Origin of the sequence: Burkholderia sp. Bp9015 (assembly GCF_003853505.1) — a bacterium.
Taxonomy (GTDB): Bacteria; Pseudomonadota; Gammaproteobacteria; order Burkholderiales; family Burkholderiaceae; genus Burkholderia.
The window spans coordinates 1-84,846 of sequence record NZ_QTPZ01000035.1 but is presented as its reverse complement, the minus strand read 5'-3'; the positions used below and the strand labels follow the sequence as shown (position 1 = coordinate 84,846).

Below are 84,846 nucleotides of genomic sequence, written 5' to 3'. Positions count from 1 at the left end.
CGCGATTGAGCGCACCCATGTCCGAGAACGGATGGATGTGGTGCGCGGCGTCGAGCGCGCGGTATTCGGCGGTCGAGCGTGCCTGCGTCGTGCGCGGTGCGGTGGCCGGCGCGGCCGGCTGGATCCAGGCAGATTCGTTGCGGTACGTCATGTTTCCTCCGTGATTCCGTATTCGGTCGTGTGCACGCTCAGACGTGCAGCAGCAGATGGCGGCGTTCCCACGAACTGATCACGCGGAAGAACGCTTCGTATTCGGTTTCCTTCAGCGCGAAATACGCCTTCAGGAACTTGTGGCCGAGAATCTCGCCGAGCGGCTCGCACGCGGCCATCAGCGTGAGCCCTTCCTCGAGGTTGCGCGGCAGCTGGTACGGCAGCTCGTAGCCGTCGCTGACGAGCGGTTCGGTCGGCTCGAGACGCTGCGTCATGCCGAGATAGCCGGCCGCGAGCGTCGCCGCGAGCGCGAGGTACGGGTTGCAGTCGACGCCCGGAATCCGGTTCTCGATGCGGCGCGCGGCCGGGCCCGAGTGCGGGATGCGGAAGCCGACCGTGCGGTTGTCGTAGCCCCACTGCACGTTGATCGGCGCGGCCATGAAGCGCGACAGCCGGCGATACGAATTGATGTACGGCGCGAAGATCGGCATCAAGGCGGGCGTGTACTTCTGCAGCCCCGCGAGGTAGTTGTAGAACAGCGAGGTCGCGCCGCCCGTTTCCGGCGACGTGAACAGGTTGCGGCCCGTTTCCTCGTCGACGATGCTCTGGTGCACGTGCATCGCCGAGCCCGGCTCGTTTTCCATCGGCTTGGCCATGAAGGTCGAGTACATGTTGTGGCGCAACGCGGCCTCGCGCACCGTGCGCTTGAACAGGAACACCTGGTCGGCCAGCGACAGCGCGTCGCCGTGCATGAAGTTGATCTCCATCTGCGCGGCGCCGACTTCGTGGATCAGCGTGTCGATGTCGAGGTTCTGCGCTTCGCAGTACTCGTAGATGTCCTCGAACAGCGGGTCGAACTCGTTGACCGCCTCGATCGAATACGACTGGCGGCCCGTTTCGGGGCGGCCCGTGCGGCCGACCGGCGGACGCAGCGGCAGGTCCGGGTCCTTGTTCATGTCGACCAGGTAGAACTCGAGCTCCGGCGCGACGACCGGCTTCCAGCCCTTCGCCTTGTAGAGGTCGAGCACGCGGCGCAGCACGTAGCGCGGCGAGATCTCGACCGGCGAGCCGTCGAAGTGCACGCAATCGTGGATCACCTGCGCGGTCGGATCGACGGCCCACGGGATCAGGCGAATGGTCGACGTGTCGGGCACGCACACCATGTCGGGATCGGTCACGCCGGTCAGCGAGCCGTCTTCCGGATAGTCGCCGGTGACGGTCTGCACCATCACGGCCTGCGGCAGCCGCATCGATTCGCCGGACGTGAACTTGTTGCGCGGCGTGATCTTGCCGCGCGCGATGCCGGCCATGTCGGGAATGATCGCTTCGATCTCGGTGATCCGGTGCTGCTTCAGAAAGTCTTCGATGTCTTGCATGTCTGTTCTCGTTATGTGGGTCGGCGCGCTCAGGCGAGCGCGGCGGCGGCCGTGGCACGTGTGCGGGCGTCGCGGCGCGCGCGGCAGGCGTCGCCGAAGGCGCGGAAGATCGCGCTCGACAGCGGGTCATGCGCATGCCGCCATTCCGGGTGCCACTGCACGGCGAGGGCGAAGGCCGGGGCATCGACGACGCTGACGGCCTCGATCAGGCCGTCCGGCGCGACGGCTTCGACGGCGAGGCCGGAACCGAGCTGCGCGATGCCCTGCTTGTGCAGCGAGTTCACGTGCACGTCGTCGCGGCCGCCGGCGAGCGTGTGCAGCACGCCGCCGGGCGTCAGGCGCACGACGTGCGCGGGGCCGTATTGCGTGTCCATCGGCGCGTCGTCGTCCTCGCGGTGATCGGCGAGGCCCGGCACGTCGTGCACGCGCTGATGCAGCGTGCCGCCGCAAACGACGTTCAGCTCCTGGAAGCCGCGGCACACGGCCAGCACGGGCACGCCCGCGACGATCGCCGCGCGCAGCAGCGGCAGCGTCGTCGCGTCGCGCGCGGGATCGTGCTTCGTGCCGGGCGCGCTCGGCTCGCCGCCATACAGGTGCGGCTCGACGTTCGAATAGCTGCCGGTAAACAACAGGCCGTCGACCGTGGCGAGCACGTCGTCGACCGACTGGCGATCGCCGAGCGCGGGCAGCACCATCGCGAGCGCGTGTGCGCCGTCGACGATCGCCGCGACGTACTTGTCGCCGACCGTGTGCGACGCATGTGCGCCGATCTGCGTGAAGTCGGCGGTGATGCCGACGAGGGGTTTCCTTTCCATGACGTCAATCAGTTGTCCGTAGGACCGTTGCGTGCATCACGCGGGAAAACCGCAAAATGCAGGCGCGACACGGCCCCGCAGCCTCGCGAAGCGCGCAAGGCCGCTGGTGAATGGGCGCAACGGGTTCGCATGGCGATCCGCGCTGCGCGCGACGGTCAGGCCATCGTTCGTTTCGTCGTGCCGTGCGACGCGGCAATGGATGCGCGAACGCGTTCCGTCACCGCGCAGACGACGCGGCTGACGAACAGGCAGTTGAAACGAACGACGAGAAAAGGAGGAGAGGCGCTATGGCAGCAGCGACGCGACTTCGTCGGTATCGACGGCCACGAACGCGCGTGCGGAAACGGCGTTGTGACGGCGAACGGAACGACGGGACAGGATGGTGTAGATCGACAGATGCAGCAGGCGAGGACTATGCCAGCCGCAACTGCCATCGGAAGCGGGAGCAGCGCTGCGCAAACTTCGCACATCGCCTCGATCCCACCTCACCAGAGGGCCACGGACTCTCACGATTACACTCGACTGGTTTGTTGAAAGTATTGAACACCTGATCGTTTCGGCGCGCGAGGCGTTTAAAATAATCAAGGTGCCCGGCCTGCGTCATTTACATTGATGGGCATCAATTTTTACGTTGCAGTAACGTTTTTCGGTGCCGATGAATGGCCAATGACGCTGACCTGAGAGCCAGCATATACGAGCCAAAAACGGCGTCAAATGTTTTTTGACGGTCTCGTGTCAGGGCTTTCCCGAGGCACTGCGAACAAAATATTCGTAAATGGAATGACGCGCGGGGTGTTCATTATTTCGAACGCCTTTCAGGGTTTTCCCCGCTGATGTGTGGCATAAAGTGATTAGAATATTCAACGGCTGCTCAACGCTGTCCAACGCGTCGTTTCACTTTTTCACCGCACTTCTATCGTGTCCGAAACCGAATCGATGTCCACCGAAGTCGCCGAGCGCCTGCGTTTCGTGCGCAACAAGCATGGCCTGTCGCAGCGCGAACTCGCGAAGCGGGCCGGCGTGACCAACGGCACGATCTCGCTGATCGAACAGGGGCGCGTGAGCCCGTCGGTCGGCTCGCTGAAGAAACTGCTCGAATGCATCCCGATGAGTCTCGCGGAGTTCTTCACGTTCGAGCTGGTCGAATCGCGCTCGGTCGTGTCGCGACGTGACGAGATGCCGAACCTCGGCAACGACGCGCTCGCGTTTCACCTCGTCGGCGCGGGCGTGAAGGACCGCAACATGTGCATCATGCGCGAGGTCTACCAGCCGCTCGCCGATACGGGGCCCGAGATGCTCGTGCACGCGGGGCACGAGGGTGGCGTGGTCGTGTCGGGTCGGCTCGAGCTCACCGTCGACGGCGCGACCTGGCTGCTCGACCCCGGAGACGGCTACTACTTCGAAAGCCGTTTGCCGCACCGTTTTCGCAATCCCAGCGCGGAACAGCTCTGCGAGGTCGTGTCGGCCAATTCGCCGGCCACCTTCTGACCGCGCATCACCGCATTCGCCACCGCCGGCAGCGTTGCCGTTGCACGGCGTGCCGCAGCGCGAATGCCACAACCGTTGAGGCATCCTGAATGAACAAGTTGACTTTGGCTGACTGGCAGGACAAGGCGGCGTCGCTCGAGATCGAGGGGCGCGCATTCATCGACGGCGCGTCGCGCGACGCGCACGGCGGCAAGACGTTCGACTGCGTGAGCCCGATCGACGGCCGCGTGCTCGCGAAGGTGGCCGATTGCGGCGAGGCCGACGTGAACGCCGCCGTCGCGGCCGCCCGCCGCGCGTTCGACGCCGGCGTGTGGGCCGGACTGAACCCGCGCGCGCGCAAGGCCGTGCTGCTGCGCTGGGCCGCACTGATGCGCGAGCATCTCGACGAACTGTCGCTGCTCGAGACGCTCGACGCCGGCAAGCCGATCGGCGACACGACGACGGTCGACGTGCCGGGCGCCGCGTATTGCGTCGAGTGGTTCGCCGAGGCGATCGACAAGGTCGGCGGCGAAGTCGCGCCGGCCGACCATCATCTCGTCGGCCTCGTCACGCGCGAGCCGGTCGGCGTGGTCGCGGCCGTCGTGCCGTGGAACTTCCCGATCCTGATGGCCGCATGGAAGTTCGGCCCGGCGCTCGCGGCCGGCAACAGCGTCGTGCTGAAACCGTCGGAGAAATCGCCGCTGACCGCGATCCGCGTCGCGCAGCTCGCGTACGAGGCCGGCATCCCGGCCGGCGTGTTCAACGTCGTGCCGGGCGCGGGCGAACCGGGCAAGCTGCTCGCGCTTCATCGCGACGTCGACTGCATCGCGTTCACCGGCTCCACGGCAGTCGGCAAGCTGATCATGCAGTACGCCGCGCAGTCGAACCTGAAGCGCGCATGGCTCGAACTCGGCGGCAAGTCGCCGAACATCGTGCTGCCCGATTGCCCGGATCTCGACCGCGCCGCGCAGGCCGCGGCCGGCGCGATCTTCTACAACATGGGCGAGATGTGCACGGCCGGCTCGCGCCTGCTCGTGCATCGCGACATCAAGGACGCGTTCATCGAGAAGCTGGTCGCGGCCGCGCGTGCGTACGTGCCGGGCAACCCGCTCGATCCGTCGGTATCGATGGGCGCGATCGTCGACGGCATCCAGCTCGAGCGCGTGCTCGGCTACATCGACGCCGGGCGCAAGGAGGGCACGCTCGTCACGGGCGGTGCGCGCGTGAAGGCGGAGACGGGCGGCTTCTACGTCGAGCCGACGGTGTTCGAGGTGAAGCCCGATGCGAAGATCGCGCGCGAGGAGATCTTCGGTCCCGTGCTGTCGGTGATCGTGTTCGACGATGTCGACGAGGCGGTGCGGATCGCGAACGATACCGAGTACGGGCTCGCGGCGGCGGTGTGGACGTCGGACCTGACGACCGCGCACGACGTGTCGCGCCGGCTGCGGGCGGGCACGGTGTGGGTGAACTGCTACGACGAAGGCGGCGACATGAACTTCCCGTTCGGCGGCTACAAGCAGTCGGGCAACGGCCGCGACAAGTCGCTGCATGCGCTCGAGAAGTACACCGAACTGAAGTCGACGCTGATCCGGCTTCGCTGACGCGGCCGGTGTGCGGGCGCGGTGCCGACGGGCGCCACGCCCGTGCTGCGCATGCGCGCGTCAGGCCGTGCGCAGCGCCGGGTGGAAGCCCGCGGCTTCGATGATCGACTGCACGCGTTCGGCGCCTTGCGCCGATTCGACCTTGACCGTCTTCGCGGCCACGTCGATGTCGAGCTTCGCAGCGGGGTCGGCTGCCGTCACGGCACGCGTGATGGCGTTGGCGCAGCCGCCGCAGGTCATGTCCTGGACTTCGAATTCCATCGTGTTCTCCTGGGTTGGGTGGCGATTCACAAACGTCGCCAGCATGAAGCTTGCCATGGTGGGAAGGTCAAGCGATTCGTCGCGTTCGGCATCGCGAAAGCTATTTGTAAAGCAGAAGTCAGACGAATCGTGATGCGCCGATGTACGTCAGTCGGAATTTTTCCCGATTGACGGTCGCGCATTGTCGGCGAAATCTGGCGGAGCCTTGCACGACAAGGTGCGTGTCGCGTCGACGACGCCCGATGCCCATGCCATCAGTAAGGGTACTTCGAGAGGGAAATGCGAATCGATCTTACTATCGGTTCCCCCTCGATATTTCATTTCGTTACCCATATGAATCGCTTCGCTTTCGGTTTCGCACTGGCCCTGCTGGGCGTATCGGCATCGTCCGCCTTCGCTGCCGACGACGTCGTCAACCTGACCCTGAAGGACCACAAGTTCTCGCCCGACGGCGTGACGATTCCGGCCGGCAAGAAGGTGAAGTTCGTCGTGAAGAATCTCGACGCGACGCCCGCGGAATTCGAAAGCGACGATTTCAAGGCAGAGAAGGTCGTGCCGGCCGGCAAGTCGGTCGAGATCCTCGTCGGGCCGCTGAAGGCCGGCACCTACGAGTTCCACGACGAGTATCACGAAGCGCAGTCGAAGACGCACCTGACCGTCAAGTAAGCGGATATCGCCATGCTGTCTACTGCCCTGATCGTCTTTCGTGAAGTGCTCGAGGCCGCGCTGGTGGTCTCGATCGTGATGGCCGCCACGAAGGGCGTGCCGCGGCGCGGCTGGTGGGTCGGCGGCGGGCTCGTCGGCGGCGTGATCGGCGCCGGCCTGATCGCCGCGTTCGCCGACGTGATCTCGCAGTGGGCATCCGGCATGGGGCAGGAAGTCTTCAACGCGGGCGTGATGTTCGTCGCGACGCTGATGCTCGCGTGGCATTGCATCTGGATGAGCCGCCACGGCCGCGAGATGGCGCTGCACATGGGCGAGGTCGGGCGGGCCGTCGCGGCCGGCAGCCGGCCGCTCACGGGGCTCGCGATCGTGGTCGGCGTCGCGGTATTGCGCGAAGGCTCCGAGGCCGTGCTGTTCCTGTACGGCATCGCGGCGGGCGATCCGGGACAGACGCCGCAGATGATCGTCGGCGGGCTGCTCGGCGTGCTGGGTGGCGCCGGGCTCGGCTATGCGATGTATGCGGGCCTGCTGCAGATTCCGCTCAAGCGCCTGTTTTCCGTCACCAATGCGCTGATCGTGCTGCTCGCGGCGGGGATGGCGAGCCAGTGCGTCGGCTTCCTGCTTGCCGCGGGCCTCGTGCCGTCGTGGGGCGACGCGGTCTGGGATACCTCGTGGCTGCTCAAGGAAACGAGCATCGTCGGCAAGGCGCTGCATACGTTGATCGGCTATACCGCGCGTCCGGCGGGGATCCAGATCGCCGCGTACCTGGTCACGCTGGTTGCGATCGTCGTGCTGGCGCGGCTCGTCGGCCGGCCGCGGACGGTCGTGCCGCCGCCGCGGCCCGTCGCCTGAGCGGGCGGGGCCGAATGCAAAAAGGGGCGTCGTGGACGCCCCTTGTTACTTGCGTTGACGGTTCGCGCTCCGTTCAGCGATGGCTGTCGATCCACGCGCGGGCCCATTCGAGCCCCGCTTCGCGCGCTTCGTCCTCGGTATCGAACACGCCGAGCACGCCTGACGCTTCGACGAGCCGGTTGTTCTGCGTGATCGTGCCGCTCGCCGCGAAGCGCTCGGGCTGCAGGATTTCGTCTTGCTGCAGGATCGAATGGCCCCAGATCTGGTAGCCGTGATAGGTCTGCGCTTCCATTATCGCGTCACCTCCGCGGAACGGCGGCTCGCGCCGACACGCAGCACGTTGCCGTCCGGCGTGTATTGCCGTGGGATATCGGAGAATTTGAGTGCGTGCGGCGTGTCGGGCACGGTCGGCTGCATCACGGTGAGCCGGCCCGGCGCGGGCTGCGCGACGGGGCGCGGTGCGGCCGGCGCATCGACCGTCGCGGCGGTCGGTCGATGCGGCGCGGCTTTCACGGCTTGTGCGACGCGGCGCTTGTGCGGCTTGACGGCGACCTTCGGCTGCACGCTCGCGTGCTTTTCCGCGGTCTTGTTGCCGGCGTGCGCGTCGGCGGCCGCGCGCGGGGGCGGCGTACGTGCCGCCGGCACGCGCGCCTCGGGCGGGTTCCAGACTTCGACGTAGTGCTCGGTCGCCCAGCCCGTCGACGCGAAGCTCAGCGCCAGCAATCCGCATCCAAACAGTCTTACCATGGTCTCTCCGTCAGTCTCGCCGGCGCGCCGGACTGCGCTGCGCCGATTGCTTACTCCACCGTCACCGACTTCGCGAGGTTGCGCGGCTTGTCGACGTCGGTGCCGCGCGCGCACGCGGTGTGATATGCGAGCAGCTGCAGCGGCACGACGTGCAGGATCGGCGACAGCTGGCCGTAGTGTTCCGGCATCCGGATCACGTGCAGGCCGTCGTCGTTGACGATCTGCGTGTCGGCATCCGCGAACACGTACAGCTCGCCGCCGCGCGCGCGCACTTCCTGCATGTTCGACTTCAGCTTCTCGAGCAGCGTGTCGTTCGGCGCGACCGTGACGACCGGCATCGCTTCCGTGACGAGCGCGAGCGGGCCGTGCTTCAGTTCGCCGGCCGGATAGGCCTCGGCGTGGATGTACGAGATTTCCTTCAGCTTCAGCGCGCCTTCGAGCGCGATCGGGTAGTGCAGCCCGCGGCCGAGGAACAGCGCGTTTTCCTTGCGCGCGAATTCCTCCGACCACGCGATGATCTGCGGCTCGAGGGCGAGCACGCTGTTCAGCGCGGCCGGCAGGTGGCGCAGCTCCTTCAGGAATTGCGCTTCCTGCGCGGCGTCGACGTGCCCGCGCAGCTTGCCGAGCGTCGCGGCCAGCACGAACAGCGCGACGAGCTGGGTCGTGAACGCCTTGGTCGACGCGACGCCGATCTCGGTGCCCGCGTGCGTCAGGAACTGCATCTCGGTGAGGCGCACCATCGCGCTCGTCGCGACGTTGCACACCGCGAGCGTATGCGTGTGGCCGAGAGACTGCGCGTGCTTGAGCGCGGCGAGCGTGTCGGCCGTCTCTCCCGACTGCGAGATCACCAGCACGAGCTGGCGCGGGTTCGGCACCGATTCGCGATAGCGGTATTCGCTCGCGATCTCGACCTGGGTCGGAATCTTCGCGATCGATTCGAGCCAGTACTTCGCGGTGAGGCCCGAGTAGTAGCTCGTGCCGCACGCGAGGATCAGCAGGCTGTCGATGTCCGCGAACGCGGCGGGCGCCGCGTCGCCGAACAGCGTTGCGTCGAATGCTTCGGTTTGCGGCACCGTGTCGCTGATCGCGCGCGGCTGCTCGAAGATTTCCTTCTGCATGAAGTGGCGATACGGGCCCAGCTCGACCGCGCCGCCGTATGCGCTGACCACGCGGATCTCGCGCTGCGCGAGCGCGCCGTGGCGGTCGACGATCTTCACGCCGTCGAGCGACAGCTCGCACATGTCGCCTTCCTCGAGGAACGTGAAATGGTCGGTGCTGCCGGCCAGCGCCAGTGCGTCGGAGGCGAGGAAGTTCTCGCCGTCGCCGTGGCCGACGACGAGCGGCGAACCCTGGCGCGCGCCGACGACGATGTGCGGCTGGTCCTTGTGGGTCACCGCGATCGCATACGCGCCGTGCAGCTGCTGCACGGCTTCGCGCACGGCCTCGAACAGGTCGCCGCGATACAGGCTGTGCACGAGGTGCGCGATCACTTCGGTGTCGGTCTGCGACACGAATTCGTAGCCCTTCGCGCGCAGCGCGTCGCGCAGCGTCTCGAAGTTCTCGATGATGCCGTTGTGCACCAGCGCGAGCGCGTTCGACGAGAAGATCGGGTGTGCGTTGTGCGTGACGGGCGCACCGTGCGTCGCCCAGCGCGTGTGCGCGACGCCGGTCGTGCCTGCGAGGTGCGATTCCTGCACCTGCGCGTCGAGATCGGCGACGCGCGCGACGCTGCGCGCGCGCTTCGGTGCGTCCGGCTCGAGCACGGCGACGCCGCACGAGTCGTAGCCACGGTATTCGAGGCGCCGCAATCCTTCGATCAGCACCGGAACGATATTACGCTGCGCAACTGCGCCGACAATGCCGCACATGAATGGTCAATCCTGTAAGTCGACGCGGGCGCCGTTCGGGCGCCCGCAAAAGGTTCAGCTCTTCTTCTTGACCGGTCGGACGTAGCCGCTTTTCGCGGTCTGCGTCTTCTCGTTCAATGCGAGGACGCCCTCGGCGACGTCCTTCCAGATCGTCGTGCCGGCCGCGATCGTCACGCCGCGGCCGACGCGCACCGGCGCGACGAGCTGCGTGTCCGAGCCGACGAATACGTCGTCCTCGATCACGGTGCGGAACTTGTTCGCGCCGTCGTAGTTGCAGGTGATCGTGCCGGCGCCGATGTTCACGCGCGCGCCGATGTCGGCGTCGCCGATGTAGGTCAGGTGGTTCGCCTTCGAACCGTGGCCGATCACCGCGTTCTTCACCTCGACGAAGTTGCCGACGTGCGCTTCGTCCGCGAGCTGCGCGCCCGGGCGCAGCCGCGCGTACGGGCCGATCACGGTGTGCGCGCCGAGTTCGGCGCCGTCGATGTGCGTGAACGCGTCGATGCGCGTGCCCGCGCCGATCGACGCGTTGCGGATCACGCAGTTCGCGCCGATCGTCACGTTGTCGGCGAGCGTCACGTTGCCTTCGAACACGCAGTTCACGTCGATCGACACGTCGCGGCCGCACCGGAGCGTGCCGCGCACGTCGAGGCGCGCCGGATCGGCGAGCGTGACGCCGTCGGCGAGCAGCGCATCGGCGACGTTGCGCTGATGGATGCGCTCGAGTTCCGCGAGCTGCGCCTTGCTGTTCACGCCGAGCGTTTCCCAGTCCTCGTCGGGCTGCGCCGTGACGATCTCGAAGCCGGCCTCGATCGCGAGTTCGACGACGTCGGTCAGGTAGTACTCGCCCTGCGCGTTCTCGTTCTTCAGCGCGCCGAGCCACATCGACAGCTGGGCCGTCGGCGTGACGATGATGCCGGTGTTGATCTCGGCGATCTTCAGTTGCTCGGGCGACGCATCCTTCTGCTCGACGATGCGCGTGACGAAGCCGGACGCGTCGCGCACGATGCGGCCGTAGCCGGTCGGATCGTCGAGCGTGACCGTCAGAATCCCGTAGCGGCCCTCGCGCGCGGCGTCGACCAGACGCCGCAGCGTCGACGCGTGGGTGAGCGGCACGTCGCCGTACAGCACCAGCGTCGGTTGCGCGGGATCGAGCAGCGGCAGCGCCTGGCGCACCGCGTGGCCGGTGCCGAGCTGCTCGGCCTGTACCGCGAACTGCACGTCGGGCGCGGCGACGGCGGCCTGGACCTGCTCGGCGCCATGACCGACGACGACGACGAGCCGCGACGGCTGCAGCGTGCGCGCGGTGGCGATGACGTGGGAGAGGAGCGGCCTGCCGGCCAGGGGATGGAGCACTTTCGGCAGCGCGGAACGCATGCGCTTGCCGGTGCCTGCCGCCAAAATCACGATATTCATGGCGCCAGCTTGTCAGAGGAGTTCGTAGCCGTCCATTTTAGCATGCGGCCCCTGGCATTCCGGGCCTGTCGCGACCGGGCGACAGTGCCGGAACAGGGCACGCTGCGCCCCGTTCCGGCGATGTTCGGACCCTGCTTACAGGTCGTCGAACTGGACAATCGAGATCGGTTTCGCGGCACCCGGCACGGCGGTGTCTTCGCCGGACGCGCACGGCTCCTCGTCGAACGCAATGTCGCCCTGCGGATCGGCTTCTCCGGTCGCGCGCAGCGACGCGAACGGGAACTGGGTCGTATCCATCAGGTGCGACGGCACGACGTTCGCGAGCGCGCTGAACATGTTGTCGACGCGGCCCGGAAAGCGCTTGTCCCATTCGCGGATCAGCGCCTTCATTTCCGCGCGCTTCAGGTTCGGCTGGCTGCCGCACAGGTTGCACGGGATGATCGGGAATTCGCGCAGCTCCGCGTATTTCTCGAGATCGGTTTCCTTCACGTACGCGAGCGGGCGGATCACGACGTTCCGGCCGTCGTCCGACTGCAGCTTCGGCGGCATCCCCTTCAGCTTGCCGCCGTAGAACATGTTGAGCAGCAAGGTTTGCAGGATGTCGTCGCGGTGGTGGCCGAGCGCGATCTTGGTCGCGCCGAGCTCGCCCGCCACGCGGTACAGGATCCCGCGGCGCAGCCGCGAGCACAGCGAGCAGGTCGTCTTGCCTTCGGGGACGAGCCGCTTGACGATGCTGTAGGTGTCCTGGTTCTCGATGTGGAACGGCACACCGACCTGCGTCAGGTACTCGGGCAGCACGTGCTCGGGGAAGCCCGGCTGCTTCTGGTCGAGGTTGACCGCGACGATGTCGAAGTCGATCGGCGCGCGTTCGCGCAGGCGCAGCAGCACGTCGAGCATCGCGTAGCTGTCCTTGCCGCCCGACAGGCACACCATCACCTTGTCGCCCTGCTCGATCATGTTGTAGTCGCCGATCGCCTGGCCGACCTGGCGCACGATCCGCTTGAACAGCTTGTTGTTCTCGTACGCTTCCTTCTGCTCGCGGCGCGTCAGCGCGCGGCGACCGGTGTCGGCGACGGTGGCTTCGATGGCGGCGCCATCGGCCGCCGTGTCATTCATGTGGGGGGCGTTCATGCGCGCTCCTCGTCCTTGATGCGAAAGACTTCGACGCCGACGGCGTCGCAGTCCGGATAGGCGTCCGGTTTCTCGGTACAGACGCGTACCGCGCGCACGCTGTCGTGCGCCAGCAGGTTCGCGGCGATCGCGTCGCACAGCGTTTCCTGCAGGTGGATGTGGCCGCGCGCCAGGCACTGCGCGACGCTCTGCTTCATCAGGTCGTAGTCGACGACTTCATGCAGCCGGTCGTCGACGGGGGTGGACAGCGCGAGCGGCACGAACAGGTCGATGTTGATGACGACGCGCTGCTCGCCGCGCTTCTCGTGTTCGAAGGCCCCGATGTTGATGTGCACCTCGTAGTCGCGCAGGTAGAGCCTGCGGCAGTCCGCGAGGCGGGGGTGCAGGAGAGCGGAAAACATGGTCGTCCCAGTCAAATTGGCGTGCGTGCACGCAAAGCGGCGCGGGCGGCGGCGGTCGGGCCGCGCGCTCCGCGCAGTTCAGTCATTCGGGCCGGCGGCGGGCGGCACCAGGTGCTCGCCGCCGTCGACGGTCAGCGTCGCGCCCGTGACGCCGGGCGCGCTCGCGAGATAGCAGGCCGCCGCCGCGATGTCGTTCGCGTGCGGCGCGTGGCCGCGCACGAGCGCCGCGACGCGCACCTTCGGCGCCAGCGCCAGCGCGAGCGCCGAGGTCGCGCGGTTCAGCGCGGCCTGCATCAGCGCGTGCGACAGCTGCGCCGGCGCCGGGTGAAACAGGGCCTGGTCCAGCACGTGGATCGCGCAGGCGCGCAGCGATTCGTCGTCGCGCGCGGCATCGGGCGTCGCGTCGGCGAGCGCGCGGGCCAGCGCGAGCGGCGCCGTCACGTTGCGCGCGAGCGCGCCGGCGAGCGACGCGCCATCCACGGTATGCGCGTCGTCGGTGCCGGCGCAAGCGCTCACGAACACCGCACAGGCGGGCCGGCCGAGTGCCGCGCCGCACGCGGCAACGAGCGCGGCCGCATCGGCTTCCAGGGCCAGATCGGCGTCGAGCACGGCCGCGCGGCGGCCCAGTGCGGCGACTTCGGCGACCAGCGCGTCGCCAGCCGCGCGCGGCGCGCCGGGGCTGCGCTGCAGCGCGACGTCCCAGCCGCGCTGCGCGAATCCGGTCGCGAGCGCACGGCCGAGCGACGCGGCGTCGGCCGCGCTGCCCAGCGCGCCCGCGACGAGCGCGATGCGCGGGGGCGACGTATCGGCTGAAACGGTCATTTACAATGCCGGGATGAACCCGAAAGCTCACGAACCCGCTAGTTTACCTGCTCCCGGCCCTGACGCGCTCGCGCAGTCCGAAACCCTCGCCGCGCAACTGCGCGACGAGATCGCGGCGGCCGGCGGCTGGCTGCCGTTCGACCGCTTCATGGAACGCGCGCTGTACGCGCCCGGCCTCGGCTATTACAGCGGCGGCGCGCGCAAGTTCGGGCGCCGCGCCGACGACGGCAGCGACTTCGTGACGGCCCCCGAGCTGTCGCCGCTGTTCGCGCAGACGCTCGCGAATCCCGTCGCCGACGCGCTCGCGGCGAGCGGCACGCGCCGCGTGATGGAATTCGGCGCGGGCACCGGCAAGCTCGCGGCCGGGCTGCTCGCGGCGCTCGATGCGCTCGGCGTCGAGCTCGACGAATACCTGATCGTCGACCTGTCCGGCGAACTGCGCGAACGGCAGCGCGACACGATCGCGGCGGCTGCGCCGGCGCTTGCGGGAAAAGTACGCTGGCTCGACGCGCTGCCCGAGCGCTTCGACGGCGTCGTGGTCGGCAACGAGGTGCTCGACGCGATGCCGGTGCGCCTCTTTGCGAAGGCGGGCGGCGCGTGGCGCGAGCGCGGCGTCGCGCTCGACGCGCGGCACGCGTTCGTGTTCGACGACCGGCCCGTGGGCGCGGCCGGCCTGCCGCCGGTGCTCGCGACGCTCGACGTCGACGACGGCTACGTGACCGAAACACATGAAGCCGCGCTGGCGTTCACGCGCACCGTGTGCACGATGCTCGGGCGCGGCGCGGTGCTGCTGGTCGACTACGGCTTCCCCGCGCACGAGTACTACCACCCGCAGCGCGACCGCGGCACGCTGATGTGCCACTACCGCCACCACGCGCACGACGACGCATTCCTTTACCCGGGCCTGCAGGACATCACCGCGCACGTCGAATTCACCGGCATCTACGACGCGGGCGTCGCGACCGGCGCGGACCTGCTCGGCTACACGTCGCAGGCGCGTTTCCTGTTGAACGCGGGCATCACCGACGCGCTCGCCGCGATCGATCCGTCCGACATCCACCAGTTCCTGCCGGCCGCGAACGCGGTGCAGAAGCTGATCTCGGAAGCCGAGATGGGCGAGCTGTTCAAGGTGATCGCGTTCTCGCGCGGCATCGACGGCACGCTCGACGCGTTCGCGCGCGGCGACCGCTCGCACGCGCTCTGACGGCGGAGACCGGGATGCTGCGCTGGTTCATGGCGTCGTTCGTTGCGGTGATGATCCTGACGCGCTGCTGGCCGTGGCTCGGCAAGTTCGGCATCGGGCGGATGCCGGGCGACGTCACGCTGACGCTCGGCGGGCGGCGTTATCCGTTCCCGTTCATGTCGACGCTGGTGCTGACGATGCTGGTGTCGCTGGTGGCGCGGCTGCTCTGAGCCGTGCCGAAGACGGCGCGTCGCGGTCCGGCCGCGGCGCGCACGTGACGGGTTCGGCGCGGGGTAGTTCGTGCATGACGGCTCGTGCATTGAAGCTCGCGCATCACAGCTCGATTTCGCCGAGGATCCGGTGCGCGAGCGCCTTCGCCTCGTCGAACGCCTCTTCCTCGCTCGGACTCGTCGTGTGGACGTCGTAGCGCACGTTCTCCGTCTCGTCGCCGTCGTCCCGGGCGAGGATCACGTAGCCCTGGAACTGTCCGTTGGCGGCGTGCTGCGTATGCGCCTTGGCCGTGTAGATGCCCTTCGTGAACGTGTTCGTGTCCATCGTGCCTCTCCCGCAATAGGACACTTCATCGTAGCACTGCGGCGCAGCATGTACAGCGCCGCATATCGGCGACCGATCAGCGCGCCGTCATCATCCCGTCACCCTTCGAGCAGCGCGACGACCTCGTCGAGCGTCGGCGCGTGCGCGCCCGTGTGCCGGCATGCGGCGGCGCCCGCCGCGAGCGCGAACGCGAGATGCTCGCGCCACGACCGCTGCGGCGCGGCCATCAGGCTGAACAGCATGCCGCCGATCGACGCGTCGCCGGCGCCGACGGTGTCGACCACCTCGACGCGCGGCGGGCTGGCCTCGAGCACGTCGCCGTCCGCGTACAGCGTCGCCGCCTGCGCGCCGCGTGTGACGAGCACGGCCGCGCGCGGATTCAGCGCGCGCACCGCCGCGACCGCGTCGGGGCCGTCGCCGCCGAACAGGTGGCGCAGGTCCTCGTCGGAGACCTTGATCAGGTCGGCGAGCGCGGCCATCGTCTCCAGCGTCGGCCGGTACGCGGCCGTCATCAGGTTCCGGTAGTTCGGATCGAAGCTGATCTTCACGCCGCGCGCGTGCAGGTCGGCCGCGAGCGCGACGAGCGTGCCCGCGAGCGGCTCGCGCACCAGGCTGATGCAGCCGAAGTGCGCCCATTTCACGTGAGCGGCCCAGCCGGCCGGCAGCCGCGCCGGGTCGAACGCGAGGTCCGCGCTCGCTTCGCCGATGAAGAAGTACGCGGGCGGCCGCGTCTCGTGGACGATCGCGAGCAGCGGCGCACGCGGGACCCGCTGCAGGAAGCGCAGGTCGAGCCCGGCGGCCTCGCTGGTGCGCCACAGCACGTCGGAGAAGCAGTCCTCGCCGATCGCGCCCGCGAGCGCGCTCGACAGGCCGAGCCGCGCGACCGCGCGCGCGACGTTCCAGCCGGCGCCGCCCGGCACCGAGGTCCACTGCGCGTCGCCTGCGCGCACCATGTCGGTCAGGATGTCGCCCGCCGACACGAAGGCCGGAAAGGTGCCGCCGCTCATTGCGTCGGCTCGCTGCGCGCCGCCCGCGCGAGGGTCGCGAGCACGTCGTAGCACGCGCCCATCGTGTGATAGTCGGTCTTGCCGGCCGGGCTTTTCTCGTCGCTGTACTTGCGGTTGTCGCAGGTGAGGATCCGATACCACGCGCCGTAGCGGTGATCGACGAAATGCGCCCAGCTGTAGCGCCAGATCTCGTCGTACCAATCCCAGAAACGCTCGCTGCCGGTGCGCGCGCCGAGCATCGCGGCCGCTGCGAAGGTCTCCGCCTGCACCCAGAAATACTTGTTGTGGTCGCAGATCGTGAAGTCGGGGCCGAAGCCGTAGCAGAGGCCGCCGTGATCGGCGTCCCATGCGTGCGTGAGCGCCGCGTCGAACAGCTCGGCCGCGCGCGGCACGAGCCAGTCGAGCGGGCGGTGCCGCTCCAGGATCAGGAGCAGCTTCGCCCATTCGGTCTGGTGCCCGGGCTGGAAGCCCCACGGACGGAAGATGTTCGAGCTGTCTTCCTTGTTGTAGTCCCAGTCGACCGACCAGTCCGCGTGGTAGTGCTCCCACACGAGGCCGCCCGACAGCGCGGCCTGGCGCTGCGTGATGTGGGTCGCGAGCTTTTCCGCGCGATCGAGGTAGGTGAGGTGGCCGGTCGCCTCGTATGCCGCGAGCAGCGCTTCCGTCATGTGCATGTTCGCGTTCTGGCCGCGGTACGACGACACGATCCAGTTCGGCGTCGCGTCGTCCGCGTAGAGGCCGGCGGCCGCATCCCAGAAGCGGTGTTCGGCGAGCTCGTAGGTCGACGCGATCAGCGCGCGCGCTTCGTCGATGCCGGCCATCGTCGCGTGCGCGGCGGCCAGCAGCACGAACGCGAGCCCGTAGCAATGGCGCGTGCCGTCGAGCGTCGCGTGCTTCGTGCCGTCGCGCCAGTCGAGCTCCCAGTCGTAGCCTTGCAGCGCCTCGTCCCAGTGCGCGTCGCGCAGGAAGCGCAGCCCGTGGCGCGCGTAGTCGAGATGGCGCGGATCGCCGAAATGCCGGTACGCCATCGCGTAGTTGAAGACGAACCGGCAACTGCTGACCAGATGCCGCGACGTGCGGTTGTAGACGCTGCCGTCGTCGCGGAAATAGTGGCGGAAGCCGCCCGTCGGGTCGAACGCGTTCGTCGCGTAGAACCGCAGCGTGTCCTCGACGTGCGACAGCAGGAACGACGGATCGCGGAAGCTCGCGACGAACGGTGCCGCTTGCGCGTGGTTGGCCGGCGTGGCCGTGCGGGATTGGGCCGGGGGCATGTTCATGATTCGGTGACCGTGGCGGTATCGAGCGCCGGTGAGCCGGCGGGCTGGCTGCTGGCCCGTACGATCAGCTCGACGGGCAGGGAGATCTCGGTGCGCTCGGGGGCTTCGGCGAGCAGCAGTTCGACGCCGCGGCGGCCGAGCGCTTCCTTGTCGACGGCGAGCGTCGTGAGCGGCGGGTTCGCGTGCGCGGCGGCCGGGATGTCGTCGAAGCCGACGATCGCGATGTCTTCCGGAATCCGCACGCCGCGCGCGAGGCACACGCGCTGCGCGGCCAGCGCGGCGGCGTCGTTGTACGCGAACACGGCGTCCGGGCGCGGGCCCGGCGCGTCGAGCAGCTGCTGCATCGCCCGCGCGGCGCCGGTGTCGGGGTCGAGCCCGGCGTCGATCGTCACTTCGTACGCGGGATCGAACAGCCGCCCGGCCTCGAAGAACGCGCGCCGGTAGCCGATCGCGCGCTGCGCGATGCTGTAGTGCGCGGCCGAGCCGCCGATGAACGCGATCCGCGAGCGGCCCATCGCGAGCAGGTGACGCATCGCGAGCGCCGCGCCCGTCGCGTTGTCGATGTTCACCGAGCGCAGGCCGGGCGCCCACAGGTCGATCAGCACGAGCGGCCGGCCGGTCGCGGCGAGCGCCTCGATCGTCTCGGGCTCGATGAAGCCGGCCACCGCGATCGCGTCGGGCGCGTGCGGGCGCATCTGGCGCAGCACGTCGTCGTTCGGGCCGACCGTGAGCAGCGTCGGCACGATGCCGCGCTCGCGGCACGCGTCCTCGACGCCGTGCAGCACGTGCGAGAAGAACGGGCTGGCGGGAAAGCGGTTGTGCTGGCGGTGCAGCAGGAAGGTGAGCCGGCGGATGCGCGGCCGCAACTGGGCCGGGTCGTAGCCGAGCCGCTGCGCGATCTCGACGATGCGCGCTCGCGTGGCTTCGGACAGGCCCGGCTGGTTTTTCAGCGCGCGGGAGACGGTGCCGATCGAGACCTCTGCCGCCCGCGCTACGTCGCGAATGGTGGTGCCCATCGTTCGGGATCCGGTTTGTTTAGGGTGACGGCGATTGTATAGTAAACGCGGCGCCTAATTCGGGCCGGATAACCGGGGAATACCCGGAAATAGCGGGTTTTTGCGAGCTAATCTGCGAAAACGCCGTTACTAAAAATACTAAACAAAACGCGGAAAAGGCAAGGTGATCACGCGGAATGTGGCGGTGCCGGCAGGTGGAGCGTCCGGCACGTTCCGCTGCCCGGCGTGAACGGAGCCGGCGGGGCGATCGGCCGGCGGTTGCCGGGGCGCGGCCCGGCCGGGTCGGCGCGGCACCGGCAACGTCGCTCGGGCGGGTTGGCGACCTGCCTGCGACCGGCAACCGCCCGTCACTCAGCCTGCCGCCGCGAGTGGCGGCTCGCCGCGATCGCGCAGCGCCGCGCGGCCCGCGTCCAGATCGACGACCGCGAGCCCGCCCGGCTGCTGTTTCGCGCGTCGCTTCGCGAGCGCCGCGACCGATGCGATCTCGTCGCTGCCGTAGCGTATCGCGCCGTTCGCGCCGGCCGGCACGCCGACCACACCGATCGCCATCGTCACGAAGCCGAAGAACGCGGGGTTGCCGTAGCGGTCCTCGCCGCGCAGCCCGCCCGCCAGCCGGTCGGCCTGCGTGTAGAAGCGCTGCGCGCCGTCGTTGAAGCGCGCGATCGCGTCGGCCGCGCGCGCGTGCCAGTCGTCGCGCTGGAACAGCACGAGGAAATCGTCGCCGCCGACGTGTCCGAGAAAGTCGCGTTGCGGATCGCACACGCCGGCCAGCACCGTCGCCGCGAACTTCAGCACTTCGTCGCCTTGCCAGTAGCCGTACTGGTCGTTGAACGGCTTGAACTGGTTCAGGTCGACGTAGCACGCGTGGAAGCCGGCGTCGCGCGCCAGCAGGCGCTCGATATGCGCGCTGATCGGGATGTTGCCGGGCAGGAACGTCAGCGGATTCGCGTAGCGCGCGGCCTCGATGCGCATTTCGGTCACCGCGCGCACGAGGCTTTCGCCGGTGCCGAGCCCGACGTAGCGGCCGTGTTCGGTGATCACGAAGCCGTCCGCGAGGTAGCGCTGGTCGTGGCTCGCGAGCAGCATCGCGAGCTGCTCGACCGTCGTCGCGTTGTCGATCATCAGCGGCGCGTCGTTCGCGAACTGCAGGCACGGCTTCTTCCCGAACACCTCGCGGTGGTACGGCAGCGCGAAGCGGTCGATGAAGCCGCGCCGGTTCACGAGCGCGACCGGCTGGTCGCGTTCGACGAGCGCGACCGCGTGCAGCGCGGGCATCCGGTTGAACAGGTCGAGCACGTCGTTGTTGGTCGCGTCGCGCGGCAGCGCCGGCGCGGCGACGAGCATCTTCGCCGCGATCGTGCCGGCCGGCCGCACGGCGCGGGTCGCACCGGGAAACACCGCGATGTGCGGGGCGCGGATCGCGTCGCGCGCGGCCGGCGCGACGACCGGCGAGGGTTGCGCGTCCGGCCGCCCGAGCAGGAAGCCCTGCACGCAGCCGATGCCCATGTCGCGCACGACGAGCAGGTCGCACTCGTTCTCGATCCCTTCCGCGATCAGTTGCGCGCCGCTTGCCTGCGCGAAGTGCTGCATCGCCCTGACCGCCTCGAACTTGAGCGGATCGCGCGCGATGTCGTGGATGAAGAAGCGGTCGATCTTCACGACATCCGGGTGCAGGCGCAGCCACAGGTTCATGCTCGCGTTCGCGGTGCCGTAGTCGTCGAGCGCGAACTGGATGCCGGCGTCGCGCAGCGAGGCGACCGCCGGCCCGATGCGTGCGACGTCCGGCAGCGCGGTCTGCTCGGTCAGCTCGATCACGATGCGCTCGGCGCCGATCCGCGCGCGCACGAGCAGTTGCCGCGCGCGCTCGCGTTCGCGCGCGAGTTGCAGGATCGTGCCCGCGCTGAAGTTGAGGAACAGCTTGCCGTCGCAGCCGAGCGCCGCGAATGCGTCGAGGCAGGTGCGCGCGGCCGCCTGTTCGAGCGCGACGGTCGTGCCGTCGCGGGCGGCCTGCGCGAACAGTGCGGCCGGCGGCTCGAGGTCGGTGCCGCGCGGGCCGCGGATCAGGCCTTCGTAACCGACGACCGTGCCCGATCCGAGATCGACGATCGGCTGGAACACGGCCGCGAGCGCGCGTTCCGCGATCAGGTGGGTGGTGGGGGCAGCGGGCGAGTCGGGATGGGGCGCGGGCATGGAGGGGGGCGGCCGAGACGACGGGACGCCCGACTTTAACGGCAGTGCGTGCGGAGAATTGAATGAAGATTTCGTGACGCGATGCGCGTCGATGGTGCATGCGTCGCGGCGGGCTGCGCGGCGGGGAGGCGGGAGGCGGGAGGCGGGAGGCGGGAGGCGGGAGGCGGAAAGCGCGAAGCGAGAAGCGAGAAGCGAGAAGCGAGAAGCGAGAAGCGAGAGGCGAGAGGCGAGAGGCGAACACCCCAGCGCGGCCAGTCATGCCGGCCGCGCAGCCTCCCGCGTCAGCGCTTGCCCGCGCTCAGCGCACCGCGCCCGCGTGCGGCACCGGCCGCACCCGCGTCGCCGTCGCGCTCGCCGCTCGTGTCGCGCGCGCCCCAGCGTTGCGCGAGCGCCGCGCAGGCCATCAGCTGGATCTGGTGGAACAGCATCAGCGGCAGCACGATCGCGCCGACCGCCTGCGCGGAGAAGATCACCTTCGCCATCGGCACGCCGGCCGCGAGGCTCTTCTTCGACCCGCAGAAAATGATCGTGATCTGGTCGGCGCGGTTGAAGCCGAGCCGCTTGCTGACGAACGCGGTCAGCCCCAGCGCGATCACGAGCAGCACGACGTTGACGATCAGCAGGCCGCCGAGCGCGCGCGCCGGAATCTGGTGCCACAGCCCCTGGTTCACGGCCTCGCTGAACGCGACGTAGACGACGAGCAGGATCGAGCCCTGGTCGACGAAGCGCAGCACGCCGCGGTTGCGTTCGATCCAGCCGCCGATCACGGGCCGCAGCAGCTGGCCGGCGATGAACGGCACGAGCAGCTGCATCACGATGCTGCCGATGGTGCTCCACGGCGACGCGGCCGCGGCCGACTGCGACGTGATCATCAGCCCGACGAGCGCCGGCGTCACGAAGATCCCGAGCAGGCTCGACGCCGATGCCGCGCACACGGCGGCCGGCACGTTGCCCTTCGCGATCGACGTGAACGCGATCGACGACTGGACGGTCGACGGCAGCGTGCACAGGAACAGCACGCCGGCATACAGCGTCGGCGTGACGAGCGGCTGCAGCACGGGCTTCAGCGCGAGGCCGAGCAGCGGGAACAGCGCGAACGTGCTGAGCAGCACGACCGCATGCAGCCGCCAGTGGGTCGCGCCCGCGACGACGGCTTCTCGCGACAGCTTCGCGCCGTGCAGGAAGAACAGCAGGCCGACCGCGATGTTGGTCGCCCAATTGAACGCATGGGCGGCCGGGCCGCGGCACGGCAGCAGGCTCGCGAGCACGACGGTGCCGACGAGCGCGAGCGTGAAGTTGTCGGGAAGAAAACGGGGACGGGCCATCGGGGAACTCGATTCGGAAACGGCGGGCGCACATGTCGCGCGCGCGAAGCCGGTATTGTCCCGGTTGGTCATTCAATAAACAAATTCATTGTACGAATCCATTGATGAATCGATTGCATGATGCGGCTGCGCAACACGGCACGCCCGCGGCGGCCCGGCGACGTGCGAAGCGGCAGAAGAATGTTCTGTCGCGATCCCACCCTGAAGTGAAAAAACCTAGCAGTAACATGGTGTTACACCGATGCCCGCGACATAACACTTTTTGGCTCGACACCGTTTGGGACCGCTCATAAATTACTGCTGAAAGGCTTGCGTCGGCCGGAAACAGCCGGCGGCGAGCGGCAACAGGCACTGAATGATGACGGAACGGGTGAAACTGAAGGTCGGACGATGGGTGGCAGGCGTGCTCGGCGCGCTGCTGATGCCGCTCGCGCTCGCGCAACCGCCGCATGGTGGTCAGGCGTTCGGCGGCGGTCATGGCTTCGGTCACGGTTTCGGTGGCGGCGACATGCGCATGTACGGCCAGCCGGCCGGCAACGCGCAGGTATGGCGCCGGGCGCTGCCGCCGGGCGGCGCGCGTGCCGGCGGCGTGAACGGCTATGGTTCCCGCTGGGGCCTGCGTCCGACGCCGTCTTACGGGCATTACGCCGCGCAGAGCCCGTATCGTCCGATCAGCGCCGAGTCCCGCCAGATGCCGCGTCCGCCGGGCGGCGGCAACGTTCCGTTGCGGGCCGGCTCGATCCGCGCCGACGTCGCGCGCTACAACGAAGAGCGTGGCGGCCGTCCGATGCCGCCGCCCCGCGCGCAGGAAGAGCCTTCCCACTCGCCGTTTTTCTCCCCGTTCTACCGAAACTGAGCGCCCCGCGCGTTCGTTCCCCCGCCGGCTGTGATGCGAATTCGCCACAGTCGCGCATAGATTTCCGCTGATTTTCCCGTCGCATTGCGCTATCTTTCGCGCCCGGCACGCGCGCCCCTCGCGGCCGTCCCGTCGCGTGCCCGCACCGCGCGGGGCCGCTGCGGCGCGCCTGGCCATGTGCCGATTCCGCGAAGTTAATGCTGCCGCTATACCCGCAATAAGTGTGCGCAATTTTGACGGGACGCAGGTTCCGTAAAGATGGCTGCGCCCCATACGACGCAAGCAATCGGCTCCAAACAACAACGCTCGCGCCACTTATCGACATTCGACAAAACCCTGGAGATCCCATGAAAGCATTCGCTCGCCGTGCGTCGCGCACGTCCGTCAAGCTGATCGCCGCGGCCGCCTGCGTGGCCGCAACCGCACCCGTTCACGCGCAGTCGAGCGTCTCGCTCTACGGTCAGGTCGACGAATGGGTCGGCGCCACCAAGTTCCCGGGCGGCGATCGCGCATGGAACGTGTCGGGCGGCGGGATGTCGACGTCCTACTGGGGCCTGCACGGCGCCGAGGATCTCGGTGACGGCTACAAGGCGATCTTCACGCTGGAGAGCTTCTTCCGTGCGCAGAACGGCCAGTTCGGCCGCTTCCAGGGCGACACGTTCTTCGCGCGCAACGCATATGTCGGCGTCAGCTCGCCGTACGGCACGGTGACGGCGGGCCGCCTGACCACGCACCTGTTCCTGTCGACGATCCTGTTCAACCCGTTCTACGATTCGTACACCTTCTCGCCGATGGTGTACCACGTGTTCCTCGGCCTCGGCACGTTCCCGACCTATCCGAGCGACCAGGGCGCGGTCGGCGATTCGGGCTGGAACAACGCACTGTCCTACACGTCACCTTCGTTCGGGGGCCTGAATTTCGCGGCGATGTACGCGCTCGGCAACACGGCCGGCGACAACCGCTCGAAGAAGTGGAGCGCGCAGTTCAACTACGCGAACGGCCCGTTCGCGGCGACCGCTGTCTACCAGTACGTGAACTTCAACAACGGCCCGCAGGACCTGAGCTCGCTCGTGACCGGCATGAAGAGCCAGGGCATCGGGCTGGTCGGCGCGACCTACGACCTGAAATACGTGAAGCTGTTCGGCCAGTACATGTATACGAAGAACGACCAGGTCGCCGGCAGCTGGCACGTGAACACCGCGCAGGGCGGCGTGTCGGTGCCGCTCGGCGTCGGCAACGCAATGGCGTCGTACGCGTACTCGCGCGACGGCGGCGGCCTCGACCAGACGCGCCAGACCTGGGCCGTCGGCTACGACTATCCGTTGTCCAAGCGCACCGACGTCTACGCTGCGTACATGAACGACCACATCAGCGGCCTGTCGAGCGGCAATACGTTCGGCGCAGGCATCCGCGCGAAGTTCTGACGATTCGTCGGTTCGGACGCGCACACAACGCGCGTCGCATGTGCCGGCATTGCGCCCCGAAAAAACGGCGCCGCTATTCGCGGCGCCGTTTTGCCTTTGTTGACCTTTTTGTTTCCTCGCCTTTGTTACCCTATCTCGTAATTGCATAATTCCCAGGAATTGCGAGCTAGTTCGATGGATACCCTCGTCAGCATGAATGTGTTTCGCTACGTCGTCGAAGTGGGCAGCTTCGTCGGCGCGGCCGAGCGCATGCAGATGTCGGCCGCGATGGCGAGCAAGCACGTGATGCATCTCGAGCAGCAGCTCGGCGCGCGGCTGCTGCATCGCACGACACGACGTGTCGCGCCGACCGAGGCGGGACGCGAATACTATGAGCGCCTCGTGCAGGCGCTGTCGGAACTCGACGAAGCCGGACAGGCGGTCGGCGCCGCGAGCGTGGTGCCGCAGGGCCGCCTGCGCGTGACGTCGCTGTCCGCGTTCGGATTGCGGCACGTGATGCAGGCCGTCACCGATTATGCGGGTCGGTTCCCGGACGTGACCGTCGACGTGACGCTGTCCGATCGCGTGGTCGACCTGATCGAGGAAGGCTACGACGTCGCGGTGCGCGCGGCGCCGAACGGGCTGAAATCGTCGTCGCTGGTCGCGCGGCAGATCGCGACCGCGCACATCCTGCTGGTCGCGTCGCCCGAGTATCTCGACAAGCACGGCACGCCACAGACGATCGCCGATCTCGCGCATCACAACTACCTGCGTCGCGATTCGAATTCGACGATGCTCGATTCGCTGGTGATCGACGCGGCCGCCGCGTCGCGCGTGAACCTGAACGGCAACCTGATCGTGAACCATCTCGAGGGGCTGCGCGCAGCCGTGCTCGCGGGCGCGGGCATCGCGCTGCTCGGCACCGAGGTGGTCGGCGACGACATCGAATCCGGCCGGCTCGTGCCGGTGCTGCTCGACGCCGTGCCGCCGCACGAGGCGCCGATCTATGCGGTGTACGCGAGCCGTCGCCACGTGTCCGCGAAGGTGCGCTCGTTCGTCGACTTCCTCGCGGCACGGTTCGAAGGGCAGTCGCTGTGCCCGTCGATCGAGTCGCGCCTGCGCGTGCTGCCGATCACGCGGATCAAGCGCGCGGGCTGACCGGCGCCGGCCGCCCGCGTGGCGGACATGAAAAAAGCGCGAGCCGTTGCGGTTCGCGCTTTTTTGTTTGGTCCGACGTCGTGCGCGCCGGTGGCGCAACCCGCCGCCCGCGTCAGCGCGCGATGCCGAGTCGTGCCTTCGCGTCGTCGTACTCGCGCTTCAGGCGCTCGACGAGTGCGCCGACGCTCGGCAGGTCGTCCATCAGGCCGACGCCCTGGCCGGCACCCCAGATGTCCTTCCACGCCTTCGCCTTGTCGCCGCCGAAATTCATCTTCGACTTGTCCGATTCCGGCAGTGCGTCCGGATCGAGGCCGGCCTTCTCGATGCTCTCGCGGATGTAGTTGCCGTGCACGCCGGTGAAGAGGTTCGTGTAGACGATGTCGGACGATTTCGCGTTGAGGATCGCGTGCTTGTAGTCCTCGACCGCGTGCGCTTCCTGCGTCGCGATGAAGCGCGTGCCCATGTACGCGAAGTCGGCGCCCATCGCCTGCGCGGCGAGGATCGAGCCGCCGTTGGCGATCGCGCCGGACAGCACGATCGGGCCGTCGAACATCTTGCGCACTTCGCCCACGAGCGCAAACGGCGACGTCGTGCCCGCATGGCCGCCGGCGCCGGCCGCGACGAGGATCAGTCCGTCGACTCCCGCTTCGAGCGCCTTCTGCGCGTGGCGCAGGTTGATCACGTCGTGCAGCACGATGCCGCCGTAGCTGTGCACCGCGTCGACGATCTCGCGCGCCGGCGCGCGCAGGCTCGTGATGAAGATCGGCACCTTGTGCTCGACGCACACGCGCACGTCGTGCTCGAGCCGGACGTTCGACTGATGGACGATCTGGTTGACCGCGATCGGGCCGATCACCGCGTCCGGGTGCTTCGCCTTGTGGTCGGCTAGTTCGGACTGGATCTGCGTGAGCCATTCGTCGAGCAGTTCGGCCGGACGGGCGTTGAGCGCGGGGAAGGATCCGACGATACCCGCCTTGCATTGCGCGAGCACGAGTTCGGGGTAGCTGACGATGAACATGGGCGACGCGATGACGGGCAGCGTCAGGTTCTGCAGGACGGCGGGCAATGCCATGTGATGTCTCCAGTCTCGAGGGGCGGCCGGGCCCGGCGCGGGTCGCGCCGACGCCGGCATGCATGCTTGGCGGTCGAACGGTGCTTCGAGTGTAGCGGTACAGCCGCGCGTTCATATTAATACGAACGGTCGTGCGATTCTACGCGAGCTTAACAAACCGCGCGGCGTGGCGACAATCGAGTGAGTGTTCTCTTTCTACGCGTTCGGGCATCTGGCGCGCGCAGCAGCCGGCCGGGCGCTCCTACAATATCCGCCATAACAAACCAACGAGAAACAAACCATGTCGTTTGAGGCGTTTGCTCCGTTTCGCGTGACGGTGCAGGACACCGACATCTTCGGTGTCAAAGGAGGCGCGGGGCCGCCGCTTCTGCTGCTGCACGGCCACCCGCAGACCCACATGATCTGGCATCGCGTCGCCGCGACGCTGGCGAATCACTTCACGGTGATCGCGACCGACCTGCGCGGCTATGGCGCGTCGGGCAAGCCGCCGAGCGACGCGCGGCACGCGCCGTATTCGAAACGCGCGATGGCGGCCGACCAGGTCGCCGTGATGCGCCATTTCGGTTTCGAGCAATTCCATGTGTGCGCGCACGATCGCGGCGCGCGCGTCGCGCACCGCCTCGCGCTCGATCATCCGGCGGCCGTCGAGCGGATGATGCTGCTCGACATCGCGCCGACGCTCGCGATGTACGAGCAGACCGACCGTGCGTTCGCGACCGCGTATTTCCACTGGTTCTTCCTGATCCAGCCGGCTCCGCTGCCCGAAACGCTGATCGAAGGGCGCACCGATGCGTACATCGAGCGCGTGATGGGCAACCGCTCGGCCGGGCTCGCGCCGTTCGCGCCGGAGGCGCTCGCCGCGTATCGCGCCGCGCTCGCGCAGCCGGGCGCCGTACACGCGATGTGCGAGGACTACCGCGCGTCGGCGACGATCGATCTCGAACACGACCGCGCGGATCTCGAGCGCGGCAACAAGGTCGCGTGCCCGCTGCGCGTGCTGTGGGGCGAGCACGGGATCGTCGGCCGCTGCTTCGATCCGCTCGACGAATGGCGGCGCGTCGCGCGCGACGTCAGCGGCCGCTCGCTCGATTGCGGGCACTACATTCCGGAAGAGGCGCCCGTCGCGCTGATCGACGAGCTGCTCGCGTTCTTCGAAGCGCGCGACGCGGCCGCGTGAGCGGGGCCGGCCGCGGCCGGTCGCGCGGCGCTTGCTGCGCGTCGACGGTCAGCGTTCGAGGATCAGCGGCGCGCGACGTCGTCTTCGACCAGCGGCGGCAGGCGGCGCGGCACGGGCGTCGATTTCACGATCGCCGTGCTCGTTTCCGCGCGCTCCGTCACCTTCGACAGGATGTCGTCGAGGTGCTCGATCGTGCGCAGGTAGAGCCGGCAGATGAAGCAGTCCTCGCCGGTCACCTTGTCGCATTCGACGAATTCCGGAATCCGCCGCAACACCTCCTCGACCAGATGCAGCTGTCCCGGCAGCGGCTTCACGCGGACGATCGCCTGCAGCGTGTAGCCGAGCGCGCGCGGATCGAGCTCGACGGTGAAGCCCGCGATCACGCCCTGCGCCTCGAGCCGCCGCACGCGATCGGCGGTCGCGGGCGCCGACAGCCCGATCTGTCGCGCCAGCTCGCTGGTGGCGATGCGCGCATCCTCGGCGAGCGCCGCGAGGATCGCGCGGTCGGTCGCGTCCAGCGACGCGACGGCGGGCGGGGAAAGGCGTTTCGACATGATCGCTTTGCTTTCGAAGGTGAATCGGTCGTTTCGCTTCAGTTTAGCCGTGGATGCACGGAAAGCAAGTTTCTAGAATCGAAGTCATCTTCTCTCGCCAAACGGAGTCCATGATGGCCTCGAACGAAATCCGCCGCGGTGCCGCCGAGATGATCGTCGCGATGCTGATGTCCGGCACGATCGGCTGGCTCGTGATGTCGTCGCAGCAACCGCTCACCAACGTCGTGTTCTTCCGCTGCCTGTTCGGCGCCGCGACGCTCGCGATCGTCTGCGCGGCGCTCGGCTTGCTGCGCCGCGCGCTGTTCTCGCCGCGCATGCTCGCGCTCGCGACGCTCGGCAGCGTCGCGATCGTCGCGAACTGGCTGCTGCTGTTCGCCGCGTATTCGCGTGCGTCGATCTCGATGGCGACCGCCGTCTACAACACGCAGCCGTTCATGCTCGTCGCACTCGGCGCGCTCGTGTTCCGCGAACGGATCAGCGCGTCGACGATCGCGTGGCTCGCGCTCGCGTTCATCGGGCTCGTCTGCGTGGTGCGGGTCGAGCCGGCCGTGCTCGCGGTGCCCGGCGAATATCTCGAAGGCGTCGCGCTGTCGCTCGGCGCGGCGTTCCTGTACGCGGTGTCGTCGATCGTCACGAAGCACCTGAAGGGCACGCCGCCGCACCTGCTGGCACTGCTGCAGGCCGGCCTCGGCATCGTGCTGCTCGCGCCGTTCGCGCACTTCGACACGCTGCCGGCGACGGCCGCGCAGTGGCTCGATCTCGTCGTGCTCGGCGTCGTCAACACCGGCCTGATGTACGTGCTGCTGTACGGCGCGATCCAGAAGCTGCCGGTCGCGATGACGGGCGCGCTGTCGTTCGTCTATCCGGTCGTCGCGATCATCGTCGATCGCATCGCGTTCGGGCAGACGCTCGCGTGGACGCAGGTGCTCGGCGCGCTGCTGATCCTGCTCGCGGCGGCCGGCGTGAACCTCGGCTGGCGCATCGTGCCCGCGCGTCGCGCGGCGGTCGGCAACTGAAACGGTCGTGCGATTCGACTTGCCGCTACGGCCTGCCGCCAGGCCCGTCGGCGTCGCCTCCGGGCACGCGGATTGCGCGCCAGACAGGCCGTAAGGAGTTGTAGGGAAACACCCGATGCGACGCTGCAGCGTCGCTCGTATGATGCGGCTGTGACGTTGATCACGTTCACAGGATTCCGATCTCATGCCGTTCGCCAAGCAGGCCGAACGGCATTTTTTTATGCGCCGCTCCGTGCGAGCAGGCGCCGCCGCGCGTCGAGCCGCGCGAGCAACTCGCGTCTCGCGTCGTCGTCCGACGCGCGCCATCCCTTGATCTCGTCACGCGTGCGCAGGCAGCCCGCGCACCAGTCGGTGCGCGGATCGATCCTGCAGACGTCGGTGCACGGCGAGGCGACCGTGCCGACCGGTACCGGCGCGTCGCTCATGCGTCGTTACGCAATGCGACGTCGGCGACCGGCGCACCCGTCAGCGCGACGAGTTCCTGCGGCGACAGGTTGAACACCGCGTGCGGATGGCCGGCGGCGGCCCACAGGCTGTCGAGCTCGAGCAGGTCGGCGTCGATCAGCGTGACCGGTTCGACGAGATGGCCGATCGGGCACACGCCGCCGATCGCGTAGCCGGTATGGTCGCGCACGAACTTCGCATCGGCGCGGCCGACCGCGCCGACCTGGGCGGCGACCTTCTTCTCGTCGACGCGATTCACGCCGCTCGCGACGACGAGCACCGGCAGGCCGTCGGATTCGCGGCGAAACAGGATCGACTTCGCGATCTGCGCGACCGAGCAGCCGAGCCCGGCCGCGGCTTCGGCGGAGGTCTTGCCGGTTTCGGCGAGCATCACGATCCCTTTCGCATGCCCGCGTTCGCGCAGCAGCAGCGCGACGCGTCGCGCGGAATCGGGGAGAGAGTCGAATGAAGCGGGTGTCGTCATGGGGAGTCCGGTGAGTGTCGGGGTCACGCGCAGCTCGGCGCGTCGGCCGCGCTCTGCGCCTTGGCGAGCAGCGCGCGACCGGCGCGCGACACGTTCGCGCGGCCGATCGCGTTCGAGATGAAGTCGCCGGCGGCGACCACCTGCGCGAGATCGATGCCGGTGTCGATGCCGAGGCCCTGCATCAGGTACAGCACGTCCTCGGTCGCGACGTTGCCGGTCGCGCCCTTCGCGTACGGGCAGCCGCCGAGGCCGGCGACCGACGCGTGGAAGATCTCGATCCCCTCGAGCAGCGCCGCGTAGATGTTCGCGAGCGCCTGGCCGTAGGTGTCGTGGAAGTGGCCCGACAGCCGTTCGCGCGGGAACACGCGCGTGACGGCCGACAGCACTTCGCGCGTGCGCTTCGGCGTGCCGACGCCGATGGTGTCGGCGATGTCGATCTCGTCGCAGCCGAGCGCGGCGAAGCGTTCGACGACGTCGACGACCGACGCGACCGGCACCTCGCCCTGGTACGGGCAGCCGAGCGTGCACGACACGCTGCCGCGCAGCCGCAGGCCGGCATCCTTCGCGGCCTTCGCGACCGGCTCGAAGCGCGCGATGCTCTCCGCGATGCTGCAGTTGATGTTGCGCTGCGAGAATGCCTCGCTCGCCGCGCCGAAGATCACCACTTCGTCGGCGCGTGCGGCGAGCGCGTTCTCGAAGCCTTTCAGGTTCGGCGTGAGCACCGAATACACGGTGCCCGGGCGGCGCTCGATGCCGGCCATCACGTCGGCGCCGTCGGCCATCTGCGGCACCCATTTCGGCGACACGAACGATGCGGCCTCGATATTGCGGAAGCCGGCGCGCGACAGCCGGTCGACGAGCGCGATCTTCACGTCGGTCGGTACGAAGGTCTTTTCGTTCTGCAGCCCGTCGCGCGGGCCGACTTCGACGATCTTGACGGCGGTGGGGAACGTCATGGTTGTCTCCGGTCTCGTATAGGTGGAATTCAGTAGCCGCGCGCGTAGTCGACGATGCCGCCGACGCGCTCGCCGCGCTCGAGCGCGCGGATCTTGCCGGCGATCTGCTCGACGGCTTCGTCGCGCAGCGTCTCGGCCGAGCTGTGCGGCGTGATCGTGATGCGCGGCGCGTGCCAGAACGGGTGGTCGACCGGCAGCGGCTCGTGCTGGAACACGTCGAGCGTCGCGGCGGCGACCTGGCCGCTCGCGAGCGCGTCGAGCAGGTCGGCTTCGACGAGATGCGCGCCGCGTGCGACGTTCACCAGGTATGCGCCCGGCGCCAGCTTCGCGAAGGTCCGCGCCGACAGGATCCCGTCGGTATCGTGCGTGCTCGGCAGCAGGTTGACGAGCACCTTCGCGCCGTCGACGCACGCGTCGAACGCGTCGTCGCCCGCGAAGGTCGCGACGCCGTCGAGCCGTTTCGGGCTACGGCTGTAGCCGCGCACCGGCAGGCCGAGCGCGGCGAGCGCCTGCGCGACCTGCGCGCCGAGCACGCCGAGGCCGAGCACCGCGACGGTGAAGCTCGCGCGCGGATGCGGCTCCAGCACCTGCCAGCGGCGCTCGCGCTGCAACGCGTCGTATTCGTCGAAGCGGCGCAGGTAGCGCAGCACCGCGTGCGTCACGTATTCGATCATCTGCCGCGCCATGCCCGAATCCTCGAGGCGCACCAGCGGCACGTCGCGCGGCAGCGTGCCGGGATGCGCGCGATCGAGCGCGAGCAGCGCATCGACGCCCGCGCCGAGGTTGAAGATCGCGCGCAGGCCGTCGCGCGGCGCGAACAGCTCGCGCGGCGCGCGCCACACGAGCGCGTAGTCGGCGGCAGCCGTGTCGCCCGGCTGCCACGCGCGCAGCTCGGCCTCGGGCAGCGCCTGCGCGATCGCGTCGTGCCAGGCGCCGGCTTCCTGGTGCGGCGAGTAGAACAGGATCTTCATGCGCTTACTTCGCGAACAGCTGGCCGATGTCGGCGAACGCCTTGAACTCGAGCGCGTTGCCGCACGGATCGAGGAAGAACATCGTCGCCTGCTCGCCGACCTCGCCCTTGAAGCGGATATGCGGCTCGATCACGAAGCGCGTATGCGCGGCCTTCAGTTTGTCGGCGAGCGCATGCCATTCGTCCATCGACAGCACGACGCCGAAATGGCGCACGGGCACGTCGTCGCCGTCGACCGGGTTCACCGCGCTTTTGCCGGTTTCGTCCGGCGCGAGGTGCGCGACGAGCTGATGGCCGAAGAAGTCGAAGTCGACCCAGTGTTCCGAGCTGCGGCCCTCGGGGCAGCCGAGCAGGCCGCCGTAGAACGCGCGCGCGCCGGCGAGGCTCGACACGGGGAAGGCGAGATGGAACGGGCGCAGCGCGCCGGCGGGCGTAGCGGACATCGGGCGTCTCCTGTCGATCGGAACCGGCGCGGGGAGCCCGGTTCGATCCGATGCAAGGCAAGCGGGAAGCCCACATTCTACGGTTTCGCGGCGCATTGCGCCGCCGCGAGGCCGCCGGCCCGCACCGCGAGGCCCGCGCCGGCGGTCGCCCGGCTACCGTCCCGCGCAAAAGCAAAGCACAAAATATTGGTTCGGCCGCCGCGCACGCCACGCCACAATCGAACCTCGTCTCCAAGCAAAGCAAGCGAGGGCAATCATGCGCGCATGCAGCAAATCGGCGTGGCCGCCGCGGCTCGTGACCGTTCCGGGCCTGCACGGCAGCGAAGGCGCCCACTGGCAGACCTGGCTGGAGCGGCAGTTCCCGCGTGCGCTGCGGGTCGAGCAGGCCGACTGGGACGCCCCCGATCTCGCGCGCTGGGCGCAGTCCGTGCGCGTGCTGCTCGAACGCGAGCGCGGCCCGTTCGTGCTGGCCGCGCACAGCTTCGGCTGCCTCGCGGCCGCGCATGCGCTCGCGCAATGGCCGCAGGAGGCCGACGTCGCGGGCGTGCTGCTCGTCGCGCCCGCCAGTCCGAAGAAATTCACGTTCGCGGGGCCGTTCGACGCGCGCCGGCTCGCGGTGCCGTCGATCGTGATCGGCAGCGAAACCGACCCGTGGATGCCGCTCGCCGATGCGCGCACGCTCGCGCAGCGGCTCGGCAGCGCATTCGTGAACCTCGGCGACGCGGGGCACATCAACACCGCGGCCGGCTTCGGGCCGTGGCCGCGCGCGAAGTACTTCATCGACACGCTGGTGCACTGCGCGGCGCCGCTGCGCTTTCGCGACGCGGACGACGGCTTCGACGTCGCGCCCGTCGAGCGCGCGCTCGCGCACGCGATCTGAGATTCGACGGCACGCGCCGCGCGGCCGACGCCGCGCGCCGTCGTGCCGCCGCGCTTACGGCGCGGAGACCGGGCGCACCGCGGCCGGATCCGAGTAGCTCGACCGGCCGTTCTCGACGTGGCCCGCGAAGCGGCGCGAGAACGTGCCGTTCACGCCGTCGCTCACCGTCACGTCATACCAGTGGTGGCTCGACGCGAGCGCCCATTGCTCGACGCGTTCGTCGCCGCCGTGCAGGGTCACCTGGCGCGCGGGCGTGCCGTACGCGTTGTCGGTCAGCGTCAGCGTCACGTGACCGCTGCCGTGGTTGCGCAGCTTCAGGTACAGGTTGCCGTTCGCGATGTCGTAGCCGGCTTTCACCTCCGGCTGCGCCTGGTTGCGCCGGCGCGCCGTCGCGGCCGACACGTTGCCCGCGAACATCCGCACGAAGCCGTTCGGCCCGTACACCGAGAACGCATACGCGCCGTTCGTCTCCGTCACGTCGAAGTCCGCGTGCAGCACGCGGCGCGCGCCGACCGTGTAGCGCCACGGGCCGTCGGTGCGGTTGGTCGCGTACACCTGGAAGTGCGCGCCCTGGTTGCCGCGGTTCGCGAACTCGATGCGCAGCGTGTTGCCGCCGTAGAGGCTCGCGTTCACGTGCAGTTCGTACGGCAGCGCGCGCGCCGGGCGCACGCCGGGTTCCTGCGGGTCGATCGGCGACGGCGTCGCGGGCACGCTCGGCGCGGGTTGCGACGTGCATTGCTGGTCGGCGATCGAGCGGTACTGGCTCGTATCGGGCAGCGTCGGGAACGTCGCGTCGGACGAGCGGAAGTCGAACGCGGCGGTCAGATCGCCGCAGACGGTCCGGCGCCACGGCGTGATGTTCGGCTCGTCGACGCCGAAGCGCTCGCCGATGAAGCGGATCACCGACGTGTGGTCGAATACCTGTGAGCACACGAAGCCGCCCTTCGACCACGGCGACACGACCGTCATCGGCACGCGCGGCCCGAGGCCGTACGGCAGCCCGTCGGCCGTGTAGCTGCCGCCGCGGCCGGGATTCACGACCGTATGCAGCTCGCCGTCGGTGGTCACGGTCGATGCGCCCTGCGCGGCCGAGGTCGGCGGCTGCGGCGGCACGACGTGATCGAAGAAGCCGTCGTTTTCGTCGTACATGATGAACAGCACCGTCTTCGCCCACACGTCCGGGTTCGACGTCAGCGCGTCGAGGATCTGCGACGTGTAGTTCGCGCCGTACGCCGGCGTGTATTTCGGATGCTCGGAGAACACGGCGGGCGGCAGCAGCCACGACACCTGCGGCAGCCGGTCGTTGATCACGTCGTCCTTCAGGTTGTCGAGCGTGCGCACCGTCTGCGCGCGCTGGTACAGCGACGAGCCCGGCTTCGCGTTGATGAAGTTCGTGAAGTTCTGCAGGATGTTCGTGCCGTAGTTGCCGTTGTACGGATCGGCCCACGTGAGCCCCTGCTGGTAGATCTGCCACGACACGCCGCGCGCCTCGAGCCGTTCGGGGAAGGTCGTCCACGACAGCAGCTGGTACGCGGGCGGCAGGTCGCCGTCGACGTAGTCGGCGTTGTCGAGCAACGGGCCGCCGAACTTGCCGGTCGGGTCGACCGTGCCCGTCATCAGGTACGAACGGTTCGGATGCGTCGGCCCCGGCAGCGAGCAGAAGTAGTTGTCGCACACGGTGAACGCATCGGCGAGCGCGTAATGGAACGGGATGTCCTCGCGCACGTGATAGCCCATCGTCATGTCGGTCTTGTTCGCGGGCCACTGGTCGTAGCGGCCGCCGTCGATCGCCGCGTGGGTCTTCGCCCACGAGTGGTCGAGCGCGCCCAGGCACTGCGCGCTGGTCGTCTTCGTGTCGAGCCGGAACGGCAGCACGGGCTTCGCCGGGTCTTCCTTCGACGGCTGGTACCACACCGGCTTGCCGTTCGGCAGCGGAATCGGGAAGCGGTCGTTGTAGCCGCGCACGCCGCGCAGGTGTCCGAAGTAATGGTCGAACGAGCGGTTCTCCTGCATGAACACGACGATGTGCTGGACATCGCGGATCGTGCCGGTGCCGCGCGCGGCCGGAATCGCGAGCGCGCGGCGGATCGATTCGGGGAACGCGTTGAGCGCGACGGCCGCGCCCGCCGACTGTGCGACGGTATGCAGGAAACGGCGGCGGCTGGATGACGTCATGTTATTTCACCTCGGTTCTGCGATCGGGGACTGGGGACACCAACAGGAACGGCGGGATCAGTGCGGCGACGACGCGGCGATGGCGGACGCGCCCGCGTTCGTCGCGGGCTTCGCGTCGTCGTCATCGTCGGGCGGGTAGTGGACGACGGGCGGCGCGAGCGGCGCGGCATCGGACGCGGCGGCTTTCGCGCCCGAGCCGCTGTTGAACGCGCTCGCGGCGCCGGACGATGCGCCGGCCTGTTGCGAGGCGTCGGTCGCGTGCGCGTCGTGCGGCGCGTCGTCGCTGCAGGCGGCGGCGAATGCGGCGGCACATAGAACGACGACGAGGGCAACACGACGCATCACTTCTCTCCTGGCAGGCGGATCGGGAAACGTTTTCGAGTATGCCCGTGCGATGCGACGATTCGGTGAATCGTTTGCGACCGGCGCGTGATCGCGAACGGCTTTCGTGATGCTGACCGTATGCTTTCACGGCGGCGGAGCCGGGTCGACCCGCCGAATTTTCATGGCGGATGTAGTGGCCGCGCGCATTTACACGCGCGTGCAACGCGACGAACCATGCACGCGATGCGACGTGTCGTGCACGGCGTTGCGGACGCCTTTGGCCAGCGTCGGTCGATGTGTCGCCCGCGCCACTGCCGAATGCGTGTTTTTTACCGCATCGACAGCCGACGGTCAGCCACGCGCCAGCGTAGCGGCACGCACGTGACAGGAGCGGTAACCGATACCTGCGTGCGGTCCGTTCGCAACGCATGAACGCAATCTGCCCGGCGCAGGCGAAGACCCGTGTCGGCTTGCGGCACCGGAATTGCTCGCAGCGCCGATGCACGCGCTGTCCCGCGCGGCCAACCGGGCACGGGCGGCGTATCCGCATCCATCAACCAGGGAGCGAGCAGAAGCCATGTCAAGCGATCGACCCATCCCCCCGTCCACCGAGCCCGCGAGCGATGCTGCCCCGTCGCCGCTCGCGGCCGGCCATGCGGCGTCGCCGCCGTTACCGCACGATACGCCCTCCAGCGCCGCACGGCGCCGCTTTCTGCAATCGGCGGCGGCCGCGACCGTCGGCGCCGCATCGCACGTTCATCCGCAGCAGCCGCACACGACATTCACGCCTGCGGCGACACATCGCGATATGGTCCCGGCGCAGCCCGTGCGGCTCGACATCAACGGGCGCGAATACACGCTGCAGCTCGAACCGCGCGTCACGCTGCTCGACGCGCTGCGCGAATACGCGGGCCTCACCGGCACGAAGAAGGGCTGCGACCGCGGGCAATGCGGCGCGTGCACGGTGCTCGTCGACGGGCGGCGCATCAACGCGTGCCTGACGCTCGCGGTGATGCACGAAGGCGAGCGGATCACGACCGTCGAGGGGCTCGCGCGCGGCGGCGTGCTGAGCCCGATGCAGCGTGCGTTCGTCGATCACGATGCATTCCAGTGCGGCTACTGCACGCCCGGCCAGCTGTGTTCTGCGACCGCGCTGCTCGACGAGTTTTCGGCGGGCGCGGCGAGCGCCGTCACCGACGACGTGCGACGCCGGCCCGCACAACTGTCGGACGACGAGATCCGCGAGCGCATGAGCGGCAATCTGTGCCGCTGCGGTGCGTACCCGAACATCGTCGCCGCCGTGCGCGCCGCGCACGCGGCGAACGGCTAGCGCGGGAGGACCCGGCCATGGAAGCGATCTCCTACGAACGGGCAACCGACGTCGCGGGCGCCGTGCGGGCGGCGCAGCGGCCGGGCGCGGCCTTCATCGGCGGCGGCACGAACCTGCTGGACCTGATGAAGGGCGGCGTCGCGCGGCCCGTCACGCTCATCGACATCACGCGTATCGCGGGCCTCGATACGGTCGACGCGTTGCCGGATGGCGGACTGCGAATCGGTGCGCTCATGCGCAACAGCGATGCGGCCGCTCATCCGCGTATCCGCGCGGACTATCCGCTGCTGTCGCAGGCGCTGCTCGCCGGCGCGTCCGCGCAATTGCGCAACATGGCGACCGTCGGCGGCAACCTGATGCAGCGCACGCGCTGCCCGTATTTCTACGATCCCGCGTTCGCGCAATGCAACAAGCGCGAGCCGGGCAGCGGCTGCGCGGCGATCGGCGGGCACAACCGGATGCACGCGATTCTCGGCGCCAGCCAGCAGTGCGTCGCGGTGAACCCGTCGGACATGAGCGTCGCGCTCGCGGCGCTCGACGCGGTCGTACAGGTGAGCGGCCCACGCGGCGCGCGGCAGATTCCGTTCGCGTCGTTTCACCGGTTGCCCGGCGATCGGCCCGACCTCGACACGACGCTCGAACCGGGCGAACTGATTACGTCGGTGGATCTGCCGCCGCCGCGCTTTGCGGACCATGCGCACTACCTGAAGGTGCGCGACCGCGCGAGTTACGCGTTCGCGCTGGTCGCGGTGGCCGCCGCGTTGCGGCTGGACGGTGCGCAGGTGACGGAGGCGCGCATCGCGCTCGGCGGCGTGGCGCACAAGCCGCTGCGTGCGACGGCCGCGGAACGGCATCTCGTCGGCCGCGCGCCAACCGATGCGGCGCTGCGCGAGGCGGCTGCGCTCGCGTTGCGCGACGCGCGGCCGCTCGACGGCAATCGATTCAAGGTCGCGCTCGCGCAGCGCGCGATCGTCCGTGCGGTGCATGCGGCCGCTGGCACGACGGGAGATGCGGCATGAACACGGTGACCGGACAGCCGCTCGACCGTGTCGACGGCGTACTCAAAGTGACGGGCGGCGCGCGCTATGCGGCCGAATTCGCCGATACGCGCCTCGCGCACGCGGTGCTCGTGACGAGCACGATCGCATCGGGGCGCATCGAATCGATTGACGCGGCACGCGCACGCGCGATGCCCGGCGTGCTGTTCGTGATGACGCACGAGAACGCGATGCGGTTGCCCAACGGCGGCCGCACGCCGCTGTCGCCGCCGGCCGGGCGCCGGCTCACGCTGTTGCAGGACGACACGGTGCGCTACAGCAACGAACCTGTCGCGGTCGTCGTCGCCGAAACGCTCGAGCAGGCGACCGACGCCGCGAATGCGGTGCAGGTGCGCTATCGCGCGAGCGATGCCACGCTCGATTTCGCGCGCGCGAAGCGCGGCGCGCGCGTGCCGCCGAAGCAGCAGGGGCGCGCGATGGACACGCAGCGCGGCGACGTCGATGCAGGCCTGCGCGAGGGCGCGGTGCGCATCGACGCCACCTACACGACGCCGATGCAGCATCACAACCCGCTCGAGCCGCACGCGACGATGGCGCACTGGGACGGCCCGACGCTTACGCTGCACGACGCGACGCAGGGCGTGTCGGGCGCCAGCACGGCGGTGGCCGCGGTGTTCGGCATCGCGCCGGAGCAGGTGCGCGTGATCTCGCCGTTCCTCGGCGGCGGCTTCGGCTGCAAGGGATCGTCGTGGTCGCACGTGTCGTTGTGCGCGATGGCCGCGCGACAGGTGGGCCGCCCGGTGCGCCTTGCGCTGACGCGGCCGCAGATGTTCGGCCCGGTCGGCGGCCGCCCGTTCACCGAGCAGCGCGTCGTGCTGGCCGCGCGCGCCGACGGCACGCTGACCGCGCTGCGCCACGACTCGATCGTCACCACGTCGACGTTCGAGGACTGGACGGAGATGTGCGGGATGCCGTCGCGGATCATGTATGCGGTGCCGAACCAGGCGACCACGCACCGGATCGTGTCGCTGAACGTCGGCACGCCGACGTTCATGCGCGCGCCCGGCGAGGCGTCCGGTTCGTTCGCGCTGGAATCGGCGATGGACGAGCTCGCGTGGCGGCTCGGCATGGATCCGGTCGCGCTGCGGCTCGCGAATTACGCGGAAGTCGATCCGGAGGACGGGAAGCCGTGGTCGAGCAACAAGCTGCGCGAGTGCTACCAGGCCGGCGCGCAACGCTTCGGCTGGTCGCGGCGCACCGGCGGGCCGCGCACGATGCGCGACGGCGACACGCTGGTCGGTCTCGGGATGGCCGCCGCGACGTACCCGGCGAATCGCAGCGAGGCGTCTGCGCGTGCGCGCATCCTGCCGGACGGCACGGCCGAAGTCGCGTCGGGCACGCAGGACATCGGCACCGGCACCTACACGGTCATGACGCAGGTCGCCGCCGATGCGCTCGGCTTCGCGCTGCAGAACGTGCGCTTCGTGCTCGGCGATTCGAGCCTGCCGCGCGCGCCGGTGTCGGGCGGCTCGCAATCGGCGGCGAGCGTCGCGCCGGCCGTGCGCGACGCCGCGCTGCGGGCGCGCGCGATGCTGATCGCGCTGGCGGTCGCCGATCGGGGCTCGCCGCTGCACGGCGTCGCGGCGGACGACGTGACGGTCGACGACGGCTGGCTCGTGCATCGCGGCGAAACGTCGCGGCGCGATCCGGCCGCCGCGGTGATCGCGCGGGCGGGCGGACGGCCGCTCGAAGCGCAGGCGACCGCGAAGCCGGGTGACGAGAAGTCGCGCTATGCATCTCATTCGTTCGGCGCGGTGTTCGCCGAAGTACACGTCGATGCCGAACTCGGCACGATCCGGGTGCCGCGCATCGTCGGCGTGTACAGCGTCGGCAGCCTGCTGAATGCGAAGACCGCACGCAGCCAGCTGATCGGCGGGATGGTGTGGGGGCTCGGCACCGCGCTCGAGGAAGGCTCGTTCCTCGACGTGCGGCATGGCCGCTTCACGAATGCGAACCTCGCCGAATATCACGTACCCGTGAATGCGGATATCGGCGATCTCGACGTGAGCTTCGTCGACGAGCACGACACGCATTTCAACCCGCTCGGCATCCGCGGCATCGGCGAAATAGGGATCACGGGCGTGCCGGCGGCGATCGCGAATGCGATCTATCACGCAACGGGCGTGCGCGTGCGCGATCTGCCGATCACGCTCGACAAGGTGGCGATGCCGACGCGCGCGTGAGCGTCAGCCGCAGCGTCAGCGGCGCGGCGTTCTGCGCCGCGCTTCGCTGCGCAGCCAGTCGAGCCACGTGCGGATCGCCGCTTCCTGCGGATGGCCGGGGCGCCATACGACGTAGTGCGCATACACGTCGGTCACGCGCACCGTCGATACGCGCACGAGCGTGCCGTCCGCGAGCTCGGGCTCGATCAGCGAGCGGCGCGCGAGTGCGACGCCGCGCCCTTTCAGCGTCGCGTCGATCAGCGCATTCGCATCGGTGAAACGCGGCGCGCGAGCGGATTCGGTGAGGTCGAGCCGCGCAGCCTGGAGCCACGGTTCCCATGGCTGCGCGGGATGGCGCAGCAACGTCGCGCGCACGAGATCGGCCGGCACGCGCGGCGCGATGCCGTCGCGATTGCGGTACGCGGGGCTCGCGACCGGGAAGATCGTCTCGTTCATCAGCTTTTCGGCGACGACGCCCGGCCAGCTGCCGGGCCCGTAGCGCAGCGCGACGTCGATGCGGTCGCGCTTGCGCAGCGGCGCGAGCGCCACGTCCGGGTGCAGCGCGATCGCGATGTGCGGATGCGCGGCCGTGAAGCGCGGCAGGCGTGGTGCGAGCCAGCGCTCGGCGACACTTGGCAGCACGCTGACGTTCAGCGTCACGTCGCAGGTACGCGGGCGGCTGCGTACGGCGAGCGCCGGCTCGAACGCGCGTTCGAGCACGCTCAGGCCCTGGCGCACCTGTAGCGCGAGCGCATGCGCGGCATGCGTTGGCGTTGCGCCGTTGCGTTCGCGCGTGAAGAGCGGGTAGCCGAGCTGCGCCTCGAGCGCGCGGATGTGCTGGCTGACGGCGCCTTGCGTGAGCGCAAGCGCATCGGCCGCGCGCGTGAAGCTCTGCAGCCGCACGGCGGCTTCGAACGCACGCAGCGTCTGGAGCGGGGGGAGGTGGATGCGTCGCATGCGGGTATTAGTAACACTAATGCTCAAGCACGACAATTCTTCGTTTGCCGAGCATCGGGATGCGTTCCTACACTCGGTTCCGTCTTCCACAGCGCCGTCGGGCCACACACCATGAACGCATATCGTCTCTATCTTTCGCCGGGCGCCTGCTCGCTCGCCGCTCATATCGCGCTGGAGGAAACCGGCGCGCCGTTCGACGTCGAGATCGTCTCGGTGCAGAAGCAGCAGAACCTCGAGGCGCCCTATCTGGCGATCAACGCGAAGGCGCGCGTGCCCGTGCTCGCGATTCCGGGCGAGCCGAGCGTGCTGACCGAAACGCCTGCGATCCTCACGTATCTCGCGCACCGCTATCCGGACGCGCAATTGCTGCCGCTCGGCGAACCGCTGCGCGAGGCGCGGTGTCATGAATGGCTCGCCTGGCTGGTCGGCTGGGTGCACGGCGTCGGCTACGGCGCGTTGTGGCGGCCGGGCCGCTTCATCGGCGATCCGGCGCTGCACGGCGCGGTCAGCGCACACGGGCGCGGCACGATCGAAGCCGCGAACGCTTCGATCGAGGCCACGCTCGCCGATGGCCGAACGTGGGCTGAACCGGGTGCGCATTCGATCGTCGATCCGTTCCTGTTGGTGCTGTATCGCTGGGGTGTCGCGATCGGACTCGACATGACGCAGCATGCGGCGTGGACAGCCCACGCGCAGCGCGAGGCCGAGCGGCCGGCCGCGCGGCGCGCGCTGGCGCGCGAGGCGGCCTGACGAATGCGCGGGCGCCGTGGGGCGTGCTGCGCCGCCCGCGTGTGACGAACGGCTGCCATTTCACGGTGCCGCGCATCGGTGGCGTGTACAGCGTCGGCGGCCTCCTGAACGCGAAGACCGCACGCAGCCAGCTGTCGCACGCTTCGTGCGAATGATCGAGACGCCACACTGTGTCATGCTGGCCTGCGCCATGCCCGCGTCGTTCGACGATTAATTCGGATCCCGAAGTTCGTACGTGTCCAATTGCCACGTCGACTCCATTCCTATTGAATGAGAACCATTCTCGTTAATGGGGTGGAGTGAACATGAGTCGTTGCATTCTGTCGAGCGCGACGCCGCCGCGTCGCGCGACCGCGTCCGTTGCGTTCGCGATGGTGACCTGTGCCGCCGCGCCTGCGTGCGCGGAAGAGGACGAGCCGCGCCACGCGCCGCACCTGAGCCCGATCTTCGTCCACGGCAATCGCGACGCCGGTACGCGCGTCGACCGGTCGGGTTCCGCCAAATACGCGACGCCGCTGCTCGACGTGCCGCAGACGATCACCGTCGTGCCACGCGCGGTGCTCGACGAACAGCAGGCGCTGAGCCTGCGCGACGCGCTGTCGAACGTCGCGGGCATCACGTTCAACGCGGGAGAAGGCGGCGGCGGGTCGGGCGACATGTTCAATATCCGCGGCTTCGGCGCGAACGCGAACCTGCAGCTCGACGGGTTGCGCGACAGTGCGCAGAACAATCGCAGCGACCTGTTCAACATCGAGGCGGTCGAGGTGATCAAGGGGCCGAACTCGGTATTCGGCGGCGCGGGCACGACGGGCGGCTCGGTGAACCTGATCAGCAAGACGCCGAAAGCCGGCGCGCTCACGGAGGCCGGCACGATGCTCGGTACGTCCGGCTACCGCCGCGTGACGCTCGATGCGAACCGGCCGGTGCCCGGCACCGAAGGCCGGGCCGCGTTCCGCCTGAACGCGATGGCGCATGTGAACGACGTGCCGGGCCGCAACGACATCCGCAAGCGCCGCTGGGGCGTCGCGCCGTCGCTCGCGTTTGGCCTCGGCACGCCGACGCGCGTCACGCTCGGCTATTTTCACCAGTACGACAACAACCTGCCCGACTACGGGCTGCCTGCGCACAACGGCCAGGTGCTGGCGGGCATGTCGCGCGACCGCTATTTCGGCTGGCGCAATCTGGATCGCGAACGGATCGCTGCGGATGCCGTCACCGTGAAGGCCGAGCACGACGTGTCGTCCGGCCTGAAGGTGCAGAACCTGAGCCGCTACGCGCACCTGAATCGCGATACGGTGATTTCGGGAGCGCGCGTGAGCCTGGAAGGGCTGCCGCCCGGGCGTTACAAGCCGGCCGGGCCGCAAGGCTACGGCCGCGACGCGTCGACCGCGATGTGGGCGAACCAGACGAACGTGACGAGCACGTTCACGACGTTCGGCGTCGGGCATACGCTCGTCACGGGCTTCGAGATCTCGCGCGAAACGTACGGCCGCACGACCTATTCGTACGGGCTCAACCGGTTCTACCCGGCCGACGGCTTTGCGCTCGCGGCGCCGCCCGGCGTGTGGCGCGGCCCGGCGCAGCGCGAGGACAGTGCCCGCCAGGACACCGCGCTGGTCGTGAAGGCGCTGTACGCGTTCGACACGATCTCGGTCGGCCGCTACTGGGACATCGACGTCGGGCTGCGGCACGACTGGATCGACGACTGGGCGGAAGGGGCCGCGGCCGGCAAGCCCGCCGAGCGCGCGGACAGTTCCGACCGTCACCTGAGCACGCGCGCGGGGCTCGTGTTCAAGCCGACCGACAACGGTCGCGCGTATTTCGCGTACGGCACGTCGTTCAACCCGTCCGCCGAATTTCTCGCGACCTCCGGCTCCGGCGTGAGCGCGGCGACCGCAGCGCTCGCGCCCGAGACGAACGAGAGTTTGGAGCTCGGCGCGAAATGGGAGGGGCTCGCGGGCGTCGCGCTGAACGGCGCGCTGTTCCAGACCGAAAAGAACAACGCACGCGAACGCATGGCCGACGGCAGCTACGCGCTCGTGGGCCGGCAGCGCGTTCGCGGCATCGAGCTCGGGGCCGCCGGCAAGGTGACGCCGCAGTGGGACGTGTTCGCCAACTACACGTATCTCGCGAGCGTCACGCTCAGTTCACCGGCCACGCCGCGCCGCGACGGACAGGCGCTCGGCAACACGCCGCGGCACGCGTTCAACCTGTGGACGACCTATCGGTTGCCGGCCGGCTGGACGGTCGGCTACGGTTCGCACTTCGTCGGCCGGCGCAACGTGACGTCGCAAGGCGACGGCAAGCTCGGCGCGTACTGGGTGCACAACCTGATGGCGTCGTACGACGTGAGCCGCAGGCTGCGCTTCCAGCTGAACGTCGACAACCTGTTCGATCGCGCCTATGTCGAACGTGTGCGGCAGGTGGCGGGAAACGCATCGCAATCGTCGGCCGTCGAGTTCGGCGACGGCCGCTCGGCGATGCTGTCGGCCGTGTACAAGTTCTGAATGCCGCGCCATGCGGTCGGCAGGACGGGCGTCGCCGCTGGCGCCCGCTTGCTGGCTAGCGGGCAAACAACGGGTACGTTGCCGCCGCGATCAGCGCGGTCGCGAGCCACACCACGCTCCACGAGCTGACGGCGAGCAGCGGCGGAATCGCGAGCGGCGTCGCGAACAGCCCGAGATAGACGACCGTGTTCGCCATCCCGAGGGCGGTGCCTGCGTGGTTCGCGCCCGCGAGCGTCGCGAGTTCGGTGTACGCGACACCGTGCCAGGCCGACACGCAGATGCCGGCGAACACGAGGATCGCGACGATCGCGGCGAGCGGCACGTGCGGGCTGCCGGCGGTCGCGGCCGCGAGCAGCGCGAACGATCCGGACGCGACGCAGACCGACCCGCGCAGGTACGCACGCCGGTTGCCGTGCCGGTCGGTATGGCGGCCGCTCCACACGCGCATCACCATCGCGCCCAACTGCAGCGCGACCATCGCCGCGCTGATGCCGGCGAGGCCGAGCCGGCCGAAATCGTGCAGGAACACGGTCGCGAACGTGAGTACCGCGAACTGCGGTGCACACAGCGCGCCGATGCCGAGCACGATGCGCCAGACGCGGCCGCTCGCGAGCGGACTGCGCGCGGGCGCGGCCGGCGATTGGTGCCCGACGGCGCGGTTCGCGTCGGCGGGCGCGGTGGCCGCCGCGTCGGGCGGTTCGTGCAGCCAGCGCCACGTGAGCGCGGCCGATCCGGCACACAGCAGCATCAGCGCGCCGTACACCGCGGCGAAGCCCGCACGCGACGCGAGCGACGGCAGCAGCGCCGCGCCGACGCCGCCGCCGAGCGGCACGGCCGTCTGGCGGATGCTCATCGCGAGCCCGCGTTCGCGCTCGCCGAACCAGCGCATCACCGCGCGTCCGCTCGAGCCGTTCACGCTGCCGCCGAGCAGGCCGACGCAGCACATCGCAGCGACGACGCGCATGAGCGGCGGCACCGCGTGCGTGGCCGGGACGATCGTGGCCACCATCAGCGCCAGCATCGCGGCGGTCGCGACGAGGCCGGTGAGCAGTACGCGACGATCGCCGAAGCGGTCGGCGGCGATCCCCCACGGCAGTTCGGACAGTGCGACGCCGAAGCCGAGCGCGCCGAGCACGAGGCCCAGCGCGCCGTTGTCGAGGTGATAGGCCGAGCGCATCCACACGGCGGTGGTCGGAATGCCCGCCGCGGCGGCGGAAAAGCTCATGTTCGCGGCGACGCCGGCCGCGAGCACGCGCCAGCGATGGGCCGGGCCGCGCGCGTCGCGCGCTGGCAAGGACGAGGACGGGGATGCTAGGCAGGAGGTATCCATGGCGACAGGGCCCGTGTGGAAATTGACATCGCCAGTGTGGCGGCCTACATTCATCCTGAAAATCGGAAAGTTTTTGATGAATCGTTCGATAAAACGGGATGATTGAGATGTCCGGACAAGACCCTGCCCACGGCGAGGTGTCGCTCGTGGCACCCGACGCCACGCTGGCCCGGCCGAACTTCGACGTCGCGGCGCTGCGCAGCCTGGTCGCGGGTGTGGATCTCGGCAGCTTCGCGAAGGCCGCCGATCGCGTCGCGCGTTCGTCGTCGGCGGTGAGCGCGCAGATCCGCAAGCTCGAGGAACAGGCCGGCACGCCGCTGTTCGTGAAGGCCGGCCGCGGGCTCGCGCTGACCGACGCCGGCGACGCGATGCTGCGCTATGCGCGGCGGATGATCGAACTGAACGACGAAGCGGCCGCGGCCGTGCGCGGCGTGAATCTCGACGGCTGGGTGCGGGTCGGCCTTCAGGAGGACTTCGGCGAAGCGATCCTGCCCGACGTGCTCGGGCGTTTCGCGCGTGCGCACCCGAAGGTGAGGATCGAGGCGCGCGTCGCACGCAATGCCGAGTTGCTCGAGCGGCTCGACGCGAACCAGCTCGATCTCGCGCTCGTGTGGGGCGACCCGGCGTCGGCGGCGCTGGTGTCGCGCGCGGGCATCGACAGCGACGCGATCGCGCAGGTGCCGATGCAGTGGATCGCGGGTGGCGCGAGCGGTTTCGGCGTGCCGGACGCCGACGGACCGGCGGATGCGGTCGACGACGGCGCCGCGCGTCTGCGTGCGATGCACGCATCGGGCGAGCCGTTGCCGCTCGTCGTGTTCGACCGGCCGTGCCGCTTCTTCGGCGCGGCGACCGATGCGCTCGACCGTGCGGGCGTGCCGTGGCGCGTCGCGTTCACGACGCCGAGCCTGGCCGGGCTGTGGGCGGCGGCGGCGGCCGGCCTCGGGCTGACCGTGCGCTCGCACTACGGGCTGCCCGCGTCGGTGCGTGTGCTCGACGCGGCGTCGTCCGGGCTGCCGGCACTGCCGGGCCTGCCGCTGATGCTGCTGCGGCGGACGTCGTCGGCGACGCCGACCGTCGAGCGGCTCGCGCGGATCGTCACGCAGGCGGTGCGGGACGCGACGCGAGGGGACGCGGGGGCGCTGGCGGCGTGATGGCGATCGACGCGCCTGCGCCCGGCTGGGCGTTCGGCCTATTGGAGGGACGGGGCGAATGTCGTGACAATGGTGGATCACTCAACGGAGGCCATCATGCAAGTTGCCACTGTCCCGGAAGCCGCGCTCGATCTTCAGCGGCTTCTCGATGCCGCGATCGCCGGCGAACGCGTCGTGATCATGCAGGACGGCAAGCAGTCGGTCCGGCTCGTGCCGCTCAAGCCGATTCATCATTACGGGCTCCTCGAGGGGCAGATATGGATCGCGGACGACTTCGACGCACCGCTTCCCGATGATTTGCTGGATGCGTTCGAAGGAAAGTGATGCGGCTGCTATTCGATACGCACATCTTTCTCTGGATGTGGGCCAATGATCCGAAATTGAGCGCTCGCGCGCGCAATCTGATTGCCGAAGCCGACGAGGTGTTCATCAGCAGCGCGAGCATCTGGGAAGTCGCGATCAAGGCCGGGACGGGAAAGCTGGACGTGGATGTGGACCGGATGGTCGAAGCGATTGCGATGAGCCGATATCGGGAGCTGCCGGTTCGGGCCGCGCACGGCGCGGCCGTGCGCTATCTGCCCCACTACCATCGCGATCCGTTCGACCGCTTGCTGGTCGCGCAGGCCTGGTCCGAACCGATGCTGCTCATCACCGCCGACGGCCATCTTGCGCAGTATGGCGCGTCGCGGATTCTGACGGTCTGAAACAGTTTTCGAAGCGAAATCCTACGCTGCCGCGACCGTCTGCGCCGACGCCTCCAGCGCCGCGCACAGCTTGCCGAGCCTCTCCCGCAACCCCGCGCTCGCCGGCACGAACGGCAACCGCAGCCCGTCCTCGCACCACCCCTGCGCAGCCAGCACCGCCTTCACCGGCGCCGGATTCGGCTCGGCGAACAGCGCCGCGACGAGCGGCTGCAGCGCGACCGACAGCCGTCGCGCGTCGGCGAGCCGGCCGTCGCGCAGGAGCGCGTGGATGCGCACGTGCCATTCGGGCAGCACGTGCGCGCTGCTGGCGATCGCGCCATGCGCGCCGGCACACAGCGCGGCGAAGTTCTGGTTGTCGTCGCCGGAGAGAATTGCGAGCGGCGTCTCGTGCACGAGACGGCTCATCCGTTCGAGCGTCCCGCCGCATTCCTTGATGCCCGCGACGCGCGGATCGCGCGCGAGCGCCTGCAGCGTCTCCAGTTCGACGTTCACGCCGGTGCGATACGGGATGTTGTAGACGAGGACCGGCAGGTCGGCCGCCTCGACGATCGCCTCAATGTGGCGGCGGATCCCGTCTTGCGTCGGCCGAACGTAGACGGGCGGCGTGACGAGCAGCCCGTCGGGCCGCAGCGCGGCGAGTTCGCGTGCGCGGGCGGCTGCGAAGTGCGTCGCGCTCGCGGTGAGGCCGACGACGATCGGCAGGTCGGGCACCGCATCGCGCAGCGTCGCGAACACGGCGTCCTGTTCGCGCGCGTCGAGCAGCACGCCTTCACCGGTCGTCGCGCCCGCGACGAACCCGGCGACGCCCACCGCCGCATAGTGACGCGCGAGCCGCGCGAGCGCGCCGTGGTCGACCTCGCCGTCGTGGAACGGCGTGACGAGCGGCAGCCAGATACCTTCGAAACGTGTGTACATGCAAAGCCTCATGGTGGAAACGGAGTGGGAAGGAACCGTTCCGCCGGCGGGGTGCCGGAGCGAGGCGTGCGAGCAAGGAGAAAGAAACGACCTGCGGGCATCCCGTCCGGCATTCGCCTGACGGGACGCGACGCCCCCGTCAGTCGAGGTGTCGTTTTTTCAGTTTCAGCCCGGCCGCGCGCGCGCCTGCCGCGATGGCGGCAAGGATCGACGGCGAACGCGGGGCAACGGACATGGATGAACCGTGAAAGGGGCTGAACGGCGATCTTAACACCGGATCCGGCGCGTACGCGAGCGACGCGCCCCTACTTAGCAGAATTCGAGATTTGCTTTCCACGACAGATTGGAAAGTGCGTCGCGCCCGGCCGTTAAAATGCCCGCTTACGTTTCGATGACAGCGCGTACGCGTGCCGTCACGCATATCCACCACCACTGGAAACGGGGCATATCACGATGGCAAGCATCAAGGGGATCGGCCGCTGGCTGCACACGGGCGCCGCGGCGGCGCTGGTCGTGGCGGCCACGGCCGCGCATGCGGACACGTCGATCCTGAACGTGTCGTACGACGTGACGCGCGAGCTGTACAAGGACATCAACACGAGCTTCGCCGCCGCCTACAAGCAGCAGACGGGTGAAACGGTGACGATCAAGCAGTCGCACGGCGCGTCGAGCGCGCAGGCGCTGTCGGTGTTGCAGGGGCTGCAGGCCGACGTCGTGACGATGAACCAGCCGAACGACATCGACCTGCTCGCCGAGCGCGGCCAGCTGCTGCCGAAGGATTGGCGCGCGCGCTTCCCCGACGGCAGCTCGCCGTACTCGACGACGATGGTGTTCCTCGTGCGCAAGGGCAATCCGAAGGCGATCAAGGACTGGAGCGATCTCGCGAAGCCGGGCGTGCAGGTGATCATCGCGAACCCGAAGACGTCGGGCAACGGCCGCTACGCGTACCTCGCCGCGTGGGGCTACCAGAAGCAGAAAGGCGCGACCGACCAGCAGGCGCTCGACTTCGAGAAGGCGATCTTCCGCAACGTGCCGGTGCTGGACTCGGGCGGCCGCGGCGCGACGACGACCTTCACGCAGCGCGGCATCGGCGACGTGCTCGTCACGTTCGAGAACGAAGTCGCGCTGATGGACACCGGCGCGTCGGGAGCGGAATTCGACGCCGTGTATCCGTCGGCGAGCATCCTCGCGGAGCCGCCCGTCGCCGTCGTCGACAAGGTCGTCGACAAGAAGGGCACGCGCAAGGTCGCGCAGGCGTATCTCGACTACCTGTACACGCCGCAGGCGCAGGAGATCATCGCGCAGCACCATCTGCGCCCGCGCGACGCGACCGTGCTGAAGAAGCATGCGGCCGAGTTCAAGCCGCTGAAGACGTTCAGCGTCGAGCAGGTTTTCGGCAGCTGGGCGAATGCGCAGAAGACCCACTTCGCCGACGGCGGCACGTTCGACCGCGTGATCGTCGACCGCAAGTAAGTTCGGCGGCAGGCGGCAGGCCGCAAGCCCCAGGCCGCGCCGCGAGCACGCCGAACGACCGCGAAGCCGGCCGCCCATGCGGCCGGCTTTTTTTCGCGCCGCACGCGCAAGGCCCGCTCCGCATCGCTGCGCATTCCCGGCCGCCGCCCGCGCGTGCTACGCTCATCGCCTCCTTGCTCCAGGCCCTCGCGAGATGAACGTCGATTCGTCCTCCCCAGCCTCCCGCGGCCGCGGCCGCAAGATCTGGTCGGGCACCCGCCCCGTGATCGCGTACGGGATGCCGCCGCTCGGCTGGCGCGACCTCTATCACCGCGCGCTGACGGTGAGCTGGCCCGTATTCTTCCTGTCGCTCGCGGTGCTGTTTCTGCTGCTCAACGGCGGCTTCGCGACGCTCTACCTGCTCGGCCACGCGCCGATCGCGAACCAGTCGCCGGCCGGGTTCGCCGGCGCGTTCTTCTTCAGCGTCGAGACACTCGCGACGGTCGGTTATGGCGACATGCATCCGCAGACCGTCTACGCGCACGTCGTCTCGACCTTCGAGATCTTCATCGGGATGTCGGGCATCGCGCTCGCGACCGGCCTCGTGTTCGCGCGCTTCTCGCGGCCGCAGGCGAAGATCCTGTTCGCACGTTACGCGATCGTGCGGCCGCTGAACGGGCGGATGACGCTGATGGTGCGCGCCGCGAATGCGCGCCAGAACGTGATCGCCGAAGCGCAGGCGAAACTGCGGCTGATGCGCGTCGAAGGCACGCACGAGGGTTATATGCTGCGCAAGATCCACGACTTGCCGCTCGTGCGCAACGAGCATCCGATCTTCCTGCTCGGCTGGAACCTGATGCACGTGATCGACGAAACGAGCCCGCTGTTCGGCGAGACGGCCGAGTCGCTCGCCGCGCGCGACGCGTCGCTGCTGATCACGATCGAGGGCTCCGACGAGACGACCGCGCAAGTCATGCAGGCGCGCTACTCATGGACGCATGCGGAGATCCGCTGGCGTCATCGCTATGTCGACCTGATGCACGACGAAGGCGGCATCACGCACATCGACTACACGCATTTTCACGAAGTCGTGCCGGTCGACACCGATACGGACGAGCGCGGCTCGCCGGGCGTGGTGGTCGAGGCCGGCACGGCCGCGCAGACGCCCGGGCCGGCTGCATGACGGCCGTGAACGGTGCGAACGGGCGCCGGCCTTCGGGCGCGGTCGCCGCGACGGAAGGCCGTGCCGTTCACGCGTCACGCATGCAGCAGGCGCGCCGCTTCGCGCTGTTCGACCGCGACCGCGCGGCGATGGCCGTCGCGATCCTCGGCGCGCGCGACGTAGTCGCCGAGCACGCCTTCGTGCGGCAGCAGGTGCGCGTCGAACGCGATCTTCAGCGTGCTGGCGAGCAGCAGGTCGGCCGCGGTGAAATGATCGCCGACGAGCCAGCGGCTGTGGGCGAGCGTTTGCGCGAGCGCACGCTGCACGCGCGTGATGTTGCCCCAGCCGAAGGCGACCGGATTGCCCGACGCGCCGGTGAATTTCTCGGCCATCGCCGGCTCGAGGCAGGTGGGCGTGAAGAACATCCACTGCAGGAAGCGGCCGCGCAGCGGATCGTCCGGTGCAATGCCGAGCCCGGCGCCCGGGCAGCGATCGGCGAGATAGAGCAGCACGGCGCCGGATTCGGCGAACGGTTCGCTGCCGTCGTCGAGCGCGGGTAGCTTGGCCATCGGATTGACCTGGACGAACGCGTCGCTGCCCTGTTCGTGCGATCGCAAGTCGATCGGCACGAGCTCGTAGACGGCGCCGATTTCCTCCAGCATCCACAGTGCCCGGAATGCCCGGGTCTTCGGCCAGTAGTAGAGCTTCATCGCGCCTCCGCGTATGGGTGTGCGTGTCGGGTCGGTGGATGCTCAAGCGTACCCGAGCGGGAGAGGTTCGGACAGGGGCGGACGGCGAGAATGGCGGAGCCTGGCGTGGGCGCGTGTCGTGCGTGTCCGGGCGGATGCGGGCGGGTAGGGAATTTCCCGCAAAGCCTGGTATGGCGGAAGTTCATGAATTAACTAGTCATGAAACAACTAGTTTGAGATTGACGTATGCGTGCTCGGCTGCAGCGGTCACGACCCTGCTGTTCCGCTGGCTTTGCAGCAGCGTCGGCGGCTGCCCGCACGAGTCCGGTCGATGGCCGTCGGCGGGGCGCGAAACGAGGAAACCGGGTGACCCTGCGCGGGTCGACCGACTGACTGAATTCAAGGCGATGCGATCGTATTCGACGAGCCAGGCGCTGCGTGATGCGCGGCGTTGCCGGTTCGATCGCGCACGGAGAACGGCAACGAATGGCGAACGACGATCGCACCACGATCATTCCCCGGCGCACGCCGGAATCGGCCGCGATGCGCGCCGAGCTCGGGCGGACGATGGCGATCACCGCGCGGCTCAACCGTCTGACGTTCGACGATGCGCACGACGTCCGGACATTGTTCGGAGAACTGATCGGAAGGGCGGTGGACGACGGTTTTCTGCTGATCCCGCCGTTTTATGCGACGGGCGGCGCCGATACGCGGATCGGCCGCAACGTGTTCATCAACCAGAACTGCACGTTCTATGACCTCGGCGGCCTCGACATCGGCGACGACGTGATGATCGGGCCGAACGTCAGTCTCATCACGTCGGGCCATCCGGTCGAGCCGTCCCGCCGGCGCGACGCCGTCGTCGCCCGGCCGATCGTGATCGGGAGCAACGTGTGGATCGGCGCGGGTGCGACGATCATCGGCGGCGTGACGGTCGGCGAGAACTCGGTTGTCGGCGCGGGTGCCGTCGTGACGCGCGACGTTCCGCCGAATACGCTGGTTGGCGGAAACCCGGCGCGGATCATCCGTTCGATTGCCGAATGACCGCGCTTGCGGGCGCCGTCCGCTTCGGCGCGGATGTGGACAACCGGGTTTCCGCCCACTCGAAATGCTGTGGATTCGAACGGTGAGCGTGCGTCCGGAGGCCGAATTTGCGGGGCTTTCCGGCATCCGGCGCCGATCGCGGGCAGGTGCGTGAACCGACGTTGCCGCAGCGCCCGCGATGAATTTTTTCGCCGCGTCGGTTGTGGATATCCCGGCCTCGAAACCACTCGGCAGACTGTGCATTTCACCGGTGAGTGCGACCGGATGCGGCCGGATGCGCGATGCAGGGTGTGGACAACCGGGAATCGCGACGAAGAAAAATGCTGTGCCTTTGACCGGTGAGCGCCGCCGACCGATCGCGCGTGAGACTTGCCTGGTGCGGACTTCCGGGCGTCGCGCGAAATCCGGAGCGCCGCGCATTCTAACGGCGAGTGCGGAGCGGCGATAGAGCCGCGCGCTCATCGCGGTGTGGATATCCTGCCGTGGAATTCACTCGAAGCGCTGTGTATTTCAATGGTGAGCGTCGGTACCCGGACAGGCCAGGTGTCGCCTTGCGTGCCCGTTCCCGATCTTCGACGCGACTTCGGGGTCGCGCATTCTAACCGCACACGCGATCGCGCGTGCCATTCGCGTGCTTGCCGCGATGTGGATATCCGATCGCCGAAAGCAGTCGACGTGCTGTGTCTTTCGGTGGAGAGGGCGCGCGCGTGCTGCTCTGCCGCGTCGGTGCGACTGCGGATGCGTGGGCCTCGGCGTGGTTGCAGGTGCTGCCGGTCACGCCTGAATCGGCGCTTTCGTGCGATACCGTGCCTTCGTTCACCGTAGAATTTCACAGCGTTCCGAGTGGTCGCGGATCGAGCTATCCACACCCGAATCGGCACCCGCGTTCGACTGCAATTCCGTCGCTCACCGTCGAATTTCACAGTGTTCAGAGTGGTCGTGGATCGAGCTATCCGAACCGAATCGGTGTCCTAGTTCGACTGCCATGCCTTCGCTCACCATCGAATTTCACAGTGTTCCGAGTGGTTGCGGATCGAGCTGTCCACACCCGAATCGGCACCCTCGTTCGACCGCCGTGCCGTCGCTCACCGTTGCAAGTCACAGCGTCTCGAGTGGTCGCGGATCGAACTATCCACACCTGAATCGGCACCCTCGTTCAATCGCCGTGCAGTCACTCACCGTTGCAAATCACGGCGTTTGGCGTTGTCGTGTGGCGGGCTGTTCGCATCCGGATCGGCGCTCTCGTTTGATCGGGTGCCGGCGCTCACCGTCGAGATGCACAGCGTTTCGAGTCGTCGCGGGTTGGGCTGTCCACACCCGGATCGGCATCCTTGTGCGATTGCGTGCCGATGCTCATCATCGAAATTCACTGGATTTTCAGCGCCTGGTGTGGGCGATATCCAAACCCGTGCCGGCACCTCGTCCGGCGACGCGACTGCATGCGCCGACGAACGCCAAGGCCGTGCGGGCGCTTGCGGAGGCGGGCCCATCCACACTGAAGCGCGCTGTCCCGCGTCGCCCGGACGCTCCGAAACGTCGCGAGGGCGGACGGCGGTGTGGATATCGCGCTGCCGAATCGACTCGCAAACCTGTGCATCCCACAGGTGAGGACGAACGCCGCGTCGTCGGGGCAGGAATCCGACGGTGTGGATATCTCCCGCCAACATCGACTCGCCGCGCTGTGAATTTCGACGGTGAGCGTCGGCATCCGCTCGAACCGCGGACCGATCGAGGTGTGGACATCCGGCCTCCGGCGCGACTCGAAACCCTGTGCAACCGAATGGTGAGCGCGCGGGCCAGCCCGAAACGCAGCCCCGGCATTGTGGACATCCCGCACCCGCGATCAATCCGAACGCTGTGCATTCGATGGGTGAGGGCTCGCCCGTTCCGCCCCCCGAGCCCTTGCCGCACGGTCTGCGAGCGCCCGCCGCCGCGCCCGCGGCCCGCCTCCCGCGCATTCCGGCCTTTTCGAGGCAACCCGCCTGCCCACCCCGACACGCCCCGAACAGCCGCCCGCCACCCCGCGCGAAAAATCTCTCGATTTCCGACCGAAACCTGCGCAGTTTTTCTCGCTCCGGCGTCATCCGAGCAAGATGAGAAAAAACTTTCTCGTCTCCCCGCGAAAAAATAGAGCCATCCAGCCGCAGCCCCGGCCGGCGTCGCCCGACGCCCCGTGCGCGGCCCAGAACACACAATCAGGAGACATCCCCATGACCGCCCGCCTGCCCGTCGACGGCACGCCCGCTCTATCCGACTACCGCCTGACCGACAACCTGACCGCCACGCGCGGCCGGATCTTCCTGACCGGCACGCAGGCGCTGGTCCGCCTGCTGCTGATGCAGCGCGCAGCCGATACCGCGCAGGGCCTGAACACGGCCGGCTTCGTCAGCGGCTACCGCGGCTCGCCGCTCGGGATGGTCGACCAGCAGCTGTGGAAGGCGAAGAAACTGCTCGACGGCAGCGGCGTGCGCTTCCTGCCCGCGATCAACGAGGAACTCGGCGGCACCGCCGTGCTCGGCACGCAGCGCGTCGAGGCGGACCCGGAGCGCACCGTCGATGGCGTGTACGCGATGTGGTACGGCAAGGGCCCCGGCGTCGACCGCGCCGGCGACGCGCTGAAGCACGGCAACGCATACGGTTCGTCGCCGCACGGCGGCGTGCTGGTGGTGGCCGGCGACGACCATGGCTGCGTGTCGTCGTCGATGCCGCACCAGAGCGACTTCGCGATGATCGCGTGGCACATGCCGGTCGTGAACCCGTCGAACATCGCCGACATGCTGGAGTTCGGCCTGTACGGCTGGGCGCTGTCGCGCTACTCGGGCGCATGGGTCGGCTTCAAGGCGATCTCGGAAACCGTCGAGTCGGGCTCGACCGTCGATCTCGACGCGCTGCAGACGCAATGGCCGGCGCCGGCGGGCTTCACACCGCCGGCGGGCGGCCTGCACAACCGCTGGCCCGACCTGCCGAGCCTCACGATCGAAGCGCGCCTCGCCGCGAAGCTCGACGCGGTGCGCCACTTCGCGCGCACCAACAGCATCGACAAATGGATCGCGCCGAGCGCGCACGCGAACGTCGGCATCGTCACGTGCGGCAAGGCGCACCTCGACCTGATGGAGGCGCTGCGCCGGCTCGACCTCACCGTCGCCGACCTGGAAGCGGCCGGCGTGCGGATCTACAAGGTCGGCCTGTCGTATCCGCTCGAAATGACACGGATCGAAACCTTCGTCGACGGCCTGTCGGAAGTGCTCGTCATCGAAGAGAAGGGCCCGGTGATCGAGCAGCAGATCAAGGACTACCTGTACAACCGCGCGGACGGTGCGCGCCCGCGCGTGCTCGGCAAGCACGACGCCGAAGGCGCGTGCCTGCTGTCCGAGCTCGGCGAGCTGCGCCCGTCGCGGATCCTGCCGGTGTTCGCCACCTGGCTCGCGCGGCACAAGCCGGCGCTCGACCGGCGCGAGCGCGTCGTCGATCTCGTCGCGCCGCAGATCCTGTCGAACGAGGCGGACGCGGTGAAGCGCACGCCGTACTTCTGCTCGGGCTGCCCGCACAACACGTCGACGAAGGTGCCGGAAGGCTCGATCGCGCAGGCCGGCATCGGCTGCCACTTCATGGCGTCGTGGATGGAGCGCGACACGACGGGCCTGATCCAGATGGGCGGCGAGGGCGTCGACTGGGCCGCGCACGCGATGTTCACCAACACGAAGCACGTGTTCCAGAACCTCGGCGACGGCACCTACTTCCATTCGGGCATTCTCGCGATCCGCCAGGCGGTCGCCGCGAAAGCGAACATCACGTACAAGATCCTCTACAACGACGCGGTCGCGATGACGGGCGGCCAGCCGGTCGACGGCAGCATCTCGGTGCCGCAGATCGCGCGGCAGGTCGAGGCGGAAGGCGTGTCGCGCTTCGTCGTGGTGTCCGACGAACCGGAGAAGTACGACGGTCATCACGGGCTGTTCCCGAAGGGCACGACGTTCCATCACCGCAGCGAACTCGACGCGGTGCAGCGCGAGCTGCGCGAGACGCCGGGCGTCACCGTGCTGATCTACGACCAGACCTGCGCGGCCGAGAAGCGCCGCCGCCGCAAGAAGGGCGAATTCCCCGACCCGGACAAGCGGCTGTTCATCAACGACGCGGTATGCGAAGGCTGCGGCGACTGCGGCGTGCAGTCGAACTGCCTGTCGGTCGAACCGCTCGAGACGCCGCTCGGCCGCAAGCGCCGCATCGACCAGTCGTCGTGCAACAAGGACTACTCGTGCGTGAACGGCTTCTGCCCGAGCTTCGTGACGGTCGAAGGCGCGGCGCTGAAGAAGGCCGCGGGCGCGGCGTTCGACGAAGCCGCGCTCGCCGTGCGCGTCGACGCGCTGCCGGTGCCCGCGACCCATCTCGACGCGGCGCCGTACGACATGCTGGTCACGGGCGTGGGCGGCACGGGCGTCGTGACGGTCGGCGCGCTGATCAGCATGGCCGCGCACCTCGAAGGCAAGAGCGCGTCGGTGCTCGACTTCATGGGCTTCGCGCAGAAGGGCGGCTCGGTGCTGTCGTTCGTGCGGATCGCGTCGAGCGACCGGTGGCTGAACCAGGTGCGCATCGACACGCAGCAGGCCGACGTGCTGCTCGCGTGCGACATGGTCGTCGGCGCGAGCGCCGAGGCGCTGCAGACGGTGCGCCACGAGCGCACGCGGATCGTGGTCAACACGCACCGGATTCCGAACGCGTCGTTCGTGCAGAACCCCGACGCGAACCTGCACGCGGATGCGCTGCTCGAAAAAATGCATCACGCGGCCGGCGACGGCTACCTGTCGAGCTGCGACGCGCAGGCGCTCGCCGCGAAATTCCTCGGCGACTCGATCGGCGCGAACATCCTGATGCTCGGCTACGCGTGGCAGCTTGGCCTCGTGCCGGTGTCGCTCGCCGCGATGATGCGCGCGATCGAGCTGAACAACGTCGCGGTGCCGATGAACAAGCTCGCGTTCGCGATCGGCCGGATGGCGGCCGGCGACGCGGCGGGCCTCGACGCATTGTGGAACGCGCGTCACGCGGTGGCCGTGCACGCCGCGCCGGAGACGCTCGCCGAGCTGATCGCCGATCGCGAGGCGCGCCTCGACGCCTACGGCGGCGTGCGTTACGTCGAGCGCTACCGCGCACTGGTGAACGCGGCGCGCGCGAAGGGCGACGATGCGCTGACGCGTGCGGTCGCGACGACGTTCTACCGGCTGCTCGCGGTGAAGGACGAATACGAGGTTGCCCGGCTGTATGCGGACGGCGCGTTCCGCACGGCGCTCGAAGCGCAGTTCGAAGGCGTGCCGGGGCAGGACTATCGCGTGAAGTTCAATCTGGCGCCGCCGACGGTCGCGAAGGCCGGCCGCGACGGCAGCGTGCCGAAGAAGCGCGTGTTCGGCCAGTGGATGTGGCCGGTGCTCGGCACGCTCGCGCGCGTGCGCAGTCTGCGCGGCACGTGGCTCGATCCGTTCGGCCGCACGGCCGAGCGCAGGATGGAGCGCGCGCTCGCGGACGACTACGAAACCACGCTCACGCGCGCGCTCGCCGCGGTGACCGCCGGCAATGCGGCGCAGGTCGCGCAACTGGCCGATCTGCATGCCCGCGTGCGCGGCTTCGGTCACGTGAAGGTGCGCAACCTCGCGGGCGTGAAGCGTGCGGAGCGCGAGCTCGCGCTGCAGGTCGGCATCGACGCGGCGACGAGTGCGGCAGTGCAGCACGCGCTCGACGAGATGAAGGGCGCGGGAATGCTGAAGGGGATTCCGGTCGTCGTCGCGAAGTAACGCCGCGGCGGGCGGATGTGAAAACGGCGACGCTCGTGCGTCGCCGTTTTTTTTGAGCGGCCGTGCAATCGCACCGCGGCGCAGCCGCTCAGACGAGTCCTTTCTTGCGCGTCGACAGTGCCGTTTCCGACAGGTCGATCTCGCGGATCAGCTTCGTCAGCGTCTCGTCGGAAATCCTGCTTTCGCTGCGCATCCGGTACAGCACCGAACGTTCCGCGCGCACCGCCGCGATCCGCATCTGCAGTTCCATCGTCTCCGCCTGCTTGGCTTGCGCGCGCGGGGTCGGGCCGTCGTCGGCGAGCGCGGCGAGGCGGCGGCGGTACTGGTCCATCACGCGCGCCGAGATGTCCGCGCAGCGCGCGGCGCCCGATTCGTCGAGATCGGCCGAGATCGCGTCGTGCGACGAGTCGATCGCGCGGATCGCGGCCTGCGCGGCGGCCGCGCGCGCGGTGCGCTCCTCGTCGGCGAGCGGGTTGCGCGTCGAGCGCACGCCGCGCAGCAGCAGCGGCAGGCCGATCACCGCGACGATCAGCGAACCGAGAATCACCGCCGATGCGACGAAGATCGCGGTGTCGCGCCCGGGCAGCGGCGCGCCGTCAGACAGCGCGACGGGGATCGACAGCACGCCCGCGAGCGTGACCGCGCCGCGCACGCCGCCGACCGTCATCACCGCGATCGTGCGCACGCCGGCCATCGTGCCCGCGAGGCCGTGGCGCGCGGCGCGGCGGCTCGCGATCCAGCGCAGCAGCCAGACCCACAGGAAGCGGATCGCATACAGCGCGATCATCATCGCGCACACGTTGAAGATCATCCGGCCGACGAGCGCGTCGCTCGTGTGGTGCGCGTCGACGAGCGCGCGGCCGATGATGTGCGGCAACTGCAGCCCGAGCATGATGAACACCATGCCGTTGAACACGAACTCGATCATCGCCCACGTGCTTTCGGCCCGCACGCGAGACGCGACGGTGCTTTTGCGGGAGAAGCTCGTGTAGTTCATCATCATCCCCGCCGACACGGCCGCGAGCACGCCCGACAGGTCGAGATGCTCGGCGAACAGATAGGCGGCGAACGGCACGAGCAGCGTCATCACGATGCCGGGGGCCGGATCGCCTTCCTGCTCGGCATTCAGGAAGCGCGTCGACAGCGCGCTGAACCCCCACGACACGAGCGCGCCCGTCGCGAGCCCGCCGGCGGCGACGATCACGAACGTGATCGACGCATCGCGCAGCGAGAACATGCCGGTGAGCGCGGCCGCGACCGCGAACTTCAGCGCGACCAAGCCCGACGCGTCGTTCATCAGCGCCTCGCCTTCCAGGATGTGCATCAGTTGCGGCGGGATCCGTCCCTTGCCGGCGATGCCCGACAGCGCGACCGCGTCGGTGGGCGACAGCACGGCCGCGAGCGCGAACGCGATCGGCAGCGGCAACTCGGGTATCAGCCAGTGCGCGAAGTAGCCGACTGCGAGTACCGTCATGAACACGAGCCCGAACGCGAGCATCAGGATAGCGCGGCGCTGCAGGTACAGCTCGCGTTTCGGAATCCGCCAGCCGTCCGCGAACAGCAGCGGCGGAATGAACAGCAGCATGAAGATTTCGGGATCGAACGTGACGTGCAGGTTCAGCTTCGGCCACGCGAGCATCGCGCCGAACGCGATCTGCATCAGCGGCAGCGGAAGCTGCAACGGCAGGATGCGTGTGACCGCGCCGGACAGCGCGACGGTCAGCAGCAGGATCAGGACTGTGAAGACGATTTCCATCGAGACGGCGATTGCGGAGAATGAAACGACCGTACGGAGTTTAGCGTGACGACGCGGCGGGTGCGTTCGAGTGCGCCGGTGCGCATGCACGTGAACGGTGCATCCGGCCTGCGCCATGCTGGTGCGGCGGCGCCGCACGCAGGCGCGGCGCGCGTATTCGGCCCTTGCACGGACCTTGCTTGATGCTTGCCTACCGTCCGGCACCGGCCGGACAACCGAGGATTCCACCATGACATTGCGCGCGCCGTCTCAACCAACCGCCGCGTTCGGCTGCATCACCAGGAGGGCGCCATGACGATCGCGCAACAGGAGCGTCCGGCCACCGCATCGCCGTATCGTTTCGAGCGGGAGATGAGCTCCGGCCTCGAGCGCCTGGCGACGCAGCATCACGACCTGTCGCTCACGACCGTGTTCCAGCCGATCTTCAGCCTGTCGCACCAGCGCGCGGTGGGCTACGAGGCGCTGCTGCGCGCGCATGATGCGCTCGACCGCGCGGTGTCGCCGCTCGACGTGTTCGGCGAGGCCGCGCGCCAGGGCGAGTTGCTGCAGCTCGACCGGCTCGCGCAGGCGCTGCATCTCGAGAACTTCGCGCTGCTCGGCGCCGAGCGCGAGTGGCTGTTCCTCAACGTGCATCCGGGCGTGCTGACCGACCCGTTCCAGGCCGCCGCGCTGTTCGCGAACCTGAAGCGGATCGGCATGCCGCCGCGCCGCGTCGTGCTCGAAGTGCTCGAACAGCGCGCGGAAGACGTCGAGCGGCTCGCCGAGGCCGTGCGCGAATTCCGCGCGCAGGGTTTCCTGATCGCGCTCGATGATTTCGGCGCCGGTCACTCGAACCTCGAGCGGATCTGGCAGCTGAACCCGGACATCGTGAAGCTCGACCGGATCATGCTGTCCCACGCGGCGCACCGCACGGGGCTCACCGCGATCCTGCACGGGCTCGTCACGCTGCTGCACGAGGCCGGCAAGCTGGTGCTCGTCGAGGGGATCGAGACCGAGCACGACGCGCAGATCGCGCTGTCGTGCGAGGCCGATTTCGTGCAGGGCTATTTCTTCGGCCGCCCGGCCCCCGGGCTGCCCGACAGCGCGGCCGCGACCGGTTGCATCGGCGAGCTGACCGAGCGCTTTCGCCAGCAGACCGAAGCGCGCGAGCGGCGCGACGCGCAGCGGCTCGCGCCATACCTGCGCGCGTTCGAGCGCGCGGCCGAGCGGGTGGCGGCCGGCGAGCCGCTCGACGAGGTGTGCTGGAACTTCCTCGCGCTCGACGATGCCGCGCGCTGCTTCCTGCTCGACGCGCGCGGCCGGCAGGCCGGCCGCAACGTCGTGCTGCGCGCGGACCGCGCGCTCGCCGAGGCGCGCTTCTCGCCGCTGTCGGATGCGCAGGGTGCGAACTGGCTGCGCCGGCCGTATTTCCGCACGGCGATCGCCGAGCCCGGACGCGTGCAGGTGACGCGCCCGTACCTGTCGATCAACGAGGCGCAGCCGTGCGTGACGCTGTCGGTGGCGGTGCGCATCGGCGATGCGCAGCACGTGCTGTGCGGCGATATCGACTGGATCGACGAGGAAGCGGGCGGCGCATAGCGACGGCGTCGCGCTGGCGCGGTTCATGCCGCTCGGCTAGGATGCGCGAATTGTCCTGACGATTCGCGAGCCGCCGATGAACCGCACCGCCGCTTCCTCCGTTCTCCTCGAAGTGATCGCCACCACCGTCGGCGACGCGAAGGCCGCTGCCCGCGCGGGCGCCGACCGGCTCGAACTCGTGACCGCGATCAGTGAAGGCGGGCTCACGCCGAGCGTCGGCCTGATCGAGGCCGTCGTGGCCGCCGTGGCGATCCCGGTGAACGTGATCGTGCGCCCGCACAGCCGCGCGTTCATCTACGAAGCCGACGACCTGCGCGTGATCGAGCGCGACGTGCGCGCGGCCGTCGCGGCTGGTGCGAACGGCGTCGTGTTCGGCGCGCTCGATGCGCGCGGCGACGTCGATCTCGATGCGCTCCAGCGCATCGCGGCGGCCGCGGACGGGCGCGACCTGACGTTCCATCGCGCGTTCGACGTGTCGCGCGACCTCAATGCCGCGTTCGACGCGCTGCTGCGCGTGCCGGCGGTCACGTCGGTGCTGACCTCGGGCGGCCATCCGTCGGTGCTCGACGCGGTCGCGACGATCACGCGGCTGGTGCGCCAGGCGGCAGGCTCGACCTGCACGGTGCTGGCCGGCTCGGGCCTCACGATCGACGCGGTCGGCGATTTCGTTCGCGCGACCGGCGTGCGCGCGGTGCACTTCGGCTCGGGCGTGCGGCCGCGCGGCGAGGTGCTGGCGCCGGTCGACGAACAGCGCGTCGCGCGCGTGCGCGCGGCGCTCGACGGCGCGGCCGCACACGTGTGACGCGCAGGCGGAAGTCGCGCCGACGCGCACGCTGACGATCGGGCTCGACGCTTCGATCCGGCGCGCGGGCAAGACCGCGATGCGCGACGCGCAGGCCGGCCCGGCGCAGAATCGGACAAAAAAAACCGGGGCATGCCCCGGTCTTCTCGTCTGCAACCTTCGCAGAACGACGCGAGGCCGGCGCTTACGCGTTCTCCGCCAGCGCGTCGGCCTGGCTCGCGCGGATGCCGAGGCGCTCGAACAGCGCGCGGTCGCGCTGCGTCTGCGGGTTGCTCGTGGTCAGCAGCTGGTCGCCGTAGAACATCGAGTTCGCGCCCGCGAGGAAGCACATCGCCTGCATCGCGTCGTCGAGCTGCTCGCGGCCGGCCGACAGCCGCACGACGGCCTTCGGCATCGTGATGCGCGCGACCGCGATCGTGCGCACGAACTCGAACGGGTCGAGCGGTGCGGTGCCTTCGAGCGGCGTGCCCTCGATCGCGACGAGGTTGTTGATCGGCACCGACTCCGGATACGGGTTCAGGTTCGCGAGCTGCGAGATCAGGCCCGCGCGTTCGCGGCGCGATTCGCCCATCCCGATGATGCCGCCGCAGCACACGTTGATGCCCGCGTCGCGCACGCGGTCGAGCGTGTCGAGACGATCCTGGTAGGTGCGCGTCGAGATCACCTGGCCGTAGAACTCCGGCGACGTGTCGAGATTGTGGTTGTAGTAATCGAGGCCCGCGTCGGCGAGTTCCTTGGCTTGCTCGTCCTCCAGCATGCCGAGCGTCATGCAGGTCTCGAGGCCCAGTTCCTTCACGCCGCGCACCATCTCGGTCAGCGCAGGCATGTGGCGCTCCTTCGGGTTGCGCCATGCGGCGCCCATGCAGAAGCGGCTCGCGCCGTTCGCCTTGGCCGCGCGTGCGGCGTCGAGCACCGCGTCGACGTCCATCAGCTTCTCGGCCTTCAGGCCCGTCTCGTGGTGCGACGACTGCGAGCAGTAGCCGCAATCCTCCTCGCAACCGCCCGTCTTGATCGACAGCAGCGTCGACAGCTGCACCGCGTTCGCGTCGAAGTGCTCGCGATGCACCTGCTGCGCGCGGAACATCAGGTCGTTGAACGGCAGCTCGAACAGCGCGACGACGTCGGCGACGCGCCAGCGCTGCGACGTCGGGGCGGCCACGGGGATCGCGTCGGGTTGCACGGCGGCGGTCTGGGCTTGGGTCATGGTGGTTTTCCTGTCGTGAATGCGGGGATCGGGGCGTCAATGCTGCGCGCGGCGCAGCGTGTCGACGAGCGCGGCGATGTCGAGCATCGCCGCGGCGGATTCGGGGGCGGCCGGCGCCAAGTGCGCGATGCGGCCAAGCAGCGGCGCGCGATGTTCGCGCGCGAGCCAGTCGCGGATCGCAGCGACGTTCTCGTCGGCGTACGGCATGGCCGGGTCGACGTGGTTCGCGACCCAGCCGGCGAGCGTGAGGCCGCGCTGGCGAATCGCGTCGGCCGTCAGCAGCGCGTGGCTGATGCAGCCGAGCCGCATGCCGACCACGAGCACGACCGGCAGGCCGAGCGCGACCGCGAGATCGGCCGTGTCCTGCGTGTCGTTCAGCGGCACGCGGAAGCCGCCGACGCCTTCGACGACGACGACGTCCGCGCGCGTCAGCGCCTCGCGGTGGCTCGCGACGATCGTGTCGAGGTCGATCGTCACGCCTTCCTGCGCGGCGACGATGTGCGGGGCGGCCGGCGCCTTCAGCAGGAACGGCGTGCGCAGCTCGGGCGGCAGCACGACGTTCGCGGCCGCGTCGAGCTGGTCGGCGTCCTCGTTGCGCCAGACGCCGTCGCGTTCAACCGCACCGGCGGCCACGGGCTTCAGCGCGGCCGCGCGCAGGCCGTGACGTGCGAAGCCGTGCAGCATCGCGGCCGACACGAAGGTCTTGCCGATCTCGGTGTCGGTGCCGGTGACGAAAACGGAAAGCGGTGCGTTCATGCGGTTTGCTCGCTGGCTTCGATGAGTGCGGTTTCCAGCCGCGCGAGATCGTCGAACGAATGCGCGGCCGACAGCGAGATGCGCAGGCGCGACGTGCCGGCGGGCACCGTCGGCGGCCGGATCGCGGGCACCCACAGGCCGTGCGCGTCGAGCGAGCGCATCGCCGCGAGCGTCGCGTCGTTGCTGCCGATCACGAGCGGCTGCACGGCCGTGTGCGAGTCGACCGGCTGCCAGCGTGTCATGCGCAGCAGCGCGCGCGTGCGCTCGATCAGCGCGGCGAGGTGCGCGCGTCGCGCATCGCCTTCGTCGCCGGCGATCACCTTCAGGCTTGCCGATACCGCATGCGCGACCGCGGGCGGCGCCGCCGTCGTGAAGATGTAGCTGCGCGCGCGCTGGATCATCCATTCGATCACGGTCTCGTGCGCGATGACGAACGCGCCCGCGACGCCGGCGGCCTTGCCGAGCGTGCCGACGTACACGAGGTTCGGCGAGCGCAGCGCGGCGGCCGCGAGCGCGCCGCGGCCCTGCGGGCCCAGCACGCCGAAGCCGTGCGCGTCGTCGACGACGAGCCACGCGCCGTGGCGTTCGGCCAGCGCGACGAGTTCGGCGAGCGGCGCGAGGTCACCGTCCATGCTGAACACCGTATCGCTGACGATCAGCTTCGTTTCGGCCTCCGACGCATCGAGCAGCGCGGGGAGCGCCGCCATGTCCGCATGCGGATAGACCTGCACGTTCGCGCGCGACAGCCGGATCCCGTCGATCAGCGACGCGTGGTTCAGCGCGTCGGAGAAGATCGTCGCGTGTTTGCCGGTGAGGGCCGTCATCGCGGCGAGGTTCGCCATGTAGCCGGTGCTGAAGTACAGCGCGCGCGGCGCATCGGAGAAGCCGCCCGCGAAGCCGGCGAGTTCGTCCTCGAGCGTCGCGTGCGCGCGCGAATGGCCGCCGAGCAGATGCGAGCCGCCGCTCCCGGAGCCATAGCGCCGCGCGCCTTCCGCGAACGCGGCGACGAGCGCCGGATGCGCGGCGAGGCCGAGATAGTCGTTGCTCGCGAAGCCGACGATGTCGCGGCCGTCGACGCGCATGTGTGCGTCGCACGCGGTGTCGGCGGTGCGGCGCACGCGGCGCAGGCCCTGCGCATCGAGTTCGGCGAGGCCGCGCTGCAGCGTGTCGAGCAGCGGCGCGGTCGTTTTCTGCGACGGCTGTTTCATCGCGCCGCCTCCGCGAGTGTCGCGTCGAGCGTGTCGCGCGTGCGTTGCGCGAGCCACGCGATGTCGTCGTCGCTCATCACGTACGGCGGCATCAGGTACACGGTCGTGCCGATCGGGCGCAGCAGCAGTTCGCGTTCGAGCGCGCGCTCGAAGAAGCGTCGCGAGAAGCCGCGTGCCGCGTCGCCGTCGAGCGCGACGTCGAACGCGAACAATGTGCCGCGCTCGCGCAGGTGACGCACCTGCGGGTGCGCGCCGAGCGGCGCGAGCGCGGCGCGCATCGCGGCCGACTTGCGCGCGTTGGCGGCGAGCACGTCGTCGCGCGCGAACAGGTCGAGCGTCGCGACGGCCGCGCGGCACGCGAGCGGGTTGCCGGTGTACGAATGCGAATGCAGGAAGCCGCGCGTGGTGTCGTCGTCGTAGAACGCCGCGAACACGTCGTCGCGCGTGAGCACGAGCGACAGCGGCAGGTAGCCGCCGCTGATGCCTTTCGACAGGCACAGGAAATCGGGCCACACGCCGGCCTGCTCGCACGCGAAGAAGGTGCCGGTGCGGCCGCAGCCGACCGCGATCTCGTCGGCGATCAGGTGCACGCCGAATTCGTCGCACAGCGCGCGCAGCCCGCGCACGTACGACGGATCGTGCATCGCCATGCCGGCCGCGCATTGCACGAGCGGCTCGACGATCAGCGCGGCGATCCGGTCGGCGCGTTCGGCGAACAGGCGCCGCACGTCGTCGAGCGCGCGGCCCGCGACGTCGGCGGCCGTCTCGCCCGGCAGCGCGCCGCGCGCGTCGGGCGACGCGACCACGTGCGCGTTGCGGATCAGCGGGTCGTACGCGTCCTTGAACAGCGCGACGTCGGTCACGCCGAGCGCGCCGATGGTCTCGCCGTGATAGCTGTTCGCGACGCACACGAACTCGCGCTTGTCCGCGCGGCCGCGGTTGCGCCACGCGTGGAAGCTCATCTTCAGCGCGATCTCGACCGCCGACGCGCCGTCCGACGCGAAGAACGCATGGCCGAGCGTGCGCGCGGTGAGCGCGTGCAGCCGCTCGGCGAGCTCGATCGCCGGCTCGTGCGTGCAGCCGGCGAGCATCGCGTGCTCGAGCGTGTCGAGCTGGTCCTTCAGCGCCGCGTTGATGTCCGGGTTCGCGTGGCCGAACAGGTTCACCCACCACGAGCTGATCGCGTCGAAGTAACGGCGGCCGTCGCGGTCGTACAGCCACAGGCCCGCGCCGCGCGCGACGGGAATGAGCGGCAGGCGCTCGTGGTGCTTCATCTGGGTGCAGGGATGCCAGACCGCGCGCAGGCTGCGCGCGACCCAGTCATCGGTGGCTGGCGTACTCAAGGCGACTCCGGGGAGTAAAACGGCGGCGGGTATCGAACGGGACACCGCGCGGCGACAGACGGAAAACGCGCTGAGATTAGCGTGTTCCGCCGCGCGTTGCACTACCGGTTACAAACACCGCAAAGCCTTGCCGGGCGGGAGTTCGGCGCAGATCCGGGGTGCTCGGGACGGTACGCGCCAGATGCCCCGAAATGACCGCAGATGACGACGTTCGAGTGACACCCCCCGACAGAAAAAAATCGTCGGGCGGGCGGGCGCGGGAGGGGTGAAAAATCGGGGCGGGAAGGGAAAAGGGGCGCGAAGTGTGGCGCAATGCGACCGGCGACTAGCAACCTGCGACCTGCGACCTGCGAATGGCGAATGGCGAATGGCGAATGGCGAATGGCGAATGGCGAATGGCGACCTGCGAATGGCGACTAGCGACTAGCGACTAGCGACTAGCGACCGGCGACTAGCGACCGGCGACCGGCGACCGGCGACCGGCAAATGGCGCGTTGAATCAGGCGCCGCTGGCGTTCGGAACAGGCGGGAAAAGTCCCGCAAAGGCTCTCAGCGGATGTTACGAGCGGGGTGCTCAGCCCGCGGACTCACAAGAGCGCGAGAACGGGCATGCGAACGCCGCTGCGGACCGCACGCTCACGAAACGGAAGAGGGGAAAGAGACGTGGGTAGAACGCGATCCTGACGCGCGTCGCGACACGCGCGCGTCAGCGCGAAGCCAAGGCGCGCGCGTCGGCGTCGCCGTTGTCGGCCGTCTGCGTCGCATTCGCGTTCCACACGACGCGGTCGTTGACCGCATACAGCTTGCATGCGCCCGCGCCCTGCTTCGAGCAGTTGTCGAGCGCGAGCGCCATCGGATCGTCGCCGCCTTCGGCCCACGACCACGCGCCTTCAGCCGACACCGCGAACGCACGGCTCGGATGCTGGCTCAGGAAGCGGCGATAGCCTTCGCGGCCGGCTGCGTCGAGGAACGGCACCGCCTCGACCGCGTCGATCGACGCATAGCCGGTCGCATTCGGCTCGTGCGGGTTCGCGACCGCATAGCGCACCGAGGTCGGCAGGTTCAGTTCCGCGAGGAACGCATGCACGGCCGGCCACCACACGGGCACGCCGTCGCGATCGACGATCAGCCGGTGCGCGTCGTCCTTGTAGCGGCCGAAATCGATGAACTGCGCCTGCGTGCCGTGCGACACGTAGGCGTCGTGCATCTGCGCGACGAGCGCGGGCGTCCACACCGAATCGTTGTCGCCGTACAGCCACAGCGACCGCACGGCCGTATGCGCGCCGTACTGGTCGAACGCGTCGACGAGATTGCGCTGCCAGCCGTCGCAGAGGTCCTGGCGCAGCCCGCCGGAGAAGTTGATGATGCCGCGCACGCCGGGCGCCGCCTCGGTACCGTATGCGACCGACACGAGGCCGCCGTGCGACGTGCCCGCGACGACGATGCGCGACGCATCGATGTACGACTGACGCGACATGTAGCGGACCGTCGCGTCGACGTCGGCGGCCTGCACGAGGCCGTTCTTGCCGACGTTGCAGCCTTCCTGCTGGTACGCGCCGCCCGAACCGGCGAAGCCCTGGCGGTTCGGCGCGATCACCGCATAGCCGCGGCGCACGAATTCACGCGCGAACGCGAGCGGCCGGCTGCGCGGCTGCTGGTGAAGATCGCCGGTGTTCTTGCCGTGGTTGAAGACGACGAGCGGGAACGGGCCGGGGCCGTTCGGCTTGAACAGCGTGGCCTCGAGCATCACGGCGCCCGAAGCATCGGCCGGAATGCTGACGATTTGTTCGTTGAGGTTCGCGGCGACCTGCGGGAGGCCCGAATCGCCGTAATCGAAGCGCTCGGCGTGGGCGAGCGAGCCGCTGGCCGTGGCCGCGCCAGATTGCGCGTTCGGCGCCGTACCGGCCTGAGCGGCCGACAGCGCGCAGGCCGCCATCCATCCCACCAATACCTTGCTGAACGCCATTCGTAAGCCCTGCCATGCAACATGACCAATCTGACGGCCATCCTAGCCCGACAAATTCAGGTTGTGCAATGCGGGAATTACCCGGCGTCTGACATGGCAACTATTTGTCAGCGTTCACTTACTTCGCCGTCGACATAGCGCCAGAAACCGTGCTCGTCGCGTGTGAAACGACTTGTCTCGTGGAGCCTGTACGCACGCCCGCCGACCTTGTAGCGGGCCACGAATTCGACCTCCGCGTGCTGTTCGTCGAGCCGGGCATGGCGTTTGACGGCGAGGCCGAGCCAGCGAGGCGCGTCGGGCGCATTCGGGTCCGCATCGAGATCGGCCGGGCAGGTGCGCGCGTCCCAGGTCGCGCGCAGATAGTCGGTCGCGCCGAGCACGTACGCGCTGTACCGCGAGCGCATCAATTCGAGGGCGGTCGGCGCGGCTTCGCCGCCGTCGATGAAGCGGCCGCAACAGGCCGCATAGCGCGGCGCCGGGGCTTTGCCGGCAGGGACGGGGGACGCGCCGCCGCACGGGCACGCGTCAGGTCGGTTCAAAATCATGCGATTCGGGAATTAACGACGCCGGGTTGTCATGCCGGCTCACCAGCTGAGCTCGACGCCGTCGTACTGGAAGAAACGGCCGTTGGCCTGCGACACGTCCGCGCCGGCTTCCGCGATCACGCGGCGCATGCCGGTCACGCTGGTCTCCGGATCGATCGCGGCCTGCGCGCCGCCCATGTCGGTGCGCACCCAGCCGGGATGGAGCGAGATGCAGGCGGCGTGGCGCGTCTGCAGCGATGCGATGCGCAGCACGTCGTTCAGCGCGGCCTTGCTCGCGCGGTACAGCCAGCCGGTCGTGCCGGTCGCCTCGGCGATGCTGCCCATCCGGCTCGAGACCACCGCCAGCACGCCGCGCGCGTCCTCGACGAGCGGCAGCAGGATCGGCAGCAGTTGCATCGGCCCGCGCACGTTCGTATGCATCACCGTGTCGAAATCCTCGGCGCCGATCGTTTCGACCCCTTCGGTGCGCGGCCCGTACACGCCCGACACGAGCACCGCCGCGTCGAGCCGTTCGCCGTCGAGCTTCCAGCCGAGCGCCGCGATCTGTTCGGGCTGCGCGATGTCGAGCGCATGCGCGTGCGCGCCGCGTTCGCGCAGTGCGGCAAGCGATGCGTCGTCGCGCGCGGTCGCGATCACGTTCCAGCCGTCGCGCCGGTATTGCCGGACGAATTCGCGTCCGAGGCCGCGCGATGCGCCGACGATCAGTACGGTTTTCATGTTCGCCGCTCCTTTGCATTGCACCGCCGTCGCGGCAGTGCCGGTGTCAGATCAGTTCGACGGCCGTCGCGGCCGCATGACCGCCGTTGCGCCGGCTGGCGTGTGCGCACGGCGCACCCGTCGCGCGACGGGATGCAGGGGGCGCGGCCCCGCCATCATGATGCACCTTCAGCCGGATGGCGCGCGGCGGGGCGCTGGCGTGCCGCGCCCGCGTGGCCGCGCACGTCGGCTACTTCGAGTCGGTTACTTCGCGTCGTCGCACGGCTTCAGCGTGGCGGCGACCGCCTGCGCGACGTCGTCGAGCCGCGCGGCGTCCGCCGCGACCATGTCGTTGTCGGGCGCGTGCTGGCCGCGCGCGGTCAGCGCCGCGACGCAGCGCTTGTAGGTTGCATCCAGCGCGTCGAAGCTCGACACGGCCATCCCGAGGTTGCGCATCCGCCCGTCGTGCACGCCGTACACGAGCCCGTGCACGGTGAGCGACTGGCCGCGCGCCCATGCGTCGTTGACGATCGTCGTGCGGCATACGTTGACGACCTGCTCGATCGAGTTCAGCTCGATCAGGCGGCGATAGCGCGCTTCGCCGACCGGCCATTCGTCGAGCAGTGCGGCGTGGCGTTCGCGCACGTCCTGCACGTGATGCAGCCAGTTGTCCGCGAGGCCGACGCGGCGGTTGTGCAGCGCCGCGTTCACGCCCGAGCAGCCGTAGTGGCCGACGACCATGATGTGCTTCACGCGCAGGATGTCGACCGCGAACTGGATCACCGACAGGCAGTTCAGGTCGCTGTGCACGACGACGTTCGCGATGTTACGGTGCACGAACACTTCGCCCGGCGGCAGGCCGATGATCTGGTTCGCGGGCACGCGCGAATCCGAGCAGCCGATCCACAGATATTCCGGCGCCTGCTGGTCGGCGAGACGCGCGAAGAAATCGGGATCGTCGGCGAGCTGGCGCTTGACCCAGGCGTCGTTGTTGTCGAACAGGTGTGAAAGCGGATTGTCTTGGGTATTCATCGGTGTGGATTCCGTTGGCGGAAGTCAGGTCGATAACGGGTTTGGTTCGATCGGACGGTGCGTCAGGCGGCGCGCTGCGCGTCGCTTGCGTCGTCGCCGGCGTCACCGGCGTCCGGCGTCGCGTCGAAGCGCTCGGGGTAGCGCACGCTGAAGCGCAGCGACACGTCGTACGGGTAAAAATCGGGCAACTCGCCCTGCAGCAGCTTGTCCTTGCTGGCCTGCCACAGCGCGGGTTCGAAAAAGTCCGCGTGATGCTTCATGAAGACCGTCCGCACGCGCGGGTCGCCGAGCAGGAACGGTCCGTAGGTTTCCGGAAAGATGTCGTGCGGGCCGACGGTATACCACGGTTCGCCGGACAGCTCGTCTTCCTCGTTGCGCGGCGGCGGCACGCGCCGCACGTTGCAGTCGGTCAGGTACTCGATCTCGTCGTAGTCGTAGAACACGACGCGGCCGTGGCGCGTGACGCCGAAGTTCTTGTAAAGCATGTCGCCGGGGAAGATGTTGGCCTTCATCAACTCCTTCACCGCGTTGCCGTACTCCTTCACGCCGTGCTCGACGTCCGCGTCGGTGCCGTTCTGCAGGTACAGGTTGAGCGGCGTCATGCGGCGCTCGATGTACAGGTGCTTGATCACGAGGTTGTCGTCCTCGTATTCGAGCAGCGACGGCACTTCCTTTTCCAGCTCGCGCACGAGCGCATGGTCGAGCCGCGACAGCGGCAGCGCGACGCTCGAATACTCGAGCGTATCGGCCATCCGCCCGAGACGGTCGTGGCGCTTCACGAGCTGGTACTTCTCCATGATCTGCGCGCGCGTCGTTTCCTTCGGCGGCGGGAACTGATCCTTGATGATCTTGAACACGTACGGGAACGACGGCAGCGTGAACACGAGCATCACGAGGCCCTTGATCCCGGGCGCGATGATGAAGCGGTCGCTCGAATGCGACAGGTGGTGCAGCAGGTCGCGGTAGAACAGGTTCTTGCCCTGCTTCTGCAGGCCGACCGACGTGTAGATCTCGGCCTTCGGCTTGCCCGGCATGATCGTGCAGAGAAAATCCACGTACGCGGACGGCACGCCCATGTCGACGAGGAAATACGAGTGCGAGAAGCTGAAGATGATCTGCAGCAGGTCGCGGCGCAGCAGCACGGTGTCGAGCGCGAGCAGGCCCGGGCGCACGTGGCGGATCGGCACCGCGAACGGCAGCACGCGATCGGCGTTGATGATGCGGCCGACGATGTACGCGCTCTTGTTGCGGAAGAACAGCGACGACAGCACGTGGATCTGGAAATTCGGCGCGGCGTCGAACTGGCCGAATTCGTCGCTGATCGCCTGCATCACGCAGCCGATGTCGCGCGTGAGATCCTCGAACGGCGGCTCGAGCTGGAAGTTCGTGACGATGCGCTCGAGCGTGGCCGCGAGCCCGTCGGTGCCCGGGTAGTACGCGCGATAGGTCGGCTTTGCGGCCGGCTCGTCGTTCTCGAGGTATTCGGTCGAGATCGCGGGCCGCACGAAGATGAAATCGTTGCTGAAATACGAGCGGTGCAGGATCTTGCAGCACACCGAATTGAAGAACGTTTCCGCGCACTCGGGCTGGCGGTGCGACGTGAGCAGGCCGATGTAGTGCAGCTTGATCTGCTGCCACACCTCGTCGTCGATGTTCTCCGCGTCGTATTCGTCCTCCAGCAGCTCGACGCACTCCTGCACGCGATCGTCGTACGACGTGATCCGCTCGCGCGCGAGCCGCTGCAGGCCGTGCCAGTCGGCGCGCTCGAATAGCGTCTTCGCCTCGACGGCGGCTTCCCGGAAGATCCGGTAGTGGCGGTCGAAGTATTCGAGCATCGTCTGCGCGACGTCGAAGCCGATTTGCGACGACAGCAGTTTGGGGAAGTGATTCATCGCGTGCAGGCTCGTTGAAGAGGGGCTGTAAGCACTCGCCATTTTAGCGCCCAAGTCGGCGTTTCAATGACTTTCGGGGTCCCGCGCCCAAGCGCCGTCAATGGGCGGGTTGCTCGCCGTTGCATGCCGTTCGATGCATCTTCGCGTAAAGATACGGGTACGGAACCGATTCTGACACGAACTTTTTTTGACCGTCCGGCGCGCGCCGGCACGCGTTTCGCGCGACGGCGATAGAATCGACGCGATGCCCGCCGCGGCATGCCGCGCGCTCCTGCACTTGCATTCGCACCCGCGCCCGCATTCGCATTCGCACCGATAACGACGAGACACCCCACCGATGAACGCACTGGAACACCAACTCGACTATCCCTTCGCCGACACGCTGCCCGTCGCGGGCGACACGTTCGAGGTCGCGCCCGGCGTGCGCTGGCTGCGCATGCCGCTGCCGTTTTCGCTCGATCACATCAATCTCTGGCTGCTGCGCGACGAGATCGACGGACAGGCCGGCTGGACGATCGTCGACTGCGGTATCTCGTCGGATGCGATCCGTACGCACTGGGAACAGATCTTCGACACGCATCTCGACGGGCTGCCGGTGCTGCGCGTGCTCGTCACGCATTGCCATCCCGATCACTTCGGCCTGGCGAACTGGATCTGCGAAGGCGGCGACCGGCGCCGCTGGAACGTGCGGCTGTGGATGACGCTCGGCGAATACATGTTCGGCTGCCTGATGGCGGCCGGCAACGGCTCGAACGCCGGCGGCGCGGCCGCCGCCGATCACTTCGCGCGTCACGGGCTGACCGATCCGGCCGCGCTCGACAAGCTGCGCAACCGTCGCAGCTATTACTCGGACCTCGTGCCGGCCGTGCCGCCGCGCTACCGGCGCCTGCGCGAAGGCGACCCGGTGACGATCGGCGCGCGCACGTGGCGCGTCGTCACCGGCTACGGCCATTCGCCTGAACATTGCGCGCTCTACAGCGAAGCGGACGGCGTGCTGATCTCCGGCGACATGGTGCTGCCGCGCATCTCGACCAACGTGTCCGTGTTCGATCTCGAACCGGAAGCGAACCCGCTCGCGCTGTACCTCGAATCGCTCGGCCGCTACGAGACGATGGCGCCCGACACGCTCGTGCTGCCGTCGCACGGCAAGCCGTTCCGCGGCGTGCGCACCCGCATCGCGCAACTGCGCGCGCACCACGACGCGCGGCTCGACGAAGTGCGCGTCGCCTGCGCGGAGAAGCCGGCGAGCGCCGCCGACATCGTGCCGATCATGTTCCGCCGCCGCGAGCTCGACATCCATCAGATGACGTTCGCGCTCGGCGAGGCGCTCGCGCACCTGAACCTGCTGTGGCTTGCGGGCGAACTCGTGCGCGAGCAGGGCGACGACGGCGTGATTCGCTTCGCGCGGGCCTGAGCGCTGCCGGCCCGACGTTCCCTCGTTTTCAGCGTTCAACCCGGTCCGTGCCGTTCCAACAACGCGAAATCCGTCGTCCCTATCGGCAAAGGCCTGCTCGAATCGGAGCGGCTCGTCAGGCAGCGGTTCGTCGAATCGGACATCACGCGAAACGACGAACGACCGTGAGCGTCAATCACGCGACGGGTTCGTAACGCCACCCGTCGCGCTGCCATTGCATCGTGTGCGTCGGCGCGAGCGCCGCGAGAAACGCGGCGTCGTGCGACGCGACCACCAGCGCACCGGGGAAGCCGGCCAGCGCGGCTTCGATCGCGCGCACCGATTCGAGATCGAGGTGATTGGTCGGCTCGTCGAGCAGCAGCAGCTGCGCGGGCGTGCCGCGCCACAACGCGCACGCGAGCGCGGCTTTCAACCGCTCGCCGCCGCTCAGGCGCTGCACCGGCTGCGTCGCGCGCGCGGCATCGAGCTGCAGCAGCGCGAGCCGGCTGCGCAGCTCGCCTTCGGCGAGCGGCGTAGCGAGGCTGCCCAACTGGTCGACGATCGAGCGCTCGGGATCGAGCAGCGCGAGCCGCTGGTCGAGATACGCGGCGCTCACGTGCGTCGCGCAGGTGCCCGCGCGCGGCGCGAGTTCGCCGGAGAGCATGCGCAGCAACGTCGATTTTCCGCAGCCGTTCGGGCCCGTCAGCGCGATGCGCACCGGGCCGCTGGCCGACCACGTGATCGCGTCCGCGCGCCCGGCGGTGCGCCACGGCAGTCGGGCGCGCTCGAGCGTGAACAGCTGGCGGCGCGCGCTGACCTCGGTGCCCGGCAGCGACACGAGCACCGGCGCGTCGGCTTCGACGCGCGCGGCTGCGTCCTGCACGCGTTCGTCGAGCGTCGCCTTGAACGCGCTCTGGTCGCGGCGCACCTGCCCCATGATGTTGCGCGCGGCGCCCTTGCGCCGCTGCTTCGCGCCCGACGACAGGTTGGCCGTCTTCGCATCGCGCAGCGAGCCGGCCGCGTGGCGCTGGATCGTGTCGTGTTCCTGTTCGAGCCGGCGCCTGGCGCGCCCGCGCTCGGTGCGCGCATGCTCGAGCGCGGCCTGCGCGGCATCCTGTTCCGCGTCGCGTTGCGCGCGATACAGCGCGTAGTTGCCGCCGTAAGTACGCACGCCGTGCGGCGTCAGCTCGACGATGCGCTGCACGTGCGCGAGCAGCGCGCGGTCATGGCTGACGATCACGATGCCGCCGCGCCAGCCGTCGAGTGCCGTGCGCAGCCACGCGCGGCCCGGCGCGTCGAGGTGGTTGGTCGGTTCGTCGAGCACCAGCAGCCCGGCCTCCGAGAGCAACGCGCCGATCAGCGCGACGCGCGCCATCTGGCCGCCGCTCAACGCATGTGCCGGTGTATCGGCGCGCACGTCGTGCAGGCCGGCTGCGTCGAGCGCCGCGCGCAGCCGCTCGGCGAGGTCCCAGCGATCGCCGATCAGGTCGAAGTCGTGTGCGCTCGCGCGGCCGTCCGCGAGGCGCGCGAGGGCCGCGAGCGGCGCATCGAGCGTGGCGAATTCCGCGACGGTCCGCGTGGTGTCCGGTGCGTCGTCGTGCTGCTGCGCGACGTAGGCGACGGGCGTGTGCCGGTCGATCGCGCCCGCGCTCGGCGTGCGCCGGCCGGCGATCAGTTGCGCGAGCAGGCTCTTGCCGGCGCCGTTGCGGCCGACGATGCCCGTCGGCGTGCGGTCGATGGAAAGGTCGAGCGAATCGAACAGCGTGACGCCGTCGTCGAAGCGGAAGGAAACGTGATGAAGCGCGACGAGCGCGCCGGTCGGCGTGGCAGCAGCCATAAGCACCTCCGAAAATGCGTGAAACCCTTCGCGCGCGGCGTGCGAGGCACGGCGGCGAAAACATTTTTGGGAAGGCTTAGTTGTTCACTTCGGCTGGCGTCCGGTATGAGGAATGAGCGCGCAGTGTAGCAAGCGCGGCGCGCGGGCCGCAAGCGACGGGCCGGGGCGCCGTCGCTTGCGCGCCACGCGCGGTTACTGCACGGCGACTGCCGCGAAGTTCTGCCGGCCGAACGGGCTGACGTGATAGCCGCTCACGTTCGCACGCGTGAGCGCGGCCGCGGTCGGGTAGCCGAGCGGAATCCACAGCGCCTCGTCATGGATGATCTTCTGCGCCGATTCGTACAGCTTCGCGCGCTTGCTCTGGTCGGCGGTCGACTTGCCGTCGGCGATCAGCTTGTCGAGCTGCGCGTCGCAGAAGCGCGCGAAGTTGATGCCCGACTTCACCGCGTTGCAGCTGAACAGCGGCGACAGGTAGTTGTCCGGATCGCCGTTGTCGCCGGCCCAGCCCATGAACAGCATGTCATGCTGGCCGAGCTTCGCCTGCTTGATCAGCTCGCCCCACTCGATCACCTTCACCTCGGCCTTCACACCGATCTTCGCGAGGTCGGCCTGCAGCAGTTCCGCGCCGGCCTTCGGGTTCGGGTTCAGCACGCTGCCGGTCGGGCGCGTCCAGATCGTCGTCGAGAAGCCGTTCGGGAAACCGGCCGACGCGAGCAGCTGCTTCGCCTTCGCGGGATCGTACGTATACGGCGCGACGTCCTTCGCGTAGCTCCACGTGTTCGGCGGATACGGGTTGTTCGCGGCCGTCGCCGTGTTGTCGAACACCACCTTCAGGTAGGTCGCGCGATCGAACGCGAGGTTCAGCGCCTCGCGCACCTTGTCGTTGTCGAGCGGCTTCTTCTGCGTGTTCAGCGCGACGAACGCGGTCATGAACGCGGGCGTCTGCACGACCTTCAGCGCGCCTTCGCCCTTCGCGGCGAGCACGTCCTGCGGTTTCGGCGACAGCGCGATCTGGCATTCGCCGGCCTTCACCTTTTGCATGCGCACCGACGGGTCGGGCGTGATCGCGTAGATCAGCCGGTCGACCTTCGGCTTCGCGCCCCAGTAGGCCGGGTTCACGTCGTAGCGGATCAGCGCGTCCTTCGTGTAGCTCTTCAGCACGAACGGGCCGGTGCCGATCGGCTTCGCGTTCAGGTCGGCCTGCTTGCCGGCCTTCAGCAGCTGGTCCGCGTATTCGGCCGAGTAGATCGACGCGAAGCCCATCGTCAGGATCGGCACGAACGTCGCGTTCGGCTCGTTCAGCACGAACTTCACCGTGTTGTCGTCGACCTTCGTGACCGACTTCACGAGTTTCACGAGGCCCATCGACTGCGCGTGCGGGAAGCCGCTCGCGCCGGCCACCTTGTGCCACGGGTTCGCATCGTCGAGCATCCGCGAGAACGTGAACACGACGTCGTCCGCGTTCAGCGGGCGGCCCGGCTTGAAGTAGTCGGTGGTCTGGAACGCGACGTTCGGGCGCAGATGGAACGTGTACGTGAGGCCGTCGGCGCTCGCTTCCCATTTGTCGGCGAGCGCGGGCACGACCTTCTTCGCCGCTTCGTCGTACGACACGAGCGTGTTGAAGATCACGTCGGCCGATGCGTTGGTCGTGACGAGCGAGTTGTACTGCACGACGTCGAAGCCGTCCGGGCTCGATTCCGTGCAGACGGTGAGCGGCTTGGCGGCGGCGAGGCCGGGGGCGGCGAGGGCGGCGGCGACGGCGGCCGCGGCGAACAGCTTGACGTGCATAGGTTCTCCCACGTTGCTTGTGATTTTTGCTGGGTGTCGGAATGCGGGCGTGGCCCGGTAACAGGCGGGGCCGGCGCGGCTGGCGGATAGCATACCGTCAAAGCGCGCGGTGCGTGAAAAAAGGCGCCGGAACGCAGCGAATTGAGCGAGAAACGGCTGCGTTCGCGACGGAATGCGTGCTGGGGCGGCGCAGCGGCGGGGAGATGAGACAGGCGCGACGGCGAACGACCGGCGGCCGAGATGGGGGGCGGGGAAAGCGCAGGCCAAAGCGGATCGGCGAGGATCGGTGCTGATCGACGCGAATCGGCTGGATCACCGAATCACCGAATCACCGAATCACCAGAATCGGCAGAATCGCCGCGCCGGCTGCGGCGAGTCGTGTGGAAGGAGGAGCGGTGCGTGCGACGTTGGCGCCGCACTCAATGCGCGCCGGCCTTCGGCTTGCGCGGTGCCTTCTCGAACAGGCGGTCGTAGAGCCAGCGCGGCAGCACGTGCAGCACCTTCGCGACGACGCCCATCTGCCACGGAATCACGCGGAACGCGTGCTGCCGCGCGATCGCGCGCGCGGCGCGGGCCGCGAAGCGGTCGGCGTCCATCAGGAACGGCATCCGGTACGGGTTGTGCGCGGTCATCGGCGTGCGGATGTAGCCGGGCGCGATCGTCACGACGCCGACACCGGCCGGGCGCAGTTCGACGCGCAGCGCCTCGAGATACTTGATCGCGGCCGATTTGGACGCGCTGTACGCACCTGACCCGGGCAGGCCGCGCACGCCGGCGACGCTCGCGACGCCGACCAGCGTTCCGTGGCGCGCGGCCGTCATCGGGCCGACGAACGGCTCGAACGTCGCGACCATCCCGTAGTAGTTGATGTCCATCACGTTGCGGAACGTGGCGAGATCGCCCTGGCCCGTGACGGCGCCCTGGCTGATGCCAGCGTTCGCGATCACGACGTCGGGGCAGCCGTGCGCGGCGATGAACGACGCGGCGGCCGTCGCGAGCGCGTCGGCGTCGCGCACGTCGGCGGAATAGACGGAGACGGACAGCTTGGGAAAGCGTCGCGCGAACGTATCGAGGGCATCAGTGCGGCGCGCGACGAGGGCGAGCGTGGCGCCCTGGCGGGCGTATTCCTCGGCCATCGCGAGGCCGAGCCCGCTCGACGCGCCGGTGATGAAGACCTTCAGCGGAGTAGTCATGCCGGCGCGCGGGCGGGGATCAGAGCTTCTTGTCCTGAACCTGCTTCACGAGGTAGTCGAGCACCTGCGCGGTACCCGGGATGCTGTTCGTGTAAGCCGGGCCCGTCTTGTACTTGCCCTGGACCACGATCGTCGGCACGCCGTCGATCGCGTAGTTCTTCAGCAGCTCGGCCGACTGCTTCACCTGGCCCTGCACGCTGAACGAGTTGTACGCGTCCATGAACTGCTTCTTGTCGACGCCCTGCGTCGCCAGGAAGTCGGCCTGCGCCTGCGGCGTCAGCAGGTAGTTCTTCTGCTTGTGGATCGCGTTGAAGATCGCCGGCGTGACCTTCTCCGAAATGCCGAGCGCCGACACCGCGTAGAACAGCTTCGAGTGCGGGAGGAAATCGTCGCGGAAGGCGACCGGCACGCGCTTGAAGTCGATGTTGTTGCCCTGCTTCTTCACCCAGGCCTCGACCGTCGGCTCGAATTCGTAGCAGTGCGGGCAGCCGTACCAGAAGAACTCGATGACTTCGACCTTGCCGGCCGGCGCGGACACCGGCTGCGGCGACTTCATCACCTCGAAGTCCTTGCCGGACACCGGCGCCGTGGGCGAAGCCTGGGCGAAGCCGGCTGCGGCCAGGCCGAGGGACAGAAGGAGCGTGCTAAGCAGTTTTTTCATGTTGTGGACGTCGAATCAGTTGCTCGGGTTACGAAACGTAACGGGTTCTGCGTGGGCGCGGCCGGTTGCTTACTGCTTCGTGAAACGGATCACCGCCGTGTCGACACCTGCATCGGACAGGCGCTGGCGGGCCGAGTTCATATCCTCGAATTTCGAGAACGGGCCGACGCGCACGCGGAAATAGGTCACGCCGCTGACATCGCGCTTCGACACCTTCGACTCGAAGCCCTGGAAGCCCAGCCGCGCGCGCTGCTGCTCGGCGTCGCCTTCCGTCTTGTACGCACCGACCTGCAGGAAGTAGCCGGTGTTCGCGTCGCTTGCGGTCGGCGGCTTCGCTGCCGCGGCGGACGTCGCGGACGGCGCCGGCTTCGGCGTGTTCGCGGCCAGTTGCTGTTGCTGCTGTTTCTGCGCGGCAGCCTGCTGCGCCTGCTTCTGCGCGGCGAAGCGCGCGAGGTCGTCCTCGCCGCCTTGCTGCTGCTGTTGCTGCGCCTGTTGCGTCTTCTTCGGCGGCGGCGGGTTGTCGGCCGGCTTCGGCGCGACGGCGACGCCATTGCCCGACGACGCGTTGTTCGATGCGGTGGTGTTGCTCGAGCCGCTGGTGTTGCCGGAGCCGTTCGTGTTGCCCGACGGCGGCACTTCGACGATCTGCGGTTCGGGCAGCAGGCCGCCCTGGGTCTGGTTCGCGGCCTGGCCCGGCGCGGTGTTGGGCGGCGCGGATTGCGCGGCCTGCGGCACCGGCTGGCCGGGCGTCTTGCCTTGCAGCGCGCGGTTCGGGTCGAACTGCTGCGGCTGGCTCGCGGCGTTGTCGGCCGGCGGCGGCGCGACCTTCGACACGAACGGCGACGGCGACCGCGTGATGTAGAGCGCCACCACCACCGCGATCGCGAGGCCGACGATCAGGCCCAGCACGATTCCAAGAAATGTCCCTCCGGCTTGTTTCGATTGCTTCGAAGTTCGGCGTGGTTGTGCCATTGCTTGAGTCACCTGCAAAAAGAATCGTGAAAAGGCTGCGACGGGCATCCGGCGGCGGGTGCTCCCGTCGCAGGCGCGCCTGCCGCAGCCATTCGCTGCCCGGTCCGGGCCGCTTACATCTTGGCGGGCGCGGACACGCCGAGCACCGCCAGGCCGTTCTCGAGCACTTGCCGGGTCGCGGCGAGGAGCGCGGCGCGCGCGTTGCGCGGCGCTTCGTCGTCGACCAGCACGCGCTCCGCATTGTAGAACGAGTGGAATTCACCAGCGAGATCGCGCAGGTAGAACGCGACCGCGTGCGGCGCCAGTTCGTTCGCCGCGTGCGTGAGCATGTCCGGATACTCGGCGAGCTTCTGCATCAGCGACACGGCCTGCGGGCTCGTGAGCTGCGACAGGTCGGCACCCGGCAGCTGCGCCGCTTCGACGTTGTAGCGGGACTTCAGTTCGTTGAGCACCGAGCAGATCCGCGCATGCGCGTACTGGACGTAATAGACCGGGTTCTCGTCGTTCTGTTTCAGCGCGAGGTCGATGTCGAACACGAATTCGGTGTCGGCCTTGCGGGAGATCAGGAAGAAACGGACCGCGTCGCGGCCGCGCGTGATGGTCGCCTCGTCGATCAGGTCGGGGGCTGCTTCCTGGCCCGGCGTCGCGCCGCCCGACCATTCGATCAGGTCGCGCACCGTCACGTAGCTGCCCGCGCGCTTCGACAGCTTCACTTCCTGGCCGTCGCGCATCACGGTGACCATCTTGTGCAGCACGTAGTCGGGATAGCCCTTCGGGATGCCGATGTGCAGGCCCTGCAGGCCCGCGCGCACGCGCGCGATCGTGCCATGGTGGTCCGAACCCTGGATGTTGATCACCTTCGAGAAGCCGCGCTCCCACTTCGTCACGTGGTACGCGACGTCCGGCACGAAGTACGTGTACGTGCCGTCCGTCTTGCGCATCACGCGATCCTTGTCGTCGCCCTCGTCGGTCGTGCGCAGCCACAGCGCGCCGTCCTGCTCGTAGGTCATGCCGGCCTTGATCAGCGCGTCGACCGTCTTCTCGACCCGGCCTTCGCTGTACAGCGACGACTCGAGGTAGTACTGGTCGAATTTCACGCCGAACGCCTGGAGGTCCATGTCCTGCTCGTGACGCAGGTACGCGACCGCGAACTTGCGGATCGCGTCGAGATCGTCGATGTCGCCCGCGCCGGTGACCGGCTCGCCGTCCTTCGCGGCAACCGTCTCGCGGTTCAGGTAGTCGCGTGCGATGTCGGCGATGTATTCGCCGTTGTACGCGGCTTCCGGCCAGCCCGCGTCGCCCGGCTTCAGGCCGCGCGCGCGCGCCTGCGTCGAGATCGCGAGGTTGCCGATCTGCACGCCGGCGTCGTTGTAGTAGAACTCGCGGTGCACCGCGTAGCCCTGGCTCGCGATCACGTTCGCGAGCACGTCGCCGAGCGCCGCCTGGCGGCCGTGGCCGACGTGCAGCGGGCCGGTCGGGTTGGCCGACACGAATTCGAGCAGCACCTGCTTGCCCTTTTCGCGATCCGACGTGCCGAACGCGCGGCCCTGGTCGAACACGGCGGCGATCACCGCCTGCTTCGCGGCGGCCGTCAGGCGCAGGTTGATGAAGCCGGGGCCGGCGATTTCGGCCGCGTCGACGAGCCCTTGCGCGGCCGGCTGGGCCGTCAGCGCGGCGACGATCTGCTCGGCGAGCTGGCGCGGGTTCGTGCCGAGCGGCTTGGCGAGCTGCATCGCGACGTTGCACGCGACGTCGCCGTGCGCGGCGACCTTCGGGCGCTCGAGCGTGATGGCCGGGGCGACGAACGCTGCGTCGGCGCCTTTCAGCGCGTGTGCGACCTGCGTGACGCTATCCGCGAGCAGGGCTTCGAGGGTCTGTTTGTGAGCTGGCAGCATGCTGGTAGAAGGCTTCGTTGGTGGCGGCCGGAAACGCCGGCCGGCCGGCGCGCTTTTTAAGCGCGCGTTTCAGGGATCGCAGAATTTTAACAGGTGCTAATATGCCGCTCAGGCGCCCCGCGTCCGCGAGGCCGGACGCCGGCCTGCCGGCGTCCCCCAACCGCGCCGCGCAGGCACAACAAGATGAAAAGGGAATAGTCATGATTACGTTCAAGAGCAAGGCGGCACAGGATCTCGACGTGCTGAAGGATTTCGCCGTATACGTGCTGGGCCTCGTCGGCAAGCAATTGGGCGAACGCGGTGTCATTACGCACGACGAACTGGACCACGCGATCGCGAAGCTGGAAGGCGCGGTCGCGCAGGCGAAGCAGGAGCGTGCCGAGCACGCCGGCCATTTCCACGAGGACGAAGACGACCACGCGCACCACGAAGTGCCGCCGAGCTTGGCGCAGCGCGTCGCACCGTTCCTGACGATGCTGCGCGAAGCGAAGGCCGGTCAGGCCGACGTGCACTGGGGCTTCTGAGCCGCGTTGCCCGCCTGACCCGATCGCGAGATCGCAAAGGCGCATGAAAAAGCCCGCTCGATGCGGGCTTTTTGATTTCGTCTGATCAAAAGGGCGGCGAACCGCCCCGGTCGTGCCCGGATCAGAGTTGCGGCGCGAGCGCGCGGCGCGCGTCGTCGAGCGACAGCTGCATTCGTTGCGCGTAGTCGTCGAGCTGATCCTGCCCGATTTTGCCGACCGAGAAGTAGCGGCTGTCCGGATGCGCGAGGTAGAAGCCCGACACGCTCGCCGCCGGCAGCATCGCCAGCGAATCGGTCACGCTCATCCCGATTTCGTCCGCGTGCAGCGCGGCGAACATGTCGCGTTTCACGAGATGGTCGGGGCAGGCCGGGTAGCCGGGCGCCGGGCGGATGCCCGCGTACTTTTCGGCGATCAGCGCGTCGTTGTCGAGCGTCTCGCCGCTCGCGTAGCCCCACAGCTCGCGGCGCACGCGCGCGTGCATCGCTTCGGCGAACGCTTCCGCGAAGCGGTCGGCGAGCGCCTTCAGCATGATCGCGCTGTAGTCGTCGTGGTCGGCTTCGAACTGCCTTTCCTTCACGTCGACGCCGAGGCCGGCCGTCACCGCGAACATGCCGATGTAGTCGGCGACGCCCGATTCCTTCGGCGCGATGAAGTCGGCAAGCGAGCGGTTCGGGCGCATCACGCCGTCGACCACCGGACGCACGCTCTGCTGGCGCAGGTTGCGCCACGTCATCAGCACTTCGGAGCGCGACTCGTCGGTGTAGATCTCGATGTCG

75 protein-coding genes and 1 pseudogene are annotated in these 84,846 nt (G+C 68.8%); 28 read left to right on the top strand and 48 right to left on the bottom strand.

Annotated elements, in window-relative coordinates; all coding sequences use genetic code 11:
• From DIE12_RS29755 to DIE12_RS38780, 4 genes and pseudogenes are all read right to left on the bottom strand, one after another.
• A pseudogene (locus DIE12_RS29755) lies at positions 1 to 151 on the bottom strand (aspartate aminotransferase family protein); the annotation flags it as partial.
• A gap of 37 nt (positions 152 to 188) precedes the next feature.
• Positions 189 to 1,526: a glutamine synthetase family protein gene (locus DIE12_RS29750; RefSeq protein ID WP_044849097.1), complete on the bottom strand. Its 1,338-nt coding sequence runs from the start codon at positions 1,524 to 1,526 to the stop codon at positions 189 to 191.
• A gap of 29 nt (positions 1,527 to 1,555) precedes the next feature.
• The gene (locus tag DIE12_RS29745; protein ID WP_124520612.1) at positions 1,556 to 2,341 is read right to left on the bottom strand and encodes a gamma-glutamyl-gamma-aminobutyrate hydrolase family protein; all 786 of its coding nucleotides are present in this window, start codon (positions 2,339 to 2,341) and stop codon (positions 1,556 to 1,558) included.
• A 285-nt stretch (positions 2,342 to 2,626) separates the two neighbouring features.
• Entirely contained in the window at positions 2,627 to 2,809 is a 183-nt protein-coding gene (locus DIE12_RS38780) for a hypothetical protein (protein WP_006402789.1), read from the bottom strand.
• 468 nt (positions 2,810 to 3,277) lie between these two features.
• On the opposite strand from DIE12_RS38780, the gene DIE12_RS29735 reads away from it, so the two are divergent.
• Entirely contained in the window at positions 3,278 to 3,829 is a 552-nt protein-coding gene (locus DIE12_RS29735) for a cupin domain-containing protein (RefSeq protein ID WP_044849101.1), read from the top strand.
• 89 nt (positions 3,830 to 3,918) lie between these two features.
• Entirely contained in the window at positions 3,919 to 5,409 is a 1,491-nt protein-coding gene (locus tag DIE12_RS29730) for an aldehyde dehydrogenase (RefSeq protein WP_044849095.1), read from the top strand.
• 60 nt (positions 5,410 to 5,469) lie between these two features.
• On the opposite strand, the gene DIE12_RS29725 is transcribed toward DIE12_RS29730, so the two are convergent.
• The gene (locus DIE12_RS29725; RefSeq protein WP_044849094.1) at positions 5,470 to 5,670 is read right to left on the bottom strand and encodes a heavy-metal-associated domain-containing protein; all 201 of its coding nucleotides are present in this window, start codon (positions 5,668 to 5,670) and stop codon (positions 5,470 to 5,472) included.
• A 333-nt stretch (positions 5,671 to 6,003) separates the two neighbouring features.
• Between DIE12_RS29725 and DIE12_RS29715 the strand changes: the two genes are divergently transcribed.
• On the top strand, positions 6,004 to 6,336 hold the full coding sequence (locus DIE12_RS29715) for a cupredoxin domain-containing protein (RefSeq protein WP_124520613.1): 333 nt from the start codon (positions 6,004 to 6,006) through the stop codon (positions 6,334 to 6,336).
• Between the two features lie 12 nt (positions 6,337 to 6,348).
• The gene (locus DIE12_RS29710; RefSeq protein ID WP_044849093.1) at positions 6,349 to 7,185 is read left to right on the top strand and encodes an FTR1 family protein; all 837 of its coding nucleotides are present in this window, start codon (positions 6,349 to 6,351) and stop codon (positions 7,183 to 7,185) included.
• Between the two features lie 73 nt (positions 7,186 to 7,258).
• Here DIE12_RS29710 and DIE12_RS29705 read toward each other — a convergent pair whose 3' ends face one another.
• From DIE12_RS29705 to DIE12_RS29675, 7 genes are all read right to left on the bottom strand, one after another.
• Positions 7,259 to 7,477: a hypothetical protein gene (locus DIE12_RS29705; RefSeq protein ID WP_040142345.1), complete on the bottom strand. Its 219-nt coding sequence runs from the start codon at positions 7,475 to 7,477 to the stop codon at positions 7,259 to 7,261.
• On the bottom strand, positions 7,477 to 7,932 hold the full coding sequence (locus tag DIE12_RS29700; RefSeq protein ID WP_124520614.1) for a hypothetical protein: 456 nt from the start codon (positions 7,930 to 7,932) through the stop codon (positions 7,477 to 7,479). Before DIE12_RS29700 ends, DIE12_RS29705 begins: the two co-directional genes overlap by 1 nt.
• A 50-nt stretch (positions 7,933 to 7,982) precedes the next feature.
• On the bottom strand, positions 7,983 to 9,800 hold the full coding sequence (gene glmS, locus DIE12_RS29695; RefSeq protein WP_124520615.1) for a glutamine--fructose-6-phosphate transaminase (isomerizing): 1,818 nt from the start codon (positions 9,798 to 9,800) through the stop codon (positions 7,983 to 7,985).
• A 54-nt stretch (positions 9,801 to 9,854) separates the two neighbouring features.
• Positions 9,855 to 11,216, bottom strand: a complete 1,362-nt coding sequence (glmU, locus tag DIE12_RS29690; RefSeq protein WP_124520616.1) for a bifunctional UDP-N-acetylglucosamine diphosphorylase/glucosamine-1-phosphate N-acetyltransferase GlmU — start codon at positions 11,214 to 11,216, stop codon at positions 9,855 to 9,857.
• A gap of 135 nt (positions 11,217 to 11,351) precedes the next feature.
• Positions 11,352 to 12,347 (bottom strand): tRNA 2-thiocytidine(32) synthetase TtcA, encoded by a 996-nt coding sequence (gene ttcA, locus DIE12_RS29685; protein WP_124486623.1) that lies wholly within the window; start codon positions 12,345 to 12,347, stop codon positions 11,352 to 11,354.
• Positions 12,344 to 12,748, bottom strand: coding sequence for a dihydroneopterin aldolase (locus DIE12_RS29680; protein ID WP_124486622.1), 405 nt, complete (start codon positions 12,746 to 12,748; stop codon positions 12,344 to 12,346). Before DIE12_RS29680 ends, ttcA begins: the two co-directional genes overlap by 4 nt.
• Before the next feature lie 78 nt (positions 12,749 to 12,826).
• Positions 12,827 to 13,570: an SDR family oxidoreductase gene (locus DIE12_RS29675; protein ID WP_044849085.1), complete on the bottom strand. Its 744-nt coding sequence runs from the start codon at positions 13,568 to 13,570 to the stop codon at positions 12,827 to 12,829.
• Between the two features lie 13 nt (positions 13,571 to 13,583).
• On the opposite strand from DIE12_RS29675, the gene DIE12_RS29670 reads away from it, so the two are divergent.
• The gene (locus DIE12_RS29670) at positions 13,584 to 14,774 is read left to right on the top strand and encodes a class I SAM-dependent methyltransferase (RefSeq protein ID WP_124520617.1); all 1,191 of its coding nucleotides are present in this window, start codon (positions 13,584 to 13,586) and stop codon (positions 14,772 to 14,774) included.
• A gap of 14 nt (positions 14,775 to 14,788) precedes the next feature.
• A complete protein-coding gene (locus DIE12_RS29665) occupies positions 14,789 to 14,983 on the top strand; it encodes a DUF2905 domain-containing protein (RefSeq protein WP_124486620.1) in 195 nt (64 codons plus the stop codon).
• Positions 14,984 to 15,086: 103 nt separating this feature from the next.
• Here the strand turns inward: DIE12_RS29665 and DIE12_RS29660 are convergent, their stop codons facing one another.
• The 6 genes from DIE12_RS29660 to DIE12_RS29635 form a co-directional block, all read right to left on the bottom strand.
• A complete protein-coding gene (locus tag DIE12_RS29660; protein ID WP_044849082.1) occupies positions 15,087 to 15,308 on the bottom strand; it encodes a hypothetical protein in 222 nt (73 codons plus the stop codon).
• Between the two features lie 98 nt (positions 15,309 to 15,406).
• Positions 15,407 to 16,315, bottom strand: a complete 909-nt coding sequence (locus tag DIE12_RS29655; RefSeq protein WP_124486619.1) for a carbohydrate kinase — start codon at positions 16,313 to 16,315, stop codon at positions 15,407 to 15,409.
• Entirely contained in the window at positions 16,312 to 17,592 is a 1,281-nt protein-coding gene (locus DIE12_RS29650) for an AGE family epimerase/isomerase (RefSeq protein ID WP_124520618.1), read from the bottom strand. Before DIE12_RS29650 ends, DIE12_RS29655 begins: the two co-directional genes overlap by 4 nt.
• Positions 17,589 to 18,608, bottom strand: a complete 1,020-nt coding sequence (locus DIE12_RS29645) for a LacI family DNA-binding transcriptional regulator (RefSeq protein ID WP_124520619.1) — start codon at positions 18,606 to 18,608, stop codon at positions 17,589 to 17,591. The genes DIE12_RS29650 and DIE12_RS29645 overlap by 4 nt, the downstream gene beginning before the upstream one ends.
• Positions 18,609 to 18,959: 351 nt before the next feature.
• Positions 18,960 to 20,798 carry a phosphodiesterase gene (locus DIE12_RS29640; RefSeq protein WP_124520620.1) on the bottom strand — a complete coding sequence of 613 codons (1,839 nt, stop codon included), beginning with the start codon at positions 20,796 to 20,798 and terminating at the stop codon, positions 18,960 to 18,962.
• 281 nt (positions 20,799 to 21,079) lie between these two features.
• Positions 21,080 to 22,123: a bile acid:sodium symporter family protein gene (locus DIE12_RS29635; RefSeq protein WP_124520621.1), complete on the bottom strand. Its 1,044-nt coding sequence runs from the start codon at positions 22,121 to 22,123 to the stop codon at positions 21,080 to 21,082.
• Positions 22,124 to 22,481: 358 nt separating this feature from the next.
• On the opposite strand from DIE12_RS29635, the gene DIE12_RS29630 reads away from it, so the two are divergent.
• The 3 genes from DIE12_RS29630 (at position 22,482) to DIE12_RS29620 (ending at position 25,540) form a co-directional block, all read left to right on the top strand.
• Positions 22,482 to 22,979 (top strand): peptide-binding protein, encoded by a 498-nt coding sequence (locus tag DIE12_RS29630; RefSeq protein WP_124520758.1) that lies wholly within the window; start codon positions 22,482 to 22,484, stop codon positions 22,977 to 22,979.
• 347 nt (positions 22,980 to 23,326) lie between these two features.
• Positions 23,327 to 24,403, top strand: a complete 1,077-nt coding sequence (locus DIE12_RS29625) for a porin (RefSeq protein ID WP_044846147.1) — start codon at positions 23,327 to 23,329, stop codon at positions 24,401 to 24,403.
• A 174-nt stretch (positions 24,404 to 24,577) separates the two neighbouring features.
• Positions 24,578 to 25,540, top strand: coding sequence for a LysR family transcriptional regulator (locus tag DIE12_RS29620; RefSeq protein WP_044846148.1), 963 nt, complete (start codon positions 24,578 to 24,580; stop codon positions 25,538 to 25,540).
• 112 nt (positions 25,541 to 25,652) lie between these two features.
• On the opposite strand, the gene DIE12_RS29615 is transcribed toward DIE12_RS29620, so the two are convergent.
• Positions 25,653 to 26,612 carry a nitronate monooxygenase family protein gene (locus DIE12_RS29615; RefSeq protein WP_044846149.1) on the bottom strand — a complete coding sequence of 320 codons (960 nt, stop codon included), beginning with the start codon at positions 26,610 to 26,612 and terminating at the stop codon, positions 25,653 to 25,655.
• A 280-nt stretch (positions 26,613 to 26,892) separates the two neighbouring features.
• On the opposite strand from DIE12_RS29615, the gene DIE12_RS29610 reads away from it, so the two are divergent.
• The gene (locus DIE12_RS29610) at positions 26,893 to 27,789 is read left to right on the top strand and encodes an alpha/beta fold hydrolase (RefSeq protein WP_124520622.1); all 897 of its coding nucleotides are present in this window, start codon (positions 26,893 to 26,895) and stop codon (positions 27,787 to 27,789) included.
• 62 nt (positions 27,790 to 27,851) lie between these two features.
• Here DIE12_RS29610 and DIE12_RS29605 read toward each other — a convergent pair whose 3' ends face one another.
• Positions 27,852 to 28,343, bottom strand: a complete 492-nt coding sequence (locus tag DIE12_RS29605) for an Lrp/AsnC family transcriptional regulator (RefSeq protein WP_124520623.1) — start codon at positions 28,341 to 28,343, stop codon at positions 27,852 to 27,854.
• Positions 28,344 to 28,456: 113 nt separating this feature from the next.
• Between DIE12_RS29605 and DIE12_RS29600 the strand changes: the two genes are divergently transcribed.
• Positions 28,457 to 29,359: a DMT family transporter gene (locus DIE12_RS29600; RefSeq protein ID WP_124486613.1), complete on the top strand. Its 903-nt coding sequence runs from the start codon at positions 28,457 to 28,459 to the stop codon at positions 29,357 to 29,359.
• Positions 29,360 to 29,577: 218 nt separating this feature from the next.
• Here the strand turns inward: DIE12_RS29600 and DIE12_RS29595 are convergent, their stop codons facing one another.
• Genes DIE12_RS29595 through DIE12_RS29575 form a run of 5 tightly spaced genes read right to left on the bottom strand, consistent with a single transcriptional unit; the run spans position 29,578 to position 32,656 of the window.
• Positions 29,578 to 29,784 (bottom strand): DUF1289 domain-containing protein, encoded by a 207-nt coding sequence (locus tag DIE12_RS29595; RefSeq protein WP_124520624.1) that lies wholly within the window; start codon positions 29,782 to 29,784, stop codon positions 29,578 to 29,580.
• Positions 29,781 to 30,287, bottom strand: a complete 507-nt coding sequence (locus DIE12_RS29590; protein ID WP_044846152.1) for a YbaK/EbsC family protein — start codon at positions 30,285 to 30,287, stop codon at positions 29,781 to 29,783. The genes DIE12_RS29595 and DIE12_RS29590 overlap by 4 nt, the downstream gene beginning before the upstream one ends.
• Before the next feature lie 23 nt (positions 30,288 to 30,310).
• The gene (locus tag DIE12_RS29585) at positions 30,311 to 31,243 is read right to left on the bottom strand and encodes a hydroxymethylglutaryl-CoA lyase (protein WP_124486611.1); all 933 of its coding nucleotides are present in this window, start codon (positions 31,241 to 31,243) and stop codon (positions 30,311 to 30,313) included.
• Between the two features lie 29 nt (positions 31,244 to 31,272).
• Positions 31,273 to 32,214 (bottom strand): glyoxylate/hydroxypyruvate reductase A, encoded by a 942-nt coding sequence (locus DIE12_RS29580; protein ID WP_124520625.1) that lies wholly within the window; start codon positions 32,212 to 32,214, stop codon positions 31,273 to 31,275.
• 4 nt (positions 32,215 to 32,218) lie between these two features.
• Positions 32,219 to 32,656, bottom strand: a complete 438-nt coding sequence (locus DIE12_RS29575; RefSeq protein ID WP_044846155.1) for a VOC family protein — start codon at positions 32,654 to 32,656, stop codon at positions 32,219 to 32,221.
• 256 nt (positions 32,657 to 32,912) lie between these two features.
• Here DIE12_RS29575 and DIE12_RS29570 point away from each other — a divergent pair, with 256 nt between their 5' ends.
• Positions 32,913 to 33,536 carry an alpha/beta hydrolase gene (locus tag DIE12_RS29570; protein WP_124486609.1) on the top strand — a complete coding sequence of 208 codons (624 nt, stop codon included), beginning with the start codon at positions 32,913 to 32,915 and terminating at the stop codon, positions 33,534 to 33,536.
• A gap of 54 nt (positions 33,537 to 33,590) precedes the next feature.
• Here DIE12_RS29570 and DIE12_RS29565 read toward each other — a convergent pair whose 3' ends face one another.
• Together DIE12_RS29565 and DIE12_RS29560 are read right to left on the bottom strand one after the other, a co-directional pair.
• Positions 33,591 to 35,711 (bottom strand): phosphocholine-specific phospholipase C, encoded by a 2,121-nt coding sequence (locus DIE12_RS29565; RefSeq protein WP_124520627.1) that lies wholly within the window; start codon positions 35,709 to 35,711, stop codon positions 33,591 to 33,593.
• A gap of 57 nt (positions 35,712 to 35,768) precedes the next feature.
• A complete protein-coding gene (locus DIE12_RS29560) occupies positions 35,769 to 36,053 on the bottom strand; it encodes a hypothetical protein (protein WP_124520629.1) in 285 nt (94 codons plus the stop codon).
• A 559-nt stretch (positions 36,054 to 36,612) separates the two neighbouring features.
• Between DIE12_RS29560 and DIE12_RS29555 the strand changes: the two genes are divergently transcribed.
• From DIE12_RS29555 to DIE12_RS29545, 3 genes are read left to right on the top strand one after another with little or no spacing between them, the layout of a single operon-like run.
• On the top strand, positions 36,613 to 37,365 hold the full coding sequence (locus tag DIE12_RS29555) for a (2Fe-2S)-binding protein (protein ID WP_124520630.1): 753 nt from the start codon (positions 36,613 to 36,615) through the stop codon (positions 37,363 to 37,365).
• 17 nt (positions 37,366 to 37,382) lie between these two features.
• Complete coding sequence (locus DIE12_RS29550) at positions 37,383 to 38,384, top strand: xanthine dehydrogenase family protein subunit M (protein ID WP_124520631.1); 1,002 nt, start codon at positions 37,383 to 37,385, stop codon at positions 38,382 to 38,384.
• Positions 38,381 to 40,606 (top strand): xanthine dehydrogenase family protein molybdopterin-binding subunit, encoded by a 2,226-nt coding sequence (locus DIE12_RS29545; protein WP_124523386.1) that lies wholly within the window; start codon positions 38,381 to 38,383, stop codon positions 40,604 to 40,606. Before DIE12_RS29550 ends, DIE12_RS29545 begins: the two co-directional genes overlap by 4 nt.
• A 15-nt stretch (positions 40,607 to 40,621) precedes the next feature.
• On the opposite strand, the gene DIE12_RS29540 is transcribed toward DIE12_RS29545, so the two are convergent.
• Complete coding sequence (locus DIE12_RS29540; RefSeq protein ID WP_124486603.1) at positions 40,622 to 41,542, bottom strand: LysR substrate-binding domain-containing protein; 921 nt, start codon at positions 41,540 to 41,542, stop codon at positions 40,622 to 40,624.
• A 111-nt stretch (positions 41,543 to 41,653) separates the two neighbouring features.
• Between DIE12_RS29540 and DIE12_RS29535 the strand changes: the two genes are divergently transcribed.
• Both DIE12_RS29535 and DIE12_RS29530 read left to right on the top strand, forming a co-directional pair.
• Positions 41,654 to 42,292, top strand: a complete 639-nt coding sequence (locus tag DIE12_RS29535) for a glutathione S-transferase family protein (RefSeq protein ID WP_124520634.1) — start codon at positions 41,654 to 41,656, stop codon at positions 42,290 to 42,292.
• Positions 42,293 to 42,597: 305 nt separating this feature from the next.
• Positions 42,598 to 44,799, top strand: a complete 2,202-nt coding sequence (locus DIE12_RS29530) for a TonB-dependent siderophore receptor (RefSeq protein ID WP_124520635.1) — start codon at positions 42,598 to 42,600, stop codon at positions 44,797 to 44,799.
• Between the two features lie 55 nt (positions 44,800 to 44,854).
• Here DIE12_RS29530 and DIE12_RS29525 read toward each other — a convergent pair whose 3' ends face one another.
• On the bottom strand, positions 44,855 to 46,129 hold the full coding sequence (locus tag DIE12_RS29525) for an MFS transporter (protein ID WP_124520637.1): 1,275 nt from the start codon (positions 46,127 to 46,129) through the stop codon (positions 44,855 to 44,857).
• 107 nt (positions 46,130 to 46,236) lie between these two features.
• Here DIE12_RS29525 and DIE12_RS29520 point away from each other — a divergent pair, with 107 nt between their 5' ends.
• The 3 genes from DIE12_RS29520 (at position 46,237) to DIE12_RS29510 (ending at position 47,984) form a co-directional block, all read left to right on the top strand.
• Positions 46,237 to 47,280, top strand: coding sequence for a LysR substrate-binding domain-containing protein (locus DIE12_RS29520; RefSeq protein ID WP_124520639.1), 1,044 nt, complete (start codon positions 46,237 to 46,239; stop codon positions 47,278 to 47,280).
• A 96-nt stretch (positions 47,281 to 47,376) separates the two neighbouring features.
• Positions 47,377 to 47,604 carry a type II toxin-antitoxin system Phd/YefM family antitoxin gene (locus tag DIE12_RS29515; RefSeq protein WP_124486598.1) on the top strand — a complete coding sequence of 76 codons (228 nt, stop codon included), beginning with the start codon at positions 47,377 to 47,379 and terminating at the stop codon, positions 47,602 to 47,604.
• A complete protein-coding gene (locus DIE12_RS29510) occupies positions 47,604 to 47,984 on the top strand; it encodes a type II toxin-antitoxin system VapC family toxin (RefSeq protein ID WP_014895868.1) in 381 nt (126 codons plus the stop codon). Before DIE12_RS29515 ends, DIE12_RS29510 begins: the two co-directional genes overlap by 1 nt.
• 21 nt (positions 47,985 to 48,005) lie before the next feature.
• Here DIE12_RS29510 and dapA read toward each other — a convergent pair whose 3' ends face one another.
• Complete coding sequence (gene dapA, locus DIE12_RS29505; RefSeq protein WP_124520640.1) at positions 48,006 to 48,899, bottom strand: 4-hydroxy-tetrahydrodipicolinate synthase; 894 nt, start codon at positions 48,897 to 48,899, stop codon at positions 48,006 to 48,008.
• Positions 48,900 to 49,352: 453 nt separating this feature from the next.
• Here dapA and DIE12_RS29495 point away from each other — a divergent pair, with 453 nt between their 5' ends.
• Positions 49,353 to 50,372, top strand: coding sequence for a sulfate ABC transporter substrate-binding protein (locus DIE12_RS29495; protein WP_044846167.1), 1,020 nt, complete (start codon positions 49,353 to 49,355; stop codon positions 50,370 to 50,372).
• Between the two features lie 193 nt (positions 50,373 to 50,565).
• Positions 50,566 to 51,534, top strand: a complete 969-nt coding sequence (locus tag DIE12_RS29490; RefSeq protein ID WP_124486595.1) for an ion channel — start codon at positions 50,566 to 50,568, stop codon at positions 51,532 to 51,534.
• 74 nt (positions 51,535 to 51,608) lie between these two features.
• Here DIE12_RS29490 and DIE12_RS29485 read toward each other — a convergent pair whose 3' ends face one another.
• Complete coding sequence (locus DIE12_RS29485) at positions 51,609 to 52,223, bottom strand: glutathione S-transferase family protein (RefSeq protein WP_044846169.1); 615 nt, start codon at positions 52,221 to 52,223, stop codon at positions 51,609 to 51,611.
• A 465-nt stretch (positions 52,224 to 52,688) separates the two neighbouring features.
• On the opposite strand from DIE12_RS29485, the gene DIE12_RS29480 reads away from it, so the two are divergent.
• Complete coding sequence (locus tag DIE12_RS29480) at positions 52,689 to 53,246, top strand: sugar O-acetyltransferase (RefSeq protein WP_124520641.1); 558 nt, start codon at positions 52,689 to 52,691, stop codon at positions 53,244 to 53,246.
• 2,210 nt (positions 53,247 to 55,456) lie between these two features.
• Positions 55,457 to 59,029, top strand: a complete 3,573-nt coding sequence (locus tag DIE12_RS29470; protein ID WP_124520643.1) for an indolepyruvate ferredoxin oxidoreductase family protein — start codon at positions 55,457 to 55,459, stop codon at positions 59,027 to 59,029.
• Positions 59,030 to 59,117: 88 nt separating this feature from the next.
• Here the strand turns inward: DIE12_RS29470 and DIE12_RS29465 are convergent, their stop codons facing one another.
• Positions 59,118 to 60,785, bottom strand: a complete 1,668-nt coding sequence (locus DIE12_RS29465) for a Na+/H+ antiporter (protein WP_124486591.1) — start codon at positions 60,783 to 60,785, stop codon at positions 59,118 to 59,120.
• A 291-nt stretch (positions 60,786 to 61,076) separates the two neighbouring features.
• Here DIE12_RS29465 and DIE12_RS29460 point away from each other — a divergent pair, with 291 nt between their 5' ends.
• Both DIE12_RS29460 and DIE12_RS29455 read left to right on the top strand, forming a co-directional pair.
• Entirely contained in the window at positions 61,077 to 62,363 is a 1,287-nt protein-coding gene (locus tag DIE12_RS29460; protein WP_044846173.1) for an EAL domain-containing protein, read from the top strand.
• Positions 62,364 to 62,439: 76 nt separating this feature from the next.
• Positions 62,440 to 63,165: a copper homeostasis protein CutC gene (locus DIE12_RS29455; protein ID WP_124520644.1), complete on the top strand. Its 726-nt coding sequence runs from the start codon at positions 62,440 to 62,442 to the stop codon at positions 63,163 to 63,165.
• Positions 63,166 to 63,349: 184 nt separating this feature from the next.
• On the opposite strand, the gene bioB is transcribed toward DIE12_RS29455, so the two are convergent.
• From bioB to aceK, 9 genes are all read right to left on the bottom strand, one after another.
• Positions 63,350 to 64,369 (bottom strand): biotin synthase BioB, encoded by a 1,020-nt coding sequence (bioB, locus tag DIE12_RS29450; RefSeq protein WP_124520646.1) that lies wholly within the window; start codon positions 64,367 to 64,369, stop codon positions 63,350 to 63,352.
• Between the two features lie 36 nt (positions 64,370 to 64,405).
• On the bottom strand, positions 64,406 to 65,125 hold the full coding sequence (bioD, locus tag DIE12_RS29445) for a dethiobiotin synthase (RefSeq protein WP_124520647.1): 720 nt from the start codon (positions 65,123 to 65,125) through the stop codon (positions 64,406 to 64,408).
• Positions 65,122 to 66,333, bottom strand: coding sequence for an 8-amino-7-oxononanoate synthase (gene bioF / locus DIE12_RS29440; RefSeq protein WP_124520649.1), 1,212 nt, complete (start codon positions 66,331 to 66,333; stop codon positions 65,122 to 65,124). Before bioF ends, bioD begins: the two co-directional genes overlap by 4 nt.
• Positions 66,330 to 67,676, bottom strand: a complete 1,347-nt coding sequence (bioA, locus tag DIE12_RS29435) for an adenosylmethionine--8-amino-7-oxononanoate transaminase (protein ID WP_124520650.1) — start codon at positions 67,674 to 67,676, stop codon at positions 66,330 to 66,332. Before bioA ends, bioF begins: the two co-directional genes overlap by 4 nt.
• A gap of 706 nt (positions 67,677 to 68,382) precedes the next feature.
• Positions 68,383 to 69,642, bottom strand: coding sequence for a dienelactone hydrolase family protein (locus DIE12_RS29425; protein ID WP_124520652.1), 1,260 nt, complete (start codon positions 69,640 to 69,642; stop codon positions 68,383 to 68,385).
• Positions 69,643 to 69,749: 107 nt separating this feature from the next.
• Positions 69,750 to 70,187 carry a YchJ family protein gene (locus DIE12_RS29420; RefSeq protein WP_044846180.1) on the bottom strand — a complete coding sequence of 146 codons (438 nt, stop codon included), beginning with the start codon at positions 70,185 to 70,187 and terminating at the stop codon, positions 69,750 to 69,752.
• Between the two features lie 39 nt (positions 70,188 to 70,226).
• Entirely contained in the window at positions 70,227 to 70,904 is a 678-nt protein-coding gene (locus DIE12_RS29415) for an SDR family oxidoreductase (RefSeq protein ID WP_044846181.1), read from the bottom strand.
• Between the two features lie 243 nt (positions 70,905 to 71,147).
• A complete protein-coding gene (gene can / locus DIE12_RS29410) occupies positions 71,148 to 71,915 on the bottom strand; it encodes a carbonate dehydratase (RefSeq protein ID WP_124486578.1) in 768 nt (255 codons plus the stop codon).
• Between the two features lie 62 nt (positions 71,916 to 71,977).
• Complete coding sequence (gene aceK, locus DIE12_RS29405; protein WP_124520653.1) at positions 71,978 to 73,807, bottom strand: bifunctional isocitrate dehydrogenase kinase/phosphatase; 1,830 nt, start codon at positions 73,805 to 73,807, stop codon at positions 71,978 to 71,980.
• Positions 73,808 to 74,144: 337 nt separating this feature from the next.
• Between aceK and DIE12_RS29395 the strand changes: the two genes are divergently transcribed.
• Positions 74,145 to 75,221, top strand: coding sequence for an MBL fold metallo-hydrolase (locus DIE12_RS29395; protein WP_124520654.1), 1,077 nt, complete (start codon positions 74,145 to 74,147; stop codon positions 75,219 to 75,221).
• 175 nt (positions 75,222 to 75,396) lie between these two features.
• On the opposite strand, the gene DIE12_RS29390 is transcribed toward DIE12_RS29395, so the two are convergent.
• The 6 genes from DIE12_RS29390 to argS form a co-directional block, all read right to left on the bottom strand.
• The gene (locus DIE12_RS29390; protein ID WP_124520655.1) at positions 75,397 to 77,037 is read right to left on the bottom strand and encodes an ABC-F family ATP-binding cassette domain-containing protein; all 1,641 of its coding nucleotides are present in this window, start codon (positions 77,035 to 77,037) and stop codon (positions 75,397 to 75,399) included.
• A 192-nt stretch (positions 77,038 to 77,229) separates the two neighbouring features.
• Positions 77,230 to 78,825, bottom strand: coding sequence for an ABC transporter substrate-binding protein (locus DIE12_RS29385; protein ID WP_124520657.1), 1,596 nt, complete (start codon positions 78,823 to 78,825; stop codon positions 77,230 to 77,232).
• A gap of 419 nt (positions 78,826 to 79,244) precedes the next feature.
• Positions 79,245 to 80,018 (bottom strand): SDR family oxidoreductase, encoded by a 774-nt coding sequence (locus DIE12_RS29380; RefSeq protein ID WP_124520659.1) that lies wholly within the window; start codon positions 80,016 to 80,018, stop codon positions 79,245 to 79,247.
• A 19-nt stretch (positions 80,019 to 80,037) separates the two neighbouring features.
• On the bottom strand, positions 80,038 to 80,679 hold the full coding sequence (locus DIE12_RS29375; RefSeq protein WP_124520660.1) for a thiol:disulfide interchange protein DsbA/DsbL: 642 nt from the start codon (positions 80,677 to 80,679) through the stop codon (positions 80,038 to 80,040).
• A gap of 69 nt (positions 80,680 to 80,748) precedes the next feature.
• A complete protein-coding gene (locus tag DIE12_RS29370) occupies positions 80,749 to 81,651 on the bottom strand; it encodes an SPOR domain-containing protein (RefSeq protein WP_124551441.1) in 903 nt (300 codons plus the stop codon).
• Positions 81,652 to 81,764: 113 nt separating this feature from the next.
• The gene (gene argS / locus DIE12_RS29365; protein ID WP_124520661.1) at positions 81,765 to 83,546 is read right to left on the bottom strand and encodes an arginine--tRNA ligase; all 1,782 of its coding nucleotides are present in this window, start codon (positions 83,544 to 83,546) and stop codon (positions 81,765 to 81,767) included.
• Positions 83,547 to 83,746: 200 nt separating this feature from the next.
• Here argS and DIE12_RS29360 point away from each other — a divergent pair, with 200 nt between their 5' ends.
• Positions 83,747 to 84,070 carry a DUF1840 domain-containing protein gene (locus tag DIE12_RS29360; protein ID WP_044846191.1) on the top strand — a complete coding sequence of 108 codons (324 nt, stop codon included), beginning with the start codon at positions 83,747 to 83,749 and terminating at the stop codon, positions 84,068 to 84,070.
• A 121-nt stretch (positions 84,071 to 84,191) separates the two neighbouring features.
• On the opposite strand, the gene DIE12_RS29355 is transcribed toward DIE12_RS29360, so the two are convergent.
• On the bottom strand, positions 84,192 to 84,846 hold a 655-nt coding region (locus tag DIE12_RS29355; RefSeq protein ID WP_311768016.1), incomplete at its 5' end, for a vitamin B12 dependent-methionine synthase activation domain-containing protein.

Coding starts and splice junctions, on each gene's coding strand:
- DIE12_RS29750 (WP_044849097.1), bottom strand. CDS start 1,526: ATGCAAGACATCGAAGACTTTCTGAAGCAGCACCGGATCACCGAGATC.
- DIE12_RS29745 (WP_124520612.1), bottom strand. CDS start 2,341: ATGGAAAGGAAACCCCTCGTCGGCATCACCGCCGACTTCACGCAGATC.
- DIE12_RS29735 (WP_044849101.1), top strand. CDS start 3,278: ATGTCCACCGAAGTCGCCGAGCGCCTGCGTTTCGTGCGCAACAAGCAT.
- DIE12_RS29730 (WP_044849095.1), top strand. CDS start 3,919: ATGAACAAGTTGACTTTGGCTGACTGGCAGGACAAGGCGGCGTCGCTC.
- DIE12_RS29725 (WP_044849094.1), bottom strand. CDS start 5,670: ATGGAATTCGAAGTCCAGGACATGACCTGCGGCGGCTGCGCCAACGCC.
- DIE12_RS29715 (WP_124520613.1), top strand. CDS start 6,004: ATGAATCGCTTCGCTTTCGGTTTCGCACTGGCCCTGCTGGGCGTATCG.
- DIE12_RS29710 (WP_044849093.1), top strand. CDS start 6,349: ATGCTGTCTACTGCCCTGATCGTCTTTCGTGAAGTGCTCGAGGCCGCG.
- DIE12_RS29705 (WP_040142345.1), bottom strand. CDS start 7,477: ATGGAAGCGCAGACCTATCACGGCTACCAGATCTGGGGCCATTCGATC.
- DIE12_RS29700 (WP_124520614.1), bottom strand. CDS start 7,932: ATGGTAAGACTGTTTGGATGCGGATTGCTGGCGCTGAGCTTCGCGTCG.
- glmS (WP_124520615.1), bottom strand. CDS start 9,800: ATGTGCGGCATTGTCGGCGCAGTTGCGCAGCGTAATATCGTTCCGGTG.
- glmU (WP_124520616.1), bottom strand. CDS start 11,216: ATGAATATCGTGATTTTGGCGGCAGGCACCGGCAAGCGCATGCGTTCC.
- ttcA (WP_124486623.1), bottom strand. CDS start 12,347: ATGAACGCCCCCCACATGAATGACACGGCGGCCGATGGCGCCGCCATC.
- DIE12_RS29680 (WP_124486622.1), bottom strand. CDS start 12,748: ATGTTTTCCGCTCTCCTGCACCCCCGCCTCGCGGACTGCCGCAGGCTC.
- DIE12_RS29675 (WP_044849085.1), bottom strand. CDS start 13,570: ATGACCGTTTCAGCCGATACGTCGCCCCCGCGCATCGCGCTCGTCGCG.
- DIE12_RS29670 (WP_124520617.1), top strand. CDS start 13,584: ATGAACCCGAAAGCTCACGAACCCGCTAGTTTACCTGCTCCCGGCCCT.
- DIE12_RS29665 (WP_124486620.1), top strand. CDS start 14,789: ATGCTGCGCTGGTTCATGGCGTCGTTCGTTGCGGTGATGATCCTGACG.
- DIE12_RS29660 (WP_044849082.1), bottom strand. CDS start 15,308: ATGGACACGAACACGTTCACGAAGGGCATCTACACGGCCAAGGCGCAT.
- DIE12_RS29655 (WP_124486619.1), bottom strand. CDS start 16,315: ATGAGCGGCGGCACCTTTCCGGCCTTCGTGTCGGCGGGCGACATCCTG.
- DIE12_RS29650 (WP_124520618.1), bottom strand. CDS start 17,592: ATGAACATGCCCCCGGCCCAATCCCGCACGGCCACGCCGGCCAACCAC.
- DIE12_RS29645 (WP_124520619.1), bottom strand. CDS start 18,608: ATGGGCACCACCATTCGCGACGTAGCGCGGGCGGCAGAGGTCTCGATC.
- DIE12_RS29640 (WP_124520620.1), bottom strand. CDS start 20,798: ATGCCCGCGCCCCATCCCGACTCGCCCGCTGCCCCCACCACCCACCTG.
- DIE12_RS29635 (WP_124520621.1), bottom strand. CDS start 22,123: ATGGCCCGTCCCCGTTTTCTTCCCGACAACTTCACGCTCGCGCTCGTC.
- DIE12_RS29630 (WP_124520758.1), top strand. CDS start 22,482: ATGACGGAACGGGTGAAACTGAAGGTCGGACGATGGGTGGCAGGCGTG.
- DIE12_RS29625 (WP_044846147.1), top strand. CDS start 23,327: ATGAAAGCATTCGCTCGCCGTGCGTCGCGCACGTCCGTCAAGCTGATC.
- DIE12_RS29620 (WP_044846148.1), top strand. CDS start 24,578: ATGGATACCCTCGTCAGCATGAATGTGTTTCGCTACGTCGTCGAAGTG.
- DIE12_RS29615 (WP_044846149.1), bottom strand. CDS start 26,612: ATGGCATTGCCCGCCGTCCTGCAGAACCTGACGCTGCCCGTCATCGCG.
- DIE12_RS29610 (WP_124520622.1), top strand. CDS start 26,893: ATGTCGTTTGAGGCGTTTGCTCCGTTTCGCGTGACGGTGCAGGACACC.
- DIE12_RS29605 (WP_124520623.1), bottom strand. CDS start 28,343: ATGTCGAAACGCCTTTCCCCGCCCGCCGTCGCGTCGCTGGACGCGACC.
- DIE12_RS29600 (WP_124486613.1), top strand. CDS start 28,457: ATGGCCTCGAACGAAATCCGCCGCGGTGCCGCCGAGATGATCGTCGCG.
- DIE12_RS29595 (WP_124520624.1), bottom strand. CDS start 29,784: ATGAGCGACGCGCCGGTACCGGTCGGCACGGTCGCCTCGCCGTGCACC.
- DIE12_RS29590 (WP_044846152.1), bottom strand. CDS start 30,287: ATGACGACACCCGCTTCATTCGACTCTCTCCCCGATTCCGCGCGACGC.
- DIE12_RS29585 (WP_124486611.1), bottom strand. CDS start 31,243: ATGACGTTCCCCACCGCCGTCAAGATCGTCGAAGTCGGCCCGCGCGAC.
- DIE12_RS29580 (WP_124520625.1), bottom strand. CDS start 32,214: ATGAAGATCCTGTTCTACTCGCCGCACCAGGAAGCCGGCGCCTGGCAC.
- DIE12_RS29575 (WP_044846155.1), bottom strand. CDS start 32,656: ATGTCCGCTACGCCCGCCGGCGCGCTGCGCCCGTTCCATCTCGCCTTC.
- DIE12_RS29570 (WP_124486609.1), top strand. CDS start 32,913: ATGCGCGCATGCAGCAAATCGGCGTGGCCGCCGCGGCTCGTGACCGTT.
- DIE12_RS29565 (WP_124520627.1), bottom strand. CDS start 35,711: ATGACGTCATCCAGCCGCCGCCGTTTCCTGCATACCGTCGCACAGTCG.
- DIE12_RS29560 (WP_124520629.1), bottom strand. CDS start 36,053: ATGCGTCGTGTTGCCCTCGTCGTCGTTCTATGTGCCGCCGCATTCGCC.
- DIE12_RS29555 (WP_124520630.1), top strand. CDS start 36,613: ATGTCAAGCGATCGACCCATCCCCCCGTCCACCGAGCCCGCGAGCGAT.
- DIE12_RS29550 (WP_124520631.1), top strand. CDS start 37,383: ATGGAAGCGATCTCCTACGAACGGGCAACCGACGTCGCGGGCGCCGTG.
- DIE12_RS29545 (WP_124523386.1), top strand. CDS start 38,381: ATGAACACGGTGACCGGACAGCCGCTCGACCGTGTCGACGGCGTACTC.
- DIE12_RS29540 (WP_124486603.1), bottom strand. CDS start 41,542: ATGCGACGCATCCACCTCCCCCCGCTCCAGACGCTGCGTGCGTTCGAA.
- DIE12_RS29535 (WP_124520634.1), top strand. CDS start 41,654: ATGAACGCATATCGTCTCTATCTTTCGCCGGGCGCCTGCTCGCTCGCC.
- DIE12_RS29530 (WP_124520635.1), top strand. CDS start 42,598: ATGAGTCGTTGCATTCTGTCGAGCGCGACGCCGCCGCGTCGCGCGACC.
- DIE12_RS29525 (WP_124520637.1), bottom strand. CDS start 46,129: ATGGATACCTCCTGCCTAGCATCCCCGTCCTCGTCCTTGCCAGCGCGC.
- DIE12_RS29520 (WP_124520639.1), top strand. CDS start 46,237: ATGTCCGGACAAGACCCTGCCCACGGCGAGGTGTCGCTCGTGGCACCC.
- DIE12_RS29515 (WP_124486598.1), top strand. CDS start 47,377: ATGCAAGTTGCCACTGTCCCGGAAGCCGCGCTCGATCTTCAGCGGCTT.
- DIE12_RS29510 (WP_014895868.1), top strand. CDS start 47,604: ATGCGGCTGCTATTCGATACGCACATCTTTCTCTGGATGTGGGCCAAT.
- dapA (WP_124520640.1), bottom strand. CDS start 48,899: ATGTACACACGTTTCGAAGGTATCTGGCTGCCGCTCGTCACGCCGTTC.
- DIE12_RS29495 (WP_044846167.1), top strand. CDS start 49,353: ATGGCAAGCATCAAGGGGATCGGCCGCTGGCTGCACACGGGCGCCGCG.
- DIE12_RS29490 (WP_124486595.1), top strand. CDS start 50,566: ATGAACGTCGATTCGTCCTCCCCAGCCTCCCGCGGCCGCGGCCGCAAG.
- DIE12_RS29485 (WP_044846169.1), bottom strand. CDS start 52,223: ATGAAGCTCTACTACTGGCCGAAGACCCGGGCATTCCGGGCACTGTGG.
- DIE12_RS29480 (WP_124520641.1), top strand. CDS start 52,689: ATGGCGAACGACGATCGCACCACGATCATTCCCCGGCGCACGCCGGAA.
- DIE12_RS29470 (WP_124520643.1), top strand. CDS start 55,457: ATGACCGCCCGCCTGCCCGTCGACGGCACGCCCGCTCTATCCGACTAC.
- DIE12_RS29465 (WP_124486591.1), bottom strand. CDS start 60,785: ATGGAAATCGTCTTCACAGTCCTGATCCTGCTGCTGACCGTCGCGCTG.
- DIE12_RS29460 (WP_044846173.1), top strand. CDS start 61,077: ATGACGATCGCGCAACAGGAGCGTCCGGCCACCGCATCGCCGTATCGT.
- DIE12_RS29455 (WP_124520644.1), top strand. CDS start 62,440: ATGAACCGCACCGCCGCTTCCTCCGTTCTCCTCGAAGTGATCGCCACC.
- bioB (WP_124520646.1), bottom strand. CDS start 64,369: ATGACCCAAGCCCAGACCGCCGCCGTGCAACCCGACGCGATCCCCGTG.
- bioD (WP_124520647.1), bottom strand. CDS start 65,125: ATGAACGCACCGCTTTCCGTTTTCGTCACCGGCACCGACACCGAGATC.
- bioF (WP_124520649.1), bottom strand. CDS start 66,333: ATGAAACAGCCGTCGCAGAAAACGACCGCGCCGCTGCTCGACACGCTG.
- DIE12_RS29425 (WP_124520652.1), bottom strand. CDS start 69,642: ATGGCGTTCAGCAAGGTATTGGTGGGATGGATGGCGGCCTGCGCGCTG.
- DIE12_RS29420 (WP_044846180.1), bottom strand. CDS start 70,187: ATGATTTTGAACCGACCTGACGCGTGCCCGTGCGGCGGCGCGTCCCCC.
- DIE12_RS29415 (WP_044846181.1), bottom strand. CDS start 70,904: ATGAAAACCGTACTGATCGTCGGCGCATCGCGCGGCCTCGGACGCGAA.
- can (WP_124486578.1), bottom strand. CDS start 71,915: ATGAATACCCAAGACAATCCGCTTTCACACCTGTTCGACAACAACGAC.
- aceK (WP_124520653.1), bottom strand. CDS start 73,807: ATGAATCACTTCCCCAAACTGCTGTCGTCGCAAATCGGCTTCGACGTC.
- DIE12_RS29395 (WP_124520654.1), top strand. CDS start 74,145: ATGAACGCACTGGAACACCAACTCGACTATCCCTTCGCCGACACGCTG.
- DIE12_RS29390 (WP_124520655.1), bottom strand. CDS start 77,037: ATGGCTGCTGCCACGCCGACCGGCGCGCTCGTCGCGCTTCATCACGTT.
- DIE12_RS29385 (WP_124520657.1), bottom strand. CDS start 78,825: ATGCACGTCAAGCTGTTCGCCGCGGCCGCCGTCGCCGCCGCCCTCGCC.
- DIE12_RS29380 (WP_124520659.1), bottom strand. CDS start 80,018: ATGACTACTCCGCTGAAGGTCTTCATCACCGGCGCGTCGAGCGGGCTC.
- DIE12_RS29375 (WP_124520660.1), bottom strand. CDS start 80,679: ATGAAAAAACTGCTTAGCACGCTCCTTCTGTCCCTCGGCCTGGCCGCA.
- DIE12_RS29370 (WP_124551441.1), bottom strand. CDS start 81,651: ATGGCACAACCACGCCGAACTTCGAAGCAATCGAAACAAGCCGGAGGG.
- argS (WP_124520661.1), bottom strand. CDS start 83,546: ATGCTGCCAGCTCACAAACAGACCCTCGAAGCCCTGCTCGCGGATAGC.
- DIE12_RS29360 (WP_044846191.1), top strand. CDS start 83,747: ATGATTACGTTCAAGAGCAAGGCGGCACAGGATCTCGACGTGCTGAAG.